Origin of the sequence: Nonomuraea sp. NPDC003804, assembly GCF_040610675.1 — a bacterium.
In the GTDB taxonomy this organism is placed as follows: Bacteria; Actinomycetota; Actinomycetes; order Streptosporangiales; family Streptosporangiaceae; genus Nonomuraea.
Window position 1 is genome coordinate 1 of sequence record NZ_JBEXMT010000022.1, and the last position, 113,100, is coordinate 113,100.

Consider the following 113,100-nt stretch of genomic DNA (forward strand, 5'->3'; position numbering starts at 1 on the left):
TATAGACGATGGGGTTGATAGGCCGGAGGTGGAAGCGCGGTAACGTGTGGAGCTGACCGGTACTAATAGGCCGAGGACTTGACCTCAAAGCTTTTTGCTCGCGTCCACTACGCAATTCTGAGACAGCAAACGGTCTCTCGGGGTTGCGGCGGTTATGGCGGGAAGGAAACACCCGGTTACATTCCGAACCCGGAAGTTAAGCTTCTCTGCGCCGATGGTACTGCACTCGAAGGGGTGTGGGAGAGTAGGTCGCCGCCGCGCAATCTTTACGGTAAGGGCCATCCCGGTTGGGGTGGCCCTTTCTGCTTTTCCGGCGGTGTTGTGGCCGGGGCTTGCTGGGTGTGCTCGGTCTTCGACATGGTGCGGAGGCCCCGTTGGCAGTGGCGGGGTGCCGGGGCCCCGGTTGACAGGACGGGCCTCCGGCGACGGTAATGGGCCAGCCATTGCGTCCGCGGCAGTCTCGTGGACTCCCCTCATGGACAGGGGCGTCGGCGGCCAGGCGCGTGGACGCTCCCATGAGCAGGGACGTCGGCGCCAGGCTTGTGGAACTACCGTAACGGGCACCAGGTGTCGTCCGCGGGCCTTGACGACTGCCGGCGCTCCTGTCCTGTCGAGTGGGTGAGCTTGGAGGCGCTGCCATCGCCGGCGGGCAGGCAGCGGGGCGGCTCCCGGCGGGCACGAAGCGCCTGCGGGACGGAAACCTGCGTCATGGAAGGCGCCAGTTTCAGCCAGCAGAACAACCAACCCTGCGCCGCGACTGGCAAGCCGCAGCCGACAGAATCCTGCGTCGCGAGAGGGCGGGCAGGCAGAGCCAAAGAACCCTGCGTCGCAGAAGGTGGGCGAACCTCAGCCAACGGAATGCTGTATGGCGGGGGCCGGGTAAGCCGCAACCTGTTGCCGTCACCGGAGGCGGGCGAGGCGGAAACCCAGGTCGTCGATGCGGAAACTCGGGTGGCTCTTGCGGCGGCACGACGCTCGGCAGCCACGCGGGCGATCATGCGCGCCACCGCCGCGGAAGACGCGATACGGGCCGTAGACGCTGGGATCGTAGACATCCCAGCACCACTCCCACACGTTGCCGATCATGTCGTGCAGGCCCCACGCGTTCGGCGCCTTGGTCCCGACATCGTGCACTTCGCCGCCGGAGTTTCCGCGGTACCAGGCGATCTCGTCCAGTTCTCCGTAGCGGACGGCGGATGTGCCGGCCCGGCACGCGTACTCCCACTCCGCCTCGGACGAGAGGCGGTAGCCGTCAGCTTCCCACTCGCAGACCGTGTCCTGCCCGTCGGGGTCCTCGCCCATCGAGTAGCACGGTTGGAGCCCCGTCGCCGCCGACAGCCGGTTGCAGAACCGAACGGCGTCCATCCAGGAGACTTCGGTCACCGGCGTTCGCGACCTCGACGGGCCGGTGGTCCCCCCGCCGATGACGGCGTGGTACTGCTCACGGGTCACGGGATGCGGCGCCATGCGGAAGGCTCCGACCTCGACCGTCCAGTGCGTCTTCGTGCCCTCGTCCCGCAGGACGATCTCGCCGGCGGGAATCTCCACCATGTTCGCGGCTATCGCCTGGGGCGGCTTGGGTTCAGTGATCATCGCGGATCCTCCGCACACGGTCGGTACATGTCGAGACGCCGGCCTTCGACCGGGGCCAGGCTTGAGGTGCTGGGTGTCCATCCGGTGGGTGGTCGGTGCCACCGATTCGATGCGACCTTACTGTTACTGCCTCGCCATCCACTCAGGCACGGTCGTCCTCCCTGTCGAGCAGGCCGCTGTCGCCGTAGAGGACGGTGTCGAGCAGGCGCAGCATCTCGGCGGTGGCGGCGGTGCCGCCCAGGATCACGAGCTTCATACGGTCCCGTTCCTCGTCGTGGACGGTCTGGACGCGTAGGGGGTGCGCGGGGTCGTGACCGGTGTTCGCCGCGGCCAGCACGAGCGTGCTCAACCGGTCGGCCGCGGCCCGGTCGACTCCGTCGATCTGTACGATGCTCGACACCTCCGCCGTCGCGACGCGGGCGGGCTGGGCCGGGTCCGTCTGCGGCCGCCCGATCAGCGCCTCGAGGTCGGCACGGGCGATCCGATACTGCTTGCCGATCCGTACCGCTTTGAGGCGGCCGGTTCGGATGTAGGCGCGGACGGTGCGCACATGCAGTCCGAGCCGGTCAGCCACCTGCTCAACGGAGTACAGTTCTTCCTTCATCAGTCCCTAACTTAGGGGATTAAGGGAGTGATAGGGAAGGTTGCAGTACTGCGACGCGTACCATGGGTGGTGACCGTACGTATCGCGTGGTTGGCTCCGCCGGATTGTCGGAGACGGCCGCTACGGTGCCTGGCATGGACTTTCTCCCCCACCTCCGGCGTGAGCTGGACGCCTTCCGCGCCTGCCTTGACGGTGATCTGTCCGCGTCCATCGAGTCCTGCGGCGACTGGACGTTGCGCGACCTCGCCGAACACCTCGGCGGATCGAACCTCTGGGCCGCCAAGGCAGTGACGGAGAAGCGGGGCGACTTCGTGCCACCGGCCGCGCCGCGGGATCCCGCCGGGTTGAGGGAATGGTTCGACGCGGCGTCGCAAACGTTGCTGGCGGCGTTGGACGTCGATCCGGCGGCCGAGGCGTGGACGTTCCACCCGCCGGCGACGGCCGGGTTCTGGCAGCGGCGCCGGTGTGTGGAGGCTCTGTTGCACCGGTGGGACGCCGAGCGGGCGACGGGTACGGCCCGTCCCCTCGATCCGGAGTTGGCGGGTGAAGGGGTGGCCGAGGTGTTCGAGGTGATGGCGCCGCGCCAGATCGTGCGGGGGCGGGCTCAGTCGCCCGATCACGCGCTGCGGCTGGTTGCCTCTGACATCGGTCGTTCGTGGACGTATGGGCCGGGCGCCCCGGTGGCCGAGCTGTCCGGCAGGGCTGAGGACCTGGTGTTGATGGTGTGGGGCCGCATGCCGAGTGACGACGAGGTGTTCGGCTGGGCGGGGGATCGGTCAGCGGGGCGGCGCGTCCTGACCGGTCCGCTGACCGCCTGATCGGTTGGTCGACGTGTGCGGAAGTGGTCGACGTGTGCGGAAGTGATGGTGACCTGCGGCGCCTGGGCGCCCGTCCCGATGGCCCGCGGCGCGCGGATGTTCGTTCCGATGGCCCGCGGCCCGCGGGTGTTCGTTCCGATGGTTGGCAGCGCGTGGGTGTCGGTCCGGACGGTCGGCAGCGCGTGGTGCCCGTCCAGACGGTGGGGGGCGTGTGGGTGCGGGTCCTGACGGTGGGCCGCGTGTGGGTGTCTGCGCCGGCGGCGGGCGTGCGTGGGTGCGTGCCTGTCACCGGCCGTCGGCGAGGTGCTTACGGGTTGACCAGGAGCTCGCCGGAGACGACGGTGACCGCTCGGCCTGCCAGGTCCACCCGGTCGCCCCGCGCGGTCGTACGGACGAGGCCGCCGCGGGCCGACAGCTGGGCGCCGACCAGCGAGGCCCGGCCGAGGCGAGCCGCCCAGAAGGGGGCGAGGGCACAATGAGCCGAGCCCGTGACCGGATCCTCGGGGACGCCGACGCGTGGGGCGAAGAATCGCGACACGTAGTCGTAGCGGACGGTGTCCGGAGCGGCGGAGGTGGCGTCGGCTGGTGCCGCAGGCGATCCAGTGGCTGGAACGGTGGCCTGGGCGGTGACGATGATGCCGCGCGCGTCGACGGTCTCGAGGGCGGTGATGTCGGGGTCGAGCGAGCGGACCGCTTCTTCCGACTCCAGCTCGACGAGGAGGTCGAGCTCGCTGCGTCCGACACCTGCTACCGCAGCTCCGAGCGCCTTTTCCAGCCCGTCGGGAACAGTGGCCGGCGTCACTTCTTTGGCGGGGAAATCCATCGAGATCAGTCCGTCGGTGGAGCGATTGACGGTGAGGATTCCACCCTTCGTCGCGAATTGGATCTCTCCGTTGGCCGCTCCTGTGGAATAGAGCACATGGGCGGTGGCCAGCGTCGCGTGACCGCACAGCGATACCTCGACCGCCGGAGTGAACCACCGCAACGAATTACCCAGCAGGAACGCCGTCTCGGAGAGCCGCATCTCGGCGGCCACGGACTGCATCCAAGTGTCGGAAGCGGCTGACTCCAGGAGGCAGACAGCGGCAGGATTACCGTGGAATGCTGTGTCAGTGAAGGCGTCGACGGTGAACAGGCGCATGAGCTCGATGCTATAGGTGGCCGATATCCAGTCGAAACCGGGATGCTTGCCGTACAAAATGGAATATGTGTTGGGCGTGTCGCATGGCGAACGTCGAATCGTCGGTTACCGTCCAATGTGTAGGGACGTGCCGATTACGGTGAGTTCCTGAGGAAAGGACAAGCCGATGGGGGCAGTGCGCAAGGTGGTGAGCTACCTTGGCCTGGGCGGGATCGACCAATACGATGACGGATACGACGACGAGCAGTACGAAGACGAGTACATGCCGGCGTCGGAGCGTGCCGCGAAGCGGTGGCGGTCCACCGTCGAGTCGTCACGGATCGTGATGGTCCAGCCGCTGAAATACAACGACGCACCGTTGATCGGGCAGCATTTCCGCGAGGGGCAGACGGTCATCATGGACGTCACCGGCATGCCCATGCCGGAGGCGACCAGGATGGTCGACTTCGCGGCCGGGCTGGCCTACGGGTGCGACGGTCGGATCGAGCGCATCGCGGACCGGGTGTTCCTGCTCGCGCCCGCGCATGTGGAGATCGAGAGCACCTGACGTGTGACTGTGCGCCGGGCCGGTCCTGGGGAGGCTGGTCTGGCGCAGATGTCCACGTCAGGTGGCACATGTCCTTTCCGTATGCCCACGATCGGCCGTTGGTCCGTGCATCCCGGCCCGCTGCTCCGTACGGCGGCTGCCCGCGTGTCGGCGTCGGGCCGCACGTCGGCGGCGTTCAACGGCCGGTTGGATCTGCCGTTCGCCTGGTCGAGGCGGCCAGGGTGTAGCGGTGCCGGTCGGCGTACGGGCGTACCCGGAGCGCGGCCGGCTCTTGCGGTCAGTCCATGGGACGGCGGGCCTGGTTCGTCTCGCGAACGACCGCCCAGGCGTCCGCCACCGGGCCCAGGTGCCGCAGCTTGTCGGGGTTGATCACCGCGCGGATCGCCTGGATCTGTCCGTCGAGGATGTCGAGCGCCAAGGTGTTGACGACCTTGCCGTCCCGGTCTCGGAAGATCGCGCCCGGCTGGCCGTTCACCAAATGCGGCTCCACGACACCGCCGATCCGGACGAACGGCGCGACGAACGCGGCCAGCATCCGGGACACGTTGTCGGCGCCGAAGACACCCGTGCCCCACAGCGGGGCCTTGCCGCCACTGTCGCCGACCATCTGCACGTCGGCGGCCAGCAGGTTCCGCAGCCCGTCCACGTTTCCCTCCCGGAAGGCATCGAAGAACCGCTCGGCGAGTTCTTCTCGCTCCCGGCGATCCGCCTCGAACCGAGCGCGTCCCGCGTCCATGTGGCGGCGCGCCGCACCGCGAGCTGGCGGCACGCCGCCTCCGACCTGCCCACCGCCGAGGCGACCTCCCCGAAGCCGAACCCGAACACCTCCCGCAGCACGAACACCGCCCGCTCGAGCGGGCTGAGCCGTTCCAGCAGCAACAGCGCCGCCATCGACACCGAGTCGGCCAGCTCCGCCGAGCGCACCGGATCCTCGTACGGGTCGGCCAGCAGCGGCTCGGGGAACCACTGCCCGGCATACTCCTCCCGCCGGACGCGCGCCGAGTAGCGGTGAGCGGGTCTCGACCTGCAAGAACCGGACCCGGGGGGAAAGGCGGCGCGGGAGCGTCGGCGCGCCGGCCGGCCCGCGGAAAGGGGCGGGGAGAACGGCTTGGTGCCAGCCGGCGCGAGGGGGCGAGGGGCGGCGCGAGGGGGCGAGGGGCTGGGTGCCAGGCGGTGAGGGGGGGAAGCGGCGCGGTGCCAGACGGCGCGAGGGGGCGAGGGGCGGCGCGAGGGGGCGAGCGGCTCGGTGCTAGGCGGCGCGGGGGCCGCGGCGCAGGAGGCGGGTGAGCTCGGCGGCGTCCTCGGCCGCCTGCTTGGCGCGCTCCTCCGCCTCGCGGGCATAGGCGTGCAGTGCCCAGACCGCGCCGTCGGCGAGGTCCTTGAGCTCGGCCAGGCGCCTTTCGACGTAGGCGGCGTCGGACAGCCGGGCCTGCCGCAGCCGCCAGAGCCGCCATCCGCCCAGGCCGGCCAGGACGGCGCCGAGCAGCGCGAGCGGCCACCACACGACCCCGGCGGCGACGAAGAGCGTGACGGCCAGCGCCAGCGCCAGGTACGGCAGCCACGGCAGCCCGCGGTCGGGCATGCCGTCCGCGACGATCTCACGTTCGGCGGCGGCCATGGAGGTCGCGTCGGGGCCCTCGGGGCGGAGCTCCAGGCGGTGGCCGAGCACGGGCACGGTGATCGCGTCGGGAGGCGGGAGTTCGGTGTCGGCGGCCAGCTTCGCGGCGACGTCGCGCAGGATCGGCGCGGCCACGTGCAGCGCGATGGCGGCCAGGAAGGGGTCGGCGCCGGGGCGCAGGTCGTCGAGCAGGTGGCTGACGAGCGAGCCCATCGGTCCGGGAGGGCCGCCGAGCCCGGCCATCGTGCGGAGGACGGCGAGCGGCTCCTCCTCCGCCCACGCGGTGGCGGGGGCGGCGGTCGCGTTCGTGAGCGAGGTGCGCGACTCGGAGTCGGCCTGCCGGGTCGAGGTGATCTCGGTGCAGCGGGCGCGGAGCCTGGCCAGCCTGGCCGCGGCCTGGACGGGCGTGGCCAGTTCGGGGATCTCGGCCAGCTCGGGGAAGTCGACGAGCGCGGCCGGTATGACGACGGCGGGCTCGCCCGGGGCCAGGGCCTGCACCCACGTGTTCGCCTCGGTATGGCCGGGGATGGCGAGCGCGTCGAGCCTGCGGAGGACGAAGATCTTGCCGGCCGGGCCGTACGCGCCTCTGGCGGCGGCCAGCCACAGCGCGCGCTGGCCGTGGGGGAGGGGCAGGTCGAGGGACAGCTCGCCGAAGGCGGTGCCGAGCCACGAGGCGTGGATGCGGTCGCCGTGGCCGGCCACCGCCAGGGCGAGGCAGAGGAAGAGCGCGGTGTTCTGCTGGTCGCGGCCCGCCGCCCTGGTCAGCGGTTCGAGCGGGTCGTCGCCGACGAGGATGGCGGCCAGCGCCTGTACGGCGGGCGGCAGCCAGGAGCCCGGGTCGTCCTGGAAGGTGGGCGCGGCCGGTGGCGTGGAGCTGTCGGCGGCGAGGCTGGCCAGCAGGGCTTCGACGTATCGGTGGAGCTCCGTGGTGGCCTGGGGGCTCGCGGTCAGATCCGTTGCCAAGGCAGAGAACTCCCCCAATATCGGCCTCATTCCATGACCGCGTAAAGCCTAGCCGGGGGGCGCGCCAACCTTGCGGAGGCGCGCCCACGACTCACATGCGCTCGGGTACGGGGACGCCCAGGAGGTCGAGGCCGGTTTCGAGCACCCGCAGGGTCAGCGCGCACAGGGCGAGCCGGGAGGCGCGGGTGTCGGCGTCGACGTCGTCGCGCAGGACGGGGCACTCCTCGTAGAAGGTGCTGAAGAGGCTGGCCGTCTCGAACAGGAACGAGCCGAGCCGGTGCGGCTCGACCAGGGTGGCGACCTGGTCGACGACCGCGCCGAAGCCGAGCAGGTGCAGGGCCAGGGCGCGCTCGGCCGGTACGCCGAGGACGATCGGGCCGCGCGCGTCGGCCGGATCGACCCCGGCCTTGCGGAAGATGGAGCGGATCCGGGCCGTGGCGTACTGCATGTACGGGCCGGTGTTGCCGGAGAAGCTCAGCATCCGGTCGAAGTCGAAGACGTACTCGCTGTCGTGGCTGATCGACAGGTCGGCGTACTTGACCGCGCCCATGCCGACGGCGTGGGCGATCTCGGCCTTGGTCTCCTCGTCGTAGCCGCGCTCGGCGATGGCCGCCGACGCGCGGTCGACGGCCTCCTGGAGCAGGTCGGTGAGCTTGACCGACTCGCCGGAGCGGGTCTTGAAGCGGCGGCCGTCCTTGCCGAGCATCATGCCGATTTGGACGTGCTCGGCGGAGACGGTGTCGGGCAGCCAGCCGGCCTGCTTGGCGGCGGCGAAGACCATGCGGAAGTGGAGCGCCTGGTCCGCGCCGACGACGTAGAGGACGCGGTCGGCCTTGAGGTCCTCGACCCGGTAGCGGATCGCGGCCATGTCGGTGGAGGCGTAGCCGTAACCGCCGTCGCTCTTGCGGATGATCAGCGGGAGCGGCTTGTCGTCGGAGCCGGTGAACCCGGGCGGGAACAGGCAGAGCGCGCCTTCGCTCATGGTCGCCACGCCCATGGCCTGGAGATCGTCGCAGGTCTTCTCGAGCATCGGGTTGTACATGCTCTCGCCGGCGATGTCGGCGTCGGTGAGCGTGACGCCGAGCATGTCGTAGACCTTGTCGAAGTAGCGGATGGTGGCGTCCATGAAGACGTGCCAGAGCCGCATGGTCTCGGGGTCGCCCGACTGGAGCGTGGTGACCCGCCGGCGGGAGCGGGCCTTGAACGACTCGTCGCTGTCGAACTTGACGCGGGCGGCCTGGTAGTACTCGGTGCCCTGGCCGGCCTCGAGCTGGGCGACGGCGGCCGCCTCGCCGATGTCGAGCAGGTGCTCGATGAGCATGCCGAACGGCGTGCCCCAGTCGCCGAGGTGGTTCTGCCGCACGACGGTGCTGCCGAGGTGCTCGTAGACGCGGGCCATCGCGTCGCCCACGATCGTGGTGCGCAGGTGGCCGACGTGCATCTCCTTGGCCGCGTTGGGCGCGGAGTAGTCGATCACGATGCGCTGCGGCGGCATGACCGTGCCGACGCCGGTGCGCGGGTCGGCGAGCATCTCGTTGGCCTGGCCGGTGACCCAGCCGTCGGACAGGGCGATGTTGAGGAAACCGGGACCGCTGACCTCGATCGTGCCGGGGAAGTCGGAGAGCTGGTCAGCGATCTCCTGGGCGACCTCCCGCGGGGCTCGTCGCAGGCGCTTGGCCAGGCTCATCGCGACGTTCGCCTGGAAGTCGGCGAACTGGGAGGGCCGGATCAGCGGGTCTGCGTCGGCGTACTCGGGGCCGAACGCGGTGGCCAGCGCACGCTGGACGCGCTCGGTGAGCACTATCTGCGGGTCGGTCATGTTCCAAGGGTACCGGTGAGCCTGACCGAGACGCTGATGCACGCCGCGCCCACGACGGAGATGGCGACGGCCTCCCAGCCACCCGTGCCGAGCTCGAAGAACGCGCGGGTGGCGGGGACGGCGAGCGCGACGGCGAACAGCACCGCCATCGCCCCGACGAGCACGGCCTTCCAGGCGTTGAGCGGCCGGGCGACGAGCACCAGCACCCACCAGGTGACCAGGAAGAGCGTGATGACCGCGGGCGTGCGGTCGCCGCCGGCGAGCGTGAAGGAGAGCATCACCGCGGCCCCGGTGACCAGCCCGGCCGGTACGGCGAAGCGGAGCACGCGCGGCACGAACCCTGGCAGGGACCGCTCGGCCGTCGGCGCGAGCGCGAGGAAGAAGGCGGGCACGCCGATGGTCAGCGCGTTGACCAGGGTCGAGTGCCGGGGCGCGAACGGGAACATGACGCCGAGCAGGCCGACCACGAGCGACAGCGCGAGCGCGTAGAAGGTCTTGGTGAGGAACAGGTTGGAGACGCGTTCGATGTTGGCCAGCACCTTGCGCCCCTCGGCCACCACCTCCGGGAGCGAGGCGAACCTGTTGTCCAGCAGCACGACCTGCGCGACCGCCTTGGTGGCGGGGCTGCCCGCGCCCATCGCGATGCCGAGGTCGGCGTCCTTGAGCGCGAGCACGTCGTTGACGCCGTCGCCGGTCATCGCCACCGTGTGGCCGCGCGACTGCAGCGCGGTGACGAACTGCCGCTTCTGCTGCGGGCTGACCCTGCCGAAGACGGTGTTGCCCTCCAGGATCTCGGCGAGCTTGTCCTCGTCGTCGGGGAGCGTCCTTGCGTCGACGGCGCGGTCGCCGCCGGGGATGTCGAGCGCGGTGGCGATGGCCGCGACCGCGTCGGGGTGGTCGCCGGAGATGACCTTGACGGCGACGCCCTGCTCGGCGAAGTACCGCAGCGTCTGGCGGGCGTCGGGCCTGATCCGCTGCTTGAACGTCACCAGCGCGACGGGCTCCCTGCCGTCGGTACGGCAGAGCGCCACGACGCGGGCGCCGGTCGCGGCCAGCTCGGCGGCGGTGCCGTACGCGGTGGTGCCGGGGGTCAGCAGCACGTCGGGGGCGCCGAGCGACCAGGTGCCGTGCCCGTCGAAGGTGGCGGCGCACCATTTGCGGGCCGACGAGAACGGCACGATGTCGGTGCTGGTCCAGCCGGGCGCCTCGGGGTAGCCGGCCTGGATGGCCTGGGCGGTGGCGTTGGGGCGCGGGTCGACGTGTGCCAGGGCGGCGAGGGCGGCGTCGACGGGGGCGTCCTCCTTGAGCGGGATGACCTCGTCGAGGTCCATGCCGCCTGCCGTGAGGGTGCCGGTCTTGTCGAGGCACAGGATGTCTGTCCGCGCGAGGCCCTCGATGGCGGGCAGCTCCTGGACCAGGGCGTCGCGCTGGCCGAGCCGGACGACGCCGACGGCGAAGGCGATGCTGGTCATGAGCACCAGGCCCTCGGGGATCATGGTGACGATGCCGGCGACCGCGCCGGTGATGGCCGACCCGAAGTCCTCGTGGTTGCGCACCTGGCTGTAGATGAGCAGGGCGCCGATCGGGATGACCAGCCAGGTGATGTACCTGATGAACCGGGCGACGCCGTCGCGCAGCTCGGAGTGGGCCAGGTGGAACCTGCTGGCCTGCTCGGTGAGCCTGGCGGCGTAGGCGTCCTCGCCGACCTTCGTCGCGGTGAAGGCGCCCGAGCCGGCGACGACGAAGCTGCCGGACAGGACCTCGTCGCCGGGCCGCTTGTGGACGGGGTCGGCCTCGCCGGTGAGCAGCGACTCGTCGATCTCCAGCCCTTCGGCCGCGACGACCTCCCCGTCGACCAGCACCCGGTCGCCGGGTCCGAGCAGGACCAGGTCGCCCAGCACGATCTGGCCGGGGTGGATGCGCTGGTCGGCGCCGTCTCTCCGGACGGTGACGGGTGCCTCGTTGACCACGGCGAGGCGGTCGAGCGTGCGTTTGGCGCGTAGTTCCTGGACGATGCCGATCATCGCGTTGGCCACGATCACCAGGCCGAACAGGCTGTCCTGCCAGGCGCCGAAGATGAGGATGAGAGCGAACAGGACGCCGATGACCAGGTTGAAGAGCGTGAGGACGTTGGCCCGGATGATCGCCGACAGCGACCTGCTCGTCCGGCGTGGGACGGTGTTCTTCTTGGCGACCGCCACTTGGGCAGATGTCAGACCTTCCACGCGTTTCCCCCGAATTCCCCCGAAATCGCGGTATCGATCACCATAGCCGGTGGGGGCGATGGCCGGTCCCGAGACGCTCGCCGATGCGCGTGACGATGCCCCTGCGGGAGAGCGTCGCGGCGAGCTGGCAGGCGGCGCTGACGCCGGCGGCCTTGGCGGCGCCGTGGGCGATGACGACCGTGCCGTTCAGGCCGAGGAGGGCGGCGCCGCCGTACGCCTCGGAGTCGAGCCTGGCCGACAGGTCCCTGAGGCGGGCCCGCTGCATGAGCGCGCCCATCCTGGCCAGCGTGCTCTCGTTGACCGACGCCCGCAGCTCGGTGAGGGCGTAGCGGACCGCGCCCTCCATGGTCTTGAGCGCGACGTTGCCGGTGAAGCCGTCGGTCACGATGACGTCGACCGCGCCCGTCAGCAGCTCGTGGCCCTCGACGTTGCCCAGGAAGTGGATGCCGGGTACGGCCCGCAGCAGCTCGTGCGCGCGCCTGACGAGCTTGTCGCCCTTCTCGGGTTCGGAGCCGATCGTGAGCAGGCCGACGCGGGGGTTGCGGATGTCGTGCGCGGTCTCGGCGTAGGCGGAGCCCAGGTGCGCGAACTGCACCAGCATCTCCGGCTTGACCTCGGCGTTGGCGCCGGCGTCGAGCAGGATCGTGGGCGTGGGCCTGGTGGGCAGGGTGACGGCGAGGGCGGGCCTGATGACCGACTGCTGCGCCTTCAGCCGGAGCTTGCCGGTGGCGACGATGCCGCCGGTCGAGCCCGCGGACACCACGGCCGAGGCGTCGCCCCGCCTGAGCAGGTGGCAGGCGACGGCGATGCTGGAGCGAGGGCGGCGCAGGCTGGCGAGCGCGCCCTCGTCCATGGCGAGCGCCTCTTCCGCCCGCACGATCGGGATCTCGGAGGTGGCGTCGTGGTCGGCCAGCGACTCGTAGAGCACCCGCGGCGAGCCGACCAGGACGATCGGCAGGCCGCGCGTCCTGACCGCGTGCACGGCGCCGGCCACGATCTCGTGCGGCGCGTGGTCGCCGCCCATGGCGTCGAGCGCGATCGGCGGTTCGGACTCTGGCACAGTTCGAATCGTATGGTTGTTATGCCAGGTTCCAGTCAGTGACCCCGCGGGCCACGATGAGCTTGGCGAACATCGATCGTCCCGTGACGCGGATCAGCGGCCCGTCACCGCCCGAGCCGCCCGACACGTTGCGCTTGCCGAACATCGATGCGCCCTCGTCGATGACGTGGGCGTTCTCGGGAACCCGGATGATCATCTTGCTGAAGCGGGCGTCGGCCTGGATCGTGATCTCCCTTCCGGGCAGGACGGCGTCGGACAGATCCATGATCAGGGCGCCGAAGGTGGCGCTCAGCCTGGTGTGCCGGGAGGCGACCCAGCGGCCCTTGCGGATGACCTTGCTGAAGACCGCGTTCACGGTCTGCTGCTCGACCAGCGCGGGCCTGGCGCCGGCCGCGATGTCGGGCAGGTCGTGGGTGACGGGGACGAGCTCCCCGACGGTCTTGGCCGTGTAGGCGGCCTCGAGCCGGTCGGCGTGCTCGACGCTGGTGAGTCTGCCGGTGGCGAGGGCCTCCCCGAGGACTGCCGCGACGCGGTCGCGGTCGGCGTCGGAGGCTCGCATTGCTGCGTCGTCGGTCACAGTCCGCCAGTGTATGTCCATTCGCGATATGTCGCGAGTGGTCAAAGCTCGCCGGAAACTTGGGTTTCAGTGGAACCAGAAGGCGCCGCCGCCGCGTCCGGTAATAAGAGCCCCTAGACGCGCGAGGGGGCTCATAGGTTTACCTCCGATCGAACAAAAAAGATGGGAAAGGCCTAGTGATCTTGAATCAAGCGGGAACGCGACGCTTCAAGGCCTACACCTCCAAGCATCTCGACGAGCTCCTTCTGCGAGCGGGCCTCGACGAGACGGAGCGCCTGAAGGTCAGGGCAGTGGCCACAGTTCTGCCGTTTCGGACGAACGCGTACGTCGTCGACGAACTCGTCGACTGGTCGGCCGCACCCGACGATCCCCTCTACCGCCTGGTCTTCCCCCAGGCGGACATGCTGCCGAGCCCCGATGTTGACAGGCTCGCCGACCTCCTGAAGGCCGAGGCGCCGAACGCGGAGATCCAGGCGGAGGCCAACAGGGTCCGGATGAAACTCAACCCGCACCCGGCGGGGCAGCTCTCGCTCAACGTGCCGCGCATCGGCACGGAACCCGTGCCCGGCATGCAGCACAAGTATCCGGAGACGGTGCTCTTCTTCCCCAAACAGGGGCAGACGTGTCACGCCTACTGCACCTACTGCTTCAGGTGGGCGCAGTTCGTCGGCGACGCGGACCTCAAGTTCGCCTCCGACGACGTCGGCCAGCTCGTGTCCTACCTCGGCGCGCACCCCGAGGTCACCAGCGTGCTGCTGACGGGTGGCGACCCCATGATCATGGGCGAGCCCGTGCTCAGGCGCTACGTCGAGCCGCTGCTGGAGATCGAGCAGCTGGAGTCGATCCGCATCGGCACCAAGTCCCTGGCCTACTGGCCGCAGCGCTTCACCACCGACCCCGACGCCGACGACACGCTGCGCCTGTTCGAGAGCGTCACCGCGGCGGGCAAGAACCTCGCGTTCATGGCCCACTTCTCCCATCCGCGCGAGCTGGACTCGCCCCTGGTGGGGCAGGCGGTCTCGCGCATCCTCGCCTCGGGGGCGACCATCCGCACGCAGGCGCCGCTGATCAGGTCCATCAACGACGATCCCGAGGTGTGGTCGTCGATGTGGCGGCGGCAGCTCGGGATGGGGATGATCCCCTACTACATGTTCGTCGAGCGGGACACGGGACCGCAGGACTACTTCGCCGTGCCCCTCGCCAGGGCCTACGAGGTCTTCAGGGACGCGTACGCGTCGGTGTCGGGGCTCTGCCGTACGGTTCGGGGGCCTTCGATGTCGGCGACGCCGGGAAAGGTCTGCGTCGACGGCGTCACCGAGATCGCGGGGCAGAAGGTCTTCGTCCTCCATCTCATCCAGTCGCGCGATCCCTCCTTGGTCGCCAGGCCGTTCTTCGCCCGCTACGACCCGACGGCCGTGTGGCTGACTGATCTGCGGCCCGCCTTCGCCGATCGATTCCCGTGGGAGGCGGTCACGGAGGACGCTCTCCTGTCGGCCTGAGCGGTCAAGCGGATATCCCGCTACGGAAAAATCTGAGCCCCCGGCCCGTGGCATTTGTTTCCCGTGCCGTTGTAACGGGCCGGTGGCACTCCCTTGATCGACTGGTTGGGCGTCGGGGGAATATCCGAAATCCACCCTCCCTATGTCCGGACTTGTCGACCTCCCTCTTGATCCCATGCTGGGGCTCCAACCGAGGTGGGGCCCGTGTTTGCCGGGGCTGCCGGCCGTTCGCGGTGGTGATAGAACTGCGTCGGTAGCTCAGCCGGACGGCGCGCGCTCCCTGTGGCGCCCATAGCGTGCACGCCGGCTTTCGGGGACTTCGAATCGCGATTCGAATATCGAACGACGCGAATCGAAAAAGAGCCGGGAAGGCAATCATGAAGCGAATTATCAAGGCAGCGGTAGCCGTCGCCGTCTGCGGGCTCGCCGCGGCTGTGGCGGTGCCCGCGCAGGCCGACACCTCCGTCCGCGTCGACGGGAGCGGCATCGTCGAGTCCTTCGGCGTCAAGCAGGCGGCAGGCCTGCACAACCTCCCGCCGTTCGCCGAGCGCGTCTCGCTGCGGACGGACAACGAGCTCGCCGACAGGACGCTGGGCCCGGCCGCCTCGGCCACGGGCGGCTCCCTGCTCAACGGCCAGGACCTCGCGACGGTGACGCAGTCCACCGAGGCCGGCGGCCCCTACGAGGAGGTCGACCGCTTCGTCAAGTGGGTGCTGGGGATCTCCCCCAAGGAGGTCTACGAGGCCACCACGGGCGAGGAGTACCCCACCGACAACCCGATCATCGACGTGGCCGACCTCGTCGACGCCGACAGCGACAGCGACACGGCCGCCGCCTCCCGCGAGGGCATGAGGAGCCGCAAGGACGCCGCCGAGGAGGGCCGCACGGGTCCCAGGCTGGCGCCCGTGGTCCGCGAGGTGGCGCCCGTCGAGGCCGCGCCGATCGCCGACACGCTGCCCGGCCTGGTGAACGCCGTTTCGCTCGACGAGATCGCCCCGCTCGTCGATGCCTCCACCGACGTCGTCGACAACAACACCAACAGGGTCGTCAGCTCGGCCGGCGAGACCCAGGGTGGGGTCGCCGAGTCGGTCGCCCAGACGACCGACCTCCACGCCGAGGACTGAGCCGAGGACACGCGGCGGCCTCACGGCCGCGCGACACCTCACCTGACGGGGGTCGCACCCCAGCACACACTTCTTGACCGCGGGCACGTCCTCCCAGGTGCCGGTAGGGCCGCAACCGCGCGTCATCACCGGTGCTGGCGGGCGTGACACCGTACGGCAAGCCCGGCCGAGCGCGTTTGCGCAGGCGCATGGCCGGGGCCAGCCGGAGGGCCGCTCCCGGGAGCGCTCCTTACGCGCCGCGACGGCGCCCGTGAACCACGACCGTTCGACGACGTTGGGACGGAACGTCGAACGGGCGGCGGTGATCGGGAGCCGGAGGGAGAGCCGGCGGCACCTGGCGCCGACTCGGCCGGCGGGCGTGAGCCACGGGCTCACGGGACGGACCGCCCGCCGGTCGGCTCACAGGTCGACCGCCACTCCTCCTCCATGACGCGGGCCGGCACGGCTGGCTCCACGAAACCGGTGGCCCTGGGTCAGGCCACCGGTTTCGCCATGTCCGCCACGCCACCACCCGCTCGCCGACGGAGCGGCGGGAGAGCCCGCCCGTCCAGCCGGCAGCCGAGCGACATCAGGAACCCTTGCCGTCCGGCGGGCGGCGGGTCGGCATCAGGAATCGCGCCCGTCCGTACGGGACGGAGCAGTATCAGGAACCCCGCCCGTTCGGACGGCGTGGAGCGGCATCAGGAACCGCGGCTTTCGACGGACCGTGGCCTTCCGGCAAGCGGTGGGTGAGCGGCGCAACCCCGACTTCCGGCAGGAGCCGAGGGGCGCGGACCGGTCTCTGGAACTCCCTCTCCGGCGAGCGGGCGGAAACGCCGGTGCGGGTCGTTTGAGGGCCAGGTCGCCGTGGTCGTGGCCGGGCGTACGGCCCGGCCACCCGCGGGAGGTGGCCGTGGCGCACGGGCGGTGGTGAGCCGCGCCGGTCGCGGCGACCGAGAGACCGGCGGGGCTGGACGGTAGGACGGCGGGTCGCCCTCAGCGGCCGCGACAGCGCTTCAGAGCGGTCGCGGCGGCGGGAAGGGCCGGATACGGGTCAGGTGATGCGGACGCCCGTACGCCGGGCGATCTGGGCCTGGAGCCTGGCCATCTGCCAGTGCAGCTCGATCAGTTGCTCGGCGAGCTCGGCCCTGGGGATCTCGGACGGATCCTCGATGGCCAGGTGGTCAATCGCGGTCGACAGCTCTCGCATCGCGCGCCCCCACTCCATCATGTTCCTCAGCTCGAAACAGCGTTCGAATCATATCGGAACGGCGAGGGCGGTGTCAGGCCTTTCCCGGGGCGTCGCTCAGGTTTCGTACACAGGTGCGATAAAGCCTCTGGCCAGCGTGTTCGCGGTGATGTTGAAGCCGACAACGGCGGCGGGACTGTCGGGGTCGATGCCGAGCGAATCGACGCTCAGTGCGTGGACGGCGAACAGGTACCGGTGCGGGTGGCCGGGCGGCGGGGCGGCTCCGCCGTACGCCTTGGTGTTGTAGTCGTTGCGCGCATGGACGCCGGTCTTGGAGTCGGCGGTGCCGGCGCCGGTGGGCAGTTCGGTGACGTCGGCGGGGATGTCGTACAGCAGCCAGTGCCAGAAGCCGCTGCCGGTGGGGGCGTCGGGGTCGAAGCAGGTGACCGCGAAGCTCCTGGTGCCCTCGGGGGCGCCCGACCAGCGCAGGTGGGGCGAGAGGTTCTGGCCTGTCATGCCCCAGTCGTCGAACACGTGGGCGTCGGGCAGGCGCTCCCCGTCGCGGACGTCGTCGCTCTCGACGGTCAGGGCGGGGACCTCGGGCAGGAAGTCGTAAGGAATGGGCGGCTGTGCGGGCAAGATGCACCTCCGGTGAGTACGCGGGCTTACCGTCTCCCATCTTCCACCCGGAAGGGCGGCGATGGTGATCGGCTTCCCGGTACCCGGCGGGTCTTTGCCGGGAGGCCCCGGGTCAGCCCTTGTTGTAGGCGGCGATGACCTCCTTGGGGTCACCGTCCATCCTGATCTTGCCCTTGTGCAGCCAGATGACCCTGTTGCAGGTCTCCTCGATCACCTTGAGGTCGTGGGCCACGAGGAACACCGTGCCGGCCGACTCGCGGATCTGCTTGATCCGCTTCTCGCTCTTCTTGCGGAACTCCCGGTCGCCGGTGGCCAGGGCCTCGTCGATCAGCAGCACGTCGTGCGTCTTGGCCGAGGAGATGGCGAAGCGCAGGCGGGCGCCCATGCCGGAGGAGTAGGTGGACATCGGCAGCTGCACGAAGTCACCGATGCCGGAGAAGTCGACGATCTCGTCGTACTTCTCCTTGACCTGCGAGGGGGTCATGCCCATGGCGTAGCAGCCCAGCACGATGTTGCGCTCGCCGGTCAGCTCGCGCATCAGCGCGGCGTTGACGCCGAGCAGGGACGGCTGGCCGTCGGTGTAGACCGCGCCCGAGTGGGGCGGCAGCAGGCCCGCGATGGCCCGCAGGAGCGTGGACTTGCCCGAGCCGTTACGGCCCACGATGCCGATGGCGTCGCCGTGGTAGGCCACGAACGTGACGCCCTTGACCGCGTGGACCTCCTTCATCTGCGGCCGCCCCTGGCGCTTGACCATGCGCATGAGGGCGTTGACCGCGTTGCCCTTCTCGTGGTCGGAGGTGGCGCCGTAGACGCGGTAGACGATGTGGAGGTCGTCGACGATGACGGTGGGAGTACCCGTCGTGGGAGCGGGGGGCTCCGGGTTGGGGTGGACCCTGACGTCCTTGTTGGGGACGCCGGGCTCCTCAGCCTTCACTTGGGACAGCTCCTCCGTCAGCTCAGCCACGGCCGTACCTCTCCTCGGCGCGCCAGAAGTACCAGAAGCCGAAGGCGAGTGCGAACACTGCCCAGAATACGCAGCTCATCCAGACCCACGGACGGGGGCTGTGGTCGTCGATCAGGATGTCGCGCATGAACTCGATGTACGAGGCCGCGGGGTTGGCGTACATGATGTCCGCCACCCACTGCGGCAGGCCCGCGCCGTCGGGTGAGACCACCTTCTCCTGGATGGAGAAGAAGACGCCGGAGGCGTACAGCCAGGTGCGCATGATGAAGGGCAGCAGCTGGTTCATGTCGCGCACGGCGGAGCCGACGCGGGCCATGACCAGGCTGGCGCCCACGTTGAACATCGTCTGCAGCAGCAGCGCGACCGGGATCATCAGCCAGAGCAGGGTGGGGAACTCGCCGGTGACGACGACGATCGCCAGCAGGATGCCCATGGAGATGACGAGCTGCTGGAGCTCCTGGATCGTGTACGCCAGGGGCAGCGCCGCGCGCGGGAAGTGCAGGGCTCTGATCAGCGAGAGGTTGCCCGAGACCGACTTGGCGCCCGCCGTCACCGACCGCTGTGTATAGGTGAAGACGAACATCCCCGTCAGGAGGAAGGCCGTGTAATTCTCGATGGTGCCCTTGCCGCCGAGGATGAGGCCGAACATCAGGTAGTAGATGCCGGCGTTCAGCAGCGGCGTCAGCACCTGCCACAGCTGGCCGAGTGCCGAGCTGCTGTACTTCGAGACGTTGCGCGAGGTCGCGTACGTCTTGATGAAGTGTCGCCGCTCCCAGAGTTGGCGCAGGTAGGCGTGGAACCTCGGCCGTGCGATGGCACGGCGAAGCCCGTATCGCTTGGCGAGCTTGCTCAGCGGTTCTCCGCTGCGGCCGCCCGCCTGGGCGTCCGCGACCGCGGATTCCGGCTGGCTCATGGCAAGGACTCTATTGGATCCTGGTAGGTGGGGTGCTTCGCGCGGCGGTTTGCCGCAGAGAGTTGGACGTCGCCTTGGGGAGGTCGGGTTCCATGTCCGGTCCAAGACTTGGTCAACGGTAGCCCAGGAGCGCTCGCGGTGTGCCTGTGGTGAGAGCACTGTCCGATGAGGTGTATTTTGACTCGACGATTCAGGTGCCTTGCTCATCCCATAATGACCGGTTTGTCCTCATGAGGGTCCCCCCACGACCGGTGGGCGGATGGGTGTGACGCCGGACTCGCAGACGTGTGACCGAACTGCAATGTGCCAGAGACTCGCTGGTGGCAAGTAGTGAGGGATAGTCGCGATCGACTGGCAGGGCGTCAGCTGGTTTGACCATGTCAGCCAAACCCGGGGGACAGACAAGGCTCCTCCGTCAGGCTGCCTAGGACTTCGCAGCTCAGCGCTTACGCCCACCTGTAGAGGGAGGAAAATCTACTAATGCGTGTTACTAAGGGCGCACAGATCGTCGCCGGTACCGCGCTTCTGGCCGTCGCGGTCGCCGCGTGCGGCGGGGGCGGCGGTGGGACGACCGGCAACTCCAGCGGAGGGTCCGCCGCCCAGCCGGTCAGGGTCGAGATCGCCAAGCCGCAGCACGAGCTGAGCCCCACCAACACCAACGACACCAGTGGTGCCGAGGTGCTGAACGCGCTGTTCGTCGGACTTGTCGACTACGACAAGGACAAGAACGTCGTCCTCCGTGGCGCGGAGTCGATCGAGCCTGACGCCGAGTCCAAGGTCTGGACGATCAAGCTGAAGGACGGCTACAAGTTCCACAACGGCGAGGCCGTCACCGCCAAGAGCTACGTCGACGCCTGGAACGCCGCCGCCTACGGCCCCAACGTCCAGGAAGGCGGCCACTTCTTCTCCGCCGTCGAGGGCTACGACGACGTCGCCCCCCTCGACCCGGACGGCGAGGAGGGCCCGCAGAAGGCCCCCGAGCCCAAGGCCAAGACCCTCGCGGGCCTCAAGGTCGTCGACGACAAGACCTTCACCGTCACGCTGGCCCACCCCTACTCGGGCTTCAAGACGATGCTGGGCTACACCACCTTCATGCCGATGCCGAGCGTGGCCTTCGACGGCAACGGCGGCATCAAGAAGGAGTTCGGCGAGAACCCGATCGGCAACGGTCCCTTCAAGATGGCCAAGCCGTTCAAGCCCGCGACCGACACCACCATCTCGCTCGTGCGCTACGACGAGTTCGTCGAGGGCAAGGCGAAGGTCGACGCGGTCGACTTCAAGATCTTCAGTGACCTCGGCACCGCGTGGAACGAGCTGCGGGCCGGCAACCTGGACATCATGGACCAGCTGCCGCCCGAGGCCATCGCCACCGCCAAGCAGGAGCTGGGCGACCGCTACATCGAGCAGCCGTCCTCCGGTGTGGGCTACTTCGGCTTCAACACCAAGAACGGCGAGGCGTGGGCCAAGAACGTCGAGCTGCGCAAGGCCCTCTCGATGGCGATCGACCGGAAGACCATCACCGAGCAGGTCTTCTCCGGCACCCGCGTGCCCGCCGACGACTTCGTCAGCCCCATCGTGGCCGGCTACCGCAAGGGCGCCTGCACCGCGTGCGTCTACGACCCCGCCAAGGCCAAGGAGCTGTGGGACAAGAACGGTGGCGGCAAGGGCCCCGTCACCCTGGCCTACAACGGTGACGGCGGCCACAAGGAGTGGATCGAGGCCGCTGCCAACAACCTGCGCCAGAACCTGGGCGTCGACGTGAAGGCCGAGTCCTACGAGTCCTTCGCCTCCATCCTCGACGAGCTGGACAAGGGCAAGGTCGGCGGCGCCTTCCGCATGGCCTGGATCATGGACTACCCGTCCATGGAGAACTACCTGCGTCCGATCTACGGCACCGGCGGCAGCTCCAACCACGGCCGCTACTCGAACAAGGACTTCGACGACCTGCTGGTCAAGGGCGACTCCGCCAAGACCGACCAGGAGGGCATCACGTTCTACCAGCAGGCGGCCGACCTGCTGGTGAAGGACATGCCGTACGTGCCGGTGTACTTCTACCAGACCAACGCTGGTTACTCGCAGAACGTCAAGAACGTGACCATCGACCCGTTCGAGCGGATCGACCTGGCCAAGGTCGAGCGGGCCTCCTGACCATGACCCGCACTCTCGGGCGGGCGTCCACCAGATGCCGTTCCGAGGGGCCCTGAACAACTGAAGGGCAGCCCGGAGGTTGCCGGGCTGCCCTTCGCAATGATCGGGAGACATCATGGGCCGCTACGTGATCAGGCGCCTGCTCCAGGCGATCCCTGTTCTACTGGGTTCCACATTCCTCATCTTCTGCACCGTCTATGCCCTGCCCGGCGATCCCGTGGCCATCCTGGGCGGTGAACGCCGCATCGACCCCGTGCTCGCGGCGCAGCTGCGCGAGCAGTACGGGCTCAACGATCCGCTGATCGTCCAGTACTGGCACTACATCTCAGGAATCTTCGTCGGCGACTTCGGCGAGACGTTCCAGGGCGTGCAGGTCTCCGACCTGTTCGCCGGAAAGTTCCAGGTCACCATCCAGCTCGCGGTCACCGCCCTCGTCATCGAGGCGATCGTCGGCCTGGGTCTGGGCCTGCTCGCCGCCCTCCGCCGCGGCCGCTGGGAGGACCACGCCATCCTGGCCCTCACGCTGCTGCTGGTGTCGGTCCCCACGCTGGTGAGCGGCTTCGTCCTGCAGCTCGTCCTGGGCGTCAAGCTCAAGACCTCGGCGGGCATCGACTTCTTCCCCATCTCCGGCACCGACGCGGGGTGGCGCAGCTTCCTCGTGCCGGGCTTCGTGCTGGCCGGCACGTCGATCGCCTACCTGGTCCGGCTCACCAGGACCAGTCTCATGGAGACCCTGAGGGCCGACTACATCCGTACGGCGGTCGCCAAGGGCATGCCCCGTCGGAGGGTTCTCGGCAGGCACGCGCTGCGCAACTCGCTCATCCCGTTGATCACCTATCTGGGCGCCGACCTCGGCTCGCTGATGGGCGGCGCGGTCATCACCGAGGCCATCTTCAACCTGAACGGGATCGGGCAGCAGCTCTTCCAGTCGGTCGCAAGGCGCGAGAACGCCGTCGTCGTCGGCATCGTCACGGTTCTCGTTCTCGTGTACCTGCTCGCGAACCTCATCGTCGACCTGCTGTACGCCGTCCTAGACCCCAGGATCCGCTATGAGTGACACGAACACCGTCACGGCGCCCAAGGCGCCCTCGCGCAGGAAGCCGAAGGAGAGGAAGCCGGCCAGTCTCTGGTCGGACGCCTGGTACGACCTGCGCAGGAACAAGGTCTTCGTGGCCGGCTCGCTCATCGCGGTCGTGCTGGTCCTGATGGCGTTCTTCCCCAGCGTCTTCGCGCCGCAGAACCCCAGCGCCTGCAACCTGGCCGACGCACGCCAGGGCATCAGCTCGGCCCACTGGTTCGGCCTGGACAACCAGGGGTGCGACACCTACGCGCGCGTCATCCACGGCGCGAGGGTCTCGATCCTCGTCGGTGTGCTGACCTCGCTCGTGACCGGCCTGGTGGGCGGCACGCTCGGCCTGATCGCCGGGTTCTACGGCCGCTACGTGGACGTGATCCTCTCCCGCGTGGCCGAGATCTTCTTCGCCATCCCCTCGATCCTCGGCGCGCTGCTGCTGCTGTCGGTCGTCGGCAGGGACAAAGCGGGCGTCTGGACCGTCGTGATCGCGCTGGCGATCCTGGCCTGGCCGATGGTGCTGCGCATCATGCGCGCGGCCGTCATCACCGCCAAGAACCAGGACTACGTCACCGCGGCGCGGGCGCTGGGCGCGAGCCCGTGGCGCATCTCGGTCCGGCACATCCTGCCCAACGCGCTGGCACCGGTCATCGTGGTCTGCACGATGAACCTGGGCGTGTTCATCGCGGGCGAGGCGGCGCTGTCGTTCCTCGGGGTCGGCATCCAGTCGCCCAACATCTCGTGGGGTCTGATGATCGCCGACGCGCGCAACAGGTTCCTCATGGCTCCGGAGCCGCTGATCTTCCCGGCGGTCTTCCTGAGCATCACGGTCCTGAGCTTCGTCATGATCGGCGACGCCGTACGCGACGCACTCGACCCGAAGCTGCGATAGAGAGGGGGGATTCGCGATGAAGAAGAAGTCGGCAATCGACGTGTTGCCAGCCGAGGGAGGGCTGGGCAACGAGCCGCTGCTGGCTGTGGACAACCTCCACGTGGAGTTCCACACCAGGGCGGGCGTCGTCAGGGCGGTCAACGGCGTCAGCTACTCGCTGAGCGCCGGCGAGACGCTGGCCGTCCTCGGAGAGTCGGGGTCGGGCAAGTCCGTGACCGCACAGGCGATCATGGGCATCCTCGACATGCCGCCGGCGAAGATCCCCCAGGGGGAGATCCGCTTCCACGGCACCGACCTGCTGAAGCTGTCGGAGGAGGCCAGGAGCCAGATCCGCGGCGAGCGCATCGCCATGATCTTCCAGGACGCGCTCTCGGCGCTCAACCCGGTCTTCACCGTGGGCTGGCAGATCAGCGAGATGTTCCGCGTGCACCGCGGGATGAGCAAGCGCGACGGCATGAAGAAGGCCGTCGAGCTGATGGACCGGGTGCGCATCCCGGCGGCGAGGCAGCGGGTGAACGACTACCCGCACCAGTTCTCCGGCGGTATGCGCCAGCGCATCATGATCGCGATGTCGATCGCGCTCGACCCCGAGGTGCTGATCGCCGACGAGCCGACCACCGCGCTCGACGTCACCGTGCAGGCCCAGATCATGGAGCTCCTGGCGGAGCTCCAGCGCGAGAGCAACATGGGCCTGATCCTGATCACCCACGACCTCGGCGTGGTCGCCGACGTCGCGGACAAGATCTCGGTCATGTACGGCGGGCGGATCGTCGAGAACGCCCCGGTCTACGACATCTACAAGGCTCCCGCGCACCCCTACTCCAAGGGCCTGCTCGACTCGATCCCCAGGGTCGACATGAAGGGCCAGGAGCTGTACGCGATCAAGGGCCTGCCGCCCAACCTGCTCGACATGCCGTCGGGCTGCGCGTTCCACCCCCGGTGCCCCTACCGGCAGGACAACTGCGTGACCGACGCCCCCCCGCTCTACGAGATCAGCGGCGTGCGCGGCAGCGCCTGCCACTACTGGAGGGAGGTCCTCGATGGCAGCCGTGGGTGAGCCGATCCTCGAGGTCCGCGACCTGGTCAAGCACTTCCCGCTGACTCAGGGCATCGTCCTCAAGCGGCAGATCGGCGCGATCAAGGCCGTCGACGGCGTCTCCTTCGATCTGCACAAGGGCGAGACCCTCGGCATCGTCGGCGAGTCGGGCTGCGGCAAGTCGACGCTGGCCAAGCTCCTGATGGCGCTGGAGCGGCCGACGTCGGGCTCGGTCAGGGTGAACGGCAGGGACATCGCCGCCGCCAGGGGCGCCGAGCTCAAGCGGATGCGCCGCAACATCCAGATGGTGATGCAGGACCCGTACACCTCGCTGAACCCCCGGATGACCGTCGGCGACATCATCGGCGAGCCGTTCGACATCCACACCGAGGTCGCGCCGAAGGGTGACCGCCGCAGGAAGGTGCAGGAGCTGCTCGAGGTGGTCGGCCTCAACCCCGACCACGTCAACCGCTACCCGCACCAGTTCTCCGGCGGCCAGCGGCAGCGCATCGGCATCGCCCGGGGTCTGGCGCTCCAGCCGGAGGTCATCGTCTGCGACGAGCCGGTGTCGGCGCTGGACGTGTCGATCCAGGCGCAGGTCATCAACCTGCTGGAGCGGCTGCAGAACGAGTTCGACCTGGCCTACATCTTCATCGCCCACGACCTGTCGGTGGTGCGCCACATCTCCGACCGGGTCGGGGTGATGTACCTGGGCAAGTTCGTCGAGCTCGGCAAGGACAGCGAGATCTACGACCGGCCCGCGCACCCCTACACGCAGGCGCTGCTGTCGGCCGTGCCGGTGCCTGACCCCGAGGGCAGGGAGCAGCGCGAGCGGATCATCCTCCAGGGTGACCCGCCCTCGCCGGCCAACCCGCCGTCGGGCTGCCGCTTCCGCACCCGCTGCTGGAAGGCGCAGGAGATCTGCGCCGAGCAGGAGCCGCCGCTGCAGATCTGGCCGGGCACGAGCCACGAGAGCGCGTGCCACTTCGCCGAGACGCACGACGTGGTGCACGCGAGCTGAGCCACGCGTGAGAGGCCCCCCACCCGTCTTCGGGTGGGGGGCCTCTGCTGCTCCCGCCTACTTCATGGCGGCGGGTGCCGCGGTGTCCGTGTCGGTTCAGGCGTCGGTCTCGGCTTCTGTCACGTCGGTCTCGGCGTCGCTGTCGGCATCGGCGTCGGTGGCCGTGGCGGCGTCGGCGTCGCTGTCGGCATCGGCGCCCGAGGATGAACCGGTGCCCGAGGATGAACCGGTGCCCGAGGATGAACCGGCGCCCGAGGCGGAATCGGTTTCGGCGTCGGTGGCGGCGTCGGTGTTGGTGTCGGCGTCGGTGGCGGCGTCCCTGTCGGTGTCGGCATCCGTGACGCCGGCGGTGTCGGCGTCGGTGCTGCTGTCGCTGTTGCTGTCGGTCGAGGTGTTGCTGGAGGTGCTGGTGGTTTCGGTGCTCTCGCTGCTGACGCTGTCGCTGGCGGGATCGGGTCCGTAGAAGACCTCCGCCGAAGCGGAGCACACAGGCCCGGTCACCGCGAGTCCAGCCAGAGCGGCAGCGACGATAATGGAACGGATCATTGGTATTTCCCCCTGAAGCAAGGTGCCAGAGCGCCGGATCCGTGACGCTCCGTAGTCACGTTGTTACTTTCCGTGTTCAAGTAGAACATGCCAGGGGCGAAGGGTTCAATCCGGGTCACCTCATAGCGATAACCGCTGAACCATGACCAAACAGTCCTTGGTTCACCGCCATGCCCACCTGGGCGTCCTCGACCTGCCGCGGGCCCGCCGTACGGCGCAGCTGCCAGGTCAGCTCGCAGACCTGGGCGATGGCCTGCGCGGGGATCGCCTCGCCGAAGGAGGCCAGCCCCCCCGAGGGGTTCACCGGGACGCGGCCGCCGAGCGCGGTGTCGCCCGCGCGCAGCAGCTTGTCGGCCTCGCCGGGGGCGCACAGGCCGAGGTCCTCCATCCAGTCGAGTTCGAGCGCGGTGGACAGGTCGTAGACCTCGGCGAAGGACAGGTCGCGCGGGCCGAGTCCGGCCTCCTCGTAGGCGGCCCCTGCGAGAGCGGCGCGGAACGGGACGCTCTCGCGGACGGGCGGGTCGGTGGCGAAGTCGGGCAGGTCCAGGACGGTCTTGGGGTAGGTGGGCGTGACCGTCGAGACCGCGGCCAGCGTCACCGGACGCGCGGCGCCGATCCTGCGCGCGTAAGCGGCCGAGGCGAGCACGAGCGCCGCGCCGCCGTCGGAGGTGGCGCAGATGTCCATCAGCCGCAGCGGGTCGGCGACCATGGGGGAGGCGAGGACCTCCTCGGCCGTGACCTGCTTGCGGTAGCGGGCGTACGGGTTCAGCGAGCCGGCGAGGGCGTTCTTGACCTTCACCGCGGCGAAGTCGGCCGGCGTCGAGCCGTACAGGGCCATGCGGCGGCGGGCGGACAGGGCGAAGTAGGCGGGGTTGGTGGCGCCGAGGAGCCGGAAGCGCAGCCAGTCGGGGTCGTCGGGGCGGTCGCCGCCGACCGGGGTGAAGAAGCCCTTGGGGGCGGCGTCGGCGCCGATGACCATGGCGACCTCGCAGCGGCCCGCCAGGATGGCGGTGCGGGCCAGGTCGAGCGCCTGGGCGCCGGAGGCGCAGGCGGCGTAGCAGGAGGCGATGCGGGCGCCCGACCAGCCGAGCACGCGGGCGTAGGTGGCGCCCGCGACGAAGCCGGGGTAGCCGTTCCTGATGGTGTCCGCGCCCACGACGTACTGCACGTCGCGCCACGCGACACCGGCGTCGGCCAGGGCGGCTCTGGCGGCGGCCACGCCGTACTCGTGGAAGGGCCTGCCCTGCTTGCCCCACGGGTGCATGCCCGCGCCGATCACGACGACGCTCATCGCGGCGACCCCCACATCCACACCGGGGCGCCGTCGGCGAGCGTGCCCGCGGTCAGCTCCAGCGCCATGCCGACGCTGAGGTCGTCGACCGTCAGGTCCTTCACCTGACCGAGGACGACGATGCGCTCCTCGTCGAGCTCCACCGCCGCGAGCGTCACCGGCTCGTACGGCTCGGCCGTCACGAACGGCGGCGGCGGCGGGTAGCAGGCGTTGGTGTAGGACCACACGGTGCCGCGCCGGGACAGCCGGTGCTCCACGAGTTCCTCGCCCTCGCACCACGGATCGCGGCAGAAGCCGTGGTGTGGGGGGAAGAAGACGGCCTGGCAGGTCGTGCACCGGGTGCCGAGCAGGGCGGTGCCGTCGAACCACGTCATGTGCAGCAGTATCACACAAGCGCTTGCTCGGTACTAGCGGTGCCGCCGCCTGCTGCGCGCCACTGTCCTGACCGCCAGCGCGGCGGCCGCCAGCACGAGCACGGTGATCACCAGCGGCCTGGAGTCGGGGACGGGAGCCGCGGGGCCGCCGCCGAAGTAGGGCAGCGCCCTGCGTGCGGCCGGCGGCTCCCGATCACTCAGGCGGCGTGCCTCGGCCAGCGCCCGTGCCGCGTCGACCACGCCGTGGCCGTAGGCGCTGCTGTGCCCCCGCCCGCCCGCGCCGCTCTCGATGGCCCGCCGTACCTGCAGCGGCGTGAGCCGCGGGTAGGCGGATCTGATCAGCGCCGCGATGCCCGCCACCATCGCGGCGGCCGAGCTGGTGCCGTCGCCGATCACGTAGGAGCGGGGGCCGTCGGCGCTGACGATCTGCTTGCCGGGTGCGACCACCGACAGGTAGGGCCGGCGGTTGGAGAAGGGCGTCACCCGCAGCTTCCTGTCGACCGCGCCGACCGCGATCACCCCGGGGTAGGCGGCGGGGAAGTTCTTCCTGTTGGGGCCGTCGCCGTCGTTGCCGGCCGACGCGACGAGCACCGCGCCGCGCGCCAGCGCGTACTGCACCGCCTCCTCCTCGGCGGCCGAACCCTCCCACGTGCCGCTGCCCCCGCCGAGCGACATGCTGATCACCTGCGCGCCCTGGTCGGCCGCGTAGCGGATGCCTCTGGCCAGCGCGTCCTGGCCGCTGGCCCTGGTGCGCTGGAACTCGCGGCGCGGATCGTCGTTCTCCAGCGTGACCCGCACCGACAGCACGGTCGCCTCGGGCGCGATGCCGAGCACCCCGGCGTCCCGGCCCTCGCCGTGGCCGCGGCCGGCGATGAGGCTGGCCATCGCGGTCCCGTGGTGGCCCCAGCGGGCCCCGCTCGCGGCCTGTCCGGTGAGGTCCGGGCCCTTGATCACCGCGCCCGTGAGGTCGGGATGGCGGGCGTCGACGCCGGTGTCCAGCACGGCCACCGTGACGCCGCCACCCCTGGTGACACGCCAGGCCTCCGCCATGCGCAGCGGCGCGAGCTGCCACTGCCGTTCGCGCGCCGTGGCGCCGACCTCGTCGGCGACCGTGGGCGTGCTGATGGTGAGCAGGGCCGCCAGCAGGGCGGCGGCGAAGGCCCGCCTCATCCGGTGAGCCGCCGGTGGAGCGCCGTCGCCAGTTCCCGCGCCATGCCGCGCAGCCGCGGCGGCGCGCCCTGGCCCTTCGTGTACGGCCGGCCGTCGGTGTATCCGGCGGCGGTCATGACCACGTAGCGCGGGCCTGAGCCGATCCGGGCGCCGGTGATGTACTGGCGGGTCCCGAACAGTTCGGCGGGCCCGCCGGGCACCGTGTACGGCGTGACGGTCGCGGGCCGGGGATCTCCCCGCTCGGCGGGCGGCGGGGGAGCGCCGGTGAGCACGGCGACGCCGGCGGTGGCGACGAAGGTCTGGGTGGTGTCGACGTAGGTGGCGCGAAGGGCGGTGAGGCAGCCGCGCAGCAGGGCGCCGGGATGGAAGGCGCGGGCGCACGGGGCTTCGGGCGCGATGCCGGCCAGGACGTAGGCGGTGCGGGCGCCTGAGGGGGTGGTGCCGGGCAGCCTCGCGGGGAAGACCTCGGAGGCCGGCCATGCCCGCCATCGCTCGGCCACCGGCGGCTCCGCCGGCGCCCAGGTCATGGCGATGATGGGGATGAGGGCGATGGACAGTCGGATCACGTCGGCCTCGAACCGGGAGGAGGGGGACGCTTCGGTGCCGTGCATTCTGGCACGCGCACGATGGTGCAATCCGACGGTTCGGTAAACAGCCCGATACGCGGTGTAACTACCTCTTCTTACTCTTCAACCGCATGAGACCGGTTTTGTCGCAGGAGTCAGTGGAGCGCGCACAGCCGGACATGGGCCCCCGGCGGAAGTCCCAGCCGCTGTGCCGCGTCACCCGAGTTGACGGCGAGCGCGATCAACCCCGCCGAGTCCGTGAACGCCACCAGCTCTCCCGGCGGCACCGCCGCGAACGACTCCCGGTAGGGCAGCGACACCTGCCGCCGCCCCAGCCACACCGACAGCGTGTCGCCCACCAGCACCCCGACCGCCGCCAGGTCGTCGGCCGCGATCGACAGCTGGGTGTTGCCGAACCTGTCCACGGAGACGACCTCGCCCTCCACCGCGCCCTCGCGCACGTACGTGACGGGCGACGGCAGCGACACCAGCCGGTCCAGCGGGAGCTCGGGGCCGACCTCCGGCAGCTTGCGTCCCGCGCACAGGTGCGCCGACACCGGCGAGTACACGTCGCGCCCGTGGAAGGTCGGCGAGACGGGGCTGAGGAACAGCTCGGCGTTGGCGACCTCATAGGCGGCCGTGGCACCACCGCTGGCGGTGATCGCCCAGGACAGCAGTCCGTTGTCAGGGCCGACGAAGACGCGCGCGCCCGCCTCGACGGCCACGGCGCGGCGCGCGCCGCCCGTGCCGGGATCGACGGTCCCGACGTGGATGCCCGTGGGCAGGTACGGGATGGTCTGGGCGAGGATCGCGGCACCTCTGCGGACGTCCCCCGAAGGCACGAGGTGGCACACGTCGATCACGCGGGCCTGCGGAGCGATCCCCGCTATCACCCCGTGACAGGCGGCCACGTATCCGTCCTCGAGTCCGTAGTCGGTGAGAAGCGTGATGACTGGGCTCACACTTCGCGACTGTACGTCTCCCCAACCGCCGTGAACAGCCGCACTCCGCACATTACGATGGGCCACGGGCCGCGCCGACCGAGGAGGAGACCCATGGACACTGCACCGGTCGCCGGCGACGGTGCTGCCCGGAAACCGCCACGCCCCCTGTCCGAGCGCGACCTGCAGATCCTGGCCTTCGAACGCCAGTGGTGGCGCCACGCGGGTGCCAAGGAGCACGCGATCCGCGACGCCTTCGGCTTCTCCGCCACCCGCTACTACCAATTGCTGGGCGATCTCATCGACAGGCCGGAGGCCATCGAGCACGACCCGATGCTGGTCAAGCGCCTGAGGCGGCTGCGCGCCGCCCGCCAGAGGGAGCGCGCGGCCCGCCGGCTTGGAATGCGCCCCTGACTGCCTGGGTACGGCGAGCCGCGTGATGAGCAATCCAGGAATCCAAGCCATTGTGCGTGATCCGGACGGCGCGGTGATCGGGCTCGACTTCGACGGCACCCTCGCGCCGATCGTGCCCGACCCCCGTGACGCCAGGATCCATCCCGACGCTCCGGCCGTCCTGGTCGAGCTGGGCGGTCTGGTGGGGGCGGTGGTCATCGTGACCGGCCGGCCCGCCGCCACCGTCCTCGAGTACGGCCAGGGGCTGGAGAAGGTCCCAGGGCTGGTCGTGCTCGGTCACTACGGGTTCGAGCGGTGGGAGGGCGGCAGGGTGAGCGCCCCGCCGCCACCGCCCGGTGTCATGCGGGCGAAGGCGGAGCTGCCCCGCATCGTCGACCGCGTCGAGGGCGTCACGATCGAGGACAAGCAGCGGGCGGTGGCCGTGCACACCAGGCGCGCCCCCGATCCGGCCAGGGCGCTGGAGCTGCTGCGCGACCCGCTCGCGAAGCTGGCGGCGGCGCACTCCCTCGTGGTCGAGCCCGGCCGGATGGTGCTCGAGCTGCGGCCACCCGGCATGGACAAGGGCCACGCGCTCGACCTGTTCCTGGCCGAGCGGGTGGCGCGTGCGGTGCTGTTCGCGGGTGACGACCTGGGCGACCTGGCGGCGTTCGGCGCGGTGCGGGCCTCCGGTCTGCCGGGGGTGACGGTGTGCAGCGGCTCGGCCGAGGTGACCGAGCTCGCCGAGCGCGCCGACCTGGTCGTCGACGGGCCCGACGGCGTCGTCGCGCTGCTGGCCGACCTGGTGAAAGCCATCCGCCATTCCGCTGCAACCGGGGCGGACTAGCTTCGCGATCATGCTGATGACACTGGCCGTGACGGCCTCCCTCGCCCTGTCCGGAGCCCCCGCCGGAGCCCCCGCCGGCGCCCTTGCCGGAGCCCCCGCCGGAGCCTCTGCCGGCGCCACGCAGTCGGTGACCTACCGGGGCGCCACGATCACGCTGCCCGCCTCGTGGAAGGTCGAGAAGGCCGACTCCGGCGCCGTCCACGTGATCACCGGGTCCTGCTCCAGGCGCGCCACCGAGTGCCAGGGGTTCTGGCTGATGGGTCCGCAGTACATCCGGTACGCCACCGAGGGAAACCCGTTCCGGGTCGACGAGCCGTACCACCCGAGCAGCGGCGTGATGGAGTGCGTGCGCGACAGGCGCTACTACTCCTCGCCCATGCCGGTCAAGCCGCAGGTGTCGGAGCTCAGGCCGGTCGGTGCCGGGCACAAGGCGTACTACCGGCAGTGGAAGATCACCTGCCACACCCCGAGCGGCAAGCCGACCAGCGTGACCTACCCGCAGCGGATCTGGTACCTGCCCGCGTCGAAGATCCTCGTCGTGGACCAGTGGTCGACGCCGGGGCTGAACGCCGCTCTCACGCGGGCCGTCTGGCGCTGAGCACGCCGGCCGCGGCCAGAGCGGCCAGTACGGGCACCATGACGAACGCGGTGTGCGTGCCGTACCCGTCGGCGAGGGCGCCGAGCGCGAAGGGCCCGGCGCCCATGGCCAGCCCCGCCCAGACGGGGGCGGCCGCCGCGGCCAGACCGGGGCGGTCGCCGGAGGCGGCGATCACCCCGGCCATCGCCAGCGGGAAGTGCATGGCGGCGCCCAGACCGCTGATCACCAGGCCGGTGTAGGCCACGAGCGGCCTGGTGCCGAGCCAGAACAGCAGCCAGCCGGCTCCCGTCACGGCCAGCGCGCACACCAGCAGCGTCGTGGACGGCAGCAGCAGCGCCAGTCGCGCGCCCGCGAACCTGCCGGCCGCGAGGCCGCCGATGAAGGCGGTCAGCCCCGTGGCCGCGGTCGCCGCGCTCAGCCCCGTACGGCCGGCCAGCAGCTCGGCGCCGAACAGGTTGAAGGAGAACTCGATGGCCACGCAGCAGAACAGCACCGCGCAGGCCACGTGGAAGCGCCAGTCGGGCCGGCCGGTGAGCCTGGCCGTGCGCTCCTGCGCCGCCCCCAGCCTGGTCCCGCCCATGGTGAGCGCCAGCAGCCCGGACAGGAGCGGGGTGAGCAGCAGGGCCGCCCGCCAGCCGAGGACCGACTGCGCCGCCAGGCTGACCAGCAGGGTGGCCGCCATGCCGACGACGACGGCGATCGCGTTGGCCTCGCTGATGGCCGCCGGGCCGGCCGGCCCCTGATGGTCGCTGAGGACGGCCATCGCGGTGTAGAGCATGACCGAGCCGAAGCCGCCCGCCAGCGCGAAGCCCGTGAGGGTGCCGGGTAACGCGGGGACCGCCACGACGGTGACGACGCCCGCGTTCATGCCCGCCAGGCCGATCCAGACTGTGGCGCGCCTGCCGTACCTGCGGGTGAGGAGGGGGATCGCCGCCCCCGCCGCGATGGTGGCGGCGGCCATGGCGGTGCCGTGCAGGGCGCCGACCGTGGCGGAGACACCGAGGTCGGCGCGCAGCAGGGGCAGGGCGGCGCTGAGGCCGTACATGAACGTCGCGAAGACGGCGAGCTGGAGGTAGACGAGCCAGGTGATCCGGTCTCTGGTCAAGCGGTCAGAGGCAGGCAAGTTGTTCGCCGAGCCATCGTCGCGGTGGCAGCGCGGTGGCGGCGGCATTGAGTCGCGCGCCGCGCCGTACCCGCTCCTCCTCCGGCATCTCCAGGCCCGCGTGCAGTGCCTCGGCGGTCTCGCAGACGTCGTAGGGGTTGATCACGAGCGCGTGCGCGCCGAGCTCGGCGGCGGCGCCCGCCTCGCGTGAGAGCACCAGCGCGCAGCGCGGGGACAGGATGGGGCCCTCCTTGGCGACCAGGTTCATGCCGTCGCGGATGGGGTTGACCAGCAGCACGTCGGCGAGCCGGTAGGCGGCCAGCGAGCGGGGGTAGTCGTCGTTGACGTTGAGGATCAGGGGGTCCCAGTCCTCGGTGGCGTACTCGTCCTCGATCTCCTTGGCGCAGCGTTGCACAGCGGCAGTGTATTCGCGGTATTCAGGCAGGTCGTGGCGGGATGGGTAGGCGAAGGCGAGGTGCACCACCCGTCCGTGCCACTCGGGGTGGGCGTCCAGGAACTCCCTGTAGGCCAGCAGGCCGCGGACGATGTTCTTCGACAGCTCCGTGCGGTCGATGCGGACGATCAGCCGCCGGTCGCCGACCTGCTCGCGCAGCGCGGCCATGTGCGACTCGACGTCGGGCTCGCAGGCCCGCCTCCACAGCGACTCGCCGTCGACGCCGAGACCGTGCACGCCGATGCGGGTGGTGCGGCCGTCGTGGGTGACCGACCGGTCGGCGACCTTGGCGCCCAGCAGGCTCCTGCAGCAGTCCATGAACGCCTCGGCCCATCGCTCGGTCAGGAATCCGGCGTGGTCGGCGCCGAGGATGCCCTCGAGCACCTCGCGCCCGACGTCGTCGGGCAGCAGCGAGAAGTACTCCGGCGGCGCCCACGGCGTGTGGCTGAAATGGGCGATGCGCAGGTCGGGCCGCTCGGCGCGGAGCATCGCGGGGGTGAGCGTCAGGTGGTAGTCCTGCACCATCACCTTGGCCCCGTGACTCGCCTCCTCGGCCAGCGCCATCGCGAACGCGCCGTTGTAGTCGCGGTAGGAGTCCCACTCCCGGGTGAACCTCGTGCCGAAGTGGGGGGCGTTGGGGGTGTCGTACAGCAGGTGGTTGACGAACCAGAGGGTCGAGTTGGCCACCGCGTTGTAGGCGCGGTGGAAGGTGGCGGGCGGAATGTCCAGCATGCGCAGCTTGCCGGTGTCATAGCCGGCATGGTCGAGTCGGCCGCCGGGAGCCAGCCGTACGGCGCTGCGGTCGCCGTCGGACAGCGCGGCGCACACCCAGAGCACGCCCTCGTCCCTGACGGCTCCGGAAAGCCCCGACACCAGGCCGCCGCCGCCACGCTTCATGGTCAGCTCGCCGTCGTCGGAGAGGGTGAAGGAGACAGGCCCACGGTTGGAAGCCACAAGAACGCTGTTCACAACATCCACCATGACCCCGAACATAGGATCTCGCTATGGCCCTAGATGAGCTAACCGAGGAACTGGCCCGTTCCGCCGCGGGCGGCGACCATCGCGCGCTTGGCGAGCTCCTGAAGCGGATCGAGCCCGACGTGCTGCGCCACTGCGCCCGCATCCTGCCCTACCACCAGGACGCCGAGGAGGCGTGCCAGGACACCTTGCTCGCGGTGGCCCGTAACATCGGGCGTTTCGAGGGCAGGGCCAGGTTCAGCACCTGGCTGCACATCGTGACGGCCAACTGTGCGCGCACCACCTACCGGTCGCTGAAGCGCAGGGCCGCCGAGCAGACCTCGGACGAACTGCCCGTCCAGAAGCCCGACGTGCGCCGGGTGAGCGTCATCGCGGGTTCGCGGCTCGACCTGCTCGACGCCATGGAGGCGCTGGAGGCCGACAAGCCCGACCTGGCCCAGGCGCTGGTGCTGCGCGACATCGTCCAGCTCGACTACAACGAGGTGGCCGAGCAGCTCGGCATCCCGCTCGGCACCGCCAAGTCGCGGATCCACCAGGCGCGCAAGTACGTCCAGGCCGCGCTGGGTGATACGTATCGTCTCAGTTAGTGAGACGGTCGGTCATGTCGTGAGCATGGCCGGGTATGGTGATTCGCATAACTCCATATTGCTCATCCAGAGGGGTGGAGGGACCGGCCCTGCGAAGCCCCGGCAACCCTCCCGGACTGAGCTCGTGAAGTGACGAGGCCGGCCGGGACAGGTGCCAATTCCGGTCTGTGGCCAGGGTGGTCGCAGACGAAGATGAGGGAAGGCCTCGCTTCATGTCGCTTGACTTCGGTCCTGCTGTCGCTCTGTCCTGCCGCGAGTGCGGCGCACGCTACGACCTCGGCCCCAACTTCGCGTGTCTGGAGTGTTTCGGCCCGCTCGAGGTGGCCTACTCCTTCGGGTCGGTCTCCCGCGCCGACATCGAGGCAGGACCCGCGAACATCTGGCGCTACCGCTCGCTGCTGCCGGTCCCCGTCGACGTGGCCGGCAAGCAGAACATGAACCCCGGCTGGACGAAGCTCGTCCAGGCCACCAACCTCGGCAAGGTCCTGGGCCTGCGCGACCTGTACGTGAAGGACGACTCGGGCAACCCCACCCACTCCTTTAAGGACCGGGTGGTCGCCATCGCCGTCGAGGCGGCGCGCAACTTCGGCTTCCACACGCTGTCGTGCTCCTCCACCGGCAACCTGGCCGGCGCGGTGACCGCGGCCGCCGCCAGGGCCGGGTTCGAGGCGTGCGTCTTCATCCCCGCGGACCTGGAGCAGGCGAAGATCGCCATGGCCCGGGTCTTCGGCGGCAAGCTGGTCGGCATCCAGGGCACCTACGACGAGGTCAACCGCTTCTGCTCCGAGCTCATCGGCGACCCGCTCGGCGACAAGTGGGGCTTCGTCAACGTCAACCTGCGGCCCTACTACGCCGAGGGCTCCAAGACCCTGGCCTACGAGATCGCCGAGCAGCTCGGGTGGCGGCTGCCCGACCAGATCGTCATCCCGGTGGCCTCCGGGTCGCAGCTCACCAAGATCGACAAGGGCTTCAAGGAGCTGATCGCGCTCGGCCTGGTCGAGGACACCCCTTACAAGATCTTCGGGGCCCAGGCGCTCGGCTGCTCGCCGGTGTCCACAGCCTTCAAGGCGGGCCACGACGTGGTCCAGCCGGTCAAGCCGGACACCATCGCCAAGTCGCTGGCCATCGGCAACCCGGCCGACGGGCCGTACGTGCTCGACATCGCGCGCCGTACCGGCGGGGCGGTCGAGGACGTCACCGACGCCGAGGTGGTGTCGGCCATCAAGCTGCTGGCCTCCACGGAGGGCGTCTTCGCCGAGACCGCGGGCGGCGTGACGGTGGGCGTGCTGAAGAAGCTCGTCGAGACGGGTCAGCTCGACCCCGCGCTGACCACCGTGGTGCTCAACACCGGTGACGGGCTCAAGACGCTCGACGCGATCGCGGACGACGCCACGCCCACGGCCGTGATCAGGCCGTCCCTCGACGCGTTCCGCGCGGCTGTCTGAGCTGTCTGTCTGGGCTGTCTGGGCTGTCTGAAAGGAAAGGTACTAGTCATGAGCGTTTCGGTGCGGATCCCCACCATTCTGCGCACATACACCGGCGGCAGCTCCGAGGTGAGCGGCGAGGGCGCCACCCTTCGCGAGGTGCTGCAGAAGCTCGACGCCGACTACCCGGGTATCGGCGCGCGCATTTTGGATGAATCGGGCAAGATTCGCCGTTTTGTCAACGTTTATGTCGGCGAAGAGGACGTCCGTTTTGTCGACGGCCTCGAGAGCGCCACTCCCGAGGGAGTGCAGATCTCCATCATCCCGGCCGTGGCCGGCGGCTGACCGTATTCCGGCTTCACGGACGCCCGCGAGGATTGCCTCGCGGGCGTTTTCGTAACTTTTGACCGTTTTCTGGGTGGTGTGGCGGCAATCGCGGGCCCTGCCTCGGGAGTGGCCCGGCGTGGCGGCGCGGACACCCTTCCGCGGCGGTGTCCTGGCCGAAAGTCGCAGGTTGTCCATGCCAGGTGAGAGGGTTTCTTCATCGGAAGATGGAATATTTGACTAACCTTTAGGCCACTACAAGAATGCCCGTCACGAACACCGAGAACGAGTTTGGCGATTGACTCTGTTGTTCTACGGCATGCCACAGGTATGGTCGAGGGCGATCGTCCGGCTGATTTCCCCATAAGTCGTGGCGATCGCGGATCTCGCGAGTGAATGGGCGGGGTCCGGAGCCCAGTAAGAGGAGTCGGAAGTGGCGCAGGGCACCGTCAAGTGGTTCAACGCGGACAAGGGCTACGGCTTCATCGCGGTAGACGGTGGTAAGGATGTATTCGTCCATTACTCAGCGATCTTGATGGACGGCTATCGGGCACTCGAGCAGGGCCAGCGGGTCGAGTTCGAGATAACCCAGGGTCAGAAGGGTCCCCAGGCGGAATCCGTCAGGACTGTCTGAACCAGAACCATCAAGGCACCGGCAGCTCACACGGCGGCGCAGTCCGTGCGGATCTGTCATGTCCTTTTCGTCGATCCGGGCAGGTCCGGTCCGCGTCAGCCGATCGGGCCTGCCCGTCGTACTCTGGAGCCATGGGGCAGGGGGCGGACGGCTCCGCGTGGCCGCGTGACGAAAGCGGCGATGATCGCGAAGCGTTCTCCGCGATGACCCGCGTGCGGGGTTGACCTGGGCGAAAGCGCGCCTCGCTTGCACTCGGCAGGGTAGAGTGCTAAACAGTTCGTTGGCACTCTGGTTATGAGAGTGCCAGACACTGGGATCGAGACGATGGGGTCCGCCGAATGGAGTCGGGCCCATGCCGTCGCGGGCGTCGGCTCGGTCCGCTGCAAGCCACCCTGCATCTGGGAGGTCTAGCCTTATGGCAGCCAAGATGATCGCGTTTGACGAGGACGCCCGGCGCGGTCTCGAGCGCGGTATGAACCAGCTCGCCGACGCCGTCAAGGTGACCCTCGGCCCCAAGGGCCGCAACGTCGTGCTGGAGAAGAAGTGGGGCGCTCCCACGATCACCAACGATGGTGTCTCCATCGCCAAGGAGATCGAGCTCGAGGACCCGTGGGAGAAGATCGGCGCCGAGCTGGTCAAGGAAGTCGCCAAGAAGACGGACGACGTCGCGGGTGACGGCACCACCACCGCCACCGTGCTCGCCCAGGCGCTGGTACGCGAGGGCCTGCGCAACGTCGCCGCCGGCGCCAACCCGATGTCCCTGAAGAAGGGCATCGAGGCCGCCGTCGAGCGCGTCAGCGAGGAGCTCTCCAAGCTGGCCAAGGACGTGGAGACCAAGGAGCAGATCGCCTCCACCGCCTCCATCTCCGCCGGCGACGCCGAGATCGGCAACCTCATCGCCGAGGCGATGGACAAGGTCGGCAAGGAAGGCGTCATCACCGTCGAGGAGAGCAACACCTTCGGCCTCGAGCTCGAGCTCACCGAGGGCATGCGCTTCGACAAGGGCTACGTCTCCGGTTACTTCGTGACCGACCCCGAGCGCATGGAGGCGGTCCTCGAGGACCCCTACATCCTCATCGTCAACTCCAAGGTCTCGGCCAACAAGGACCTGCTGCCGCTGCTCGACAAGGTCGTGCAGGCCGGCAAGCCGCTGCTGATCATCGCTGAGGACATCGAGGGCGAGGCCCTGGCCACCCTGGTCGTCAACAAGATCCGCGGCCTGTTCAAGTCGGTCGCCGTCAAGGCTCCCGGCTTCGGTGACCGCCGCAAGGCCATGCTGGGCGACATCGCCACCCTGACCGGTGGCCAGGTCGTCTCCGAGGAGGTCGGCCTCAAGCTCGAGTCCGCCACCCTCGACCTGCTCGGCCGCGCCCGCAAGGTCGTCGTCACCAAGGACGAGACCACCATCGTCGACGGCGCCGGTGACCCCGAGCAGATCGCCGGCCGGGTCAACGAGATCCGCGCCGAGATCGAGCGCACCGACTCCGACTACGACCGCGAGAAGCTCCAGGAGCGCCTGGCCAAGCTCGCCGGTGGTGTCGCCGTCATCAAGGCCGGTGCCGCGACCGAGGTCGAGCTCAAGGAGCGCAAGCACCGCATCGAGGACGCCGTCCGCAACGCGAAGGCGGCCGTCGAGGAGGGCATCGTCCCCGGCGGTGGCGTGGCCCTGCTGCAGGCCGGCACCAAGGCGTTCGACAAGCTCGAGCTCCAGGGTGACGAGGCCACCGGTGCGGCGATCGTCCGCAAGGCGCTGGAGGAGCCGCTGAAGCAGATCGCGGTCAACGCCGGCCTCGAGGGCGGCGTCGTGGTCGAGCGCGTGCGCAACCTCACCCCCGGTGAGGGCCTCAACGCCGCGTCCGGCGAGTACGTCAACATGTTCGAGGCGGGCATCCTCGACCCGGCCAAGGTGACGCGGTCGGCGCTGCAGAACGCCGCTTCCATCGCGGCGCTGTTCCTGACCACCGAGGCGGTCATCGCCGAGAAGCCGGAGAAGACCCCGGCTGCTCCGGCGGGCATGCCCGGCGGCGGGGACATGGACTTCTAAGTCCTGCCCAAGCTGAAAGGGGCGGCACCCGTTCGCGGGTGGCGCCCCTTTTCGCATGCGTAGCCGCATACTTCAGTATGCTGATTGTGTGGCCGACACGACTCGTATCACCGTCACCTTGCCTTCTGAGCAGGTAGCCGAACTGAAGAAGCTCACCGACAACGTCTCCGGCTATGTGGCCGAAGCGGTGGCCCGCCAGATCAGACACCAACTTCTCGGCGATGACTTGCGGCGATACCAGGAGGAGCACGGCGACTTCAGCGAGGATGAGCTGGCGGCAGCCTATGCGAAGATCTTCGGCGACCCCTCCAGGGCGTCGACATGATCGGGCATATCGAAACCGTCGTTCTCGACGCCGAAGGGTTGTCCGCCTGGATCGCTCATGATCGGAAGCATCTTGCCGTTCTGCAGGCCTTCCACGCGATGGGCAGTGATCTCGTGATCAGCGCGAACACCATCGTGGAGGTCGCTCATTCCAAGGTGAACCTTCCACAACTGCAGTGGGTGCTGTCCAGAGTCCGGATAGAGCCGGTCACCGAGCGGACGGCCAGGAGATCGGCGAGCATCCTCAAGGCGGCGGGTCTCCACGGGCACAAGTACGCCATCGACGCGACTGTCGCGGAGATGGCTCTCCGCCAGCGAGGGCCGGTGGCGATGCTGACCTCAGATCTTGATGACATGGCACGCCTTTGTGGCGACCGGGTGCGGCTCATCGCCTGCTGAGGCGTTCCGCGGGTCCTCAGGGCGCCCTCTCCGGGACGTGGCGGAGAGGGCGTGAGGGGGCGGCCGGGGCTGGTCGGGTGGCGCGTCAGGCGGTCGCGAGCTGCGCCGGGAGCGGCTTGGCGTGCAGCACCGTCAGCGAGGTGACCGCGCGGGTGAGCACCACGTACAGCCGGGCCAGACCGCGTGGCTCGGCCTCGACGATGTCCGCCGGCTCGACGACGATGACGTGGTCGTACTCCAGGCCCTTGGCCAGCGTGGCGGGGATGACCAGGAGCCGGTGCTCCTCGGTCGAGTCGGGCCCGAGCAGGGCGTGCGGGACGCCGTCGAGGGAGCGCGACACCGCCTCGGCCATGGCGTCCGGGACGATGACGCCGATCGAACCCTCCTTGGCGAGCGCGTCACGGACGGCTTCGACCACCTCGCCGCTCTGCCGTACCGTCAGCGAGCCCTGGCCGGGGCGGAGGGAGCGGGGGGCGGCCAGGTCGGGGGCGATGGAGGGCAGCAACCGGGCGGCGTAGTCGAGCACCTCGCGGGGCACGCGGAAGCCGAGGGTGAGCTCGGTGACCTCGCCGGAGTCCTGGCCGAGGTGTCGCAGCACGCTGCTCCACGAGCGGGTCGACCACGGCGTGGTGCCCTGGGCGAGGTCGCCGAGGACCGTGGCCGATCCCGTACGGCAGCGCCGTCCAAGCGCCCGCAGCTGCATCTCCGACAGGTCCTGCGCCTCGTCGACGACCAGATGGCCGAGGGAGGGCGTGCGTTCGACGAGGTCGGCGAGCTCGTCGAGCAGCGCGGCGTCGGCGGCCGACCACCTGGCCGACTTCCACGACCGGTACGGCTTGCCCCACAGCAGTGTCCGCTGCTCCTCGGCCGTCAGGTCGGAGCGCGCGGCGGCGGCCAGGAAGTCGGCGTCCGACAGCAGGCGGAAGAGCACCTGGGCGGGCGTCACCTTGGGCCATACCGCCTCGACCAGCTGCTTGACCGGCTTGGACCGGGCCACCGCGTCCTGGACCCTGTCGTCGGGAGAGTCGCCGCGCTGCTCCATGCGCACCAGCACCTGGTGGGCCAGCCGCTGGGCGAGGGCGGCGCGGCCGGGGCCGTACCTGGTGGTGCCGCGCAGCGAGGCCACCATCTCGCGCACCTCGTGGTCGGCGACGCGGAAGCGGTAGGCGCCCCTGGTGTAGACGAGGCCCTCGGTGGGCTTGACGATGTGCAGCCAGAGCGCGCGCTCGAGCACCTTGGCCATGCGGGCGTCGCCCTTGACGGCGGCCACGAGCGGGTCTTCGGGGGTGTCGTGGTCGCCGAGGAGCTCGGCGACCGTGGTCTGGTCGACCTTGACCTCGCCGAGGGCGGGAAGCACCGAGGAGATGTAGGACAGGAAGGCCTTGTTCGGGCCGACGATCATGACGCCGGCCCTGCCGAGCTTCTCGCGGTGGGTGAACAGCAGGTAGGCGGCGCGGTGCAGGCCGACGGCGGTCTTGCCGGTGCCGGGGGCGCCCTGGACGCAGACGGTCTGGGTCAGCGCGGCGCGGACGATCTCGTCCTGGTCGGGCTGGATGGTGGCCACGATGTCGCGCATGGGGCCGGTGCGCGGGCGCTCGATCTCCTCGGTGAGGATCTTCGAGGTGCCGAGCTCGGCGCCGTCTTCGAGATGCTCGTCCTCGAAGGCGGTCAGGTCGCCGCCGTGGTAGCCGAAGCGGCGGCGCCGTACGACGCCCATCGGGTCGGCGGGGCTGGCCTGGTAGAAGGCGCCCGAGACGGGGGCGCGCCAGTCGATCACCAGGGGGCGGCTGGTGCCGTCGTGGACGTGGCGGCGGCCGACGTAGATGACGCCGGGAAGGTCGTCGTGGTCCTCCCGGTCGAGCCTGCCGAAGAACAGGGGGGTGTCCGGATGGTCGGCGAGCGCCGCGACGCGCTGGTCGAGCAGGGACTGCAGGATCTGCTGCGAGACCCAGTCGCCCGCCGCGTCGGCGGACAGCGACTGGGCGTGCTCGCGCATCGCCCGCAGCGCCGCGCGGGACTCGGCCAGATGGGCGCGTTCGGCGGCGAGCACGTCGGTGGGTATGTCGGGAGCCAACTGGTTTCCGGGCATGCGAAAGCGCCTCCCCATTCGATAACGGAGGTGGTAGACAAGGCAGCGAACCGTTGAGCTTACCCCCGGGCTCGGGAGCTTCCAATCGATTAATCAGGAGGCAGCGTGAGGATCTCCCCAGTCATTCCGACGGTCGCCAGCCTCCTGCTGGCGGCGTTGTGGGGATTGTCGGTGTATGCCGGGTGGGGGCTGGAGGCGTTCTGCACCGACGGTGAGACCTCCGCGGCGTGTGCCGACCGTCTCGACAGCGCCTCGATGCTGTCGGGGCTGTTCGCGGTGGTCGCGGCGGTCATGACCGTCGGCGCGTGGCTGTTCCCCGCGCGTTTCGCCGTACTGATCGGCGGCGCGCTGCTCGCCTGGGTGGTCGCCGAGGGTGTGCTCTTCGTCGGCGGGATGCTGGCCCGGTAATCCCTCCCCAAAAACCGAAAAATCCGGGCATCTGCGGTGGATTCGACGGATCATGGGGGTATGTCGCATCGCGATAGCAGTCGCCGGTGAGGGGGTGGCCCGATGTTGAAGGCCCGCGGGGTTTCGTGGACCTAGCTCCAGGTGTGGACGGCTCGCGCGACAGTCATCGCGCGAGCCTTTTCACTGGTGGAGATCTTTACTGGTGGACGTCGTCGGCGTCGATGATCTGGTAGGCGTAGCCCTGCTCGGCCAGGAAGCGCTGGCGATGCGCGGCGAACTCCTGGTCGACCGTGTCGCGGCTGACCACCGTGTAGAAGCGCGCGCCGCCGCCGTCGGCCTTCGGCCGCAGCACCCTGCCGAGCCGCTGCGCCTCCTCCTGCCGTGACCCGAAGGTGCCCGACACCTGGATGGCGACGGCCGCCTCCGGCAGGTCGATGGAGAAGTTGGCCACCTTGGAGACCACCAGCACCTGGAGCTCCTTGTCGCGGAAGGCCTGGAACAGCCGCTCCCGCTCCTTGATCGGCGTCTCGCCCTTGATGACCGGCGCGCCGAGGTGCTCGGCGAGCTCGTCGAGCTGGTCGATGTACTGGCCGATGACCAGCACCTGCTCGCCGAGGTGGCGGCGGACCAGCGCCTCGGTCACCCGCGTCTTGGACGGCGTGGTCGCGGCGAACCGGTAACGCTCCTCGGCCTCCGCCATCGCGTAGGCCAGGCGTTCCTCGTCCGACAGCGTGACCCGGACCTCGACGCAGTCGGCGGGCGCGATCCAGCCCTGGTTCTCCATCTCCTTCCACGGCGCGTCGTAGCGCTTGGGGCCGATGAGGGAGAACACGTCGCCCTCCCTGCCGTCCTCGCGCACCAGCGTCGCGGTGAGCCCGACGCGGCGCCGGGCCTGAAGGTCGGCGGTCATCCTGAAGATCGGCGCCGGCAGCAGGTGCACCTCGTCGTAGACGATCAGGCCCCAGTCGCGCGCGTCGAACAGCTCCAGGTGGGCGTAGACGCCCTTCCGCCTGGTCGTCATCACCTGGTAGGTGGCGATGGTGACCGGGCGGATCTCCTTCTTGCTGCCGGAGTACTCGCCGATCTCGTCCTCGGTCAGCGAGGTGCGCCGCAGCAGCTCCTGCTTCCACTGGTGGGCCGAGACGGTGTTGGTGACCAGGATCAGCGTCGTGGCCTCGGCGTGGGCCATCGCGGCCGCGCCGACGATCGTCTTGCCGGCGCCGCAGGGCAGCACGACCACGCCCGAGCCGCCGTGCCAGAACGCGTCGGCGGCCTCCTGCTGGTAGGGCCGCAGCGCCCAGCCGTCCTGCCGCAGCTTGATCGGGTGGCTCTCGCCGTCGACGTAGCCGGCCAGGTCCTCGGCCGGCCAGCCGAGCTTGAGCAGCGCCTGCTTGATGTTGCCGCGCTCGCTCGGGTGGACGGCGACCGAGTCGTGGCCGATGCGCTCGCCCAGCATCGGCTGGATCTTCTTCGAGCGCAGCACCTCTTCGAGGACCGCGCGGTCGGTCGAGGCCAGCACCAAGCCGTGGGCGGGGTCCTTCTCCAGGCGCAGCCTGCCGTAGCGGGCCATCGTCTCGGCCACGTCGACCAGCAGCGCGTGGGGCACCGGGTAGCGGCTGAACCCGATGAGGGCGTCGATGACCTGCTCGGCGTCGTGGCCGGCGGCCCGCGCGTTCCACAGAGCCAGCGGGGTGACGCGGTAGGTGTGGACGTGCTCGGGCGCGCGCTCCAGTTCGGCGAACGGCGCGATCGCCTTGCGACACTCGTCGGCCCGCTCGTGGTCGACCTCGAGCAGCAGGGTCTTGTCGGATTGCACGATCAGTGGGCCGTCGTTCACAGGCATCTCTCCGGGGTCGGTACGGCTACCGCATATCCAACACCCGGAGACCGGCGGTTAGTCCAGGTTCCCTGATACTCCCAGCGCGATGATCACGCCGAATCCCACGACGACCAGCGCGACGTTGATGCCGATGCTGATCCATGTCCATTTGAGCAGGTTGCGCGCCTTGTCGGGCATGGTGTCGACCTGTCCGAGCGCGATGCCCGACATGATCGCGCCGGCGATGCCGCCGGGGGTGATGTAGCAGCTGAGCGCGAGCACGATGCTGATGACGAGTGCCACGATCGCGTGCGTGCGCGGGCCCTGCTGGGGCGGCGGGTAGCCGTAACCGTAGCCGGGCTGCTGGCCGTACGGCGGGCCGTAGGGGTTCTGCTGGCTGTTGTAGGGCGAGCCGTACGGCTGCTGCTGGCCGTAGGGCTGGTCCTGGCCGTAGGGGCCCTGCTCGCCCGAACTGTCGTAACCGCTGCTCACTGTGTCACCTTCTCGCTCACCGGCAAGGTCAACAGATATCACGAAATGTAGTGACATTCAGGGTAGACGGGCACGCAAGGCTTTCCGGTCAAGTTTCAGCACACTGGTCATGGGAACGTGGTCGGTGAAATGGATCTCGCGGGGGTACTTCACCCTGCCGACGCGCTCCCTCGCCCACGCGATCAGCTCCTCCGCGGTGGCCGTGGCGCCCGGCACCAGCTGGACGAAGGCCACGACCTCCTCGCCGTGCACGGGGTCGGGACGGCCCACCACACCCGACATGGCGACCGACGGATGGGCGTTCAGCGCGTCCTCCACGTCGCGGGGGAAGACGTTGAAGCCGCCCCTGATGACGAGGTCCTTCTTCCGGTCCACGACGTACAGGTAGCCGTCGTCGTCGAGGCAGCCGACGTCGCCCGTGCGCAGCTCGCCGTCGACGACCGGGGAGTCGAGGCCGCCCCAGTAGCCGAGCATCAGCGACTCGCCGGCGACGCAGATCTCGCCGATGTCGCCCGCCTCCACCTCCTCGCCGTCGTCGTCCCTGATCGTGATCGTGTAGCCGGGGAGAGGCAGGCCGACGCTGCCCGGCTTGCGCCTGCCCGGCGGGTTGAAGGTGGTGACGGCGCTCGTCTCCGTCAGGCCGTACCCCTCCAGGATCCGCACTCTGGGCACCCGGCGCTCGAACTCCTCCAGCACCGCGCGGCTCAGCGGGGCCGCGCCACAGGTGAGATGGCGCAGATCGGGCAGCGCGGTGTCCTCGAGCGGCTCGGCGAGCAGCATCTGCAGCATCGAGGGGACGACGGTGCCGTACTGCACGCGCTGCTCGGCCGCCAGCCGCAGGAACACCTTGGGGTCGAACCAGCGCATGAGAACCGACTGCTGCGGCTCCCTGGCGTGCATGCCCGCGATCGAGACGATCAGGCCGTAGGCGTGGGACAGCGGGACCGGCACGATCGCCCGGGTGAGGCCCGGCTGGTAGGCCAGGTCGAAGGCGTCCTTCGCGACCTGCCACAGGCCGCCGTGGCTGAGCATCACGCCCTTGGCCCTGCCGGTGGTGCCGCCCGTGTACATCACGGCGGCCAGGTCGCCCGGATCCCTGGCGAGCGGCCCGTGCTCGGCGCCGCCGGCCAGCCTCTCGGCGTCCACGAAGACCGGCACCGCCGGCTCGGCCGCCTCCACCGTGTCCAGCAGCTCGGGCGAGGTCACGATCGCCACGGCGCCGCTGTCGGTGACGATGTGCCGCAGCTCCTGTGCGCCGACCAGGAACACCACGGGGGTCACCACCGCGCCCGCCGCCCACACGGCCTGGTAGACGACAGGGACGTCGGGGCTGGTCGCCATCATCACGACCACGCGGTCACCGGGACGGACGCCCGCCTCGACCAGGCCGCCGGTGACGCGCCTGGCACGCGCGGCGAGCGTGTGACTGCGATGCCAGAACCCCTCGTAGAAGACGGCGTCGTGGTCGTCGAAGCGCGCCCACGAGTCCTCCGCCAGGCGGCCCAGCGTGTGGTTGGTCACGCCTAACACGGTGATCCGCCCTCCAGACGGAGTCAAGCGGCCGGTAGAGCCTGGCGGGCCTCAGGTGACGGGGGCGACGCCGGTGATGCGGTGCAGGGCGAAGCGGTGCACCGCCGCCCGCGTCTCGTCGTAGGCCGTCAGGTATCCGCCCTCCATCCGCGCCGGCTCCAGGATGCGGCTGGTCGCGTTGCCCTGGGAGTCGAGGTAGCCGATCCACACCCGCACGCCCTGGCGGATCGCGTCCTGCAGCGCCGAGATGGTGGCGGTGGCGGGCCCGCGGGGGATCGCGCCGTCGGGCGCGTCGAGCGGGGCGCGGCGGGCGTCACCGGCCCGCATGGCGCGGACGGCGGCCGCCACCACGTCGGGGTCGAGCCCGTTGAACGACGAGTGCGCCCTGGCGACCGGCAGCCCCTCGGTGCGCCTGGCCTCGAGCTGGGTGACGATGACGTCGCCCTCCAGGGACTCGGCGACGGGCGCGAACCCCATCGCCCGCAGCGAGTCGACCAGCGCGGCCCTGGAGGTGCGCGAGGCGATGACCGTGGGCGCCAGCCGCCGCAGCCGCAGCGGCGCCGACCGCCGGTCGGCGATGAGCTGGTCGAGCATGGACGGGTCGTCGCTGCGGATGTAGGCGCTGGCCGTGCCGACGCGCATCCGGCCGTGCCGCCGCGCCACGTCGGTCACCAGGTAGGTCAGCGGCTGCGGCACGGGCGTGGCCGAGTGGCGGGTCAGCATGGACAGCAACTCGTCGGCCCCCTGCCCCGCGTCGAGCGCGCGCCTGATGGACGGCTCGCCGAACCGGTAGACGGTCGCCCCGCCCGTCGACTCCACGTCGGCGGCGAGCGTCAGCCAGCGCGCCAGCTCGCTGGTGAGCGGGCCGGGCGCGACGGCCGTCAGGTCGGCCTGGAGCAGGACGTGGTCGACCGGTTCGGGCAGCAGCGGGGCGAGGAGGGCGGCCGCCTCCGGCGAGCCCGTGAGCACGGCCCGGCCGTGCGTGGACAGCGCGCCGAGACCGGTGAAGCCGATCTGCTCCGCCTCGCGGAGCGTGAAGTCGGTCAGCTGCTCCCGCAGCGGCCCCCTGCGCCTGGGCTGCTCCCATGCCAGGCGCCGCAGCACGGACTCGCGGGACGGCGCGAGGCTGGGGGCGGCGCCGAGCACGCGCAGCGTGGCCTGCCGTACCTCGGGAGCCGAGGAGCGGCGCAGGTCGGGGTGGAGGGCGTTGAGCAGCCGGTCGCGCTCGTCGCGCTCGCCCACGATGCCGGGCACGCGGTCGGTGTGCAGCCAGGTGGCCGCCAGCGACGCCCAGCGGTCCTCAGTGGACTTGACGCGCCAGGTGTCGTAGGAGGGGGTGGGCAGCCACTCGCCGTCGACGCTGCCGCCCGCGCCCAGCAGCCCGGCGGCGTGGGCGACCTCGATCACCAGCGCGGCGGCCCACTCGGGCAGGTCGAGCTGGGTCGCGGTGCGCTTGAGGTCGCGTACGCCGAGGCCGCCGGTGCGCAGCACGCCGGGAGCGTCGAGGCTCCAGCGCTCGCACATCTCCTCCACCGCCCTGACGAACGTGAACGCCTGGCCGGCGGCGGTCCTGTCGCCGAGCTGCCGGGAGCGCTCGGCGCCCTCCAGCGGCGGCGGCACGGGAGACAGGTCGCGGTGCACCCGTCCCTCACGCAGGTACAGGCCGACCTCGCGGGGCAGGGCCACGCTCTCCTCGCCGGTGGCCGCCAGCAGGCCGCGGGCCAGCAGCTCCTCGATCGGGGAGCGGGCGGTGGCGACGCGGACGGCGCGGCGGGCGTTGGGCACCCGGCCGCTGGGCGGGCCCCACGCCAGCTCGTCGAGCGCCTGCCTGGCAGGCGGGGAGACCTCCTCGACCAGCTTGCCCGGCTCGGCCAGCGCCGCGGCCAGACGCTCCTTGCCCGTGCCCTCGGTGCCGGGGGCGATGTCGTCGGCGATCTCCTCCAACTGCTCGGGCGGGTGGTGCCGGAACACCTCGACGACGGGCGGGCCGAGGCCCGCGGGGTCGTCCAGCACCTTGCGGACGCCGGGGGCCAGCCGCGGCGCCTCGTCCGGCCCGTAGACCAGGGCGAGCGTGCGCAACCGCTCGAGCGCGTCGTCGAACGGGACCTCGCCGCCCGCGGCCCGCTCCAGCAGGCGGCCCAGCGCCGCCCGGTCCGCGGAGTCGGTCACGGCCAGCGTCTCGACGACCGCCAGTGCGAACCTGTCGAGCCGGTCGAGCGCGCGCCCGATCGCCGAGGGGCTGCCCGCGCGCGTGGCGAGCCCCTCCAGGTGGGCGGGGACCGGGGTGATCAGCTCAGGGCGCGCCGCGACGAGCGCACCCAGCTGCTCGTCGGTGCGCTCCCTGATCCACTGGGTGAACTCCATCATGGCAATGGTATGTTCCGGCGGTTTGGGGCAGCATGGCTTGCGTGATCGAACGGGCCGACCAGCTCGTCCTGGACTACGTCAGCAAGGCGGCCGACGCCGCTCACGGCGTGTTGCGCCAGGATCAGCGGCTCGACTTCGTCAAGCGGCTCAGGGCCCGTATCGAGGCCGAGCGCGGCGGCAGCGCCGACCCGAAGGCGGTGGCCAGGGTGCTGGCCAGGTTCGGTGACCCGGTCGCGCTCGTCGAGCGGGAGGCGCGCCGCCTGAGCGGCGCGGCCGACGCCCCCCGGATCCAGGCCGCACCCCAGGTACGGCCCGCCGGGCTCCAGGACCAGGCGGGGCTCCAGGGCCAGGCCGGATCTTGGGAGCGCGCTGCGGGCCAGGCCGGACCAGAGGTACGGCCGGCCGGGAAGGACACGGTCGTCTTCCCCCGGATCGTGGACGACGTGCCGCCTGGCGTCGCGCGCTTCCGGCGGCAGGCGCGGCGACGGCCGGCCGGGAAGGCCGGACGCGGCCTGCCGTTCGCCGGGTCGCGGAGGGCGACCGGGGCCGGCGGCGGGGACGCCGGGACCCTCGTCAAGGAGCACCCGCGCGAGGTGCTCGGCATGGGGCTGCTCGTGCTCGCCGCGCTGCTCGTGCCGTTCGGCCTGCCCGCGATCGCGATCTTCCAGGTGCCCGCGATCGTGTGGGCGGCGGGCGCGGTGGCCGTGCTGGTGAGCGACAACCTCTCCTTCAAGGACCGGATGATCGGGCTCGGCGCGCCGATCTTCGGTTACGCGGTGGGCGGGGTGGTGATCGGCGCCCTGCGGGCCGGCGGCACCGGCGGCTTCAACGCCTTCCTCGAGCAGTTCTTCGCGGTCAGCGGGACCATGTTCATGATCTTCGCGGGGCTGGGCGTGGTGTGGCTCGCCGTCCGGCTGTTGGGCGTCAGCTGACCGGTGCGGGCGCGGGCAGCAGGCCCACGGCCAGCCGTACCCAGGCGGCGACGAACTGGTCCTTCTCCGCGTGGCCCGGCGACTCGCCCACCGTCTCCTGGAAGAGCCGGTAGTGGACGACCGCGCCGCCGAGCACCGCGCCGATGCCGGTCCAGTCGACCTCGACCTCCGCGTACTCCGGCTGCGCGCGGAACCACGAGGTGATCGCGTCGAACATCGGCTGCAGCAGCCCCTCGCGCACGACCGCGACCAGCTCGGGGAACTGGCTCAGGTCGCGGAAGAACACCCTGGTCAGCTCGCTCTCCTCGCGCACCTTCGCCAGGCCCGCCCGGCACAGGTGGGACAGGCGCTGCTCCAGGTCGGCCGAGGACTCCATGCTGTTGAGCGTGGCCAGGCTGTCGGCCACCTGGGTCCGCGTGCGCGCGGCGTGCTCGTGCATCGCGGCGGCGAGCACCTCGTACTTGGACTTGAAGTGGCGGTAGAGGCCTCCCGCGCCAGGGGAGAGCCCGGCGGCGGCCTCGATCTCGGCCACCGAGGTGGCGGAGTAGCCCCGCTCGGCGAACAGCCGCAGGGCCTCGTCGACGATCCGCTCGCGCGTCGATCTGGTCATGTCGTTCCTAGTACCTCCACCCAATGAGAAACGTCCTCATCAGACCGTCGCACCACCTTCGTGCCAGTCTAGGGACCCTGTGGTGGTCCGATCGGCGTCGCTACCGCGTGACGCGCCGGATCAGGCTCGCCGCGGCCGACCCGATGACCAGCCAGACCAGAGCGGCCAGGCCGTAGTTGACCAGGACCTGCCAGCGCGCGTCCGGCAGCCTGAACAGGTCGTGCAGGCCGAGCGACAGCGACGTGGCGAAGGACTCGACGAACCGGACGAGCGCGTTGGCGGGATTGGCGGGAAAGATCGCGAAAACGATCGCGAGAACACAAATGAGGGCGGCCGTCCGCGAGACCACCCTCACCGTCCACACGGCGATGTCGGCCATGCGGCGCCCCACGCTCACCGATTTCCGGACGGCCGGGCGTGCCGGGCGATGGGGCCTGGTCTCCTGACTTTCCGCCATGGCCGCTCCTTCGATAAGTAATTCCTTTCTGCCCACTTCAACGGTCCCATACCGGCGCCCGTTACCCTGCACGGGTGGGGAAATCAGTGGGATTCGACCTCGATATGACTCTGGCGGACACGCGTTCGGGAATCGCGGCCGTCTACGACCAGCTCGCCGAACGGCTCGGCGTCGCCATCGACAGCGCGACCGTCATCACCCGCCTCGGCCCGCCGCTGGAGTACGAACTGGCCAACTGGCTGCCGCCGCACGACGTGCCCGCGGCGGCCACGCTGTTCAGGCAGCTCTACCCGGAGGTCGCTGTCCCGGTGCACACCGCCATGACCGGCGCGTACGACGCCGTGCGGGCCGTCAGGGAGGCGGGCGGGCGGGTGATCGTGGTCACCGGCAAGAACCTGCGCGACGCCACGAGCACGGTCGAACTGCTCGGCTTCGAGGTGGACGAGATCGTCGGATCGGTGTTCGGCGCGGAAAAGGGATCGGCTCTCGCGCGTTTCGGCGCGGCCGCCTATGTTGGAGATCACGTCGCGGACATCGAGGCGGCGCGAGCGGGCGGCGCCGTCAGCGTGACGGTCGCCACTGGCCCTTACACGGTGGGAGAGCTGCGTGATCACGGAGCCGATGTGGCGCTGGCGGACCTGACGGAGTTCTCCGCCTGGTTCGGCGCCTGGAACTGATGCGAATTTACCCGGTCGCTCTCCGGCCCGGCTGGGCATAACCTACTTCCATTCATCTTTTCCGACAGCATGAACGAGGTCCCCCCTGTGCCGACTGGCAAGGTCAAGTGGTATGACGCCGACAAGGGTTTCGGCTTCCTCACCCGCGACGACGGCGGTGAGGTCTTCGTGCATTCCTCCGCGCTGCCGGCCGGCGGGGAGCCGCTCAAGCCCGGCCAGAAGGTCGAGTTCGGCGTGGCCGAGGGACGCAGGGGGCAGCAGGCGCTGTCGGTGCGGATCCTCGAGCAGCCGCCGACGCTGGCCAAGTCGAAGCCGAAGGGCAAGCGGAAGAAGCCGGACGAGATGGTCGTGATCGTGGAAGACCTGATCAAGCTGCTCGACGCCGTCTCCGAGTCCTACCAGCGGGGCAAGCACCCCGACGCGGCCCACGCCAAGAAGGTCGCCACGGTGCTGCGCGCGGTCGCCGACGACCTCGACTGACCGCGACTGACCGCCCCGCGGGGGCCGGGGTCCTGGACGAGCCCGGCTGACGGTTTCCCGGCCGGTCCGTGCTCGGGCCGCCAGCCGTGCGGGCTCGGCTGTGCTCAGCCGTGCGGGCTGCTCCGCTGTGCGGGCTGCTCCGCTGTGCGGGTTGGTCAGCCGTGCGGGTTGGTCAGCGGCTTGGTGGTGGCCGGCGCGGGCGGCTGGGCCTGCTGCGGCTCGTGCGGCTTGCGCGGCCGGCTCGCCTGGTCGTGCCGCGAGTCCTGCTGCGGGTCCTGCCTCATGTCCTGCGGGTCCTGCGGTTCCTCAGGCCGGCTCGCCTGGGCCGCGTGGAGCTTGGCGTCGCGGGCCTTGACCCTCGCCCTCCGGCGTACCAGGAGCCAGCCGAGGGTGACGGCGAGCACGACGGCCACCGCCGCGAGCCCGCCGGGGCCCGTCGACCAGTCCGACACCAGCAGCCCGACCAGCCCGCCGAACACCCAGGCGAGCTGGAGCAGCGCCTCGACCACGCCGAACGTGGACGAGCGCACCTTCTCGCCGATCTCGCGCTGCACGATCGCGTCGAGGGCCAGCTTGCCCAGCTCCTGCGCGAACGCGGCGACCAGCGCCACGGCGACGGCGGCCCACAGGCCGAACAGGTAGGCGGTGACGCCCGCCGTCACCAGCGTCACGGCCAGCGTGAGCAGCACGATGAGCTGGGGCGAGTGGTTGCGCGCCCAGTTGGCGGTCGCGGCGCCCACCAGGCCGCCGAGACCGGCCGCCGCGGCCAGCACGGCGATCGTGGTGGTCGCGGGCAGGTCCTTCAGGTGCCCGTCCTGGACGAGGAAGAGCAGGAAGAACAGCAGGAAGCCGGAGAAGAAGCGGATGGCGGCGTTGGCCCGTACGGCCTCGGTCACGGCGGGGCCGACGTCGAGCAGGGTCCGCCACCGCGCCCGCCGGCCGGGTTGTTCCTGTTCCTCCTCCTCCAGGACGGGGGAGTCGACGTGGCGCGGCAGCCGTACGGCGACGACCCCCAGCAGCAGGAAGACGACCATCGCGAGTCGCAGCACCCAGGCGGCCCCCAGCCAGGCGGTGAGGCCCGCGGCGATCGGCACCGCCACGCCGGCGGCCACCAGCGAGAACAGCGCGACCCTCGCGTTGGCGCTGACCAGCGTGATGTCGGCGGGCAGCACGCTGGGCATGATCGCGGCGCGGGAGACGTGGTACGCCTTGGACAGCACCAGCACCCCGAGCGCGCCGGCGAACAGCGTCAGCACGTCTCCGGGGCCCACGGCGGCGGCCATGGCGAAGCAGAGCAGGCCGCGGGCGAACAGAGTGCCCGCCATCACGTAGCGGCGGCCCGACCTGAACCGGTCGAGCACCGGCCCGACGAACGGCGCGACCACCGCGAACGGGATCATCGTGATCATCAGGTAGAGCGCCACCTGGCCGCGCGCCTCGTTGACGGGCAGGCCGAAGAAGATGGTGCCGGCGAGGGCCAGCGTGATGAGCGAGTCGCCGACGCTGTTGACCGCCGTCAGCTCGATGAGGCGGCCGAGGCCGGTACGGCCCGCGCCCTGGGCGTGCGTCAGCCGCCGTGTCGCGTGGCCGACCCGCTGGGCGCCGCTCGCGGTGGCCAGCCCGAACCGTTTGCCGCCGCGCGCGGTGGCCATTCCCGCCCGCTTGGTGCCGCTGGCGGTCGACCGGCCGGCCCGCGCCAGAGCGAGAGTCACCCGTTTCACCCACGACAGCACGCGATCCACGTTTACCAGTCTTACCCGACGTGGGTGCTCGCACGTCCGTCCATGGGTGAGAATGGAGTGTGAGCGAACAGCACCTTGCGGCGGGAGCGGGCCGTTGACCAGGACCAGGACCCGCGTTTCCCCGCCTGATCAGGCCTGTGTCGCCGCCGTCGAGCTCGCGCTTGAGGCAGCGCGGGAGCTCGCCGGACCAGGAGAGCCGGGCGAGCACCTTGGCTACGAGGGCGAGGGCGACCGGATCGTTACGCATTACTTCGCCTGCCTCGACCGGGCGTACCGGGGCTGGCGATGGGCCATCACCGTGACGCGCGCCTCCCGCGCGAAGAAGGTCACGGTCAGCGAGGCCGTGCTGACGCCCGGCACGGGCGCGCTGCTGGCGCCCCCGTGGCTGCCGTGGAGCGAGCGGCTGCTGCCCGGCGATCTCGGCGTCGGCGACCTGCTGCCCACCGCGGAGGACGACGACAGGCTCGTGCCGGGCTTCACCGGCGATGACGAAGAGCTCGACCACCAGATGATCTTCGAGTACGGCCTCGGCAGGGCCAGGGTCCTGTCGGCCGTCGGCAGGGACCGGGCCGCCAAGCGCTGGCACTCCGGCGCCCCCGGGCCGCACACACCGATCGCCCACGCCGCGCCCGCGCAGTGCTCCACCTGCGGCTTCTTCTGGCCGCTCGCGGGCGGTCTGCGGGGCGAGTTCGGGGTGTGCGCCAACGAGTACGCGCCCGACGACGGCAAGGTCGTCGCCGCCGACCACGGCTGCGGTGCCCACTCCGAGGCCGCGGTCGTGCCGCCGCCGGTCGAGCAGAGCTCGCCGATCCTCGACGACCTGGGCTACGACCTGATCGAGGTCGAGTCGGGCTCGGTCGACGAGGCCGCCTCAGAGGAGCTCGGTCACTCCTGATCGGCTTTGTCGGCGCCGACCGCTAGCCTTCGGTGGCCCCTCTCTGATCCTTAGGAGTTAGCCCCGTGGACACCTTCGGCACTGATCGGATGCGCGCCGCCGTCCTCACGGCCTGGCGGGCCTCGCCCGCGCGGTTCCGGGAGGACGCCAACGCCGAGGAGGACTTCGCCCTCGGCGGCTACCGCGACCGCCTGATCGTCGAGCTGGCGCAGAACGCGGCCGACGCCGCCCTGCGCGACGGCGTGCCCGGCGTGCTGCGGCTGGAGCTGCGCGACGGCGTGCTCACCGCCGCCAACACGGGCGCGCCGCTCGACGCGGACGGGGTCGAGGGCCTGTCGACGCTGCGGGTGTCGGCCAAGCGTGACCACGTGGGCGCGGCGGGGCGCTTCGGCGTCGGCTTCGCCGCGATCGTGTCCGTCTGCGACGAGCCGTCGATCGGCTCGCGGTCGACGGGCGCGGTCCGCTGGTCGCGCGAGGAGACGGCCGCGCTGGTGGCGGCCGAGCCGGCGCTGGCCGCCGAGCTGACCTCCCGTGAGGGCCACGTGCCGCTGCTGCGGCTGCCGTTCCCGGCCACCGTCGAGGTGCCCGACGGGTTCGAGACGTCCGTACGGCTGCCGCTGCGCCCCTCGGCCGAGGCGGCGGTGCGCCAGATGCTCGACGAGACGAGCCCGGCCCTGCTGCTCGGCATGCCGGCGCTGACCGCGATCGAGATCACCGTCGACGGGGTCACCCGCACGGTGGAGCCGTCCGGCTGGCACGTCGTGTCGGCCTCGGGCGAGTTCGCCCCTGAAGAGGTCGCGACCTACTTCGCCGACCGGCCGACGGAGGAGCGGGCCAGGCCCTTCTGGTCGGTGCGCTGGGCCGTGCCGCTGGAGGCGGGCCCGCTGCCCGTGCCGCAGGTCGTCCACGCGCCGACGCCTTCCGACGAGCCCCTCGACCTGCCCGCGCTGCTCATCGCCTCCTTCCCGATGGCCACCGACCGGCGCCACGTCGCCCCAGGGCCGCTGACCGACTTCCTGGTCGAGCGCGTCGCCGAGACCTACGTCAAGCTGCTCGAACAGCTGCCGCGCACGCCCCGGCTGCTCGACCTGGTGCCCGCGCTGATGGGCAAGGGCGAGCTCGACGCCCGCATCAGGCGCGCGATCCTGCGCCTGCTGCCCGACGTGCCGCTGCTGCCCGCGCTGTCGGCGCCCGCGCCGGTGGTGACCTCGCCCTCCTTCGACGACGCCGCGCTCTACGACCCCGACGCCACCTGGCAGGTCGAGCACCCGGTGCGCGAGCCGTCCGGTGACGGGTGGGTGGTCTCCGGCAGGGAGGCGTCCGCCGTCCACGGTCCGGGGGAACTGCTGGAGGTGCTCGCCGAGATCGTGCCCGGCCTGCTGCCGGCCGGCTGGCCCGCGCGGCATCCGGCGCTGTCGGCGCTCGGCGTGCGCAGGGTGGAGCTGGCCGACGTGGTCGACCAGCTGTCGGGCGAGGCGATCGAGGGGCGCGACCCGTCGTGGTGGCGTTCCCTGTACGACGTGCTGCCGGGCGACGACCCCGAGGCCCTCGGGGCGCTGCCCGTGCCGCTGGCCGACGGCCGCCTGGTGCGCGGTCCGCGCGGCACGCTCATCCTCAGCGCGCCGCTCGACCTCGCGCCGCTCGGCCTGCGCATCGTGCACTCCGACGCGGCGCATCCGCTGCTGCTGCGCCTGGGCGCCTTCGAGGCCACGCCGCGCACGGTCCTCGACGACCCGCTGACCAGGACGGCGGTGGCGCAGTCGCTCGAGAGCGACGACCCCGACGCGGTGGCCAGGGCCGTCCTGTCGCTGGTCGACGCGGCGGGGCTGACGGCCGGCGAGGAACCGTGGCTGTCGGAGCTGGCCCTGCGCGGTGCCGACGGCTCGCTGTACCCGGCGGGGGAGCTGCTCCTGTCGTCGGGAGCGCTGGCAGGGCTGCTGGTCGAGGACGCCGGCTTCGGCGTGGCCGCCGACACCTACGACGCGCGGGTGCTCACCGCCGTCGGCGTGCTCGACGGGTTCGCCGTCGTCAACGACGCCGACGTGCTGCTCGACGTCGACTCGTGCGACCACGACCTCGACGAGGAGGACGCCTGGCTCGACCATGTGCTCGACCTGCTGCCCCCGCTCGACGTGCCGCCGGTGGTGCCGGAGTTCACCGCGATCCGCGACCTGGAGCTGGTGGCCGACTGGCCGGCCGCGCTGGCGCTGCTCACCAGGCCGCCGCTGCGGGGGGCGCTGATGCCGCTGCGGATCGAGGGCGTCGAGGTGCCGTCCTACACCGCCTGGTGGCTGTCCACCCACCGGGTCCTCGACGGGCGGCGGCCGGTCGAGCTGCGCCTGCCGGGAGCCGACCCGCTGCTCACCGGGCTGTACGACGAGGCCCCCTCAGGGCTCGACACGGGCGCGCTGGCGATGCTGGGCGTCCGCACCACGCTGACCGACCTGCTGGCCTCCCACGGCGGCCCTGAGGAGCTCCTGGAGCTCCTGGCGGATCCCGAGGTCACCGTCGACCGGGCCCAGCTGCGGGCGCTGTGGATGGCGCTGGCGGCCGTCGACCCGGCGCGGGTGGCTCCGCCCTCCTCGGTGCGGGCCGTTCTCGGTGGCGACATCGTGATCGCCGGGGCCGACGACGCGGTGATCGTGGAGGCCCCCGACCTGCTGCAGCTGGTGACCGACCGGCCGCTGGTGCTGGCGCCCTTCGACCTGGCCGAGTCGCTGTCGGAGCTGCTCGACCTGCCGCTGGCGGGCGAGCTGGTGACGGGGGAGGTCACCTCGTCAGGGGTGCGGCGCACGGTGCCCGCGGAGGTGAGGTCACTGCTGCCCGGCGCTCCCGAGGCGTACGTCGAGCACGAGAAGCTGCTGGTCGACGGGGTGCCGTGCGCCTGGCGCTACTTCGACGGGATGGTCCACTGCGACGGGGTCGACGGGCTGGCCAGGGGGCTGGCGTGGGCGACGGGGCAGTGGAACGACCGCCTCGCCGTCGCCGCCCTCCTGCGCGACCCCTCGGCGGTGCCGCTGCTGCTCGCCGAGTCCGACCTGTCCTGACCCTCGAGGGTGTGCCCCGGAGGCTCCTGGCCTTCCGGGGCGCTTCCCGCGGGCTTCCCTGAAGCCGCGTCGGGCCGGCGCCGGCGGCGAGATCAGGTCAGCGCCGCGCCGACGATGACGATGAGCAGCAGCACGCCGAGCACGGTCGGGAGAAGCCAGAAACGAGGACGGTCCACGCGGCGTAGCCTAACCCCGCTCATCGGGTGCGAGAGCCCATCGCCCCAGTGACTCGTACCTCACCGAGGCGCCCAGGTGGCTGCGGACCAGATCGACCGCATCGGCCGACCAGCTCGACCCGGCGAACGACGACAGCGCCTCCACCAGGGGGCGCAGGTCGGTGGGGTGGCGGGTGCGGCCGACCGTGAGATGCGGGCGGAACGGCTTGTCATCGGTCTGTACGGCTCCCGCCCGCCGCCCCGCCGCGCTGGCGGAGGCGGCGAGCCGTACCAGGGGGTCGCCGGTGAGGCCCAGCCAGAGCACGCGCTTGGCGAAGGCGCCCGCGCCGGTGAAGGCCACCCGCTTGACGGGATGGCGGGCGGCGGCGCGGGCCAGCCGTTCCTCGAGGTCGGGCAGGACGCGTTCGGGCACGTCCCCGTAGAAGGCGAGCGTGAGGTGCCAGGTCGCGCGGTCGGGGAAGCGCACGCCCTCCACCAGCCCCGCGACGGACGCCAGGGCGGCGGCCACCTCGTCGAGGATCTCGGGCGGCGGGATGATCGCGGCGAACAGTCTCACAGGACCGATTCTCCCGCCCGCGGCCCTGGGGCGGCGGGCGGGGCTCCGGTCGCCGGCCGTCAGGCGGTGGCGAGGGCCGGCCGGGTGAGCCGGGTGGTGATCAACCGGGTGAGGAGGATCGCCAGGCCGGTGCCGGCCAGCGTGAGCACCCCGCCGAGCATGACGCCGACGCGGGGGCCGCCCATATCCGCGATCCAGCCGATCAGGGGCGCGCCGATCGGGGCGCCGCCGGTGAAGACCAGGACGTAGATGCCCATGACCCGGCCCCGCATCTCGGGCGAGGTGGACATCTGGACCAGCGAGTTGGCCGCGGTGTTGACGGTGATCAGCGCGATGCCGGTGGGGACCAGCAGCAGGAGGTAGACCGGGTAGAACGGGGCCACCCCGACCACCACCTGGAACAGTCCGAAACCGACGGCGCCGGCGATGAGCAGGCTGCGGGTCGGGCGGGCCCGGCGGGCCGCCAGCAGGGCCCCGGCGAGCGCGCCGACGGCGAAGGCGCTGGAGGCCACACCGAACGACGAGGCTCCCTGCCCGAAGACCTGGCGCGCCATCAGCGCGATCGACATCGAGAACGACTGCGTGAACATCGCCATGAACGCGATCACCAGGATGGGAAGCAGCAGCTCCGGGCGTTCGACGACGTAGCGCAGGCCCTCGCGCAGCTGGCCCTTGGCTCTCGGGACGAGCTCGGCCGGGGTCAGCTCCGACCTGCGCATGAGCAGCAGGCTCGAGATGACGCCGCCGAAGGTCAGCGCGTTCAGCAGGAAGATCGGGCCGGTGCCGATGGCGTACATCAGCACGCCGGCGACGGCGGGACCGACCACGCGGGCCAGGTTGAAGATCGAGGCGTTCAGCGCGATCGCGTTGGGCAGGTCGCGGCGACCCACCATCTCGACCACGAACGCCTGCCGGGTCGGCACCTCCACGCAGGAGATGACGCCGAGGAGGAAGGCCATCGTGTAGACGTGCCAGACCTGGGCCGAACCGGTGACGGTGAGGACGCCCATCGTCAGCGCCAGCATCGCCATGAGCGACTGGGCGACGATCAGGACGGGGCGCTTGGGGTAGCGGTCGGCGAGCACGCCGCCGAACAGGCCGAACATCAGCTGGGGAAGGAACTGCAGCGCGGTCGTGGCGCCGAGCGCCGCCGCGCTGCCGTGTGTCAGGTCGAGCACCAGCCAGTCCTGGGCGGTGCGCTGCATCCAGGTGCCGACGTTGGAGACGACGCCTCCGGCCGCGAACAGCCGGTAGTTGTGAACCCGTAGCGACCGGAACATTCCGGTCCTGGGTTCGTCAGGCTCTATATCTTGCTGAGCTTCTCCAGAATCGGCGCCGCCTGCCGGAGCACTGCCCGCTCCTCGGGTGTCAGCTCCTTCAAGCGCTGCGTCAGCCACGCCTCCTTCAACCGGCGCTCCTCCTTCAGCAGCGCCTTGGCGGCGTCGGTCACCGCCACGGTCACCTGCCGCCGGTCGGTCGGATGCGGCGAGCGCGCGACCAACCCGCGCTCCTCGAGCGCGGCGATCACCCGTGTCATCGAGGGTGGCTGCACCTTCTCGAGCTCGGCCAATTCGCCGGGGGTTATCCCTGAATGCCGTTCCACGGCGGCGAGCGTCGCGAACTGCGTGGGTGTCAGGGTGTGTGCCGCTGCCTGTCGTCGGAGTCGCCTGGTCAGCCGCGCCAGCGACACGCGCAGGGCTGAGGCCAGGCCCGCGTCGCTGCGCAGGTCCATCTTGTGCGAGGGATTCGTTAGCACGTCTCATTACCCTTGCTAACTATATGGTTTGCCACGATATTCCCTTCAGTTGGGTTTGTCTCACCCATTGATACAGTGCGCCGCGCACTTCTTATTCTGGGTGACCGCGGCCTGGTGGGCGCCGGCGGAACGCTCGCGGTTCCCGCCCTGTCGGCTCTCACCCACGAGTACGGCCGGCCGTTCCCGCTCGAGGGGCGACGCCGGGGCCGGTGGCGAGGGCGGCCGGTGGCGACGGGGTGCCGGTGGCGACGGCGGCGTGCGTGGCGCTGCTCGCGGCGGCCGGCCTGGTCAGGCGGCGACACGGTACTGGCCGCGTGCGGTCACGGCGGCCCTGCCGGTGGCCGCCGCGCTCGTCGGCGTGGCTCTGGCCGTGATCGCGCGGACCCGCCAGGCCACCCCGGCCTGGCGGGTCGAGGACGTCACATGCCGAGCAGGCTCCTGATCGGGCCGAGCGCGAAGTAGACGACGAACAGCGCCGCCACCACCCACAGCAGCGGGTGGATGTCGCTGCGCCTGCCCCTCGCCAGCTGGATGAGCACGTAGCTGAGGAAGCCCGCGCCGATGCCGTTCGAGATGGAGTAGGTGAACGGCATGAGGACGATCGTCAGGAACGCCGGGATCGCGATGCCGTAGTCGTTCCAGTCGATCTCGCGGACCGAGGTCATCATCATGAAGCCGACCACGACCAGCGCGGGCGCCGCCGCCTCGTACGGCACGACCACGACCAGCGGCGCGACCAGGATCGACAGCAGGAACAGGACACCGGTGACCACGGCCGCCAGACCGGTACGCGCACCCTCGGCGACACCGGAGGCCGACTCGATGTAGGTCGTGTTCGACGAGACCGAGCCCGCGCCGCCGGCCGCCGCGCCGATGGAGTCGACGAGCAGGATCTCGCGGGTGCGCGCCATCTGGCCGTCCTCGTCGACCAGGTTCGCCTGGCGGCCGACGCCCACGATGGTGCCCATCGTGTCGAAGAAGTCGGTCACCAGCAGCGTGAAGACGAACAGGATCGCCAGGATCACCGAGACCTGGCTGAACGCGCCGAGCGGGTCGAACTCGGTGAACAGCGTGAGCGGGTTGTGGAAGCCGAAGATCTGCTCGGGGAGGGTGGGGACGTTCAGCTGCCAGCCCGACGGGTTCGTCTTGGACGCCGGGCCCGTGTTGGTGAGCGCCTCGACGACCATCGCCAGCAGGGTGGTGCCGACGATGCCGATGAGGATGGCGCCCTTGACCTTGCGCGCCACCAGCACGGCCGTCGCCAGCAGGCCGACGATGAAGACGAGCAGCGGCCACGACGTCAGTGCGCCCGCGATGCCCATCTCCAGCGGCGGTCCCGCGGCGACGCGGCGGACGAAACCGGCGTCCACGAAGCCGATCAGCGCGATGAACAGGCCGATGCCGACGCTGATCGCGGTCTTCAACTGGGCGGGGATGGCGTTGAACACGGCCACGCGGAACCCGGTCAGCACGAGGATCGCGATGATGACGCCCTCGAGGAAGACCAGGCCCATCGCCGCCTCCCAGGTCATCTGGGAGGCGATGCCGTACGTCACGAAGGCGTTGAGACCGAGGCCCGCCGCCATGGCGAACGGCACCCTGCCGACCACGCCCATGAGGATGGACAGCAGGCCCGCGACGAACGCGGTGCCGGAGGCGACCAGCGGCAGGTTCGCGGCCAGGCCGTCGCCGATGAACTGGCCCTGGACGTCCTTGACGGTGCCGATGATGATCGGGTTCAGCACGACGATGTAGGCCATCGTGAAGAAGGTGGCCAAGCCACCGCGGACCTCGCGGGACACCGTCGAACCACGAGCCGAGATGGCGAAGAATCGGTCAAGACCGGAAAGAGGGGGAGTTATCGTGTCTTTCACGCGCGAAGAGTGGCAGGGCTTGCCACCTGCCAAAAGACCTTGCGACCTGATCGAGACTGATTTGCCGCCATATCGCGCGAAACGGGACGTCGACTAGTCTGGACGACGTGAAGCAGGCATGGCGTCCCGACCCCGAGCCGCTCGAGACCAACGACCGGGCCGCCGTGCTCGTGGGGACAGGGCTGTGGGCCGTCGCCCTGGCCGTCCTGCTGATCGTACGGCCAGGGCCGGGCCACGAGTGGTGGATCTGGACCTGCGTGACGGGCATCGTCCTGGGCGGGTTCGGCTACTGGTTCGTCGACCGCAGGAGCCGCAGGCAGCTTCCGGCCGACCAGACCCCCGTCGAACCGCCGATCTAGGGCTCCGCTACCACGCGTAGTCCTCCGGGGCGGGGCTGTGCCCGGGGAAGATCTCGTCGAGCCGGGCGAGGGCCTTGTCGTCGAGCCTGATCTCCAGCGTCCGCATGGCGCCGTCGAGCTGCTCCATCGTGCGCGGGCCGATGATCGGCGCGGCCACCGCGGGCCTGGTCAGCAGCCAGGCCAGACCGACGTGCGCGGGATCCTCGCCGAGCTCGTCGCAGAACGCCTCGTACTGCTCGATCTTGTCGCGGTGCTTCTCGAGCTGCTTGACCATGTGCTCGGCGGCCGAGCGGCCCTTGTCGATCTTGCGGAGGACGCCGCCGAGCAGGCCGCCAGCCAGCGGACTCCAGGGGATGACGCCCAGGCCGTAGTCCTCGCACGCGGGCAGCACCTCCAGCTCGACCGCGCGGGTCAGCAGGTTGTAGTGGCTCTGCTCGCTGACCAGGCCGAACATGTTGCGCTTCGCGGCCGCCTCCTGCGCCTTGGCGATGTGCCAGCCGGCGTAGTTGGACGAGCCCGCGTAGATGATCTTGCCCTGCCGGCGCAGGACGTCGATCGCCTCCCAGAACTCCTCGACCGGGGTCTCCCTGCCGATGTGGTGGGCCTGGAAGATGTCGATGTAGTCGGTCTGGAGCCGCCGCAGCGAGGCGTCACAGGCCCTGCGGATGTGCAGCGCGGACTGCATGCCCTCGTTCGGCCACTCGCCCATCCTGCCGTGGAACTTCGTGGCGATGACCGTGCGCTCCCTGCGGCCGCCGCCCTGGGCGAACCACCGGCCGACGATGTTCTCGGTCACGCCCTCGCCGAGCTTCCAGCCGTAGACGTCGGCGGTGTCGAAGAAGTTGATGCCGAGCTCGTGGGCCCTGTCCATGATCGCGAAGGAGTCTTCCTCCGTGGTCTCGGGGCCGAAGTTCATCGTGCCGAGACAGAGCGGGCTGACCTTGAGGCCACTGCGTCCAAGGTTCACGTATTCCATGAGACCCACCCTAAGAACCTGGACCCAACTCCAGGCCAGTCCTTTCGATATAACGCTGGCTTTCGACGGCGTGCTGGTCCGGCTGTTCACCGGCGACCCGGCGGTGTGCACGCAGGTGTCCGCGGTGGTGATGGTCGCGCTCGGGTCGAGCATGGCGGTTCTGGGCTTCGCGCTGACCGCGATGAAGAGGTCCGGTCGGAGCCTGCGCTCCGTCGCCGTCGGCTGGGGCCTGCTGGTCGTCGCCGCCGGGCCGGTGGTGGGTGCCTGGGGACTGGTGGGGCTGTGGACGGCCGTGCTGGCCACCCACCTGCTGCTGGTGGCCCTGCAGGGGCTCGCGTTTCTGTCGGTCACGGCTGATAGGCATGTCGTCTCGTGAAGGCCTTGATCGGCGCCGCCGTACCCCTCTTCCTGTCGATGGTCTCCGGCATGGTGGCGCACCTGGTCGGCAGCGCCGTCCTCGGCAACCGGTCGGCCGCCGCGCTCGCGGCCCTCGCGCTGGCGCTGGCCGTGTACAACCCGGTGGTCGCGGCGGTGGCGGGCGCGGTGCGGGGGATGGTCCCGTTCGTCGCGCCGCACACCGGCGACCCCGCGGCGGCGTTACCCGTGCTCAAGGACGCCCGCTGGCTCGCCTACGGCGTCGGCGGGCTGGGTGCGGCCGTCATGACGTGCGTGCCGTTGATCGCGACGGCCAGTGGCGCGCCCGGTGAGGTCGTCGCCGAGCTGGGCGCGTTGCCCTGGCTGCTGGCGGCGTGCGTCGTGGTGCTGGCGGCGGGCGGCGGCGCCAACTCGGTCCTCATCGCGCTGGGCCGTAGCCGTCAGGTGCTGTGGTCCGCGCTGGCGGCCACGGCGGTCGAGGTGGCGCTGATCGTCGTGCTGGCGCCGTCGCTCGGCGTCGGAGGAGTCGGCCTCGCCGCGCTGGGCTCGGCGGCCGCCGGCATGCTCGTCTCGAACCTCGCCCTGATGCGCGTGCCGGGCCTGCGCGGGCAGTCCCTTCGGCCCGGCCGTCCGAGGCCGCGGGAGATCGCCGAACTGGCCCGGGTCGGGCTGCCGCTGTCGGCGACCACGCTCGTCAAGTTCGGCGCCCTGGCCGTCGTCACCTACGCCGCCGCCGGCACCGGCACGCGGAACGCGGCGGCGCACGCCCTCCTCGGATCGCTGGCGGGGCTGCTCATGGTGGCGGCGCTCGCGGTCGCCCAGGCGTCTGTTCCTGAGATCGCCCGCGCCGCCGACGCTGCTCGGGCCAGGCGGGTCAACAGGGGCGCCGTCCTGCTGGCGGTCACCGCGTCAGGCGTCGGCGCGGTGGGCCTGCTGGCCTGCGGCGAGCCGCTGATGGGCCTGTTCACCAGCGACGCGGGCGTGCGTGACACCGCGCTCGCGCTCCTGCCGTTGCTCGTGCCGGCGTCGGTCGCCGACGGCTGGCAGGCGGTCATGGGGTTCGGCCTGACCGCGCTCAAGCGGTCGAGCTGGAGCCTGGGGTGCTTTCTTCTCGGGTACGGCATGCTCGCGGGTGTCGCGGTGCCCGTGGCGGGGTTCGCGGGGTTGCCGGGGTTGTGGACGGCGGTGCTGGTGATGAACGTCGTGCTGGTCCTGTTGCAGGGCGGCGGGTTCTCGCGGCACAGCGCGCGGATAGGGATGGTCACTGCTGGGGCATGATGGGCGGATGGGGGATGTCCTGGTTCGCACGCTTGCTGGGGTCGGGGTGGCAGTCGTGCTGCCGGTGACTCCTGCCTTCGCCGTCGGTACGCCCGCGGTCCCGGCATCCGCCGTGTCCACGGCTGCCGGTTCCACGCCCGGGCTCCTCGCGCCCGCCGAGGTGACTCCTGCTGCCGCCGAGGGGAGCCTGGCTGAGGGTCGTCCCGCCGCGGCGACGCCTGCCGCGGGCAGTCCCGCCGCTGAGGGGACTCCTGCGGAGGGGGAGCGCGAGACGGTCGCGTTCAGGATCTCCGATCCGCGGATCACCGAGTCGAGCGGGCTGGCGCTCTCGCCGACCCGTGAGGGCGTCGTCTACACCCACAACGACAGCGACGCGGGGCCGGTCTTCTACGCGCTCGACGACGACGGGAAGACCAGGGCCACCTTCACCCTGCGGGGCGCCCAGGCGCGTGACTGGGAGGCGATGGCCGCCAGCAGGGATCCGGCGACAGGGCGAGGCGTGCTGTGGTTCGCCGACATCGGCGACAACTTCGACGGCGCCTGGCCGGACATCTCCGTCTACAAGGTGATGGAGCCCGGCACGCTGCGTGACGCGACGCTGCCCGCCGTGCGCTACCGGTTCACCTACGAGGACGGCGGCCACAACGCCGAGGGCATCATGGTCAACCCGAAGACCGGCCGGCTGTACGTGGTGACCAAACAGTTCGCGGGGGCGATCTACGAGGCGCCCAGGCGGCTGCGGGCGAGCGGGACGAACGTCCTGCGCAAGGTGGGCTCCGCGCCGATCATGGCGACGGACGCGGCCTACGCGCCCGACGGGTCGAGCTTCGTCATCCGTACCTACTTCTCCGCGACGGTGTTCAGCGGGTTCGACGAGCAGCTGGCGAAGGTGTCGATGCCCGCGATGGACCAGGCGGAGTCGATCGCCTACACCCGGGACGGCACGGCGTTGCTCACGGGGACCGAGGGCGCCGACAGCCCGGTCTACCGGGTGCCGTTGCCCGCCAAGGCGCTGCCGTCGCCGTCCCCCTCGCCGTCGGCGCGGGCCGAGGAGGCGGCCGAACCGGCGGAGGACCAGGAGAGCACGCCCGCCTCGGCAACGGCGGCGGACGCCCCGGGCGGGATCACGGGTCGGGACATCCTGTTGTGGCTGGCGGTGGCGCTGGGCGCCACGGGTGTGATCACGTTCATCGCCAGGAAGACGCGCTGAGTCGGGATGCTCAGTCGTATCTGAGTAGCGAGACGCAAGCGATCATCAAGTGGTTGCGGCATTGTTCTCGGCATGCACGTGAACTGTCCTGATTGCGGGCTTCCCCTCCACGGGCCCGTGACGGCCTGCCCCCGGTGCGCGCTGCCGCTGGCGGGGCCGGTAGCGGTGGAACTCTGGCAGGTCGACGGGGCGCTGGCGGGTCTCAGGGCGCGCGAGGCGGAACTGAACGCGCGCCGGGCGCACCTGCTCTCCCTCCTGCGCGCCGACCGCGCCCGGTTCCAGGGGCAGGCGGAACGGCCCGCGCCGGGGGTCGCCCCCCAGGGCGTCGATCCGGGTCCCGCGGGCCCGGTCGCGGGCGGCCGGGCGCAGGGTGCGGCTGCCGGCGGTGGCGTGGGCGGCTGGGCGCAGGGTGCGGCTGCCGGCAGTGGTGCGGGTGGCGGTCCTGGTGGCTGGGTGCCGGGGGGTGCGGGTGCCGGCGGTCCCGGGCAGGCGGCGCGGCCGGAGGTGTCGAAGCGGACGGCGCAGAACGTGCTGCTCATCCTCGGCGGCCTCATGCTGGCCGTGGCGGCGATCGTGTTCACGGTCGTCAGCTGGGGCCACCTCGGCATCGGCGGCAGGGCGGTCATCCTCGCGGGCCTGACCGGGGTGACGCTGGCCGTACCGGCGCTGCTGCTCAGGCGTGGGCTCAACGCGACCGCGGAGACCATCGGCGTGCTCGGGCTGGCGCTGATGCTGCTCGACGGGTACGCGGCGCGCAGGGTCGGCCTGGTCGGCGGCCTGGACGGGTGGGACTACACAGCGGCCACACTCGCGGTGGTGGCCGCGGCGGCGGCCGGCTACAGCAGGGTGTTGCCGCTCAGGGTGCCGATGCCGCTGGCGGTGGTGCTGCTGCAGGCGCCGCTGCCGCTGCTGTCGATCGGCCACGGCGGCGGCTGGACGAGCGGGGCGCTGGCCGCCACGGTCGCCCTCGACGCCGCCATCTGGACGTCGGCGGCGCGCGGCCGGGCGGCACGCGTCACGGCCACGGTGTGCCTGGCCGTCATGGGGACGGTCACGTTGATGTGGGCCGGGCTCGCGTCGTTCGCCACCCACGGGCCGTGGCATGCGGCCGGGCTGGTGGTGCTGGCGGCGGTCGGCGGGTACGTCGCGTTCCGGTCGGACGAGGCGGTCGGCAGGGGCGTCGCGGCCGTCGGGTCGGCGACGGCGTTCGTCGTGGCGGCGGGCGCGTTGCTGATCGGGCCGCTGCCGTCGGCCTGGCGCGTGGTGCCGTACACGGTGGCCGCGCTGGCGGTGGCGACGGCGGCCAGGTGGCTCCCGGTACGGCTGCGCGCGCCTTTCGCCTATGCCGGGGTCGGCCTCGCGCTGGCGAGCGCGGTGCCGGTCGTGCCGCAGGCGCTGCTGGCGCTGCTGCAGGCGCCGGTGATGGGCGACGAGTCCTTCCGTCTGGGGACACTCGTCATGGTGCGGTCGGCGCCCGTCGTGTTCGTCCTGCTGGCGGCGGTGCCGCTGATCGTGGGCCGGGCGCGGTGGATGGCGCCGGTCTCCGTGGTGGCGGCGGTGCTGGTGGCGCCGGTGGCGTACGGGCTGCCGTACACGGCGGTGGTGGCCGTCCAGCTGGTCGTGGCGGTGGGGTGCACACTCGCCGCGGCCCTCCTGGGGACGGAACGGACAGCCGCGCGCGCGGAGGGGACGGAACGGGCAGCCGCGCGCGCGGAGGGATCCGGCGGGGTGCCGGTGGCCGGTGGTTCTCGGGCGCGGATGGCGGAGATCCTCGGCGGTGCTGCGCCGTGGGCGTGGACGGCGGGGGTTTCCGGCGGGCTCGCGGTGTTGTGGTCGCTGAACGAGCGGGCCGTGGCCTACGTGGTGCTGGGAGTGCTGCTGGTGGCGTGGGGCGCGCTGTACCGGCGGCCCGCGGCGCTGGTGGGGGCGTCGTTCGCGGGCACGGGGCTGGTGTGGCTGGCGCTGGACGGCCTGGGCGTGTTTCCCAGGGACGCGGCGGCGACGGGGCTCGCGGTGGGCGCGGCGCTGGCCCTGCTCGGCTGGTACGGCACGCGAGGCGCGCCACCGGCGCTGGGATCGGCACCGTCGCAGTCGTCGTCAGCGTCGCCGCCTCAGGGGCCGGTCGCTCTCGCGGGCGCCGGGACGCAGGGGGGTGATTCCGGGGGAGCGCTGGGATCGGGTCCTCTGGGCGAGGGCACCGATCGTCCCGGGCCGGGGCAGGTCGGCGGCAGTCCCGGGGTGATGCCGGGTGCCGGTCACCCGGGGCCGGTGGGGTCCGGTGGCGGCACGGGGGTGTTGCCGGGTGGCGGTCGTCCTGGGGTGCTGGGGGGCGGCGGTACTTCTGCGGGCGGGACGCTGCTGGGGAGCGCCGGGCGGGACGGCTCGTGGGCGGCGTTCACCGGGCGGGTGACGGCGGTCCTGATGGCGGTCGCGGCCGTGCTGATCGTCGGGGACGTGCTGGTCGGGACGCTGGGGGCGTACCTGCCGGTGGTGGACGCGTGGAGTGGCGCGCCGGCCTTCGCCGGGGGCAGGCCGCTGGCGCTGGTCGCGGTCGGCGTGGCGGGGGCGGTGGCGGCGCTGGCGACCCGGCCGGCGTTCGGGGTGCCGGCGGGCGCCGTCGCGCTGGCGGTGGTGCCGGTGACGGTGCGCGTGCCGTACCCGGTGGTGCTGGTTCTGCTGGTGCTGGGGGCCGCGGCCGCCGCGGCGGTGGCGGCCCGCGGGCCGGGGCACGCGGTGGTCAGGCGGGGGAGCGCGGGGGCCGCACTGTGGCTCGGGTCGCTGGCGCTGGGCTGGGCGCTGGCGGTGCAGGCGGCGACGCTTGCGGTGCTGCCCGCGCTGGCGGCCGTCGCGGCGCTCACCGGACTGCTGTGGGCGGACGTCCGAGGCCGCGGCGGCGTCGCGGGCGGAACGGGGCAGGCACGGTTCGGCTGGACGGTGCTGTCCGGGGCGCTCGTCGCGGGCGAGGTGGTCGCGGTGGCGGCCGCGTTCGAGGTGCGGGTGGTGGAGGCCTACACGCTGCCGTTCGCGGTGTTGCTGCTGGTCGCCGGCTGGTGGGGGGCGCGCGGCAGGGCGCTGTCCTCGTGGCCGGTGTACGGGCCGGGCCTGGCGCTGGCGTTCGGGCCGAGCCTGGTGCAGGCGGCCACCCCGCTCAGGGCGTTGCTCCTGGGTACGGCGGCGCTGGCCGTGACGCTGGCGGGAGCCAGGTGGCGGCTGCAGGCGCCGACCGTCATGGGCGCGCTCACGGTGGCGGTGGTGGCGGTGCGGGAGCTGGCGCCGTGGATCGCCGATCTGTTCGGCGTGGTGCCGCGGTGGGTGCCGATGGCGCTCGGCGGCCTGCTGCTCGTGGTGGTGGGCGCCACCTACGAGGCGCGCAAGCGGGACGTGCGCAGGCTCAGGGACGCTGTCGCAAGGTTGCGGTGAACGCCTCGCCGCGCAGGGCCCGCTCGACGACGCTGATCGAGCGGGCCAGCCGGACCAGGCGCGGCCCCTCCGCGCGGTAGACGTCGAGCACCGCCTCGACGGCGTGCGGCGGCAGCCGGTCCTTGAGGTCGACGGCCGCGCTCCGGTAGCCGGCCCTGGCCGCCGCGATGGCCGAGTCGACGTGGTGGCCGGCCATCCTGGCCAGGGCGATCGGGTGGCGGCGGAGCACCTCGTAGCCGCGGTAGTCGGGCGGTACGGCGTCGAGCAGCCAGGCCACGGCCGAGCTCTCCCAGTCGGGGACGCTGGGCGGGCGGACCTCGGGCGGCCACTCCGGTGGGACGTACATGAGACTCATCGTACTCATGTTCGACTGTGCGCCCGTGGAGGGGCGACGGTCAGCTCGCACGTGCCGTTCTCGCAGGAGCGCCGCAACCGACCTCGGGAGATGGTCTGCGCGAGTCCGATCGCCCAGCAGGTCGGGCAGCCGCGCAGGGCGAGCAGCCCGACCGGCGCGAGCAGGAGGGCGGCGAGGCCGAACGCGGGAACGAGCGCGAGCGACCCGATCAGCGCGCCGAACCCCACCACCCCGCGGAGCAGGTGCCGGGGCACCGACGCGCTCGCGAAGCTTCGATCGTCAGTGGTCATCATCGCCTCCGATGGCGGTGTCGAGGGTGCCGTGCAGTGTGTCGTGAACCGCGGCGCGGGCGCGGTGCAGCCGGGACTTCATGGCGGCGGTGCTGAGGCCGAGCGCGTCGGCGACCATCCGCCCGCTGTGGCCCTGGACGTCTCGCATGATCAGCACCCGCCGCTGGTCGTCGGGCAGCGCGGCGATCGCCGCCGCGACCCGTTCGGCCTCCAGGCGGCCCAGGACCTCGTCCTCGGCCGACGGCAGGGCCGTGCCGTCGGCCGAGGACGGGGTGTTCTCGGCCGACGGGAACTGCCGCAGCATCAGCCGCGCCTGACGCAGGCACTCGTTGCGGACGATGCGGAACATCCACGAGGCCAGCGCGCCGGAGGCGCGCAGCATCCCGATCTTCCGGTACAGGATGATCAGCGCCTCCTGCGCGGCGTCCTCGGCGTCCTCGGGCGAGGCGCACAGGGCATGCGCGAATCGCCGTACGTGCGGGTGGGAGCCGGAGACCAGCGCGGTGATCGACTCGACGTCGCCACGCTGGGCGGCGGCGATCAGCACGTCGTCGGGCCAGGCACGGTCACCCACGAGAGCGGCTCCTTCGGCGCAGCACGACGACGGAGCACGTGCAGACGAGAACGGCCGCGGCGATGACGGCACCAACGATCATGACAACCTCCGGATCCGGGTCCGGCGCGGTGGCCGGACATCTATGAGAGGCGTTTCGGTCGCGAAAGGATTCACCGTCGCCGTCCGGCACTTGAGACGGCAAACATCCAAGCGCTAGCTTCCAGAGCATGCGCGTGTTGGTGACGGGTGCGTCGGGCTTCATCGGTTCCCACGCGGTCGTCGCGTTGCGCGAGGCGGGCCATGAATGCCTTCTTCTGGTGAGAAATCCGGAAAAGGTGAAGAAGGTGGTCAAGGTACCCGGTGTCCTCTACCAGGCGGACATCACGGACGCGGAAGCCGTACGGAAGGCACTGGCACAGTGTGACGCGGTCCTGCACGCCGCCGCGGACATCGGCGTGACCGGGCATGAGGTCGACCTGCACGGCGCGAACGTCCGCGGGCTGAAGAACGTGCTCGCCCAGGCCGTGGAGCTCGGGCTGGACCCGATCGTGCACCTGTCCACCGTCGCGGTGTTCGTGCCGCCGAGCCGCCCCGTCATCACCGTGGACAGCCCGCTGGCCAGGCCGCGCAACGCCTACGGCATGACCAAGCTGTACGGCGAGCGCTACGCCAGGGACCTCGACGGCGTGACCATCGTCTACCCCGGCGGCGTCGTCGGCCCCGGCCAGCCCACGCTCGACGCGCTCAACGAGGGCATCAGGGCCGGGCTCAGGCAGGGCTGGCCGATCGTGCCCGGCGGGGTGAACGTGCTCGACGTGCGCGACCTGGCCGTCGCGCTCGCCCGGTGCTTCACCCCCGGCAAGGGCGCCCGCCGCTACCTGTTAGGCGGACATTTCCTGACCTGGGGGCAGATGGCGACGCTCTGCGAGGACGTCACGGGACGGCGGGTGCGGCGCTTCAGGATCCCCGGCGCGCTGCTGCGAGCCACGGGCTCCACGCTCGACGCGCTGAAACGCGTCGTGCCCCTCGACCACCCGCTGACCCGCGACGCCGCCGACATCATGCTGACGCTCGTCCCCACCGACGACGTCCCGACGCTGCGCGAGCTGGGGGTCTCGCTGCGACCCGTGGAGAACACCGTGGCGGACACGGTGAGATGGCTCATCGCTGAAGGACACTTGACCATATGACAGAGCGGATCGGCGTCATCGGAGCGGGCATCGTCGGCTTGGCCGTCGCCCGGGAGCTCGCGCGCACCAGAGGCGCCGAGGTGATCGTCCTGGAGGGGGAGAACCGGGTCGCGGCCCACCAGACCGGCCACAACAGCGGGGTCGTCCACGCCGGCATCTACTACCAGCCGGGTTCGCTCAAGGCCACCCTGTGCCGGGAGGGCATGGCGCTGCTGCGGGAGTACTGCGCCGAGCACGGCCTGCCGTACGAGGAGGTGGGCAAGCTCGTGGTCGCCTCCACGGCGGCCGAGCGGCCCGCGCTGCGCGCGCTCGCCGAGCGGGCCAGGGCCAACGGCGTGCCCGGCATCGCCGAGCTCGACGCGCTGGCCCTGCGCGAGGTCGAGCCGCACGCGGTCGGCGTCGCCGCAGTCCACTCGCCGCACACCGCGATCGCCGACTTCCCCGCCGTCGCCCGCCGGCTCGCCCGCGACGTCGCCGAGCTGGGCGGCTCGGTACGGCTGGCCCACCCGGTCAAGGCGATCCGTGAGACCGCGAGCGCGGTGGAGGTCCTGGTAGGTCGCCGGAAGTTCGCCTTCGACCGGCTCGTGGCGTGCGCCGGGCTCGGCACCGACGCCGTCGCCAAGATGGCGGGACAGCCGGGCGAGGTGCGGATCGTGCCGTTCAAGGGCGAGTACTACGCGCTGGCCGGGTCGGCCAAGGACCTGGTGCGCGGCCTGATCTACCCGGTGCCCGACCCCCGCTACCCGTTCCTCGGCGTCCACCTGACCCGGCGCATCGACGGCGAGGTGCTGGTCGGGCCCAACGCCGTGCTCGGCGACGTGCGCGCGCTGCTGACCTGGGAGGGCACCCGCAGGCTCGCGCGCCGCCACTGGCGCACCGGCCTGCGGGAGCTGTACGGCTCGGCGGTCAAGGGCGCGTTCGTCCGCGCCGCCAGGCGTTACGTCCCGGCGATCACCGCCGCCGACCTCGCGCCCACCGAAGGAGGCGTGCGCGCCCAGGCCGTCTCCCGCGACGGCGGCATGGTCGACGACTTCGTGGTCGACCTCCACGGCCGCATCGCGCTGGTACGCAACGCGCCCTCTCCCGCCGCCACGTCCAGCCTGGCGATAGCCAGGCATATCGCGGGGATTGTCCCAGCACTCGCCCGTTAAGGGCATTCTTAGATGTGATGGCCACTATGGACGCCGTGGAAGCACGCCTGCTGATCGTCGAGGACGAGCCGAACATCCTCGAGCTACTCGCCGCGAGCCTGAGGTTCGCGGGTTTCGACGTGTCCACCGCGAAGAACGGGCTCGACGCGGTCACCGCCGTGCAGCGGCACCGGCCCGACCTCGTCGTGCTCGACGTGATGCTCCCCGACCTGGACGGGTTCGAGGTCGTGCGGCGGCTGCGCAGCAGCGGGCAGGGCACGCCGGTGGTGTTCCTCACCGCTCGTGACGAGACGGAGGACAAGATCCGCGGGCTCACGATCGGCGGCGACGACTACGTCACCAAGCCGTTCAGCCTGGAGGAGGTGGTGGCCAGGATCCGGGCGGTGCTCCGCCGTACCGCGGGAGACCCGCAGGCGCCGCCGCCCCGGCTGACGTTCGCCGACATCGAGCTCGACGAGGAGAGCCACGAGGTGTGGCGCGGCGGCCGGCCGGTGTCGCTGTCGCCGACGGAGTTCAAGCTCCTGCGCTACTTCATGGCCAACGCGGGCAGGGTGCTGTCCAAGCCGCAGATCCTCGACCACGTCTGGGACTACGACTTCAGGGGCGAGGTGGGCATCGTCGAGTCGTACGTGTCGGTGCTCCGCCGCAAGATCGACAACAGGGAGCCGCGGCTCATCCACACCCTGCGCGGTGTCGGCTACGTGCTGCGCAGCCCTCCCGAGACATGACCCTCAGGATCAAGCTGATCGCCGCGACGCTCGCGTTGCTGGCCTTCGGGCTCACGTTCATCGGCGTGCTGAGCGTCTCGGTCCTGCACACGTACCTGATCGACAGGGTGGACACGCAGATCTCGGTGGTGGCCGCCAGGGCGCTCATGCGAGTGCAGCACCGGGGCGCCCCGGCGCTGAAGAACCTGGTGCTGGAGCCCGACGTGATCGTCAAGGCGGGCGGCCCGTGGGTCAGCGGCCTCGACGCCGACCACCGGCAGCTGCCCGTCGTGCCGGTGCCGCCGCCGGCGGTGCCGACGACCGTGCCCGCCGTCTCCGGCGACGGCGAGTGGCGGGTGCAGGAGGTGCGCGGCACGGACAACGCCGTCGTGCTGATCGCCATGGACCTGGACGAGGTCACGCAGATCACCCGCAGGCTGGCGCTCATCGAGCTGCTCGGCGGCGGCGGCATCATGCTGATCCTGACCGTCGTGGGCATCACGAGCGTGCGCAAGAGCATGCGCCCGCTGGCCCAGATCGAGCGTACGGCGGAGGCCATCGCCGGCGGCGAGCTCGGCAGGCGGGTGCCCGACGGCAACCCGCGCACCGAGGTCGGACGGCTCGCCCGCGCGCTCAACGGCATGCTCGCCCAGATCGAGGCGGCCTTCGCGGCGCGGACGGCGTCGGAGAACGCCGCCAGCAGGTCGGAGGAGCGGATGCGCCGCTTCGTCGCCGACGCCGCCCACGAACTGCGCACACCGCTGACCACGATCCGCGGCTTCGCCGAGTACGCCAGGCAGAACCCCGAGGCCGATCCCGCCGAGATGCTGGCCAGGGTCGAGCGCGCGGCGGGCCGGATGAGCCTGCTGGTCGACGACCTGCTGCTGCTGGCCAGGGTGGACCAGCAGCGTCCGCTGCAGATGCGGCCCGTCGACATGCTGGCGCTGGCCGCCGACGCCGTCCACGACGCCCGCATCCTGGCCCCCGAACGCGGCATCTCGCTGGAGGTCGTGGGCGGGGCCGCCCTCATCGTCTCCGGCGACGAGGTACGGCTGCGCCAGGTCGTCGGCAACCTCATGTCCAACGCGCTCACCCACACCCCCGCCGACACGCCCGTCACCATCAGGGTCGGCGCCGCCGGCGCCACGGTGTTCCTGGAAGTGGTGGACAAGGGGCCCGGCCTCACACCCGAGCAGGCCGAACGGGTCTTCGAGCGCTTCTACCGGGCCGACTCCGCGCGCGCCCGCCGGTCGGAGGACGACAGGGGCAGCGGCCTCGGCCTGGCCATCGTCGCGGCGCTGGTCGAGGCGCACGGCGGCAGCGTGGTCGTGCACAGCGTGCCCGGCGAGGGCGCGACGTTCAGGGTCGAACTCCCACTCGCTCCTGAGTAACCGTTCAGCTTTTCCTCAGGCTGCTGCGGCACGCTGGCGGGGTGAACACACCTGAGGCGTTGATCCTGGTGGTGGACGACGAGCCGAGCATTCGCGACCTGCTCTCCGCCAGTCTGCGCTTCTCCGGCTTCGAGGTGCTGACCGCCGCCGACGGCCTGGAGGCCGTGGAGATCGCCGAGCGGGCCAGGCCCGACCTCGTGGTGCTCGACGTGATGCTGCCCGACCTCGACGGGTTCGAGGTGGCCAGGCGGCTGGAGGCGCCCGTGCTGTTCCTGACCGCGCGCGACGCGGTCGACGACAAGCTGACCGGGCTCGGGCTCGGCTCCGACTACGTGACCAAGCCGTTCAGCCTGGAGGAGGTGCTGGCCAGGGTGCAGGCGGTGCTGCGCCGTACCAGGGGGGAGGTGGGCGGCGCCCGGCTGCAGGTGGCCGATCTGGTGCTGGACGAGACCGAGCGCGAGGTGTGGCGCGGCGGGCGGCAGGTGCACCTGTCGCCGACCGAGTACAAGCTGCTGCACTACTTCATGGCCAACGCGGGCAGGGTGCTGTCCAAGGCGCAGATCCTCGATCACGTGTGGAACTACGACTTCGGCGGTGACGCGGGCGTGGTCGAGTCGTACGTGTCGTACCTGCGGCGCAAGGTCGACGACGTGGAGCCGCGCCTCATCCACACGCTGCGCAGCGTCGGATACGTGCTCAGGGAGCCGCCGGCCGAGACCTGAGCCGGACCAATGCCACGAATCCGTCGTGGCGGTCCCGACGAGCTCGGCTCCACTGGCTAGCGTGGGGGCATGGACCTCCTCGAGGCGTTGCGTTCGCTGCGGGGCCTGCTCGACCGCGAGCTGTTCCCGCTGGACATCGGGGACGTGGCGGCCGACAGGCGAGCGCTGCGCGAGCTGAAGGGACAGCTGGACGACTACCTGTTGCCCAGGCTGGCCGCGATCGACGCGCCGCTGCTGGCCGTCGTGGGCGGCTCGACCGGTGCCGGCAAGTCGACGCTGGTCAACTCGCTGGTCGGGGCCGACGTGTCCGAGCCGGGCGTGCTGCGGCCCACCACGCTGGCGCCGACGCTGGTGGCCGGCCCGGCCGACACGCCCTGGTTCATGTCCTTGGCGGTCCTGCCCGGACTGCCGCGTGTGACAGGAGCCTCCGGCGACCCGGGCACGCTGCGGGTGGTGAGCGCGCCCGCGCTGCCGCAGGGTCTCGCGCTGCTCGACGCGCCCGACATCGACTCGGTGGTGACCGCGAACAGGGAGCTGGCGGCGCAACTGCTCGCGGCGGCCGACCTGTGGCTGTTCGTCACCACCGCCGCCCGTTACGCCGACGAGGTTCCGTGGAGCTTCCTGCGCTCGGCGCGCGAGCGGAGCACCGCGCTCGCGATCATCCTCGACCGGGTGCCGCCCGACGCGGTCGGGCCCGTCTCCGCCGACCTGGCCCGCCTGCTGGAGGTCAACGGCCTCGCGGGCACGCCGCTGTTCACCGTCCAGGAGGCGGTGCTGCTGACGGAGAGGGGGCGGCTGCACCCCGACGCCGTGCGCCCGATCAACGACTGGCTGGCGCGACTGGCCGCCTCCTCGGCCGCGCGGGCCCGGGTGGTGCGCCAGACGCTCGCGGGAGCGCTGGACAGCCTGGGGAGCAGGGTCCCGGCGCTGGCGGTGGCCGTCGCCAGGCAGCGCAAGGGCGCCGAACGGCTGGCCGACATCGTCGCGGCGGCCTACTCGGGCGGGATGGCCGACTTCGACGAGGGCATGCGGGACGGCTCGCTGCTGCGCGGCGAGGTGATGGCGCGATGGCAGGACTTCATCGGCACCGGCGACCTCATGCGCTCGCTCGAGTCGCGCATCGGCTGGCTGCGCGACCGGCTGTCGGCGGTGCTCACCGGACGGCAGGCGCCGCAGGCCAGGCTGCGGGTGGCGCTGGAGAGCGGCGTCGCCGCGCTGATCAGGGGGGCGGCGGACGGGGCGGCCGAGCGGGCCCTCGACGGCTGGACGGCGGCGCCCGGCGGCAAGGACCTGCTGGAGAAGGCGGGGGCGCTCGCCGCGGCCAGGCTGGGCCGCGCCTCGTCCGGGATCGACTACGACGACGTGGTGCGCGGCTGGCAGGGTTACGTGCTCGACCTGGTCAGGGAGGAGGGCGCGGCCAAGCGCACCAGCGCGCGGGCGGCCTCCTTCGGGGTCAACGGGGCGGGGCTGCTGCTGATGCTCGCGGTCTTCGCCTCCACGGGCGGGCTGACGGGGGTGGAGATCGGCATCGCGGGCGGCACGTCGGTGCTGTCGCAGAAGGTCCTGGAGGCGATCTTCGGGGACCAGGCGGTACGGACGCTGACGGCCAAGGCGCGGGAGGACCTGCGGTCCAGGGTGCAGGCGCTGCTCGACGCGGAGGCGGCCAGGTTCACGTCGTTGCTGGAGGAGGTGTCGGTGCCGGAGGGCATGGCGGGCGAACTGCTGGCGGCGGCTCACGCGGTCCGCGACCACCGAGCCGAACTCCCGGCGGCCCCGACCAACGGACTCCCGGCGGTCGAGGCGCCGGAGCTCGCGAGCGGACAGGCCGATCCGGAGCTCGAAAGCGGGCGGGCCGATCCGGAGGTCGCGGGCGGGCGCGCCGATCCGGGCCTCGCGGGCGGGCTGGTCGATCCGGTCGAGGTGCGGGAGGACCCGGCGGGCGAGGACGGGCGGCGGCCGGCGCAGGGCGGGGAGGGCGCGTGAAGCTGTCGCGGCGCGAGGAGATCCCCTCGCTGGACGACCGGTTGACCGGCCTGCTGAAGGCGGCGGAGCTCGCGGAGGGCAGGCTTCCCGACGAGCCGGTCGCGGCGGCGCGGGAGGTGGCCGAGCGGGCAGGCGCGCGGCGCGAGCTCTCGGTCGACCACACGGTGGTCGCGCTCGCGGGCGCGACGGGCAGCGGCAAGTCGTCGCTGTTCAACGCGCTGGCCGGCGGCGAACTGGCCACGGTGGGCGTCACCAGGCCCACCACCTCGACCGCCCAGGCGGCGCTGTGGGACGGCACGGGAGCAGGACCGCTGCTCGACTGGCTGCAGGTGCCGCACCGCCACGAGGTGACCGGCGACCCCCGGGGGCTGGTCCTGCTCGACCTGCCCGACCACGACTCCATCGAGCTGACCCACCGGCTGGAGGTGGACCGGCTGGTCGAGCTGGTCGACCTGCTGGTGTGGGTGGTCGATCCGCAGAAGTACGCCGACGCCGCCCTCCACGACCGCTACCTGCGCCCGCTGGCCGAGCACGGCGAGGTGATGGTGGTCGTGCTCAACCAGATCGACAGGCTGCCGCCGGGCGCGGCCGAACGCTGCGCGGCCGACCTGCGCCGCCTGCTCGACGAGGACGGCCTGCGCGGCGTGCCCGTGATGGGCGCCTCGGCGCGGACCGGCGCCGGGCTGGCCGAGCTGCGCGCCCTGCTGGAGGAGCGCGTCGCCGAACGGACCTCGTGGGCGGCCCGCCTGGCGGCGGACGTGTCCACCGCCGCGGGACGCCTCGCCGCCGCCGGCGCGGCGGACCACTCCGGCCCCGCCGTCCCGCGGGAGGGGCGGCTCACGACGGCGCTCGCCGAGGCGGCGGGCGTGCCGCTGGTGGTGGAGGCGGTCGCCAGGGCCCACACGCACCGCGCGGTGGCCGCGACCGGCTGGCCGGTGACCAGGTGGATGCGCAGGTTCAGGCCCGACCCGCTGCGCAGGCTGGGGCTGGGGAGCGGCGCGAAGGGTGAGCTGGTGGGCAGGACCTCGCTGCCCGAGGCGTCGGCCGTGCAGCGGGCCCGCATGGAGACCGCCATCAGGGACGTCGGCGAGGCGGCCGCGCGCGAGCTGCCCCCGCCATGGGCCGTGGCCGTACGGCACGCGGCCCGCTCGCGCGAAGGCGAACTGGCGGCGGCACTCGACAAGGTGGTGGCAGCCGCCTCGTTCGGTGTGACGCGCAGCCCCCGCTGGTGGACGGCCGTCGGCGGGCTGCAGTGGCTGGTGTTCGCGGCGACGGTGCTCGGCGCGGTGTGGCTCGGCGTGCTGTTCCTGCTGACCTATCTGCGGCTGCCCGAGCCGCCCCTGCCGACGGTCGGCGAGGTGCCGTGGCCGACCGTCCTGCTGATCGGCGGGGCGATCGCCGGCCTGCTGATCGGGCTGCTCTCCCGGCTGGCCGCACGGCTGGGCGGCCGGCGCAGGGCCAGGCGGGTCGCGAGGGCGCTGCGGTCGGCCGTGGCGGAGGTGGGCGAGGAGCTGGTGCTGGAGCCGGTGAAGGAGGAGCTCGACAGGTACGTCCGCTTCACCGAGGCGCTGGGCGTGGCCAGGTCCTGAGACCGGCCGCGCCCCGGCGCCGCCGATCCGTCAAGGGACGTTCGCCAGCACCATCCGCATGTAGGCGATCAGGTCGGCCCGGCGGGCGAACGGGTTGCGGTACAGCGCCGCCCCGCCCTTCCTGATGCGCAGCGCCTCCCTGACGATCCGGTGCCAGCGCTCGTCGAAGAGGCGCAGCGCGTACTCGCCCGCCGCCGTCTTCGACGTCACCTCGCCCGCGGCGAGCGTGTGGTGCAGCCTGGTCACCCCCAGCGCGCCCCAGCTCGTCCGGGCCGGGACGAGCGCGGCGAGCCCCCAGAGCGAGGTGGTCCTGGACGACTTCTCCGCCCATCGCGTCCAGTAGCCCGCCAGGTTCTCCCGCGTACGGCGGGCCAGCAGGTCCCAGTCGGTGTGGACGCCGACCTCGGCGACGGCGGGACCCCTGACCGTCACCCCGCTCTGGGCCAGGACGTGCCAGGTCACCAGGTGCCGCTCGAACCTGCTCTCGGCCTCGAACCGCCAGGCATGCACGCCCGGGCGCGCGGGCGTCTGCTCGGGGTCGCGCCGCAGGTCGTCCCAGGTGACGTAGAGCCCGTCGAAGTGCGGTGACCTGCCGCGCTCCTTCAGCCGGGCGTGAACCTCGCGCAACGGCTCCACGTCGGCGCCCTCGGGGATCACCGCGACGAAGTCGACATCGCTCACCCCGGGCGTGAAGTCGCCGAGCGCGGCCGAACCCTGCAGGTACAGCCCCTCGACCAGCCCGGGCGCGTGCCGGTCGGCCAGGTCGAGATAGGCCGCGCACACGGCCTCGACGGACACATCGATCTTGTCGGTCATCCGGATGACCCTACGGGGACCGGCGGCGGCCCGCCGGTCCCCTTCTCCGTCGGCTGAATCCGTCGACTGGACCCGTCGGCTGGCCCCGTCGGCTGGCCCCGTCGACTGGTCTACGCGGGCTGGACTACGCGGGGCGCGTGACCGCGTAGCGGGCGGTCGTGGCGTCGCTGCTCAGCAGCCGCAGCCCCGCCTTCTCGAGCACGCGCGCCGAGGCCGGGTTCGCCTGCTCCACGCCGGCATGCACGGTGTGCACCCCGGGCGCGGTGAAGGCGAACGCGACCATGGCGCCCGCGGCCTCGGTGGCGTAGCCGCGGCCCCTGCGGGACGGCACGACGCCGTAGCCGATCTCGAGGGAGCCGTCGCTCGGCGGCCAGAACAGGCCGATCGCACCGACCACCAGGCCGGTTTCGCGCTCGACGATCTGGCGCTGGCCGTACTCGCCGGTGGCGGCGGGGTGCTCGGCGATGAAGCCGGCGATGACGCGGTCACCCTCGGAGGGGAAGTCCTCGGCCCAGTGCGCGGGCCGGGGACCGTCGAGGACGGCGGCGAGTTCGGCGGACGACCACGGCCGCAGGACGAGGCGGTCGGTGATCAGGTCGGTGCCGGAGAGCTGGAAAGTGGACAACGCGAAGACTCCTGTTCGTGGGGAGGAGCCGGACCGCGCTCTCAGCGTGCGGCGGCCCGGACAAGGGCATGACGACATGGCCGGCTGACAGCCATATTCATCGACCTCCCTCGTCTCGCGTGCCGCAGCAGAGTAGCAGGGCGGCCCGTCGTGGCGCAGGGCGTCGAGCCCGCGACTGTCTCGACGCCGCCATGGCGAGAAGCGAGCGCGCCCGGCGCCCCTTCAGCCCCGGCCCCCGCCGCCATGGCGAGAAGCGGGCGCGCCCGGTAGGACCCTTCAGCCCCCGCCCCCGCCGCCGTCTCCTCCGCCCCCGCCGCCATCGCCCCAGCCCGCGCCATCGCCCATGCCGCCACCGGTGTCGTAGGTGTGGTGGTAGCCGCCATCGCCCCCGTATCGCCGACGGCCGCTCTTGCGGCGGGTGTGCCGGACGGGCCGGGGTTGGGGGCGGGGCCGGTGGCCGAGCGCGGCCCTGACCCTGCGGTCGGGCAGTTCCTGCAGGCCGTGCAGTGCCACGCCGCGCCCGATGGCCTCGGGCGAAGGACGGGCGGGACGCTCGCCCCGGGGTTGGGCGAGCCGCGCGTCCCGCAGCAGGCGGGAGACCCGCCCCGTGGTCCAGAGGCCGGTCAGGCCGGCGGCCGTGGCCAGGCCGAACACCCCGGCCGCGGCGAACGTCAGGCCCGCGGCGGGGACCGCGCGCAGACCCAGCAGGACGAGCGTGACGACCAGGCCCAGCGCGGCGGCGCCGGCCGTGACGCCCAGCAGCCGGCGGCCCCGCTCCGCCGCCCGCTCGGTCACCCAACCCTTGCCGACGAGCCGCTTGACGTCGTCGTCCGTGACGGCCTGATGCGCCAGATGGACCTCCAACCCGTCATCGGAGCCGCGGGCGGCCTCGACGAGAGTGGTCTCGATCGGTCCGCGCGCCTCCGGGCCGGAGGAAGAGACCTGGACGCGCCGCGTGGCGGAGATCGAGACCGTGCCCCTCGCGACGAGTTCGGCGAGCGCGGCGTTGATGACGCGGGTGTGACCGCCCGCCAGGTAGGCGAGCCGGTCCCTGCCGACGTCGGCGTGGGCCGGGTAGCGGGCCGGTCGCACCCTCAGCGCGCCGACCGCGGAGACCACCGCGACGCAGCAGGACAGGAGAAGTAAGACGAAGTTGATGATCGCCTCCTGGTGTCGGCTTCGAGCTTCACCCTCCATCCTGCCGCGACGTCGGGAGCCGTGTGGGATCGATGTCGGGAGCCGTGTCGGGAGCCGTGTTGGGAGCATCGTTGAGCGGTCGTGCACGATCTTTCGCCTGTCCGGCATTGATCGCCTGGCCGGTGCGGGAGAGGGTGGGAAGGTGATTATCGATGTGTGGGCGCAACCCACCATGGGCGGACGGCCAGGCAGGCTGCCCATGCCGGAGATCCGGCGGCTGTTCGAGAAGTCGGGGAGCGCCGACCTGATCGACAAGCCCGTCACGCCGGGGGAACTGGTCGCGCTCATGGACGCGGCAGGCGTCGACATGCTCCTGCTGTCGGCCTGGCACCGGCCGGGCGGCTGGGTGATCAGCAATGACGACGTCGCCACCTTCACCGCGGCCTACCCGAACCGGTTCGCGGGGCTGGCGGCGGTGAACCTGGCCCATCCGGTCGCGGCCGTGGCCGAGTTGCGCCGCGCGGTGGAGGAGTTGGGGTTCGTCGGGCTGCGGATGGTGCCGTGGCTGTGGGAGCTGCCGCCCGACCACCGGCTCTACTACCCGCTCTACACCACCTGCGTGGAGCTGGGCGTCCCCTTCTGCACCCAGGTCGGGCACACGGGGCCGCTGAAGCCGTCCGAGACGGGCCGGCCGGTGCCGTACCTGGACAGGATCGCGCTGGACCTGCCCGAGCTGATGATCGTCGGCGGCCACATCGGCTATCCGTGGACCGACGAGATGATCGGCATGGCGTGGAAGCACGACAACGTCTTCATCGACACCTCGGCCTACCTGCCGCGCTACTACCCGCCGCAGCTCGTGCACTTCATGAACACCTACGGCAGGGGCAAGGTGATGTTCGGGACCAACTGGCCCCAGCTGTCCCATGACCGCGCGCTCGCCCAGGTCGACGAGCTGGAGCTGACGGCCGAGGCGCGCGCCGACTTCCTCGGCGGTACGGCCCGCCGCGTCTTCAGGCTGGGCGCGGAGGACTGAGCCAAGGGAACCAGCCGCGCCGGCCCGTCGACGACCTCGCCGCCCTCTACCGCGCGGTGGCCGAGCGGGCCGAGCCGGGGAGGTCTGGCACGGGATCAGGAGACGGCTCAGCGCAGGACGCCGACCCCGCCGTCGATGCGCAGGCGCGGCGGGGCGTCCAGCAGGTTGAGGTCGTCCTCGTCGTCGACGCGCCAGTCCTGCACGGGAACGAGACCCGGTCCGATCAGCTCGAACCCGTCGAACAACCGCAGGACCCGGGCGCGGTCGCGGAAGACGGCCTGCGCGGGAGAGTTGGCCGTGGCGGTCGTCAGCCGGGCGATCGCCTCGGGATGGCTCTCCGCCATGCCGTGGGTCAGCACCAGGTGGCTGCCGGGCGCCATGCGGTCCCTGAAGGCGGCCACGATCCCGGCGGGGTCCTCCTCGTCCATCACGTAGTGCAGGAGTCCGACCATCAGCACCCCGAGCGGCTGCTCGAAGTCGATCAGGCCGCCGACGTATGGGTCGCCGAGGATGTCCTTGGGGCGGCGCGCATCGGCCTGGATGCCTTCCACGCCGGGCACGTCGGCCAGCAGCACCTGGGCGTGCAGCCGCACGACCGGGTCGTAGTCGACGTAGATCACCCGGCACGCGGGGTTCACCGCGCGCGCGACCTCGTGGACGCTCGGCGAGGTCGGGATGCCGGTGCCCAGGTCGATGAACTGCCGCACGCCCTGCTCGGCGAGATGGCGCACCGCCCTGGTGAGGAACAGCCTGTTGGCGCGGGCCACCAACCGGGTGTCGGGTGCCACGGCGAGCAGCCGGTCGGCCACCGCGCGGTCGATGGCGAGGTGGTCCTTGCCGCCGAGGAGGTAGTCGTAGACGCGCGCCGAACTCGGCACCGTCGGATCGACACCTGGAGGAACACGCTCTAACTCGGCCACGGCGTCTCCTTGCCTCAAACCTCTGGATCGCCATGCTACTGAACCGCCGTCGAGAGATCGTTCAGGTTTATCTCGATTATCGAGATATCAGTCCAGGGGCCGACTCGCGGTGAGAGTGGTGAGGAGCGGGCGCAGCAACGGGTGGAGGTCGGCCCCCCGACGGACCGCCGCGAAGACACGGCGTTCCGGGCCGGGGATCCGGCAGACGACCACCCTGGACAGGTCGAGGTCGCGCAACGCCAGCCGAGGCACGAGCGCGACCCCCGCACCCGCGCCCACCAGCGCGACCACGGCGCGGAAGTCGTCGGAGGAGTGCGCGAACCCCGGCGTGAAGCCCTCCCTCTCACAGGCGAACGCGATCACGTCGTGGACCGGATTGCCGGGATAGGGGCCGATCCACGGCTCGTCCGCCACCTCCGACAGCGTGCCGGCAGGCGCGTGGTCCGCCGGAAGCAACAGGTCGAAGGGCTCGGCGTAGAGGGGCAGCCGGGTCAGGCGATGGTCGTCGGGCGCGCCGCGGTACTCCACCGCGATGGCCAGATCCGCCTCGTCGTCGAGCAGCATGGTGAGGCCGCGGTCGCCCTCGGCGTCCAGGACCCGGATCTTCAGCGCGGGCGCGCTCACCCGCAGGGCGCTGACGGCGGGCGCGAGCACGACACTGATCGCGGTGGCGAACGAGGCCACCGTCACCTCGCCCGCCGAGCCCGTCGTGTAGGCGGCGACCTCGGCCTCGGCGCGTTCGAGCTGGGCGAGGACCTCGTCGGCGTGGGCCAGCATGATGCGGCCCACCGCGGTGAGCCTGATGCCCCGGCCGTCGCGGGCGAACAGGCGGTGCCCCACCTCGTGCTCGAGCGCGCCGAGCTGCTGGGAGACGGCGGAGGGCGTGAGGTGCAGCGCGGCGGCCGCCGCGGTCACGGTGCCGTGATCCGCCACCGCGCGCAGCGTCCGGAGCCGCCGACTATCAATCACCCGCCCATTGTGACCCGCCCCCACCGGTGGCCGCTCTGCGCACGGACCTGCGCGTGGCCCCGGGTGGGGTGCCGGCTTGCCTTTGAGGAAAGGCGAGCCGGCCCGGGGGTGCGGGGATCAGTGTCGCGCGGTGATGAAGGCGGCGACGGCGCGGTCGACGTCGGCGGGGGTGTGGGCGGCGGACAGTTGCACGCGGATGCGGGCCTGGCCGTGGGGGACCACGGGGTAGGAGAAGCCGATCACGTAGATGCCCTGGTCGAGGAGGCGTTCGGCCATCGCGGCGGCCTCGGCGGCGTCGCCGATCATGACGGGGGCGATCGGGTGGTCACCGGGCAGCACGTCGAAGCCCGCCTCGGTCATCTGCGTCCGGAACCGCCGCGTGTTGTCGCGCAGCCGCTCGCGGGCCTCGCTGGAGGTCTCCAGCAGGTCGAGGATGCGCAGCGTCGCCGCCGCGATGACCGGGGCGAGGGAGTTGGAGAAGAGGTAGGGGCGGGAGCGCTGCCGCAGCAGCTCGCAGATCTCCTTGCGGGCGGCGACGTAGCCGCCGCTGGCCCCGCCCAGGGCCTTGCCGAGGGTGCCGGTGATGATGTCGATCCGCTCGGTCACGCCGTGGAGTTCGGGGGTGCCGCGCCCGGTGGGGCCGACGAAGCCGACCGCGTGGGAGTCGTCGACCATGACCATCGCGCCGTACTGGTCGGCCAGGTCGCAGATCTCCCGCAGCGGCGCGACGTAGCCGTCCATGGAGAAGACGCCGTCGGTCACGATCAGCTTGCGCCGCGCGTCGGCGGCCTCCTTCAGCCGGGCCTCCAGCTCGGCCATGTCACGGTTGGCGTAACGGTAGCGGCGGGCCTTGGACAGCCTGATGCCGTCGATGATGCTGGCGTGGTTGAGCGCGTCGGAGATCACCGCGTCCTGCGCGTCGAGCAGCGTCTCGAACACGCCGCCGTTGGCGTCGAAGCAGGAGCTGTAGAGGACGGTGTCCTCCATGCCGAGGAAGTCGGAAAGACGCGACTCGAGCTCCTTGTGCACCTCCTGGGTGCCGCAGATGAACCGCACGGAGGCCATGCCGAAGCCCCACGTGTCGAGCGCCTGCTTGGCGGCCTCGATCACCTCGGGGTTGTCGGCGAGGCCGAGGTAGTTGTTGGCGCAGAAGTTCAGCACCTCGCGGCCCGCGACGCCGACCGTGGCGTTCTGCGGGCTGGTGATGACGCGTTCGGGCTTGAGCAGCCCTGCCGAGGCGATCTCGTCCAGCGTGGCCCGCAGGTCATCCCGCGTCGTTCCGAACATCGCGCGCTCCAATCTCTGCTGAAGGGTTCGCGCGCGGGGTCCGCGCGCGCCCTCTCCGTCGTCGCCTGGGTCTGGTGGTGCTGAGGAAGGGGTGGGTACGGCGAGCCGTCACGCGCGGGGCGCGGCGTCGCTCCAGTCGAGGATGACCTTGCCGGCCCTGCCGCTGGCCGCCGTGTCGAAGGCGGCGTCGAAGTCGTGGGCGGGGAACCTGTGGGTGATCACCGGGGAGAGGTCGAGCCCCTTCTCCAGCAGGACGGACATGTTGTACCAGGTCTCGTACATCTCGCGGCCGTAGATGCCCTTGATGGTGATCATCGAGGTGACGACCGTGGCCCAGTCGATCGCGAACTCCTCGGCGGGCAGGCCCAGCATGGCGATCCTGCCGCCGTGGGTCATGTTCGCGATCATGTCGCGCATGGCCTGCGGGTGTCCCGACATCTCGAGGCCGACGTCGAAGCCCTCGCGCATGCCGAGCTGCTTCCAGCCGTCGGCGATGGAGGTCTGCGCGACGTTCAGGGCGAGGCTGACGCCCAGCTTGCCGGCCAGGTCGAGCCGTTCGGGGCTGACGTCGGTGATGACGACGTTGCGCGCGCCCACGTGCGTGGCGACGGCCGCGGCCATCAGGCCGATCGGGCCCGCGCCGGTGATCAGCACGTCCTCGCCGACCATCGGGAAGGAGAGCGCGGTGTGGACGGCGTTGCCGAACGGGTCGAAGATCGCCGCGATGTCGGGGTCGACGGGGATGCGGTGCACCCACACGTTGGAGGCCGGCAGCGTCACGTACTCGGCGAACGCGCCGTCGCGGTGGACGCCGAGGCCGATGGTGTTGATGCACAGGTGGCGGCGGCCCGCCATGCAGTTGCGGCATTTGCCGCAGACGATGTGGCCTTCGCCGCTGACGAGGTCGCCGACCTGGATGTCCTCGACGCCCGGTGCGACCTCGACGACCTCGCCGGAGAACTCGTGCCCGGCGATGAGCGGAAGCGTCAGCGTGTGCTTCGCCCAGTCGTCATATTTCCGGATATGGAGGTCGGTGCCGCAGATTCCGGTACGCAACACCTTGATCTTGACCTCGCCCGGCCGTACGGCGGGCTCGGGCACGTCCATCAGCCACAGGCCGGGTTCGGCCTTCTGCTTGACCAGCGCTTTCATGACGGTCGTTTCCCCCTCCTGACAACCTTACGCACTGTGCCGGTGATCACCCCTCGTGTCCATCGAGGTTTTCTTAACGGCCCTGTCAGCCTCGCTACACGATTTATCGAAAGAACCTTGTCAAAGTAGAATGACCCACCATGAGACAGGTCAGCGGTGACGCGTCCCTCCTGAGGAAGCTCAACTCCGCGGCGATCCTGCGCGCCATGCGGGGAGCGGGAGACGCCACGCTGACCGAGCTCGCCAGGGCCGCGAGAGTTTCGCGCCCGACGGCCGAGGTCATCGTCGAGGACCTGCTCGGCGACGGCTGGGCGGAGGAGTGCGAGGAGGAGCAGGGCGACCGGCAGCGCGGCCGGCCCGCGCGCCGCTACCGCTTCCGTGCCTCCTCGGGGCACGTGGTCGGCGTGGGCATCGGCTCGTCCAGCGTCCGCGCGATGGCCGCCGACCTCGGGGGCACGATCCTGGCCTCCTGCAGGGAGCCGCTGCCGCGCGACGCGGCCCCGGCCGAGCGGCTGGCCCTGGTGCGCGACCTGGTGTTCAGGGCCGCCGCGGAGGTGGGGCGCGAGCCGTCCGGGCTGGTGGCGGTGGGGGTGGGCACCACCGGCGTGGTCGACGGCGAGGGCCGGGTGGTCAAGAGCGTCGTGCTGCCCGGGTGGACGGGTGTGGAACTGCGGGCCGAGCTGGAGAAGGGGATCCCCGCGCCGATCCTCGTCGAGAACGACATGCGGCTGGCCGTGCTGGCCGAGCACTGGCGGGGGGCCGCCCAGGGCCGGAGCAACGTCGTCTACCTGTTCACCGGCGACCGGCTGGGTCTCGGTTTCCTCATCGGCGGGGTGCCGTACCGGGGGGCCAACGCGGCCTCGGGTGAGATCGGCGTGCAGGCGGGCGACCACTGGGCCGCGTTCAGGCACGTCCTCGACTACGCCATGGCCGTGGAGCCGGGTGAGCTCAGGTCCACGAGGCAGAGCGCCGAGTTCGCCATCACCAGGGCCCGCGCGGGCGACGCGCAGGCCGCGGAGGCGGTCTCGAGGTTCGCCCGGCACCTGGCCGGCGGCCTGATCAGCATCGTCAACCCGCTCGACCCGGAGATGGTAGTGGTCGGCGGCAGCCTGTCCACCGCGGGCGATCTGCTGGTCGGCCCGATCCAGAGCTACCTGGACGAGGCCTGCCTCTACCCGCCCAGGGTGGTGGCGTCGGAGCTGGGCAGCGAGTCGATCACGCTCGGCGCGGCGCGGATGGCGCTGAACCACGGCGACGCCGTGCTCTTTTCGTAGATCGTCTTTATCGGGCCACGCGGCCACGCCGGCGGTGGTGCTGCCGGCCATCACGCCGGTCCTCACCGTGATCCGGTTCCGGCTGTCGAGGAAGTGGGTCCACCGCGGGAGCGTGGCGGCCGTCGGCGCCGCGGCCTTGGTGATGCCCTTCGCCTGGGAGGTGCGCACCGCTTCGTCGTGATGCGGCGGAAGATCATCCAGGTAGCCGCTTTCTCCTGAGAGGTTGCTTAACAGGAGCGGGATGCGTGCCCCATGACGGCAATCCTGGGGCACGACTGCGCATAAATGTGAGGTTTACCCTAGTAACTTTCATAAATGGGCGCTAACCTCACGGCAACCCGTTCCGACTTGGAGGTGAGACGTGGTCGCATCCACGGCAACCCCCCTGGTGGATGCCCAGACGGACGTCCACTCCCACCGCCGGAGCATCCGCGACCGGCTGAGACGCGACTGGACGCTGCTGGCGCTGTGCCTGCCCGGCGTCCTCTACTTCGCCGTCTTCTACTACGTCCCGCTGCTGGGCAACGTCATCGCGTTCAAGGACTACGCGCCCTTCCTCGGCATCTCCGGCAGCCCGTGGGTCGGCCTGGAGAACTTCGCGACGCTGCTGGCCGAGCCGGAGTTCTGGTCCGCCGTCGGCAACACGCTGGAGATCACCGCGCTGCAGCTGCTGCTGTACTTCCCCGCCCCCATCGCGCTCGCCCTGCTGCTGAACTCGCTGGTCGGCCACCGGATCAAGCGCTTCATCCAGTCGGTCGTCTACCTGCCCCACTTCCTGTCGTGGGTCGTGGTGGTCGCGATGTTCCAGCAGGTCATCGGCGGCGCCGGCACCGTGAGCGGGTTCCTGAACTCCCACGGCATCACCATCGGCAACCTGATGTCCAACCCCGACACCTTCAAGCTGCTCGTCACGGCCCAGGTGATCTGGAAGGACTGCGGCTGGGGCACGATCATCTTCCTGGCCGCGATCACCGCCATCGACCTGAACCAGTACGAGGCCGCGGCGATCGACGGCGCCGACTGGAAGCGCCGCCTCTGGCACGTCACGCTGCCGGGGATCCGCTCGGTCATCCTGATGATGCTGATCCTGCGCCTCGGCGACATCCTGTCCGTCGGCTTCGAGCAGATGGTCCTGCAACGGGACGCGGTCGGCGCCGGCGCCGCCGAGGTCATCGACACCTACGTCTACTACCACGGCATCCGTGACGGCGACTGGGGCATGAGCACCGCGGCAGGCCTGATGAAGGGCCTCATCGGCGCGGCGCTGATCTACGCGGCCAACAAGCTCGCACACCGCTTCGGAGAGCAGGGGATTTACCGGTGAGGCCGCCATGGATGGAGCGCCCGTCGATCGCCGGGCGCGCGCTGAAGTTCGTCGTGCTGGCCGCGGTCGTGGTGGCCGTGCTGTACCCGTTCGGGCTCGCCGTCGGCACGAGCCTGATGGGGCGGGAGGAGAGCATCGCCAACGGCGGCAGCTACGTGCTCTTCCCCTCCCAGCCGACCTTCGAGGCCTACAGCCTGATCCTGTCGGGCGGCGCGGTCACCAGGTCGGTGCTGATCAGCATCGGCATCACGCTGACCGGCACCGCGCTGAGCCTGATCTGCACCGTCTTCCTCGGCTACGCGCTCTCGCGCAGGGGCCTGCTCGGCGGCAAGCCGATCCTGCTGATGGTGCTGGCCACGTTCCTGTTCACCCCCGGCATGATCCCGAGCTACCTCATGGTCAAGGAGCTCGGCATGATCGACACCTACCAGTCGCTGATCGTGCCCGTGCTGGTCAACGCCTTCAACGTGGTGGTGGTCAGGGCCTTCTTCCAGAACCTGCCCGAGGAGCTGTTCGAGGCGGCCCGCATGGACGGCTGCACCGAGTGGCGGATGCTGTGGCGGATCGCGATCCCGCTGTCCAAGGCGGTGATCGCGGTGGTCGGCCTGTTCTACGCCGTCTCCTACTGGAACACCTTCTTCACCGCGATCCTCTACATCAACGACCAGTCCAAGCACCCGATCCAGGTCGTGCTGCGGCAGTTCATCTTCCGCGGCACCTCGGCCACCGGCTCCGACGTCGCCATCGTGCGGGACCTGCCCGCCGCCTCGGTGCAGATGGCCGTCCTGGTCATCGCGCTGGTGCCGATCCTGCTCGTCTACCCCTTCCTCCAGAAGTACTTCACCAAGGGCGTCCTCACGGGCGCCATCAAGGGCTGAACCGCACCCTTTCCAGGAGAAACACATGTCCACAACCATGTCCCGCCGTGGCTTCCTCGGACTCGCGCTGGCCGGTGCCACCGTCGCCGGCCTCGCCGCCTGCGGGGGCGAGGGTGGCGGCGCGGCAGGCGTCAAGAAGGGCGGCGCCGAGCTGTCGAAGAAGCTCGCGCTGCCGACCTACACCGCCGCGAAGATCCCCACGCCGGACCTGCCGATCGACGCGGGCCAGGACCCCGCCTACCTGAAGTACCCCACGGAGCTGGTCAAGTCCGTCGCCGCCCCGCCCGGCGACGGCAAGAAGATCACCTCGCTCACCCAGACCTGGGACGTGGCGCCGCCCGCACCGGGCCAGAGCGCCTACCTCCAGGAGCTCAACAAGGCGCTGGGCGCCGAGTGGGACATGAACATCGTGGTCGGCGACGGCTACCCCGACAAGTTCAACGCCATCATCGCCAGCGACGACCTGCCCGACCTGGTGTGGTTCCCGCCGAACCAGGGCCTGCAGCGGGTGCCCGAGCTGCTGGCCGCCAAGTTCCACGACCTGACGTCGTACCTGAGCGGCGACGCCATCAAGAAGTACCCGAACCTGGCCAACCTCGGCGACGTGGCGTGGAAGTCGGCCGTCACCGACGGCAAGCTGTACGGCGTGGCCGTCTCGTACAGCAAGTTCGGCCAGGTCTTCCTGGTCAACCAGGACTACTGGCAGCCGGTCGGCGGCGCCACCTTCACCAGCGCCGACGACTTCCTCGAGAAGACCAAGCAGCTGCTCGACGTCAAGAAGAACAAGTATCCGCTCGAGCCGTCCTACTACAACCACGTCCACATGTTCAGCCACTGGTACGGCGCGCCGAACACGTGGAAGCTGGAGGGCGGCAAGCTGACCCACCAGTTCGAGACGCAGGAGTACCTCGCCGCGCTGGAGCTGGCGGTGAAGTGCTTCCAGGCCAACCTGTTCTGGCCCGACCCCGCCCTGGCCACCATCAAGGACAAGGTCGCCAACGGCCAGATCGGCGCCTACGTCGAGTCCTTCCCCGGCTTCCTCAACGACGCCAAGACCCAGAAGTACAACCTCGGCGCCATCGTGCCGTTCGCCGCGACCCCGTCCTCCAAGCCCGTCTACAACGCGGGCCTCGGCTCGGTCGGCTTCACCGCCATCAGCAACAAGGTCGACAAGGCGCGCATCGAGACGCTGCTCGGCGTGCTCAACTACCTGGCCGCGCCGTTCGGCACCGAGGAGTACCAGCTCGTCAACTTCGGCGTCGAGGGCACCCACTTCACCAAGAAGGACGGCGACCTCAGCTTCACCGACAAGGGCAAGGCCGAGGTGCCCACCACCGTGCAGCCGCTGCAGTTCGTGATCGGCTCGCCGTCCGCGCTGTTCCTGCCCGGCCAGCCGGAGCGGACCAAGCTCATCCACGACTTCGAGACCAAGGTCGCGCCCATGCTCCAGCCGCGCGTCACGACGGGCCACTTCTCCGACACCTACACGCAGAAGAACGGCGAACTGAGCACGATGGCGTCAGACGCGATCGTCGACTTCGTCACCGGCCGCAAGCCGCTGTCGGAGTGGCAGGGCTTCGTCAAGAAGTGGATGGACAAGGGCGGCGCCGCGATGAAGGCCGAGTACGAGGCCTCCATCGCCAAGGGCTGAGCCCCGCCGTACGTCAAGGAAAGGACAGAAGTGGAAGACCTGCGCATCGGAGTCATCGGCCTCGGGCTGCGAACCAGCCTGGCGCTGTCGGCGCACCGCCCGGGCAAGGGGTCGGTCGTGGCCGCGCTGTGCGACTCCGACCCGGCTGTGCTCAAGCGGCAGGCGGGGCGGTTCGAGGCGGACATCCTCACCGAGGACTACCGCGAGCTGCTCGACAGGAAGGACCTCGACGCCGTCATCGTGATGACGCCCGACGACACCCACGAGCGCATCGCGGTGGACGCGCTCGAGGCGGGCAAGGCCGTCTACCTGGAGAAGCCGCTGCACATCACGGTCGAGGGCTGCGACAACATCCTGCGCGCCGCGCGGCGGACGGGGACCAGGCTGTACGTGGGGCACAACATGCGCCACATGGGCGTGGTCAGGCTGATGCGCGACATCATCCAGAAGGGGATCATCGGCGAGCCGAAGACCATCTGGGTGCGGCACTTCGTGTCCTACGGCGGTGACTATTACTTCAAGGACTGGCACGCCGACCGCTCCCGCACGACCGGCCTGCTGCTGCAGAAGGCCGCGCACGACCTGGACGTCATCCACTGGCTCGCCGGTGGCTACACCACCAGGGTCAACGCCTTCGGCGACCTGATGCTGTACGGCGACCTGCCGCGGCGCGCGCCCGACACCCCTCGGCCGGACGGCTGGCTGAAGGAGTTCGAGTGGCCGCCCACCCAGCGCAGGAACCTCCACCACGTCATCGACGTGGAGGACGTGTCGGTCATGAACATGCGGCTGGACAACGGCATCATCGCCGCCTACCAGCAGTGCCACTTCAGCCCCGACTACGTGCGCAACTACACCGTCATCGGGACCGAGGGCCGGTTGGAGAACTTCGGCGACGGCCCCGGCGACACGGTGAAGGTGTGGAACACCGGGCCGACGTCCTACCGCGACGACTGCGACATCGCCTACCGGGTGCCGGAGGCGAAGGGCTCGCACGGTGGCGCGGACACCGAGATCATCGGCGAGTTCAACAGGTTCGTGCGGGAGGGCGGCGTCACCGACACCTCGCCGGTGGCGGCCCGCATGAGCGTCGCGGCGGGCTACATGGCCACGATGTCGCTGCGCGACGGCGGCACGCCGTACGACGTGCCGGCGCTCGATCCTGAGCTGATCGCCTACTTCGACCGCGGCCAGGCCTGACCGACCCGCCGCGTGGAGCGGCCCGGCCGTCTTCATGACGGCCGGGCGACCGCCTGCTCGCGCCTGCGACTCGGAGCGGCTGCGGCGGGCACCCCGCGCCGCGCCCTTACACTTATCCATGAAACTAACATTCATGTTAGTAACATTGATGAGAGTATGCGATGGTGGAATTCATCGGTCGGACGCAGGAACTGGCTCTCTTGCGTCGTCACCTTGATCGAGTCCAGGTGGGTGGGTCACATCCCGGACAATGCCTGATCATGCGTGGCAGGCGCCGCGTAGGTAAGTCACGCCTGGTTGAGCAGTTCGCACGGACCGCAGGTGTGCCGGTCCTCTACTTCACCGCCAGCGGCGTCCCTGTAGATCAGGAACTGGACCAGTTCCGCCGTGACGTGACCGCTTCTACGCTGCCGGGACGCGACCTGGTCGCCAAGACGCCGCTGGCCACGTGGGACGGCGCGTTTCATCTGCTGAGCCAGATACTGCCCGACGACACGGCCACCATGGTGGTGATTGACGAGCTTCCCTACCTCGCACAGGCCGATCCCGGGTTCGAGGGGACGCTCCAGCGAGCGTGGGACCGCTATTTCGAGTGCAAGCCTGTCCTGCTGATCCTCATCGGTTCTGATCTGTCAGTGATGGAAGCGCTCACCACCTACGGTCGTCCGTTCTACCAGCGAGGCAGGGAGATGAAGGTCGGCCCTCTTACTCCACAGGAGGTAGGGCGGATGGTCGGCCTTCCGGCGGCCCAGGCATTCGACGCCTGGCTGGTGACCGGCGGCCTTCCGCTGATCTGCGCCGCCTGGCTGCCCGGGGAGGACCTGTGGACGTTCGTCGAGCGTGAATTGCGCGATCCCACCTCGCCCTTGCTCGTGTCTGCCGAACGCTCTTTGGCAGCGGAGTTCCCCAGGCAGGCCATTGCCAAGGACGTCCTCGGAGTCATCGGGGCAGGCGAAAGGAGCTTCACCAACATTTCGCGCGCGTCGGGCGGTCTTTCGGCCGCCACGGCGACCCGTTCTCTTGATCTCCTCACGCGAAAGCGCGTGATCGTGGCGGAGCTTCCGCTCAGCCTGCGCCCTTCCAGAGAGAAGAGGTACCGGGTTACCGACCCCTATCTGCGCTTCTGGGCGCGCTTTCTGGAACCTGCTCTACCCCTGCTGGAACGCGACAGGTCAGATGTAGTGGTCCGCCGCATCAGGGACGGCTGGACCTCGTGGCGCGGGCGAGCCGTGGAGCCGGTCGTACGTGAGGCGCTGGCAAGGTTGCTGCCTGATGACCGGTTTCCGCACGTCGCGGAGGTGGGCGCGTACTGGACTCGCACGAACGATGTGGAGGTCGATCTGGTGGGCGCGGACCGGGGGCCGATCGCCAAGCGGCTGTCGTTCGTCGGGTCCATCAAATGGCTCGAAGATCGACCCTTCGACAACCATGACCTTGTCGCGCTCGCACGCGCTCAGGGAGCCATCGCAGGAGCCGATGTTCTGCCGATGGTCGCGGCGTCCAGGGCGGGGGTGACCGCAGGAGGGTTGGCGGCGCAGTACGGGCCTGACGATCTCATCCAGGCGTGGGGCTGAGCGTCGGCATGACGGCTCGCGCGACGGGGGGCCACGATCGGCCCCTCGTCGCGTCACGCCTGCTGGCGGTCCTTCTCCAGGTCGGGGAAGGGGCTGGGCTCGGGGATGCTGGGGGGTAGCTGGCGCGGCCCCGAGGTGTGCTCGGCCTCGCGGGCGTCGGCGACGGCCTCCGCGGCCGCCTCGGACGCACGGGCGATCTCCTCCTCGGCCTCGGAGGTGTCAGGAGAGATCTCCTGGGTGGCCGCCGACCGCGGCAGCGCCTCGGTGAACGCCTTGGAGACGCCCTGCAGGGCCGAGGTGACCTCGCTGGGGATGACCCAGAAGGTGTTGCCCTGCCCCTGGGCGAGCTGCGGCAGCACCTGGAGGTACTGGTAGGCGAGCAGCTTGGGGTCGGGGTCGTTGCGGTGGACGGCCTGGAAGACCTGGTCGATGGCGCGTGATTGGCCTTCGGCCTTGAGGATGGCGGCGGTGCGCTCACCTTCGGCGCGCAGGATCGCGCCCTGCTTGTCGCCCTCGGCGGTGAGGATCTGCGACTGGCGCTGACCCTCGGCGCTCAGGATGGCGGCGCGCTTGTCCCGCTCGGCGCGCATCTGCTTCTCCATCGCGTCCTTGATCGTCTTGGGCGGGTCGATGGCCTTGATCTCGACGCGGTTGACGCGCAGCCCCCACTTGCCGGTGGCCTCGTCCAGGACGCCGCGCAGCTGGCTGTTGATGGTGTCGCGGGAGGTGAGCGTCTTCTCCAGGTCCATGGAGCCCACGACGTTGCGCAGTGTGGTCACCGTGAGCTGCTCGACCGCCTGGATGTAGTTGGCGATCTCGTAGGCGGCCGCCCGCGGATCGGTGACCTGGAAGTAGAGGACGGTGTCGATCTCGACCACCAGGTTGTCCTCGGTGATGACCGGCTGCGGCCGGAACGAGACGACCTGCTCCCGCAGGTCGATCATGGGATAGACGCGGTCGACGTAGGGGATCACGAAGTTCAGGCCCGGCTTCAGGGTGCGGTGATAGCGACCCAGTCGCTCGACGTTGCGCGCGCGTGCCTGGGGCACGATGCGTACGGCACGCAGCACGGTGAACACCACGAACAGCGCGACGACCAGACCCGCGATGAGTAGCGCCATATGATCACTCCCGAGGGTAGACGAGGGCGGTGGCCCCTTCGATCTCGATGACGTCGACGGTCGCTCCGGCGGGGATCACCACCGTGTCGTCGTAGGCCCGCGCGGTCCACTCCTCGCCGCCGATGCGGACCAGCCCGGAGTGGGCGCTCACCTCGCTGACGACGAGCGCGGGCTTGCCGACGAGCGCTTCGACGCCGAAGCGTTGCCGCGGGGGTTGCCGGATGCTGCGCATGGCCAGCGGCCTGATGACCAGCAGGCCCGCGGCCGACGCGGCGGTGAACACCAGGAGTTGCAGCGGGATGGGCAGTCCGATGGCCGCCGTCAACGACGTCAGCAGAGCGGCGGCGGCGAGCAGGCCGAGAGCGGCGGTGAGAGAGAAGATCTCGGCGAGGCCGAGCACGACGGCGAGGATTATCCAGATGACCCAATCATCCATACTCCGGCCCTCCTGGAAGGAGAACGGGCCCGTGTCCCAAAGGGGTTCCGTCTCTACGGTAATCCTTTGATTACCGGCATGGCAGCTTTCGGCGGTCCGGTTACGCGGACATGTCGTGACGGGGTCAGCGGAGAGCGGTGGGCGATCCGGGTCTGCCAAGGGCGCTGCCCTCGGCCCACGCCTCCCACGGCAGCTGCCAGTAGCCCCAGCCGTTGTACCACTCCAGCTCCCGCGACGTGCCGGTGATCGTGACCGGGTCGCCGCGCAGCGACGTCTCGTAGAACCAGGCCGCCTGGTCGGGCCGGGCGTTGACGCATCCGTGGCTGACGTTGCGCCGCCCCTGCGCCCAGACGTTGTTCTTGGCGTGGACGTACTCGCCGCTGTTGGAGATCCGCACAGCGTGGTCGATCAGCAGGTCGTAGAAGCCGTCATCGCCCTTCTTCCTGCCGGGCGAGACCATCCTGACCGGGTCGCCCTTCTCCATGGTCAGGTGGATGCCGCTGGTCGTGGTGTACTCCCGGGTGGTGCCCATGCCGGCGCTGATCGCCATCCGCTGCACGACCTGGCCGTCGCGCCGGACGACCATCTGGTGGGTGACGGTGTCGACGGTGCTGGTCTGCTTGCGGCCGACGGCGAAGGTGAGCGCGTGGTCGGCGCTGCCGTACACGCCGGGGGCGGATCTGACGCCCGCGAGGTGGGCGATGACCGCGACCCGCTGCCGGGCCGGCCAGTAGTGCCGGGTGCGGTAGACGGCCTGGGTGTCGCTGACCCACCGCCAGGCGCCCTGGACCGGCTTGGTGGAACGCACCTCCAGGGCACGCTCGACGGCGGCCTTGGCGCGGACGGGGCTGTCGAAGGTGACGATGATCGGCGTGCCGACGCCGACGGTCTCGCCGGGCAGCGGCGACACCGAGGCCACCTTGACCGTGTGCTCGGCGGGGCGGGTGCGGAAGCGGCCCACGGTCAGCGCGGGCGGGCCGTCCGGGCCTGCCGCCCTGACCGTCACGACGTGCTCCACGCCGGGCGGGAGGGTCCAGGTCGAGCGCCACACCGTGCCCGTCGCGTCCAGTCTGCCGGGGACGGCCGTGCCGCCCGCGCGCACCTCGACCTTGCTCAGCTTGCCGCCCCTGACCTTGATGACCAGGCCCTTGTCGGGCCTGGCGCGGTTGTCGCCGAGGGCGGGCGAGACGGTGACCACCGGTGCGGCGGGCTGCGGCAGGCGCGCCGTCACCGGGCTGCAGCCGCAGACGAGCGACAGCAGCACGGTGAGCCGCAGGAGGGCGCTGCGCATCTCACTCCTTCACTCCGGGGGAAGCCTCCAGAGTTTAGCGAGGAGTGAGCGGTCAGGCACTCCGGGTGACGGTTCCCGACACTTCCCCCAAACTGATGTCGCCCGCCGTGGCGCGGATCGTGACGGTGTCGCCGTCCTCCAGGAAGGTCCGGACCTGCCCGTCGCCCAGCTTGAGCGGCTCCGCGCCGTTCCAGGTGAGCTCGATGAACGAGCCCCGCGTGTCCGGGCTCTCGCCGGAGACCGTGCCGCTGGCGAACAGGTCGCCGGTCCTCAGGCTCGCGCCGTTCACCGTCATGTGCGCCAGCATCTGGTCGGGGGTCCAGTACATGTTCCGGTACGGCGGCCGCGAGACGATCTCGCCGTTCAGCTCGACCTCCATCGCGATGTCCAGCCCCCAGTCGCCCTCGCGCTCCAGGTACGGCAGCGGCGCCGGATCCTGCGCGCGGCCCGCGAGCCTGGGCAGCGCCTCCAGCGGCGTCACCCACGCCGAGACCGAGGTGGCGAACGACTTGCCGAGGAAGGGCCCGAGCGGCACGTACTCCCAGGCCTGGATGTCGCGCGCGCTCCAGTCGTTGACCAGCGTCACCCCGAAGACGCGCTCCTCGAAGGAGGAACCCTCGGGCGAGCCCACGACGAAGCCGAGCTCCGCCTCGATGTCCAGCTTCGCGGTCGGCCCGAACCTGCCGGCCCCGAGCTGCCCGCGCGGGCGGGTGACCGGGGTGCCCGACACGACCACGGTGCCGGCCCGGCCGTGGTAGCCGACCGGCAGGTGCCGCCAGTTCGGCTTCAGCGGCTCCTCGTCGGGGCGGAACATCCGGCCCAGGTTCGACGCGTGCTCGATCGAGCAGTAGAAGTCGACGTAGTCGGCGACCTCGAAAGGCAGGTGGAGCGTCACCTGGTCGAGCGGCACCAGGTGCGGTCCGGTGATCGACCGGTCCGTCGACAGCTTCTCGACGATCAGGGCGCGCGTGTCACGCCAGGCCCGGTGGCCGCGGGCCATGAAGGCGTTCAGCGAGCCGGTGGCGAACACCTCGTCGTGCAGGGCGGCGGCCAGGTCGAGGACGGCGTCGCCGTACCGCACACCGACGCGGGGCGCCTGGCCCGCACGCGAGAAGACCCCGTAGGGCAGGTTGTCGAGTCCCCAGCTCATCAGCCGTCCAATCCGAGAGTCTTCAGGTCTTCCACGGGCGCCGCCGTGCTGCACGAACCGTAGCTGACCAGGATCCGCCTGGCCTGCCGGGCCACGTCCTCCGGTACGGCCTGCGCCTGCCGGACGAGGTCGCCCACGTCGGTGGAGCCGAGCACCCGGAACGGGTCGCGCTTCTCGACGGCCGCGCAGACGGCGAGGACGAGGTTGAGGAAGCCGTGCCGGTCGACGCCGAGCGAGGGGTCGAAGTGGCGCACGGCGTGGTGAAGCCCGGCGGTGGCCTTGAACGGCTGGTCGTGCTCGGCGCAGTAGCTGATGAACTCGGACAGCTCGCCGACCGACGGGAAGGCGTCGGCGGTCATGCCGCCGCAGCGGACCTTGAGCCCGACCCCGTGCGGCACGGGGGAGATGTGCCTCGGGTGCGTCTCGACGAACAACCTGACGTGCTCGGGGACCTGGAGCACCGCGGTGCTCTCGACGAAGTCCACGGGCAGGTCGGAGAAGTCGGGCACGGTCTCGGTGTCGACGATCAGGCCGACCAGCTGCGGCTGCTGTTCCTGCCGGCGCAGGCCGTCGATCCGGCTGGTCGGGCAGAGGAAGCGGTGGGTCAGCACGGGGTTGCCCGACTCCAGGTCGCGCTGGTGGCGGGCGACCGCCTCGTCCATGTGCAGCGACGTCGGCGGGAACAGGCCCGCGTCGTCGACCAGCGCGGAGAACAGCGCCGTCCGGACCCGCGGCGTGCCGGGATCGACGGCGCTCATCGGGCCCACGTCCACGCGTAGGCGGGATCCTCACACGCCAGGGCGCCCTCGCCGAGGTCCAGCGGGCGGAAGGTGTCGACCATGACGGCCATCTCGTTGGTATGGGTGGCGCCCGCGGCGATCACCGCCTCGACCGCGCCGGGCTGCGGGCCGTGGGTGAAGCCGGCGGGGTGCAGCGAGATCGAGCCGACGTCGATGCCGGAGCCGGCCCGCGCGGAGTAGTCGCCGCCCACGTAGAACATGAACTCGTCGGAGTCGACGTTGTGGTGGTTGTAGGGGATCGGCACCGCCTCGGGGTGGAAGTCGAGCGGCCGCGGCATGAACGAGCAGACCACGAATCCCGGCCCCTCGAAGGTCTGGTGGACCGGCGGCGGCGCGTGCGTCTTCTTCACCACGGGCTCGAAGTCGTCGATGTTGAAGGCGTAGGGGTAGAGGTAGCCGTCCCAGCCGACCACGTCGAAGGGGTGGTGGCGGTAGGTCAGCCGGGTGAGCCCGCCGCGCGTGCGCACCAGGACGGGGACCTCCTCGCCCTCCTCCAGCAGCGGCTCCTGCGGCGTCCTGAGGTCGCGCTCGCAGTAGGGGGCGTGCTCGAGGAACTGGCCGTACTGCGACAGGTAGCGACGGGGCGGCCTGATGTGCCCGGACGCCTCGATGACCAGCGCGTTGACCCGGCCCGACGGGACCCAGCGGTGGATCGTGCCGGTCGGGATCACCACGTAGTCGCCCTCGCCCGCCTCGATGGCGCCGTAGGTCGACTCGAAGCGGACGGTGCCCTGCTGGATGTAGACGCACTCGTCGCCCTTGGAGTTGCGGTAGAGCTCGCTGGGCTGGTCCGTCGTGACGTACGACAATCGGACGTCGTTGTTGGCCGACAGCAGCATCCGCCCGCTGACCAGGTCGCCCGCGCTCGTCAGGTCCTGGGTGCGGAAGTGCCGCGGCGACAGCGGCAGGTTGGGCGAGGTGGCCAGTGGCAGCGGCGACTCGACCGCCTCCGCCTTGATGATGGCGGTCGGCAGGTAGCGGTGGTACAGCAGTGACGAGTCGGACGAGAAGCCTTCCTCGCCCATCAACTCCTCCGCGTACAGCCCGCCGTCCGGGCGCTTGAACTGCACATGGCGCTTGCGCGGGACCTCGCCCACCTGGCGGTAGTACGGCATCGCAACTCCGTCCGTTTATCGGACAATAGTGTCCTCTATCCGTATTCACGGTCCTTTATCAGGGCGAAGATGTCAACCGAGCGCGACGGTGAGCTCCTTCGCGGCCTCGACGACCCGGGGTCCGACCCGCTCGTCCAGCGGACCGAACGTCACCACGCCCACCGACGCCTCCAGCCACGGCAGCCCGGTGACCGGAGCGGCCACGCCGCGCGCGCCCTCCTGCAACTGCCCTTCCGTGACGAGATACCCGGCCTCGCCCGAACGCATCGCCAGGATCGCCTGCCCCGCGGCGCCCCTGGAGAGCGGATGCCGCGCGCCCTCCCGGTAGGCGACGTGCATGTTGGTCCACGAGGGCTCCACCACGGCGACGGCGAGACCGTCGTCACCCTCCGCCACCGTGAGGTGGGCCGTCGCGCCGACCTCCTCGGCCAGCCTGCGCAGCGTCGGCAGCGCCGCCGCCCTCAGCAGCGGCTGCACGGCCTGCGCCAGCACCAGCACGCCGTAGCCGAGATGCGCCCTTCCCTCGCGGTCGCGCCGGACGAAGCCCTCGTTCTGCAGCGACGTCAGCAACCGGTAGACCACCGGACGGCTCAGCGAGAGCTGGGCCGCGAGCTCGGTCGGCGTGCGCCCGCCGTGGCCGTCGGCGAGCAGTCTGAGCAGGTGGAGCCCGCGTTCAAGCGTCTGGGCGGATTCAGCCATGTCCTGATTATGTCCGCGTGTGCGGAGTGTGACGCCGACCGGCGAAAGGGTAGGTAATGCGTCATGCAGTTGAAATGGCTGGCGCTCGCGGCCATCGCGGCCGTGTTCGCGGCCATTCCTCTCCTTCCCTCCGTGAGCACGCAACCCGTCTCCATGGTCCGCGACACCCCCGTGATGCAGAACCACACCCGTCCCCAGCTGCTCGTCGAGAACATCTTCCACGTCACCGAGGGAGTCGAGGTCGACGAGCGGGTCCTGACCGTCGACAGCGGCTACTACTTCCAGCGCAAAGAGGTCGCGCCCGGCGTCGGGATCTCCGAGATCGGCTTCCTGTACGGCACGCCGAACCGGGCCGGCACCTACACCTCCACCCTCAAAATCTGCAAGGGCGACACCTGCACCCGCGAGCCGATCACGCTCGTCGTGCACACGAGGGTGTCGTGGTCGCCCACCCAGCTCACCTTCCCCGGCCGGGTGCACGTGATGATGGACAGCGAGATCGAGATCGAGGGCGCCCCGCGCGGCGTGCTGCCCACCTTCACCGTCATCGACCCCCGCCAGCTCCCGCCGGGCGTCACCATCGGGCCGGACGGGCACGTGGGCGGCGTACCGGAGAAGCCCGGCGTCTACACCGTCCCCGTCCAGGTCTGCGTGGCGAGCGACTGTTCGGGCATCGTCGTCCGGATCATCATCGCCTAGCCCGGCGGGTTGTCACGCCGGTAACAAGACCGGTCGCGGAATGTGCAGGCCTTTGGCAAGAATCGCAGGGCTTTCTGCCGTAATTTGCTAGGTCCCTGTCAGCGGCGAGGGGACTTTCGGCATGGACGTTCTGATCGGCCGGGTCGCCCGGTGGGCGCGGGAGATCCCCGACGCTCCGGCCTACACCTTCGTCGACCACCTCGGCGACGGGCGCGCCCGCACGCTCACCTGGCGGCAGGCCGACCGCAAGGCGCGGGCGCTGGCCGTACGGCTGCGCGAGGTCTGCGCACCCGGCGACAGGGCGGCCGTTCTCGCGCCGCAGAGCCTGGAATACGTGGTGGCCATGCTCGGCGCGATGTACGCCCGGGTGGTGGCCGTGCCGCTGTTCTCGCCCGACCTGCCCGGCCACGCCGAGCGGCTGGCCCTCGCCTACGCCGACGCCGACCCCGTGGTCGTGCTCACCACCAGCGCCACACCGGCCGACCGGCTGCCCCCCGCCAAGGCCGTCATCGCCGTCGACACGGTCTCCGACCTGCTCGCCGACGAGTGGGAGGACGAGCCGATCGGCCCCGGCGACCTCGCCTACCTGCAGTACACCTCCGGCTCGACCAGGACCCCCGCGGGAGTGGAGATCTCCCACGGCAACCTCGGCGCCAACGCCGCCCAGCTGTGGGAGGCCTTCGGCGCCAGGCCCCGCACCTCGGTCGCCGCGCTGTGGCTGCCGCTCTTCCACGACATGGGACTGATCGCGATCATCGCCTGCCCGATCGTCGGCGGGAACCAGGCGGTGTTCATGGACCCCGTGGCGTTCGTCATGAAGCCGACGCGGTGGATGCGTCTGCTGTCCGGCCACGCCGACGTCTACACCGGCGGGCCGAACTTCGCCTACGAGTACACCGCCGCCAGGGCGAGCGACCCCGCCGACCTCGACGGGCTCGACCTGTCGGGGGTGCGGGTCATGCTCAACGGGGCCGAGCCGGTGCGACCCGCCACCGTCTCCCGCTTCACCTCCGTCTTCGCGCCGTACGGCCTGCGGCCCGAAGCCCACACCCCCGGGTACGGCCTGGCCGAGGCGACGGTCTTCGTCACGGCGGGCTCCATCGACGCGCCGCCGCTGGTCACCGACTTCGACAGGGACGCCCTGGCGGAGGGGCGGGCCGTGCCGTACGACGGTGAGGGGAGTGTGGGGGTCGCCAGCACGCTGGTCTCCTGCGGAAAGCCGACCGGGCAGCGGGTGCGGATCGACTCCCCAGGTGACGGGCACGTGGGGGAGATCCTGGTGCAGGGGCCGAACGTGGCCCGCGCCTACTGGCGCGACCCCGAGCGCACCGCCGAGGTCTTCGCGGACGGCTGGCTGCGCACCGGCGACCTCGGCGTGATCCACGAGGGCGAGCTCTACGTCACCGGCCGCGTCAAGGACCTGGTGATCGTGGACGGGCGCAACCACTACCCGCAGGACATCGAGGCGACCGCGCAGGACGCCTCCGACGGCGTGCGCAAGGGACACGTGGCCGCGTTCGCGGTGCCGGGCGCCGAGACCGAACGGCTCGTCGTCGTGGCCGAGCGGTCGCGGGCGGGCCGCACAGACGAGAGCGTCGTCCGCGAGGTCCGCGCCGCCATCTCCCGCGGCCACGAGGTCGCGGCCGAGGTCGTGCTGGTCGCGGCGGGCGCGGTGCCGCGCACCTCCAGCGGGAAGATCGCCCGGCGGGCCTGCCGGCAGGCCTACCTGGAGGGCGCGCTTGTTTGAGTCGCTCGGCCGGTTGGTCTACCGCGGCCGCTGGACGCTCCTCGTCCTGAGCGTGGCCGTCGCGGTCCTCGTCGCGCCCTTCGGCCTGGAACTGTTCGGGCGGATGGCCGACGGCGGGTTCGAGGACCCCGCGGCCGAGTCGACCACGTCGGCGACCTGGAACGACGAGTGGTACAGCGGGAACTCGCCCGACGTGGTGGTGCTCTACACCCACCCCACGGTCCCGGCCCGCGACCGGAGGTACAGGAAGGCCGTCCACGACTCGCTGCGCCGCCTGCCGGCCACCTACGTCCGGCGGATGACGACGTACTGGACCTCCCGCTCCGCCACGATGATCTCGCGGGACGGCCGCTCCACCTACGCGCTGATCACGCTCAAGGGCGACAAGCAGCGCGCCTACACCGCCGTCGAGCAGCGGCTGCGCACCGTCGAAGGGCTGTCCGTCAAGATCGGCGGCGCGGTGCCGCTGCTCGACGACCTCAACGCCCAGACGGGCGCCGACCTGGCCAGGGCCGAGGCGATCTCGATGCCCGTGCTGCTGGTGCTGCTCGTGCTGGTCTTCGGCAGCCTGGTCGCCGCCGGGCTGCCGCTGCTCGTCGGGCTGCTGTCGGTGCTCGGCGCGCTGGTGCTGCTGCGGCTGCTCACCGAGGTCACCGACGTGTCGGTGTTCTCGCTGAACGTCGTCACCATGCTCGGGCTGGGCCTGGCGATCGACTACTCCCTGTTCGTGCTCAGCGCCTTCCGCGAGGAGATCAGGCGCGGGACGTCCACCGAGGCGGCCGTGGTGGCGACGATGGCCACGGCCGGCAGGACCGTGGCCTTCTCGGGGCTCACCGTGGCGACCGCGCTGCTCGGGCTGCTGCTGTTCCCCCAGATGTTCCTGCGCTCCATCGGGCTCGGCGCCGCCGCCGTCGTGCTCGTCGCGATGGTCGCCGCGCTCGTCGTCCTGCCCGCCGTTCTCGGGATCCTCGGGCGGAAGGTCGACGCGCTCCGCATCACCCCCTCCTTCGGCGGGCCGCGGAACGGCGGGGCCTGGCATGCCGTCGCCTCCAGCGTGATGCGCACCCCGCTGCTCTACCTCGTCGGCGTCACAGCCGTGCTGATCTCGCTCGCGCTGCCGTTCGTCGACGTGAAGTTCGGCAACGTCGACCACCGGGTGCTGCCGCCGCGGGCCGAGAGCCGCCAGGTCGCCGAGGCCGTCGACACCTCCTTCGCCCGGAACTCCATGGCCGCCGTCGATGTCCACGTGCTCGTCGAGCGCGACTTCCAGGAGGCCGAGCCGCTGCTGCCCGGCCCGCTCGGCCAGGGCCACACCGTGGTCAGCCCGCTCACACCCGTGCTGCCCTCGGACGTCAAACCCTTCACCGACCGCCTGCGCCGCCTGCCCGGCGTCACCGGCGTCGACGTCACCGGCTTCTCCCCGGACAACGGCGCCGTACGGCTGGCCGTCCGCTACGACGGCGACCCCATGTCCGACTCCGCGCGGTCGCTCGTCACCCTGATCAGATCGATGACGCCCGAGCCGAACATCAGGTCGGTCGTCGTCGGCGGGCCCACCGCCGCGCAGATGGACCTGGTCGACAGTCTCGCCGCGACCCTGCCGTGGATGGCGCTGGTGGTGTGCGGGGCCACCTTCGTCCTGCTGTTCGCGGCGTTCGGCTCGCTGCTGCTGCCGGTGAAGGCCCTGCTGATGAACGTGCTGTCGATCGGCGCGTCCTTCGGGGTCATCGTGTGGGCCTTCCAGTACGGCAACCTGGCCGGACTCCTCGGCTTCACACCCACCGGCACCATCGAGGCGACGGTCACGGTGCTCATCCTGGCGGTGGTGTTCGGGCTGTCGATGGACTACGAGCTGTTCCTGCTGTCCCGGGTGCGGGCCGAGTGGCTGCGGACCGGGGACAACGCGGCGGCGGTCGCGGCCGGGCTGCAGAAGACCGGCGGGATCATCACCAGCGCGGCGCTGCTGCTGCTGGTGGTCATCGGGGCCTTCTCGACCGCCGGGATCACGATCGTGAAGCTGCTCGGAGTGGGGATGTTCGTGGCGATCGTGGTGGACGCCACGCTGGTGCGGGCGCTGCTGGTGCCCGCGACCATGCGGCTGATGGGCGCGGCCAACTGGTGGCTGCCCGGTCCGTTACGCGGGCTCCACCGGCGGATCGAGCTGCGGGAACACTTTCCCGACGAGCCCCCGCCCACCTCCGGCCCCCGCGCCGCCACGGCCGGCGCCACCGCCTCGCGGGCGCTTGCCACCGACCCTCGCGCCGCGGCCTCCCGGGCCCCCGCCGCGGTCCCCGGGTCCCGCCGCTCGCGGGCCGCCGTGCCTCCCGCGCCCACCCCCCGCGCCCTCGCCACCGCCCCTCCGATCCTGGCGGTCTCCCCAACCCCCAGCAGCATCTCCGCAAGCCTCGGCGTCTCCTCAAACCCCACCGTCTCCCCAACCCGTACTTCGCCCCGGCCGGAGGTTTTCCCGGCTCCCGTGCCCCAGGGGGCGGGTGCCGCCCTTCCTGTCCCGCCTGCACCCGGCTCGTCAGGCAGGTCCGGTTCCGGTGTGTCCGGCCGGCCTGGGCCCGACAGCATGCCCGAGGTGCCCAGGGCCGAGGGTGCTTCCGGGCGGAGTGGGGCGGAGGCCGGCGGGCGGAGGAGCCGGCGTGTCGTCCGGCCCAACATCGACGGGCCGGGCTGGCACTGGGCCGACGAGGAGGAGCGCCCGGCCGGTTCTCGCCCCGGCCTTTCGACCAGCCCAGCACCCGGTGCTTCGGCCGGAGCCGTGCCGGGAGGGCCGGTCGGCGCGGCGCCCGATTCGCCGGGGGCAGGGCGGGGTGGTCCGATGCCCGGTTCTTCGGGGTCGACTGGCATGGTGTCCGCGTCTTCCGAGTCGGCGGGTCTGGTGTCCGGTTCTTCGGGTGCCCGGTCGGCTGGTGCGGTGTCCGGGTGTTCGGGTGGGACGGCGATGGGCACGTCGGGTGGCCTGATGTCGGGGGCGCCCGGTGGGCTGGGGGTGGGCACGCTGGGGGGTCTTGTGCCGGGGACGCCGGGTGGCCCGGGGGCCGAGGCTCCGGCGGTGACCGCGCTGGACACGGATCCGGGGCTCGTGCTCGCCCCCGGCCCGCTGTTCGGGACCGACACCGACCCCAGCCCTCGTCCCGCCCCGTTGTTCGGTATCGATACCGACCCCAGCCCTCGTTCCGGCCCGTTGTTCGGTATCGATACCGACCCCAGCCCTCGTCCCGCCGTGCTCCCGGGGGCCGACGCTCTCCAGGGGAAAGGCGTGCGGCGCAAGCGGGGGATCAACCCGTACCCCGGCACCACCGCCCCCCGCAGGCCCCGCCCGCAGCCGGGCCGGCACCCTCGCCAGGACCCTCCGGCGGCTCCTCCTGCGGCCCCTCCTCACGACGGGGCGGCGGAGCCGGACGAGCCGAAGATCCCCGAACCCCGACTGACCTGGGTGAAGGTCGAGCCGCGCACCAGGGTCGTCAGGGCGAGCCCCGACGGTCCCGGCTGGAGCTGGCAGGAGGTGGACGGGTGACTCAGGTCGCGGTCCGCGCCGGCCGGAGCTCCAGGATCTGGCCGCTCTTCCTGGTCGTCGCCCTCGCCGGGTTCGTGACCACGCTGGACAACACGGTCGTCACCGTCGCCCTCCCCACGATCAGGGCGGATCTCGGCGCGGGGCTGGCCGCGCTGGAGTGGGTGGCGACCGGCTACATCATGACTTTCGCAGGACTGATGCTCGCGGGCGGCCGGCTCGCCGACGTGTACGGGCGCAGGAAGGCGCTCGTCGCGGGCCTGGTGACGTTCACCGGGGCGTCGCTCGCGGCGGGCCTCGCCACCACGATCCAGCTGCTGGTCGCCGCCCGGCTGGTCCAGGGCGTGGGCGCGGCGTTGATCCTGCCCGCGACGCTTGCCGTACTCGCGGGGAAGGACGACCGGCAGCGGTCGGCGGGCGTGGCGGTGTGGATGGCGTCGGGCGCGGCGGCCCTGGCGCTCGGGCCGCTGGTGGGCGGCTACCTGAGCCAGCACGCGCACTGGACATGGGTGTTCCTGATCAACGTGCCGATCGGGGCGGCGGTGACCGCGCTGGCCGTCGCGGTCGTCCCCGAGAGCAGGGAGCGGGGCGCGGCGCGGGTGGACCTGCCGGGCGTGGCGGCCTCGGCGGTGGTGCTGTCGTCAGGGACGTTCGCGCTGATCCACGGCGCGGAGTACGGCTGGACGGCGCCGGTGATCGTCGGGGCGGGGCTGGCGTGCGTGGCGGGGGCCGTGGCGTTCGTCGTGGTCGAACGGCGGGCGGCCGAGCCGATGGTGGATCCGGCGCTGTTCGCCGCCCGGTCCTTCACCGGCGGGGTGGTGGCGCAGGTGCTGTGGGGTCTCGGCGTGAACGGCGTCTTCTTCTACACGGCGATCTTCCTGCAGGGGGTGCTGGGGTTCTCGCCGACCGCCTCGGGGGTGGCGTTCGTGCCGCTGGCCGTGCTGGTGGTGGCGGTGACGCCGCTGGTGCCGCTGGTGGAGCGGCGGCTGGGGGCGGGCAGGACGGTGGCCGCGGGGCTGACGCTGGTGGCGGCGGGGATGGCGGCGGTCGCCTTCCTCGGGCCGGGCGACGGGTGGGGCGAGCTGCTGCCCGCGGTGTGCGCGATCGGGATCGGGTCGGCGTTGACGATGCCGCTGGGCTCGGCGGTGCTGGCGGCGGTGCCGGAGGGCAGGGCGGGGGTCGCCGGTGGCGTCTTCACGGTGGGGAGGGAGATCTCGGGGCTGTTCGGGATCGCGGCGATCGGGGTGATCGTGCAGAGCGCGGGGACGTTCGCCGCGGGGTACTCCGCGGGGCTGCTGGTGGCGGCGGGCCTGGTGCTGGCAGGCGCGGTGGTCGGCCTGGCGACGCTGCCGTGACGGGTAAGGCGCGGTGGTCGGCCTGGCGACGCTGCCGTGACGGGCAAGGCACCGTCGGGGCGGGCCTGTCGTCGAGAGGGAGGGTGGGGTTGCCGTGAAGGTCGCGATCCTGGCGTTCGGGTCGAGGGGAGACACCCAGCCGTGCGTCGCGCTCGGCCGGGGGCTGCGCGCCCGCGGCCATGACGTCACCGTCGTCGCCGCCCCGCGTTACGCGCCGCTGATGGACGGCCTCACGCTCGCGCCGCTCAGCGTGGACCCCGCGGCCGTGCTCGACTCGGACGAGGGCCAGGCATGGCTGCGCAGCGGCCCGCTCGGCTTCGTCTCCGGCTTCAAACGGGTCGTCGAGCCGCTCGCCGAGAAGCTCGTCGTCGAGGTGGACGCCGCCGCCCGCGCCGCCGACCTGGTCCTGTCCCCGGCGCTCGGCGGCATGGGCGCCCACCTGTCCGACCGGTACGGCATGCCGTACCGGCTCCTGCACTTCCAGCCCAGCCATCCCACGGCCGCCTTCCCCAACCCGCTCGTCCCGGCGCGCACCCTGGGCGGCTGGGGCAACCGGGCCAGCTACGCCCTGATCGACAGGCTGACCTCGCTGGTCCTCGGCCGCATGGTCAACCGGCTGCGGCGCACGGTGTTCGGGCTCGGGCCGGCGAGACGGGAGCGGGAGGTGCCCGTGCTGTGCGCGGTGAGCCCGCTGGTGGTGCCCCGGCCGCGCGACTGGCCCGCCAGGGTCCACCTCACCGGCTACTGGCGGCTCCCGCCCGGACCCCTTCCCGAGCATGTCGCGGCCTTCGTCGAGGAGGGGCCGAGGCCGGTGTTCGTCGGGTTCGGCAGCATGCGCCCGCCCAAGGGGCTCGCCCCGCTGGTGCAGCGGGCGCTCAGGCTGGCAGGCGTCAGGGCGGTGGTCCAGGGCCTGGGCGTGGCGCGTTCGGCCACGGTTCTGCCGGTCGACGAGGTGGATCACGCCGCGCTCTTCCCGCGCATGGCCGCGGTCGTCCACCACGGCGGGGCGGGCACGACGGCGGCGAGCCTCACGGCGGGCGCGCCCACGGTCGTCTGCCCGTTCTTCGCCGACCAGCACTTCTGGGGGGCGCGCGTCGCCGCGCTGCGGGCGGGTCCCGCGCCGCTGCCGGTCCGGCGCCTCACGGCAGAGGCGCTGGCGGCCAGGGTGCTGCGTGCCGTACCGAATCCTCGACTGGCCGCTCGACTGCGCGTGGAAGACGGGGTGCGGCAAGCGGTAGATCTCTTAGAAGTGTCCAGATAGTGTGCTACTTGCCCACCTTTGATCACCCCCGAAGTAGGCGACATGCGTTTCCGGAAGATCTTCGTCATCGGCCTGGCGCTCTCGCTGCTGGGCATCGGCGTCCCCGCCTGGTCGGACAACGACCCCAGGAGCTGCAACGACCTGATGTCGAGCGACACCCCCGCGTACGTCGTCTGCAGGTGGATGGCGACGCCGGAGGAGGCCGCCGACATCGCCCGGTTCTGGCTGGACAACGACGGCGAGAACATGAGGAACGCCGGGCCGATCGACACCCCGATCATCGACTGCACCGAGGAAGGCAACACCTGCGTCGAGCCGCCGAGCGACAGCACCTCCGGTGACGTGGGCGACCCCGACCCCGCCGGCGAGAACGACGGCGGCGGCACGCCCGAGTGCCAGGGCGGTGCCAAGGACTGTTACGTCGATCCCGCCGAGCTGTCGGCGGCCGAGGTGAAGACCGCCGCCGAGACCGCCGAGGGGCAGGCGGTCAAGACCGCCGCCGAGGCGGGGCTGCGGGTCTGGATCGACACCGACCTGGCCGACGACTGGAAGGCCGGCAAGCTCGCCGAGGCCGTGAAGCGGGTCGGCGCGCTGGCGATGCAGCAGGGCGCCGTGGGCATCAGGTTCTCCTCGCAGCTCGGCTACAACCAGACGTTCGCCGCGGCCGACGAGATCGACAGGTTCGTCACCGAGGCCGCTGCGGCGCTGCGTGACGCCGTGCCCGGCAGGAAGCTCGCCCTGCACACGGTCGTGCCGGTGCTGGGCTGCGGGGCCAACGAGGAGTGCAAGACGGAGCTGGGCAAGAAGTACCCGCTGCTCGACCCCGACCGCGTCGGCGCCTGGCTGTCCAAGGGCCTGGTCGACCAGCTCTCCCTCGACAACGGCCACCTGGCCACCGAGTACGCCACCTGGAAGATCGACGGCCCCACCGCCCAGCGCAACCAGTGGATCCAGGTCAGGGCCCGCGCCTGGGACGCCTACGGCACGATCGGCGCCGAGGACGCGGTCTTCACCGCTCCCGGCTCCTCGAAGCTGACCGCCGAGCAGGCGCTCAAGACGATCACCGAGCGGGTGGCGACGCCGCTGCAGTCCGACGCGGCCGAGACGGTGACGCTCTGGACGCGCTGGCAGGACCCGAAGGGCGCGGTGAACCGGGTGCTCGGCGACAAGCTCGCCGCCAACCCGACCTGGGAGCAGCTGCGCAGGCTGAGCGAGGTCAAGCCGCGCCTGGCCACCCTGTACAACCCGGCGACGCCCGAGGTGGACGTGGCGACGGACCTGAAGAAGTACGCCGAGGTGTTCGGCCAGGTCTACCTGGCCGTCGGCTAAATCATGGAGTCGACTCCAAGTTTGGGGTAGACTCCATCGGCGTGAGCCTGCGCGAACGCAAGAAGCAAGAGACCAAGCGCCACATCTCCGAAGTGGCGCTGCGGCTCTTCGTCGAGCGCGGGTTCGACCATGTCACCGTCACCGAGGTGGCCAGGGCCGCCGACGTGGCGGCCAACACGGTCTACAACTACTTCAAGGTCAAAGAGGACCTGGTCATCCCGCCCGCCTCGCGGGACCGGCTCGCCGCGATCGTGCGCGGGCGGGCGGCGGGGCAGTCGGCCGCCGGCGCCGTGCTGGCCACGCTGCGCGACGAGCTGCGCCGCCGTGATGGGAGCATCGGGCTGACCGAGGGCTTCGGCCGCTTCCTGGAGATGGCGCGAGCCGCCCCGACCCTCACCGCGAGGCTGGTCCAGCTGGCCGAGCAGATGGTCGCCGAGCTCGCCGCCGCCCTGGCGGAGGAGACCGGCGCCGCCCCCGGCGATCCGACGCCGGCGCTCGTGGCCGAGCAGCTCGGCTGGGTGCACGAGCACGTCCTGCGCGAGATCGGCAGGCGGACGGCCGACGGGCAGCCCCCCGCGGCCATCGCCGACGCGCTGCTGGAACGGCTCGACACCATCGAGAGCCTGCTCGGCGACCGGGTCCTCACCTACGCGACGAGGGACACGACATGGACACCTACCGAGTGATCATCCGCGCCAGGTTCGACGGCCTCACCGACGCCCAGCGGGAGACGCTGCGCGAGCAGGCCGACGCCTGCGAGATCGGCTTCCGCGAGGGCGGCTCGCTCGCCTACGACCGGTCCGTCAGCTGGTTCACCTTCCGCTTCCAGACCGAGGCC

The 113,100-nt window shown here is 71.1% G+C and carries 106 protein-coding genes, 2 rRNA genes and 1 riboswitch (1 of these 109 only partly in view); of the genes, 55 read left to right on the top strand and 53 right to left on the bottom strand.

From position 1 onward, the window contains the following. Positions 1-86 (top strand): 23S ribosomal RNA (locus ABZX22_RS27780); the annotation flags it as partial. Between the two features lie 58 nt (positions 87-144). After that, positions 145-261: ribosomal RNA gene (gene rrf / locus ABZX22_RS27785) — 5S ribosomal RNA — on the top strand. A gap of 639 nt (positions 262-900) precedes the next feature. Here rrf and ABZX22_RS27790 read toward each other — a convergent pair. After that, the gene (locus ABZX22_RS27790) at positions 901-1,551 is read right to left on the bottom strand and encodes a formylglycine-generating enzyme family protein (protein ID WP_354914193.1); all 651 of its coding nucleotides are present in this window, start codon (positions 1,549-1,551) and stop codon (positions 901-903) included. A gap of 184 nt (positions 1,552-1,735) precedes the next feature. After that, positions 1,736-2,197, bottom strand: coding sequence for a helix-turn-helix domain-containing protein (locus ABZX22_RS27795; RefSeq protein WP_354914195.1), 462 nt, complete (start codon positions 2,195-2,197; stop codon positions 1,736-1,738). 134 nt (positions 2,198-2,331) lie between these two features. Between ABZX22_RS27795 and ABZX22_RS27800 the strand changes: the two genes are divergently transcribed. Then, the gene (locus ABZX22_RS27800; RefSeq protein WP_354914197.1) at positions 2,332-3,015 is read left to right on the top strand and encodes a maleylpyruvate isomerase family mycothiol-dependent enzyme; all 684 of its coding nucleotides are present in this window, start codon (positions 2,332-2,334) and stop codon (positions 3,013-3,015) included. A 307-nt stretch (positions 3,016-3,322) separates the two neighbouring features. Here ABZX22_RS27800 and ABZX22_RS27805 read toward each other — a convergent pair whose 3' ends face one another. Next, positions 3,323-4,156, bottom strand: a complete 834-nt coding sequence (locus tag ABZX22_RS27805) for a PhzF family phenazine biosynthesis isomerase (protein ID WP_354914199.1) — start codon at positions 4,154-4,156, stop codon at positions 3,323-3,325. Positions 4,157-4,322: 166 nt separating this feature from the next. Between ABZX22_RS27805 and ABZX22_RS27810 the strand changes: the two genes are divergently transcribed. Next, complete coding sequence (locus ABZX22_RS27810; RefSeq protein WP_354914201.1) at positions 4,323-4,703, top strand: cell division protein SepF; 381 nt, start codon at positions 4,323-4,325, stop codon at positions 4,701-4,703. A 277-nt stretch (positions 4,704-4,980) separates the two neighbouring features. On the opposite strand, the gene ABZX22_RS27815 is transcribed toward ABZX22_RS27810, so the two are convergent. Beyond that, the gene (locus ABZX22_RS27815; protein ID WP_354914203.1) at positions 4,981-5,238 is read right to left on the bottom strand and encodes a hypothetical protein; all 258 of its coding nucleotides are present in this window, start codon (positions 5,236-5,238) and stop codon (positions 4,981-4,983) included. After that, on the bottom strand, positions 5,175-5,546 hold the full coding sequence (locus ABZX22_RS27820; RefSeq protein WP_354914500.1) for a hypothetical protein: 372 nt from the start codon (positions 5,544-5,546) through the stop codon (positions 5,175-5,177). Before ABZX22_RS27820 ends, ABZX22_RS27815 begins: the two co-directional genes overlap by 64 nt. Here ABZX22_RS27820 and ABZX22_RS27825 point away from each other — a divergent pair. Then, a complete protein-coding gene (locus ABZX22_RS27825; RefSeq protein WP_354914510.1) occupies positions 5,440-5,709 on the top strand; it encodes a hypothetical protein in 270 nt (89 codons plus the stop codon). The genes ABZX22_RS27820 and ABZX22_RS27825 overlap by 107 nt on opposite strands. A 243-nt stretch (positions 5,710-5,952) precedes the next feature. Here ABZX22_RS27825 and ABZX22_RS27830 read toward each other — a convergent pair whose 3' ends face one another. From ABZX22_RS27830 to ABZX22_RS27850, 5 genes are all read right to left on the bottom strand, one after another. Continuing rightward, entirely contained in the window at positions 5,953-7,284 is a 1,332-nt protein-coding gene (locus tag ABZX22_RS27830) for a hypothetical protein (protein ID WP_354914205.1), read from the bottom strand. Between the two features lie 91 nt (positions 7,285-7,375). Then, complete coding sequence (gene argS, locus ABZX22_RS27835; RefSeq protein ID WP_354914207.1) at positions 7,376-9,103, bottom strand: arginine--tRNA ligase; 1,728 nt, start codon at positions 9,101-9,103, stop codon at positions 7,376-7,378. Next, positions 9,100-11,304 (bottom strand): HAD-IC family P-type ATPase, encoded by a 2,205-nt coding sequence (locus ABZX22_RS27840; protein ID WP_354914209.1) that lies wholly within the window; start codon positions 11,302-11,304, stop codon positions 9,100-9,102. Before ABZX22_RS27840 ends, argS begins: the two co-directional genes overlap by 4 nt. A 61-nt stretch (positions 11,305-11,365) precedes the next feature. Continuing rightward, positions 11,366-12,388, bottom strand: a complete 1,023-nt coding sequence (gene plsX, locus ABZX22_RS27845; protein WP_354914211.1) for a phosphate acyltransferase PlsX — start codon at positions 12,386-12,388, stop codon at positions 11,366-11,368. Positions 12,389-12,407: 19 nt separating this feature from the next. Then, entirely contained in the window at positions 12,408-12,965 is a 558-nt protein-coding gene (locus ABZX22_RS27850) for a DUF1707 domain-containing protein (protein WP_354914213.1), read from the bottom strand. 176 nt (positions 12,966-13,141) lie between these two features. Between ABZX22_RS27850 and ABZX22_RS27855 the strand changes: the two genes are divergently transcribed. Together ABZX22_RS27855 and ABZX22_RS27860 are read left to right on the top strand one after the other, a co-directional pair. Further along, entirely contained in the window at positions 13,142-14,464 is a 1,323-nt protein-coding gene (locus tag ABZX22_RS27855; RefSeq protein WP_354914215.1) for a lysine 2,3-aminomutase, read from the top strand. Between the two features lie 377 nt (positions 14,465-14,841). Next, complete coding sequence (locus ABZX22_RS27860; protein WP_354914217.1) at positions 14,842-15,588, top strand: hypothetical protein; 747 nt, start codon at positions 14,842-14,844, stop codon at positions 15,586-15,588. A gap of 1,033 nt (positions 15,589-16,621) precedes the next feature. Here the strand turns inward: ABZX22_RS27860 and ABZX22_RS27865 are convergent. The 4 genes from ABZX22_RS27865 to ABZX22_RS27880 all read right to left on the bottom strand — a co-directional run bounded on the left by ABZX22_RS27865 (position 16,622) and on the right by ABZX22_RS27880 (position 19,272). Beyond that, positions 16,622-16,777 (bottom strand): hypothetical protein, encoded by a 156-nt coding sequence (locus ABZX22_RS27865; protein WP_192781480.1) that lies wholly within the window; start codon positions 16,775-16,777, stop codon positions 16,622-16,624. Between the two features lie 96 nt (positions 16,778-16,873). Beyond that, positions 16,874-17,395 (bottom strand): YbhB/YbcL family Raf kinase inhibitor-like protein, encoded by a 522-nt coding sequence (locus tag ABZX22_RS27870; RefSeq protein WP_354914219.1) that lies wholly within the window; start codon positions 17,393-17,395, stop codon positions 16,874-16,876. A 112-nt stretch (positions 17,396-17,507) separates the two neighbouring features. After that, positions 17,508-18,359: an ABC transporter ATP-binding protein gene (locus ABZX22_RS27875; protein WP_354914221.1), complete on the bottom strand. Its 852-nt coding sequence runs from the start codon at positions 18,357-18,359 to the stop codon at positions 17,508-17,510. Next, positions 18,352-19,272, bottom strand: a complete 921-nt coding sequence (locus tag ABZX22_RS27880; RefSeq protein WP_354914223.1) for an ABC transporter permease — start codon at positions 19,270-19,272, stop codon at positions 18,352-18,354. Before ABZX22_RS27880 ends, ABZX22_RS27875 begins: the two co-directional genes overlap by 8 nt. A gap of 480 nt (positions 19,273-19,752) precedes the next feature. Between ABZX22_RS27880 and ABZX22_RS27885 the strand changes: the two genes are divergently transcribed. From ABZX22_RS27885 to ABZX22_RS27905, 5 genes are all read left to right on the top strand, one after another. Then, positions 19,753-21,420, top strand: a complete 1,668-nt coding sequence (locus tag ABZX22_RS27885) for an ABC transporter substrate-binding protein (protein ID WP_354914225.1) — start codon at positions 19,753-19,755, stop codon at positions 21,418-21,420. A 115-nt stretch (positions 21,421-21,535) separates the two neighbouring features. Next, positions 21,536-22,477, top strand: a complete 942-nt coding sequence (locus ABZX22_RS27890) for an ABC transporter permease (protein ID WP_354914227.1) — start codon at positions 21,536-21,538, stop codon at positions 22,475-22,477. Beyond that, complete coding sequence (locus tag ABZX22_RS27895) at positions 22,470-23,384, top strand: ABC transporter permease (protein WP_354914229.1); 915 nt, start codon at positions 22,470-22,472, stop codon at positions 23,382-23,384. The genes ABZX22_RS27890 and ABZX22_RS27895 overlap by 8 nt, the downstream gene beginning before the upstream one ends. A gap of 16 nt (positions 23,385-23,400) precedes the next feature. Continuing rightward, positions 23,401-24,441 carry an ABC transporter ATP-binding protein gene (locus tag ABZX22_RS27900; RefSeq protein WP_354914231.1) on the top strand — a complete coding sequence of 347 codons (1,041 nt, stop codon included), beginning with the start codon at positions 23,401-23,403 and terminating at the stop codon, positions 24,439-24,441. Further along, positions 24,425-25,441, top strand: coding sequence for a dipeptide ABC transporter ATP-binding protein (locus ABZX22_RS27905; RefSeq protein WP_354914233.1), 1,017 nt, complete (start codon positions 24,425-24,427; stop codon positions 25,439-25,441). The genes ABZX22_RS27900 and ABZX22_RS27905 overlap by 17 nt, the downstream gene beginning before the upstream one ends. A 96-nt stretch (positions 25,442-25,537) precedes the next feature. On the opposite strand, the gene ABZX22_RS27910 is transcribed toward ABZX22_RS27905, so the two are convergent. The 6 genes from ABZX22_RS27910 to ABZX22_RS27935 all read right to left on the bottom strand — a co-directional run bounded on the left by ABZX22_RS27910 (position 25,538) and on the right by ABZX22_RS27935 (position 30,350). Beyond that, a complete protein-coding gene (locus tag ABZX22_RS27910; RefSeq protein ID WP_354914235.1) occupies positions 25,538-26,008 on the bottom strand; it encodes a hypothetical protein in 471 nt (156 codons plus the stop codon). Between the two features lie 94 nt (positions 26,009-26,102). After that, on the bottom strand, positions 26,103-27,278 hold the full coding sequence (locus tag ABZX22_RS27915; protein ID WP_354914237.1) for a lipid-transfer protein: 1,176 nt from the start codon (positions 27,276-27,278) through the stop codon (positions 26,103-26,105). Then, positions 27,275-27,652 carry an OB-fold domain-containing protein gene (locus tag ABZX22_RS27920; protein WP_354914239.1) on the bottom strand — a complete coding sequence of 126 codons (378 nt, stop codon included), beginning with the start codon at positions 27,650-27,652 and terminating at the stop codon, positions 27,275-27,277. Before ABZX22_RS27920 ends, ABZX22_RS27915 begins: the two co-directional genes overlap by 4 nt. A 33-nt stretch (positions 27,653-27,685) precedes the next feature. Next, positions 27,686-28,822, bottom strand: coding sequence for a S8 family serine peptidase (locus ABZX22_RS27925; protein WP_354914241.1), 1,137 nt, complete (start codon positions 28,820-28,822; stop codon positions 27,686-27,688). Then, on the bottom strand, positions 28,819-29,433 hold the full coding sequence (locus tag ABZX22_RS27930) for a hypothetical protein (protein WP_354914243.1): 615 nt from the start codon (positions 29,431-29,433) through the stop codon (positions 28,819-28,821). The genes ABZX22_RS27925 and ABZX22_RS27930 overlap by 4 nt, the downstream gene beginning before the upstream one ends. Before the next feature lie 110 nt (positions 29,434-29,543). Further along, positions 29,544-30,350: an SAM-dependent chlorinase/fluorinase gene (locus ABZX22_RS27935; RefSeq protein ID WP_354914245.1), complete on the bottom strand. Its 807-nt coding sequence runs from the start codon at positions 30,348-30,350 to the stop codon at positions 29,544-29,546. 93 nt (positions 30,351-30,443) lie between these two features. Here ABZX22_RS27935 and ABZX22_RS27940 point away from each other — a divergent pair, with 93 nt between their 5' ends. Genes ABZX22_RS27940 through ABZX22_RS27950 form a run of 3 tightly spaced genes read left to right on the top strand, consistent with a single transcriptional unit; the run spans position 30,444 to position 32,164 of the window. After that, positions 30,444-30,743 carry a DUF3263 domain-containing protein gene (locus tag ABZX22_RS27940; RefSeq protein WP_354914247.1) on the top strand — a complete coding sequence of 100 codons (300 nt, stop codon included), beginning with the start codon at positions 30,444-30,446 and terminating at the stop codon, positions 30,741-30,743. 25 nt (positions 30,744-30,768) lie between these two features. Then, positions 30,769-31,566, top strand: coding sequence for a trehalose-phosphatase (otsB, locus tag ABZX22_RS27945; RefSeq protein WP_354914249.1), 798 nt, complete (start codon positions 30,769-30,771; stop codon positions 31,564-31,566). A gap of 10 nt (positions 31,567-31,576) precedes the next feature. Then, positions 31,577-32,164, top strand: coding sequence for a hypothetical protein (locus tag ABZX22_RS27950; protein ID WP_354914251.1), 588 nt, complete (start codon positions 31,577-31,579; stop codon positions 32,162-32,164). Here ABZX22_RS27950 and ABZX22_RS27955 read toward each other — a convergent pair. After that, complete coding sequence (locus ABZX22_RS27955; RefSeq protein WP_354914253.1) at positions 32,142-33,269, bottom strand: hypothetical protein; 1,128 nt, start codon at positions 33,267-33,269, stop codon at positions 32,142-32,144. The two genes, ABZX22_RS27950 and ABZX22_RS27955, sit on opposite strands and share 23 nt — an antisense overlap. A gap of 4 nt (positions 33,270-33,273) precedes the next feature. Beyond that, entirely contained in the window at positions 33,274-34,701 is a 1,428-nt protein-coding gene (locus tag ABZX22_RS27960; protein WP_354914255.1) for a trehalose-6-phosphate synthase, read from the bottom strand. A 23-nt stretch (positions 34,702-34,724) separates the two neighbouring features. Between ABZX22_RS27960 and ABZX22_RS27965 the strand changes: the two genes are divergently transcribed. From ABZX22_RS27965 to ABZX22_RS27995, 7 genes are all read left to right on the top strand, one after another. After that, positions 34,725-35,285 carry an RNA polymerase sigma factor gene (locus ABZX22_RS27965; RefSeq protein ID WP_354914257.1) on the top strand — a complete coding sequence of 187 codons (561 nt, stop codon included), beginning with the start codon at positions 34,725-34,727 and terminating at the stop codon, positions 35,283-35,285. Positions 35,286-35,344: 59 nt separating this feature from the next. Beyond that, positions 35,345-35,484: riboswitch (SAM riboswitch) on the top strand. A 13-nt stretch (positions 35,485-35,497) separates the two neighbouring features. Further along, positions 35,498-36,730 (top strand): threonine synthase, encoded by a 1,233-nt coding sequence (thrC, locus tag ABZX22_RS27970; protein ID WP_354914259.1) that lies wholly within the window; start codon positions 35,498-35,500, stop codon positions 36,728-36,730. Between the two features lie 48 nt (positions 36,731-36,778). Beyond that, positions 36,779-37,054, top strand: coding sequence for a MoaD/ThiS family protein (locus ABZX22_RS27975; RefSeq protein WP_354914261.1), 276 nt, complete (start codon positions 36,779-36,781; stop codon positions 37,052-37,054). 412 nt (positions 37,055-37,466) lie between these two features. Then, entirely contained in the window at positions 37,467-37,667 is a 201-nt protein-coding gene (locus ABZX22_RS27980) for a cold-shock protein (RefSeq protein ID WP_055507665.1), read from the top strand. Between the two features lie 415 nt (positions 37,668-38,082). Further along, positions 38,083-39,711 carry a chaperonin GroEL gene (gene groL, locus ABZX22_RS27985; RefSeq protein WP_354914264.1) on the top strand — a complete coding sequence of 543 codons (1,629 nt, stop codon included), beginning with the start codon at positions 38,083-38,085 and terminating at the stop codon, positions 39,709-39,711. Positions 39,712-39,799: 88 nt separating this feature from the next. After that, a complete protein-coding gene (locus ABZX22_RS27990) occupies positions 39,800-40,036 on the top strand; it encodes a type II toxin-antitoxin system CcdA family antitoxin (RefSeq protein WP_354914266.1) in 237 nt (78 codons plus the stop codon). Continuing rightward, positions 40,033-40,434 (top strand): PIN domain-containing protein, encoded by a 402-nt coding sequence (locus ABZX22_RS27995; protein WP_354914268.1) that lies wholly within the window; start codon positions 40,033-40,035, stop codon positions 40,432-40,434. The genes ABZX22_RS27990 and ABZX22_RS27995 overlap by 4 nt, the downstream gene beginning before the upstream one ends. Before the next feature lie 85 nt (positions 40,435-40,519). On the opposite strand, the gene ABZX22_RS28000 is transcribed toward ABZX22_RS27995, so the two are convergent. After that, positions 40,520-42,523: an AAA family ATPase gene (locus ABZX22_RS28000; protein WP_354914270.1), complete on the bottom strand. Its 2,004-nt coding sequence runs from the start codon at positions 42,521-42,523 to the stop codon at positions 40,520-40,522. 105 nt (positions 42,524-42,628) lie between these two features. Between ABZX22_RS28000 and ABZX22_RS28005 the strand changes: the two genes are divergently transcribed. Further along, on the top strand, positions 42,629-42,931 hold the full coding sequence (locus ABZX22_RS28005) for a hypothetical protein (RefSeq protein WP_354914272.1): 303 nt from the start codon (positions 42,629-42,631) through the stop codon (positions 42,929-42,931). Positions 42,932-43,127: 196 nt separating this feature from the next. Here the strand turns inward: ABZX22_RS28005 and ABZX22_RS28010 are convergent, their stop codons facing one another. The 4 genes from ABZX22_RS28010 to ABZX22_RS28025 are packed head-to-tail and all read right to left on the bottom strand — an operon-like array spanning position 43,128 to position 49,139. Next, a complete protein-coding gene (locus tag ABZX22_RS28010) occupies positions 43,128-44,774 on the bottom strand; it encodes a DNA repair helicase XPB (RefSeq protein ID WP_354914274.1) in 1,647 nt (548 codons plus the stop codon). 51 nt (positions 44,775-44,825) lie between these two features. Then, positions 44,826-45,242 (bottom strand): hypothetical protein, encoded by a 417-nt coding sequence (locus ABZX22_RS28015; protein ID WP_354914276.1) that lies wholly within the window; start codon positions 45,240-45,242, stop codon positions 44,826-44,828. Positions 45,243-45,299: 57 nt separating this feature from the next. Next, positions 45,300-46,763, bottom strand: a complete 1,464-nt coding sequence (locus ABZX22_RS28020) for an AMP-binding protein (protein ID WP_354914278.1) — start codon at positions 46,761-46,763, stop codon at positions 45,300-45,302. Between the two features lie 60 nt (positions 46,764-46,823). Further along, entirely contained in the window at positions 46,824-49,139 is a 2,316-nt protein-coding gene (locus ABZX22_RS28025; protein ID WP_354914280.1) for a helicase C-terminal domain-containing protein, read from the bottom strand. Positions 49,140-49,180: 41 nt separating this feature from the next. Between ABZX22_RS28025 and ABZX22_RS28030 the strand changes: the two genes are divergently transcribed. After that, on the top strand, positions 49,181-50,071 hold the full coding sequence (locus tag ABZX22_RS28030) for a hypothetical protein (RefSeq protein WP_354914282.1): 891 nt from the start codon (positions 49,181-49,183) through the stop codon (positions 50,069-50,071). Here ABZX22_RS28030 and ABZX22_RS28035 read toward each other — a convergent pair. Both ABZX22_RS28035 and ABZX22_RS28040 read right to left on the bottom strand, forming a co-directional pair. Next, a complete protein-coding gene (locus tag ABZX22_RS28035) occupies positions 50,064-50,681 on the bottom strand; it encodes a helix-turn-helix domain-containing protein (protein WP_354914284.1) in 618 nt (205 codons plus the stop codon). The two genes, ABZX22_RS28030 and ABZX22_RS28035, sit on opposite strands and share 8 nt — an antisense overlap. Positions 50,682-50,781: 100 nt before the next feature. Continuing rightward, complete coding sequence (locus ABZX22_RS28040; RefSeq protein WP_354914286.1) at positions 50,782-51,060, bottom strand: hypothetical protein; 279 nt, start codon at positions 51,058-51,060, stop codon at positions 50,782-50,784. 164 nt (positions 51,061-51,224) lie between these two features. Between ABZX22_RS28040 and ABZX22_RS28045 the strand changes: the two genes are divergently transcribed. Further along, positions 51,225-51,815 (top strand): HAD hydrolase-like protein, encoded by a 591-nt coding sequence (locus ABZX22_RS28045; RefSeq protein WP_354914502.1) that lies wholly within the window; start codon positions 51,225-51,227, stop codon positions 51,813-51,815. An 87-nt stretch (positions 51,816-51,902) separates the two neighbouring features. After that, entirely contained in the window at positions 51,903-52,295 is a 393-nt protein-coding gene (locus ABZX22_RS28050; RefSeq protein ID WP_354914504.1) for a cold-shock protein, read from the top strand. A 155-nt stretch (positions 52,296-52,450) separates the two neighbouring features. On the opposite strand, the gene ABZX22_RS28055 is transcribed toward ABZX22_RS28050, so the two are convergent. Continuing rightward, positions 52,451-54,007: an MFS transporter gene (locus tag ABZX22_RS28055; protein WP_354914288.1), complete on the bottom strand. Its 1,557-nt coding sequence runs from the start codon at positions 54,005-54,007 to the stop codon at positions 52,451-52,453. Between the two features lie 124 nt (positions 54,008-54,131). Between ABZX22_RS28055 and ABZX22_RS28060 the strand changes: the two genes are divergently transcribed. Together ABZX22_RS28060 and ABZX22_RS28065 are read left to right on the top strand one after the other, a co-directional pair. Then, positions 54,132-54,932, top strand: a complete 801-nt coding sequence (locus ABZX22_RS28060; RefSeq protein WP_354914290.1) for a DUF3027 domain-containing protein — start codon at positions 54,132-54,134, stop codon at positions 54,930-54,932. Between the two features lie 89 nt (positions 54,933-55,021). Continuing rightward, positions 55,022-57,979 carry a hypothetical protein gene (locus ABZX22_RS28065; protein ID WP_354914506.1) on the top strand — a complete coding sequence of 986 codons (2,958 nt, stop codon included), beginning with the start codon at positions 55,022-55,024 and terminating at the stop codon, positions 57,977-57,979. A 186-nt stretch (positions 57,980-58,165) separates the two neighbouring features. Here the strand turns inward: ABZX22_RS28065 and thpR are convergent, their stop codons facing one another. From thpR to ABZX22_RS28090, 5 genes are all read right to left on the bottom strand, one after another. Continuing rightward, positions 58,166-58,711 (bottom strand): RNA 2',3'-cyclic phosphodiesterase, encoded by a 546-nt coding sequence (gene thpR / locus ABZX22_RS28070; RefSeq protein WP_354914292.1) that lies wholly within the window; start codon positions 58,709-58,711, stop codon positions 58,166-58,168. 59 nt (positions 58,712-58,770) lie between these two features. Continuing rightward, on the bottom strand, positions 58,771-59,991 hold the full coding sequence (locus tag ABZX22_RS28075; RefSeq protein WP_354914294.1) for an MFS transporter: 1,221 nt from the start codon (positions 59,989-59,991) through the stop codon (positions 58,771-58,773). A 23-nt stretch (positions 59,992-60,014) separates the two neighbouring features. After that, the gene (locus ABZX22_RS28080) at positions 60,015-60,443 is read right to left on the bottom strand and encodes a MarR family transcriptional regulator (protein WP_354914296.1); all 429 of its coding nucleotides are present in this window, start codon (positions 60,441-60,443) and stop codon (positions 60,015-60,017) included. A gap of 312 nt (positions 60,444-60,755) precedes the next feature. After that, positions 60,756-60,890 carry a hypothetical protein gene (locus tag ABZX22_RS28085; protein ID WP_354914298.1) on the bottom strand — a complete coding sequence of 45 codons (135 nt, stop codon included), beginning with the start codon at positions 60,888-60,890 and terminating at the stop codon, positions 60,756-60,758. Further along, complete coding sequence (locus tag ABZX22_RS28090) at positions 60,887-62,269, bottom strand: NCS2 family permease (RefSeq protein ID WP_354914300.1); 1,383 nt, start codon at positions 62,267-62,269, stop codon at positions 60,887-60,889. Before ABZX22_RS28090 ends, ABZX22_RS28085 begins: the two co-directional genes overlap by 4 nt. Positions 62,270-62,448: 179 nt before the next feature. On the opposite strand from ABZX22_RS28090, the gene ABZX22_RS28095 reads away from it, so the two are divergent. Continuing rightward, positions 62,449-62,700 carry a DUF2530 domain-containing protein gene (locus ABZX22_RS28095; RefSeq protein WP_354914302.1) on the top strand — a complete coding sequence of 84 codons (252 nt, stop codon included), beginning with the start codon at positions 62,449-62,451 and terminating at the stop codon, positions 62,698-62,700. 7 nt (positions 62,701-62,707) lie between these two features. On the opposite strand, the gene ABZX22_RS28100 is transcribed toward ABZX22_RS28095, so the two are convergent. After that, positions 62,708-63,676: an aldo/keto reductase gene (locus tag ABZX22_RS28100; RefSeq protein WP_354914304.1), complete on the bottom strand. Its 969-nt coding sequence runs from the start codon at positions 63,674-63,676 to the stop codon at positions 62,708-62,710. Here ABZX22_RS28100 and ABZX22_RS28105 point away from each other — a divergent pair. The 4 genes from ABZX22_RS28105 to ABZX22_RS28120 all read left to right on the top strand — a co-directional run bounded on the left by ABZX22_RS28105 (position 63,675) and on the right by ABZX22_RS28120 (position 69,959). Further along, complete coding sequence (locus tag ABZX22_RS28105) at positions 63,675-64,052, top strand: hypothetical protein (protein WP_354914306.1); 378 nt, start codon at positions 63,675-63,677, stop codon at positions 64,050-64,052. The two genes, ABZX22_RS28100 and ABZX22_RS28105, sit on opposite strands and share 2 nt — an antisense overlap. Further along, the gene (locus tag ABZX22_RS28110) at positions 64,049-65,329 is read left to right on the top strand and encodes an MATE family efflux transporter (RefSeq protein ID WP_354914308.1); all 1,281 of its coding nucleotides are present in this window, start codon (positions 64,049-64,051) and stop codon (positions 65,327-65,329) included. The genes ABZX22_RS28105 and ABZX22_RS28110 overlap by 4 nt, the downstream gene beginning before the upstream one ends. Before the next feature lie 7 nt (positions 65,330-65,336). Then, entirely contained in the window at positions 65,337-66,539 is a 1,203-nt protein-coding gene (locus ABZX22_RS28115) for a hypothetical protein (protein ID WP_354914310.1), read from the top strand. A gap of 72 nt (positions 66,540-66,611) precedes the next feature. Next, complete coding sequence (locus ABZX22_RS28120) at positions 66,612-69,959, top strand: hypothetical protein (RefSeq protein WP_354914312.1); 3,348 nt, start codon at positions 66,612-66,614, stop codon at positions 69,957-69,959. Here the strand turns inward: ABZX22_RS28120 and ABZX22_RS28125 are convergent. Genes ABZX22_RS28125 through ABZX22_RS28135 form a run of 3 tightly spaced genes read right to left on the bottom strand, consistent with a single transcriptional unit; the run spans position 69,931 to position 71,178 of the window. Further along, complete coding sequence (locus ABZX22_RS28125; RefSeq protein ID WP_354914314.1) at positions 69,931-70,305, bottom strand: hypothetical protein; 375 nt, start codon at positions 70,303-70,305, stop codon at positions 69,931-69,933. The two genes, ABZX22_RS28120 and ABZX22_RS28125, sit on opposite strands and share 29 nt — an antisense overlap. 14 nt (positions 70,306-70,319) lie before the next feature. Beyond that, on the bottom strand, positions 70,320-70,607 hold the full coding sequence (locus tag ABZX22_RS28130) for a hypothetical protein (RefSeq protein WP_354914316.1): 288 nt from the start codon (positions 70,605-70,607) through the stop codon (positions 70,320-70,322). Next, positions 70,594-71,178: a sigma-70 family RNA polymerase sigma factor gene (locus tag ABZX22_RS28135; RefSeq protein ID WP_354914318.1), complete on the bottom strand. Its 585-nt coding sequence runs from the start codon at positions 71,176-71,178 to the stop codon at positions 70,594-70,596. The genes ABZX22_RS28130 and ABZX22_RS28135 overlap by 14 nt, the downstream gene beginning before the upstream one ends. Before the next feature lie 209 nt (positions 71,179-71,387). Here ABZX22_RS28135 and ABZX22_RS28140 point away from each other — a divergent pair, with 209 nt between their 5' ends. The 7 genes from ABZX22_RS28140 to ABZX22_RS28170 all read left to right on the top strand — a co-directional run bounded on the left by ABZX22_RS28140 (position 71,388) and on the right by ABZX22_RS28170 (position 79,893). Then, a complete protein-coding gene (locus tag ABZX22_RS28140) occupies positions 71,388-72,350 on the top strand; it encodes an NAD-dependent epimerase/dehydratase family protein (RefSeq protein WP_354914320.1) in 963 nt (320 codons plus the stop codon). Continuing rightward, complete coding sequence (gene lhgO, locus ABZX22_RS28145; RefSeq protein WP_354914322.1) at positions 72,347-73,501, top strand: L-2-hydroxyglutarate oxidase; 1,155 nt, start codon at positions 72,347-72,349, stop codon at positions 73,499-73,501. The genes ABZX22_RS28140 and lhgO overlap by 4 nt, the downstream gene beginning before the upstream one ends. 26 nt (positions 73,502-73,527) lie before the next feature. Beyond that, positions 73,528-74,229 (top strand): response regulator transcription factor, encoded by a 702-nt coding sequence (locus ABZX22_RS28150; protein WP_354914324.1) that lies wholly within the window; start codon positions 73,528-73,530, stop codon positions 74,227-74,229. Continuing rightward, positions 74,226-75,599 (top strand): HAMP domain-containing sensor histidine kinase, encoded by a 1,374-nt coding sequence (locus ABZX22_RS28155; protein ID WP_354914326.1) that lies wholly within the window; start codon positions 74,226-74,228, stop codon positions 75,597-75,599. The genes ABZX22_RS28150 and ABZX22_RS28155 overlap by 4 nt, the downstream gene beginning before the upstream one ends. A 41-nt stretch (positions 75,600-75,640) precedes the next feature. Next, a complete protein-coding gene (locus ABZX22_RS28160; protein WP_354914328.1) occupies positions 75,641-76,321 on the top strand; it encodes a response regulator transcription factor in 681 nt (226 codons plus the stop codon). Positions 76,322-76,390: 69 nt separating this feature from the next. Beyond that, complete coding sequence (locus ABZX22_RS28165; protein ID WP_354914330.1) at positions 76,391-78,304, top strand: ABC transporter; 1,914 nt, start codon at positions 76,391-76,393, stop codon at positions 78,302-78,304. Beyond that, a complete protein-coding gene (locus ABZX22_RS28170) occupies positions 78,301-79,893 on the top strand; it encodes a YfjP family GTPase (protein ID WP_354914332.1) in 1,593 nt (530 codons plus the stop codon). The genes ABZX22_RS28165 and ABZX22_RS28170 overlap by 4 nt, the downstream gene beginning before the upstream one ends. Before the next feature lie 30 nt (positions 79,894-79,923). Here the strand turns inward: ABZX22_RS28170 and ABZX22_RS28175 are convergent, their stop codons facing one another. From ABZX22_RS28175 to ABZX22_RS28185, 3 genes are all read right to left on the bottom strand, one after another. Further along, positions 79,924-80,709 (bottom strand): nucleotidyltransferase domain-containing protein, encoded by a 786-nt coding sequence (locus tag ABZX22_RS28175; RefSeq protein WP_354914334.1) that lies wholly within the window; start codon positions 80,707-80,709, stop codon positions 79,924-79,926. Between the two features lie 124 nt (positions 80,710-80,833). After that, positions 80,834-81,334 (bottom strand): GNAT family N-acetyltransferase, encoded by a 501-nt coding sequence (locus ABZX22_RS28180; RefSeq protein WP_354914336.1) that lies wholly within the window; start codon positions 81,332-81,334, stop codon positions 80,834-80,836. A 276-nt stretch (positions 81,335-81,610) separates the two neighbouring features. Further along, positions 81,611-82,531: a TIGR04222 domain-containing membrane protein gene (locus ABZX22_RS28185; protein ID WP_354914338.1), complete on the bottom strand. Its 921-nt coding sequence runs from the start codon at positions 82,529-82,531 to the stop codon at positions 81,611-81,613. Positions 82,532-82,673: 142 nt separating this feature from the next. Between ABZX22_RS28185 and ABZX22_RS28190 the strand changes: the two genes are divergently transcribed. Continuing rightward, positions 82,674-83,507, top strand: a complete 834-nt coding sequence (locus ABZX22_RS28190; RefSeq protein ID WP_354914340.1) for an amidohydrolase family protein — start codon at positions 82,674-82,676, stop codon at positions 83,505-83,507. A 107-nt stretch (positions 83,508-83,614) separates the two neighbouring features. Here the strand turns inward: ABZX22_RS28190 and ABZX22_RS28195 are convergent, their stop codons facing one another. From ABZX22_RS28195 to tdh, 4 genes are all read right to left on the bottom strand, one after another. After that, the gene (locus tag ABZX22_RS28195) at positions 83,615-84,427 is read right to left on the bottom strand and encodes an SAM-dependent methyltransferase (protein ID WP_354914342.1); all 813 of its coding nucleotides are present in this window, start codon (positions 84,425-84,427) and stop codon (positions 83,615-83,617) included. An 87-nt stretch (positions 84,428-84,514) separates the two neighbouring features. Then, complete coding sequence (locus ABZX22_RS28200; protein ID WP_354914344.1) at positions 84,515-85,396, bottom strand: LysR family transcriptional regulator; 882 nt, start codon at positions 85,394-85,396, stop codon at positions 84,515-84,517. A 117-nt stretch (positions 85,397-85,513) separates the two neighbouring features. After that, on the bottom strand, positions 85,514-86,683 hold the full coding sequence (locus ABZX22_RS28205; protein WP_354914346.1) for a glycine C-acetyltransferase: 1,170 nt from the start codon (positions 86,681-86,683) through the stop codon (positions 85,514-85,516). A gap of 108 nt (positions 86,684-86,791) precedes the next feature. Further along, on the bottom strand, positions 86,792-87,835 hold the full coding sequence (tdh, locus tag ABZX22_RS28210; RefSeq protein WP_354914348.1) for an L-threonine 3-dehydrogenase: 1,044 nt from the start codon (positions 87,833-87,835) through the stop codon (positions 86,792-86,794). A 140-nt stretch (positions 87,836-87,975) separates the two neighbouring features. Between tdh and ABZX22_RS28215 the strand changes: the two genes are divergently transcribed. The 6 genes from ABZX22_RS28215 (at position 87,976) to ABZX22_RS28240 (ending at position 95,736) form a co-directional block, all read left to right on the top strand. Beyond that, the gene (locus tag ABZX22_RS28215; protein WP_354914350.1) at positions 87,976-89,109 is read left to right on the top strand and encodes an ROK family protein; all 1,134 of its coding nucleotides are present in this window, start codon (positions 87,976-87,978) and stop codon (positions 89,107-89,109) included. A gap of 361 nt (positions 89,110-89,470) precedes the next feature. Then, positions 89,471-90,433 carry an ABC transporter permease subunit gene (locus ABZX22_RS28220; RefSeq protein ID WP_354914352.1) on the top strand — a complete coding sequence of 321 codons (963 nt, stop codon included), beginning with the start codon at positions 89,471-89,473 and terminating at the stop codon, positions 90,431-90,433. Continuing rightward, complete coding sequence (locus ABZX22_RS28225; RefSeq protein ID WP_354914354.1) at positions 90,430-91,311, top strand: carbohydrate ABC transporter permease; 882 nt, start codon at positions 90,430-90,432, stop codon at positions 91,309-91,311. The genes ABZX22_RS28220 and ABZX22_RS28225 overlap by 4 nt, the downstream gene beginning before the upstream one ends. A 25-nt stretch (positions 91,312-91,336) precedes the next feature. Beyond that, a complete protein-coding gene (locus ABZX22_RS28230) occupies positions 91,337-92,962 on the top strand; it encodes a hypothetical protein (RefSeq protein WP_354914356.1) in 1,626 nt (541 codons plus the stop codon). Between the two features lie 30 nt (positions 92,963-92,992). After that, entirely contained in the window at positions 92,993-94,162 is a 1,170-nt protein-coding gene (locus ABZX22_RS28235; RefSeq protein ID WP_354914358.1) for a Gfo/Idh/MocA family oxidoreductase, read from the top strand. A 161-nt stretch (positions 94,163-94,323) separates the two neighbouring features. Next, positions 94,324-95,736, top strand: a complete 1,413-nt coding sequence (locus tag ABZX22_RS28240; RefSeq protein WP_354914360.1) for a DUF234 domain-containing protein — start codon at positions 94,324-94,326, stop codon at positions 95,734-95,736. A 53-nt stretch (positions 95,737-95,789) separates the two neighbouring features. Here the strand turns inward: ABZX22_RS28240 and ABZX22_RS28245 are convergent, their stop codons facing one another. The 7 genes from ABZX22_RS28245 to ABZX22_RS28275 form a co-directional block, all read right to left on the bottom strand. Beyond that, the gene (locus ABZX22_RS28245; protein WP_354914362.1) at positions 95,790-96,857 is read right to left on the bottom strand and encodes an SPFH domain-containing protein; all 1,068 of its coding nucleotides are present in this window, start codon (positions 96,855-96,857) and stop codon (positions 95,790-95,792) included. A 4-nt stretch (positions 96,858-96,861) separates the two neighbouring features. After that, the gene (locus tag ABZX22_RS28250; protein ID WP_354914364.1) at positions 96,862-97,293 is read right to left on the bottom strand and encodes an NfeD family protein; all 432 of its coding nucleotides are present in this window, start codon (positions 97,291-97,293) and stop codon (positions 96,862-96,864) included. A 124-nt stretch (positions 97,294-97,417) separates the two neighbouring features. Continuing rightward, on the bottom strand, positions 97,418-98,584 hold the full coding sequence (locus ABZX22_RS28255) for an Ig-like domain-containing protein (protein ID WP_354914366.1): 1,167 nt from the start codon (positions 98,582-98,584) through the stop codon (positions 97,418-97,420). Positions 98,585-98,636: 52 nt separating this feature from the next. Then, positions 98,637-99,734: a fumarylacetoacetase gene (gene fahA / locus ABZX22_RS28260; RefSeq protein ID WP_354914368.1), complete on the bottom strand. Its 1,098-nt coding sequence runs from the start codon at positions 99,732-99,734 to the stop codon at positions 98,637-98,639. Further along, a complete protein-coding gene (locus ABZX22_RS28265) occupies positions 99,734-100,492 on the bottom strand; it encodes a hypothetical protein (protein ID WP_354914370.1) in 759 nt (252 codons plus the stop codon). The genes fahA and ABZX22_RS28265 overlap by 1 nt, the downstream gene beginning before the upstream one ends. Continuing rightward, on the bottom strand, positions 100,489-101,649 hold the full coding sequence (locus ABZX22_RS28270; RefSeq protein WP_354914372.1) for a homogentisate 1,2-dioxygenase: 1,161 nt from the start codon (positions 101,647-101,649) through the stop codon (positions 100,489-100,491). The genes ABZX22_RS28265 and ABZX22_RS28270 overlap by 4 nt, the downstream gene beginning before the upstream one ends. A gap of 72 nt (positions 101,650-101,721) precedes the next feature. Continuing rightward, positions 101,722-102,348, bottom strand: coding sequence for a helix-turn-helix domain-containing protein (locus ABZX22_RS28275; protein ID WP_354914374.1), 627 nt, complete (start codon positions 102,346-102,348; stop codon positions 101,722-101,724). A 63-nt stretch (positions 102,349-102,411) separates the two neighbouring features. On the opposite strand from ABZX22_RS28275, the gene ABZX22_RS28280 reads away from it, so the two are divergent. The 8 genes from ABZX22_RS28280 to ABZX22_RS28315 all read left to right on the top strand — a co-directional run. After that, positions 102,412-103,047, top strand: a complete 636-nt coding sequence (locus ABZX22_RS28280) for a hypothetical protein (protein WP_354914376.1) — start codon at positions 102,412-102,414, stop codon at positions 103,045-103,047. Positions 103,048-103,168: 121 nt separating this feature from the next. After that, a complete protein-coding gene (locus ABZX22_RS28285; RefSeq protein ID WP_354914378.1) occupies positions 103,169-104,794 on the top strand; it encodes a fatty acyl-AMP ligase in 1,626 nt (541 codons plus the stop codon). Further along, positions 104,787-108,320, top strand: a complete 3,534-nt coding sequence (locus tag ABZX22_RS28290; protein ID WP_354914380.1) for an MMPL family transporter — start codon at positions 104,787-104,789, stop codon at positions 108,318-108,320. Before ABZX22_RS28285 ends, ABZX22_RS28290 begins: the two co-directional genes overlap by 8 nt. After that, the gene (locus ABZX22_RS28295; protein WP_354914382.1) at positions 108,317-109,672 is read left to right on the top strand and encodes an MFS transporter; all 1,356 of its coding nucleotides are present in this window, start codon (positions 108,317-108,319) and stop codon (positions 109,670-109,672) included. The genes ABZX22_RS28290 and ABZX22_RS28295 overlap by 4 nt, the downstream gene beginning before the upstream one ends. Before the next feature lie 94 nt (positions 109,673-109,766). Continuing rightward, positions 109,767-110,933 (top strand): glycosyltransferase, encoded by a 1,167-nt coding sequence (locus tag ABZX22_RS28300; RefSeq protein WP_354914384.1) that lies wholly within the window; start codon positions 109,767-109,769, stop codon positions 110,931-110,933. Between the two features lie 42 nt (positions 110,934-110,975). Further along, a complete protein-coding gene (locus ABZX22_RS28305; protein WP_354914386.1) occupies positions 110,976-112,262 on the top strand; it encodes a hypothetical protein in 1,287 nt (428 codons plus the stop codon). A 41-nt stretch (positions 112,263-112,303) separates the two neighbouring features. After that, complete coding sequence (locus tag ABZX22_RS28310; RefSeq protein ID WP_354914388.1) at positions 112,304-112,948, top strand: TetR/AcrR family transcriptional regulator; 645 nt, start codon at positions 112,304-112,306, stop codon at positions 112,946-112,948. After that, positions 112,930-113,100, top strand: the 5' portion of a protein-coding gene (locus ABZX22_RS28315; protein ID WP_354914390.1) for a DUF6204 family protein. Its footprint extends 123 nt past the window's final position; 171 of the gene's 294 nt are visible here — the first part of the coding sequence; it begins with the start codon at positions 112,930-112,932; the stop codon falls past the right edge of the window. The genes ABZX22_RS28310 and ABZX22_RS28315 overlap by 19 nt, the downstream gene beginning before the upstream one ends.

Excerpts from the sequence above, each read along its gene's own strand:
- ABZX22_RS28075 (WP_354914294.1), bottom strand. The coding sequence starts at position 59,991 with ATGTTCCGGTCGCTACGGGTTCACAACTACCGGCTGTTCGCGGCCGGA.
- ABZX22_RS28265 (WP_354914370.1), bottom strand. The coding sequence starts at position 100,492 with ATGAGCGCCGTCGATCCCGGCACGCCGCGGGTCCGGACGGCGCTGTTC.
- groL (WP_354914264.1), top strand. The coding sequence starts at position 38,083 with ATGGCAGCCAAGATGATCGCGTTTGACGAGGACGCCCGGCGCGGTCTC.
- ABZX22_RS28035 (WP_354914284.1), bottom strand. The coding sequence starts at position 50,681 with ATGACCAGATCGACGCGCGAGCGGATCGTCGACGAGGCCCTGCGGCTG.
- ABZX22_RS28165 (WP_354914330.1), top strand. The coding sequence starts at position 76,391 with ATGGACCTCCTCGAGGCGTTGCGTTCGCTGCGGGGCCTGCTCGACCGC.
- ABZX22_RS28175 (WP_354914334.1), bottom strand. The coding sequence starts at position 80,709 with ATGACCGACAAGATCGATGTGTCCGTCGAGGCCGTGTGCGCGGCCTAT.
- ABZX22_RS27920 (WP_354914239.1), bottom strand. The coding sequence starts at position 27,652 with ATGACGTGGTTCGACGGCACCGCCCTGCTCGGCACCCGGTGCACGACC.
- ABZX22_RS28000 (WP_354914270.1), bottom strand. The coding sequence starts at position 42,523 with ATGCCCGGAAACCAGTTGGCTCCCGACATACCCACCGACGTGCTCGCC.
- ABZX22_RS28010 (WP_354914274.1), bottom strand. The coding sequence starts at position 44,774 with ATGCCTGTGAACGACGGCCCACTGATCGTGCAATCCGACAAGACCCTG.
- ABZX22_RS27790 (WP_354914193.1), bottom strand. The coding sequence starts at position 1,551 with ATGGTGGAGATTCCCGCCGGCGAGATCGTCCTGCGGGACGAGGGCACG.
- ABZX22_RS28230 (WP_354914356.1), top strand. The coding sequence starts at position 91,337 with ATGTCCACAACCATGTCCCGCCGTGGCTTCCTCGGACTCGCGCTGGCC.
- ABZX22_RS27930 (WP_354914243.1), bottom strand. The coding sequence starts at position 29,433 with ATGCACGGCACCGAAGCGTCCCCCTCCTCCCGGTTCGAGGCCGACGTG.
- ABZX22_RS27940 (WP_354914247.1), top strand. The coding sequence starts at position 30,444 with ATGGACACTGCACCGGTCGCCGGCGACGGTGCTGCCCGGAAACCGCCA.
- ABZX22_RS28100 (WP_354914304.1), bottom strand. The coding sequence starts at position 63,676 with ATGGAATACGTGAACCTTGGACGCAGTGGCCTCAAGGTCAGCCCGCTC.
- thrC (WP_354914259.1), top strand. The coding sequence starts at position 35,498 with ATGTCGCTTGACTTCGGTCCTGCTGTCGCTCTGTCCTGCCGCGAGTGC.
- ABZX22_RS28285 (WP_354914378.1), top strand. The coding sequence starts at position 103,169 with ATGGACGTTCTGATCGGCCGGGTCGCCCGGTGGGCGCGGGAGATCCCC.
- ABZX22_RS27805 (WP_354914199.1), bottom strand. The coding sequence starts at position 4,156 with ATGCGCCTGTTCACCGTCGACGCCTTCACTGACACAGCATTCCACGGT.
- ABZX22_RS27890 (WP_354914227.1), top strand. The coding sequence starts at position 21,536 with ATGGGCCGCTACGTGATCAGGCGCCTGCTCCAGGCGATCCCTGTTCTA.
- ABZX22_RS27925 (WP_354914241.1), bottom strand. The coding sequence starts at position 28,822 with ATGAGGCGGGCCTTCGCCGCCGCCCTGCTGGCGGCCCTGCTCACCATC.
- ABZX22_RS28205 (WP_354914346.1), bottom strand. The coding sequence starts at position 86,683 with ATGTTCGGAACGACGCGGGATGACCTGCGGGCCACGCTGGACGAGATC.
- ABZX22_RS27815 (WP_354914203.1), bottom strand. The coding sequence starts at position 5,238 with ATGCTGGCCGCGTTCGTCGCGCCGTTCGTCCGGATCGGCGGTGTCGTG.
- ABZX22_RS28245 (WP_354914362.1), bottom strand. The coding sequence starts at position 96,857 with ATGGCGCTACTCATCGCGGGTCTGGTCGTCGCGCTGTTCGTGGTGTTC.
- ABZX22_RS28140 (WP_354914320.1), top strand. The coding sequence starts at position 71,388 with ATGCGCGTGTTGGTGACGGGTGCGTCGGGCTTCATCGGTTCCCACGCG.
- ABZX22_RS28115 (WP_354914310.1), top strand. The coding sequence starts at position 65,337 with ATGGGGGATGTCCTGGTTCGCACGCTTGCTGGGGTCGGGGTGGCAGTC.
- ABZX22_RS27915 (WP_354914237.1), bottom strand. The coding sequence starts at position 27,278 with ATGAGCGTCGTCGTGATCGGCGCGGGCATGCACCCGTGGGGCAAGCAG.
- ABZX22_RS27795 (WP_354914195.1), bottom strand. The coding sequence starts at position 2,197 with ATGAAGGAAGAACTGTACTCCGTTGAGCAGGTGGCTGACCGGCTCGGA.
- ABZX22_RS28040 (WP_354914286.1), bottom strand. The coding sequence starts at position 51,060 with ATGGCCGACATCGCCGTGTGGACGGTGAGGGTGGTCTCGCGGACGGCC.
- ABZX22_RS28240 (WP_354914360.1), top strand. The coding sequence starts at position 94,324 with ATGGTGGAATTCATCGGTCGGACGCAGGAACTGGCTCTCTTGCGTCGT.
- ABZX22_RS28255 (WP_354914366.1), bottom strand. The coding sequence starts at position 98,584 with ATGCGCAGCGCCCTCCTGCGGCTCACCGTGCTGCTGTCGCTCGTCTGC.
- ABZX22_RS27880 (WP_354914223.1), bottom strand. The coding sequence starts at position 19,272 with ATGAGCCAGCCGGAATCCGCGGTCGCGGACGCCCAGGCGGGCGGCCGC.
- ABZX22_RS28270 (WP_354914372.1), bottom strand. The coding sequence starts at position 101,649 with ATGCCGTACTACCGCCAGGTGGGCGAGGTCCCGCGCAAGCGCCATGTG.
- ABZX22_RS28025 (WP_354914280.1), bottom strand. The coding sequence starts at position 49,139 with ATGATGGAGTTCACCCAGTGGATCAGGGAGCGCACCGACGAGCAGCTG.
- otsB (WP_354914249.1), top strand. The coding sequence starts at position 30,769 with ATGAGCAATCCAGGAATCCAAGCCATTGTGCGTGATCCGGACGGCGCG.
- ABZX22_RS27965 (WP_354914257.1), top strand. The coding sequence starts at position 34,725 with ATGGCCCTAGATGAGCTAACCGAGGAACTGGCCCGTTCCGCCGCGGGC.
- ABZX22_RS28065 (WP_354914506.1), top strand. The coding sequence starts at position 55,022 with ATGCGCGCCGCCGTCCTCACGGCCTGGCGGGCCTCGCCCGCGCGGTTC.
- ABZX22_RS27800 (WP_354914197.1), top strand. The coding sequence starts at position 2,332 with ATGGACTTTCTCCCCCACCTCCGGCGTGAGCTGGACGCCTTCCGCGCC.
- ABZX22_RS28130 (WP_354914316.1), bottom strand. The coding sequence starts at position 70,607 with ATGATGACCACTGACGATCGAAGCTTCGCGAGCGCGTCGGTGCCCCGG.
- ABZX22_RS27895 (WP_354914229.1), top strand. The coding sequence starts at position 22,470 with ATGAGTGACACGAACACCGTCACGGCGCCCAAGGCGCCCTCGCGCAGG.
- ABZX22_RS27885 (WP_354914225.1), top strand. The coding sequence starts at position 19,753 with ATGCGTGTTACTAAGGGCGCACAGATCGTCGCCGGTACCGCGCTTCTG.
- ABZX22_RS28215 (WP_354914350.1), top strand. The coding sequence starts at position 87,976 with ATGAGACAGGTCAGCGGTGACGCGTCCCTCCTGAGGAAGCTCAACTCC.
- ABZX22_RS27950 (WP_354914251.1), top strand. The coding sequence starts at position 31,577 with ATGCTGATGACACTGGCCGTGACGGCCTCCCTCGCCCTGTCCGGAGCC.
- tdh (WP_354914348.1), bottom strand. The coding sequence starts at position 87,835 with ATGAAAGCGCTGGTCAAGCAGAAGGCCGAACCCGGCCTGTGGCTGATG.
- ABZX22_RS27865 (WP_192781480.1), bottom strand. The coding sequence starts at position 16,777 with ATGCGAGAGCTGTCGACCGCGATTGACCACCTGGCCATCGAGGATCCG.
- ABZX22_RS28125 (WP_354914314.1), bottom strand. The coding sequence starts at position 70,305 with ATGTACGTCCCACCGGAGTGGCCGCCCGAGGTCCGCCCGCCCAGCGTC.
- ABZX22_RS28185 (WP_354914338.1), bottom strand. The coding sequence starts at position 82,531 with ATGGAGGGTGAAGCTCGAAGCCGACACCAGGAGGCGATCATCAACTTC.
- ABZX22_RS27810 (WP_354914201.1), top strand. The coding sequence starts at position 4,323 with ATGGGGGCAGTGCGCAAGGTGGTGAGCTACCTTGGCCTGGGCGGGATC.
- ABZX22_RS28280 (WP_354914376.1), top strand. The coding sequence starts at position 102,412 with ATGCAGTTGAAATGGCTGGCGCTCGCGGCCATCGCGGCCGTGTTCGCG.
- ABZX22_RS28150 (WP_354914324.1), top strand. The coding sequence starts at position 73,528 with ATGGACGCCGTGGAAGCACGCCTGCTGATCGTCGAGGACGAGCCGAAC.
- ABZX22_RS27960 (WP_354914255.1), bottom strand. The coding sequence starts at position 34,701 with ATGGTGGATGTTGTGAACAGCGTTCTTGTGGCTTCCAACCGTGGGCCT.
- argS (WP_354914207.1), bottom strand. The coding sequence starts at position 9,103 with ATGACCGACCCGCAGATAGTGCTCACCGAGCGCGTCCAGCGTGCGCTG.
- lhgO (WP_354914322.1), top strand. The coding sequence starts at position 72,347 with ATGACAGAGCGGATCGGCGTCATCGGAGCGGGCATCGTCGGCTTGGCC.
- ABZX22_RS28250 (WP_354914364.1), bottom strand. The coding sequence starts at position 97,293 with ATGGATGATTGGGTCATCTGGATAATCCTCGCCGTCGTGCTCGGCCTC.
- ABZX22_RS27905 (WP_354914233.1), top strand. The coding sequence starts at position 24,425 with ATGGCAGCCGTGGGTGAGCCGATCCTCGAGGTCCGCGACCTGGTCAAG.
- ABZX22_RS27860 (WP_354914217.1), top strand. The coding sequence starts at position 14,842 with ATGAAGCGAATTATCAAGGCAGCGGTAGCCGTCGCCGTCTGCGGGCTC.
- ABZX22_RS28105 (WP_354914306.1), top strand. The coding sequence starts at position 63,675 with ATGAGACCCACCCTAAGAACCTGGACCCAACTCCAGGCCAGTCCTTTC.
- ABZX22_RS28275 (WP_354914374.1), bottom strand. The coding sequence starts at position 102,348 with ATGGCTGAATCCGCCCAGACGCTTGAACGCGGGCTCCACCTGCTCAGA.
- ABZX22_RS28155 (WP_354914326.1), top strand. The coding sequence starts at position 74,226 with ATGACCCTCAGGATCAAGCTGATCGCCGCGACGCTCGCGTTGCTGGCC.
- ABZX22_RS27995 (WP_354914268.1), top strand. The coding sequence starts at position 40,033 with ATGATCGGGCATATCGAAACCGTCGTTCTCGACGCCGAAGGGTTGTCC.
- ABZX22_RS27975 (WP_354914261.1), top strand. The coding sequence starts at position 36,779 with ATGAGCGTTTCGGTGCGGATCCCCACCATTCTGCGCACATACACCGGC.
- ABZX22_RS28305 (WP_354914386.1), top strand. The coding sequence starts at position 110,976 with ATGCGTTTCCGGAAGATCTTCGTCATCGGCCTGGCGCTCTCGCTGCTG.
- fahA (WP_354914368.1), bottom strand. The coding sequence starts at position 99,734 with ATGAGCTGGGGACTCGACAACCTGCCCTACGGGGTCTTCTCGCGTGCG.
- ABZX22_RS28080 (WP_354914296.1), bottom strand. The coding sequence starts at position 60,443 with ATGGACCTGCGCAGCGACGCGGGCCTGGCCTCAGCCCTGCGCGTGTCG.
- ABZX22_RS27900 (WP_354914231.1), top strand. The coding sequence starts at position 23,401 with ATGAAGAAGAAGTCGGCAATCGACGTGTTGCCAGCCGAGGGAGGGCTG.
- ABZX22_RS28120 (WP_354914312.1), top strand. The coding sequence starts at position 66,612 with ATGCACGTGAACTGTCCTGATTGCGGGCTTCCCCTCCACGGGCCCGTG.